This window comes from Duganella sp. Leaf61, from assembly GCF_001421905.1.
Classification (GTDB): domain Bacteria; phylum Pseudomonadota; class Gammaproteobacteria; order Burkholderiales; family Burkholderiaceae_D; genus Rugamonas; species Rugamonas zoogloeoides.
On sequence record NZ_LMLM01000003.1, the window covers coordinates 1 to 115,343 of the forward strand.

Annotated in this window: 92 protein-coding genes, 1 tRNA gene and 1 pseudogene (1 of these 94 running past the window's edge); 58 read left to right on the plus strand and 36 right to left on the minus strand. The window is 61.9% G+C overall.

Translation table 11 applies throughout. The annotated features are described in order from the left end of the window. Positions 1–271 precede the first annotated feature (271 nt). Positions 272–3,502 carry a metallophosphoesterase gene (locus ASF04_RS26540; RefSeq protein WP_082488573.1) on the plus strand — a complete coding sequence of 1,077 codons (3,231 nt, stop codon included), beginning with the start codon at positions 272–274 and terminating at the stop codon, positions 3,500–3,502. 99 nt (positions 3,503–3,601) lie between these two features. After that, entirely contained in the window at positions 3,602–4,687 is a 1,086-nt protein-coding gene (locus ASF04_RS26545) for a RelA/SpoT domain-containing protein (RefSeq protein WP_229204932.1), read from the plus strand. A gap of 617 nt (positions 4,688–5,304) precedes the next feature. Here ASF04_RS26545 and ASF04_RS05630 read toward each other — a convergent pair. After that, on the minus strand, positions 5,305–6,723 hold the full coding sequence (locus ASF04_RS05630) for an alpha/beta fold hydrolase (RefSeq protein WP_082488575.1): 1,419 nt from the start codon (positions 6,721–6,723) through the stop codon (positions 5,305–5,307). A 577-nt stretch (positions 6,724–7,300) separates the two neighbouring features. Between ASF04_RS05630 and ASF04_RS05635 the strand changes: the two genes are divergently transcribed. After that, a complete protein-coding gene (locus ASF04_RS05635; protein ID WP_056138922.1) occupies positions 7,301–10,363 on the plus strand; it encodes a TonB-dependent receptor in 3,063 nt (1,020 codons plus the stop codon). Positions 10,364–10,481: 118 nt separating this feature from the next. Here ASF04_RS05635 and ASF04_RS05640 read toward each other — a convergent pair whose 3' ends face one another. Both ASF04_RS05640 and ASF04_RS05645 read right to left on the minus strand, forming a co-directional pair. Beyond that, entirely contained in the window at positions 10,482–10,955 is a 474-nt protein-coding gene (locus ASF04_RS05640; RefSeq protein WP_056138924.1) for a carboxymuconolactone decarboxylase family protein, read from the minus strand. A gap of 87 nt (positions 10,956–11,042) precedes the next feature. Then, complete coding sequence (locus ASF04_RS05645) at positions 11,043–11,909, minus strand: RNA polymerase sigma-70 factor (RefSeq protein ID WP_056138926.1); 867 nt, start codon at positions 11,907–11,909, stop codon at positions 11,043–11,045. A gap of 303 nt (positions 11,910–12,212) precedes the next feature. Between ASF04_RS05645 and ASF04_RS05650 the strand changes: the two genes are divergently transcribed. Beyond that, a complete protein-coding gene (locus tag ASF04_RS05650; RefSeq protein WP_056138928.1) occupies positions 12,213–13,484 on the plus strand; it encodes an O-acetylhomoserine aminocarboxypropyltransferase/cysteine synthase family protein in 1,272 nt (423 codons plus the stop codon). Between the two features lie 2 nt (positions 13,485–13,486). Here ASF04_RS05650 and ASF04_RS05655 read toward each other — a convergent pair whose 3' ends face one another. From ASF04_RS05655 to ompA, 5 genes are all read right to left on the minus strand, one after another. After that, complete coding sequence (locus tag ASF04_RS05655) at positions 13,487–14,605, minus strand: hypothetical protein (RefSeq protein ID WP_056138930.1); 1,119 nt, start codon at positions 14,603–14,605, stop codon at positions 13,487–13,489. A gap of 128 nt (positions 14,606–14,733) precedes the next feature. Next, positions 14,734–15,696, minus strand: a complete 963-nt coding sequence (locus tag ASF04_RS05660) for a hypothetical protein (RefSeq protein ID WP_229204933.1) — start codon at positions 15,694–15,696, stop codon at positions 14,734–14,736. Between the two features lie 192 nt (positions 15,697–15,888). Then, on the minus strand, positions 15,889–16,560 hold the full coding sequence (locus ASF04_RS05665) for an HAD family hydrolase (protein ID WP_056138935.1): 672 nt from the start codon (positions 16,558–16,560) through the stop codon (positions 15,889–15,891). 4 nt (positions 16,561–16,564) lie between these two features. Beyond that, the gene (ubiG, locus tag ASF04_RS05670) at positions 16,565–17,263 is read right to left on the minus strand and encodes a bifunctional 2-polyprenyl-6-hydroxyphenol methylase/3-demethylubiquinol 3-O-methyltransferase UbiG (protein ID WP_019921772.1); all 699 of its coding nucleotides are present in this window, start codon (positions 17,261–17,263) and stop codon (positions 16,565–16,567) included. Between the two features lie 98 nt (positions 17,264–17,361). Beyond that, complete coding sequence (gene ompA / locus ASF04_RS05675) at positions 17,362–18,075, minus strand: outer membrane protein OmpA (protein WP_056138937.1); 714 nt, start codon at positions 18,073–18,075, stop codon at positions 17,362–17,364. A gap of 451 nt (positions 18,076–18,526) precedes the next feature. On the opposite strand from ompA, the gene gyrA reads away from it, so the two are divergent. The 16 genes from gyrA to ASF04_RS05755 all read left to right on the plus strand — a co-directional run bounded on the left by gyrA (position 18,527) and on the right by ASF04_RS05755 (position 36,630). Beyond that, complete coding sequence (gene gyrA / locus ASF04_RS05680; protein WP_082488576.1) at positions 18,527–21,259, plus strand: DNA gyrase subunit A; 2,733 nt, start codon at positions 18,527–18,529, stop codon at positions 21,257–21,259. Positions 21,260–21,385: 126 nt separating this feature from the next. Continuing rightward, positions 21,386–22,480 (plus strand): 3-phosphoserine/phosphohydroxythreonine transaminase, encoded by a 1,095-nt coding sequence (gene serC / locus ASF04_RS05685; RefSeq protein WP_056139185.1) that lies wholly within the window; start codon positions 21,386–21,388, stop codon positions 22,478–22,480. Between the two features lie 4 nt (positions 22,481–22,484). Then, positions 22,485–23,558, plus strand: a complete 1,074-nt coding sequence (gene pheA / locus ASF04_RS05690) for a prephenate dehydratase (protein WP_056138941.1) — start codon at positions 22,485–22,487, stop codon at positions 23,556–23,558. An 18-nt stretch (positions 23,559–23,576) separates the two neighbouring features. Then, positions 23,577–24,689 (plus strand): histidinol-phosphate transaminase, encoded by a 1,113-nt coding sequence (gene hisC, locus ASF04_RS05695; protein ID WP_056138943.1) that lies wholly within the window; start codon positions 23,577–23,579, stop codon positions 24,687–24,689. 1 nt (position 24,690) lies between these two features. Next, positions 24,691–25,605 carry a prephenate dehydrogenase/arogenate dehydrogenase family protein gene (locus ASF04_RS05700; RefSeq protein ID WP_056138944.1) on the plus strand — a complete coding sequence of 305 codons (915 nt, stop codon included), beginning with the start codon at positions 24,691–24,693 and terminating at the stop codon, positions 25,603–25,605. 59 nt (positions 25,606–25,664) lie between these two features. After that, positions 25,665–26,978 carry a 3-phosphoshikimate 1-carboxyvinyltransferase gene (gene aroA, locus ASF04_RS05705; RefSeq protein WP_056138946.1) on the plus strand — a complete coding sequence of 438 codons (1,314 nt, stop codon included), beginning with the start codon at positions 25,665–25,667 and terminating at the stop codon, positions 26,976–26,978. Positions 26,979–26,985: 7 nt separating this feature from the next. Then, positions 26,986–27,654 carry a (d)CMP kinase gene (gene cmk, locus ASF04_RS05710; protein WP_056138949.1) on the plus strand — a complete coding sequence of 223 codons (669 nt, stop codon included), beginning with the start codon at positions 26,986–26,988 and terminating at the stop codon, positions 27,652–27,654. Between the two features lie 137 nt (positions 27,655–27,791). After that, on the plus strand, positions 27,792–29,468 hold the full coding sequence (gene rpsA / locus ASF04_RS05715; RefSeq protein WP_019921781.1) for a 30S ribosomal protein S1: 1,677 nt from the start codon (positions 27,792–27,794) through the stop codon (positions 29,466–29,468). Positions 29,469–29,486: 18 nt separating this feature from the next. Further along, positions 29,487–29,792: an integration host factor subunit beta gene (locus ASF04_RS05720; protein ID WP_008446215.1), complete on the plus strand. Its 306-nt coding sequence runs from the start codon at positions 29,487–29,489 to the stop codon at positions 29,790–29,792. 108 nt (positions 29,793–29,900) lie between these two features. Further along, positions 29,901–30,203 (plus strand): lipopolysaccharide assembly LapA domain-containing protein, encoded by a 303-nt coding sequence (locus ASF04_RS05725; protein WP_019921782.1) that lies wholly within the window; start codon positions 29,901–29,903, stop codon positions 30,201–30,203. Positions 30,204–30,238: 35 nt separating this feature from the next. Continuing rightward, positions 30,239–31,414 carry a lipopolysaccharide assembly protein LapB gene (gene lapB / locus ASF04_RS05730; protein ID WP_056138951.1) on the plus strand — a complete coding sequence of 392 codons (1,176 nt, stop codon included), beginning with the start codon at positions 30,239–30,241 and terminating at the stop codon, positions 31,412–31,414. A gap of 2 nt (positions 31,415–31,416) precedes the next feature. Further along, positions 31,417–32,361: a D-glycero-beta-D-manno-heptose-7-phosphate kinase gene (rfaE1, locus tag ASF04_RS05735; RefSeq protein ID WP_056138956.1), complete on the plus strand. Its 945-nt coding sequence runs from the start codon at positions 31,417–31,419 to the stop codon at positions 32,359–32,361. A 128-nt stretch (positions 32,362–32,489) separates the two neighbouring features. Beyond that, positions 32,490–32,813 carry a DUF655 domain-containing protein gene (locus ASF04_RS05740; RefSeq protein WP_056138957.1) on the plus strand — a complete coding sequence of 108 codons (324 nt, stop codon included), beginning with the start codon at positions 32,490–32,492 and terminating at the stop codon, positions 32,811–32,813. Positions 32,814–32,883: 70 nt separating this feature from the next. Beyond that, a complete protein-coding gene (locus ASF04_RS05745; RefSeq protein WP_056138959.1) occupies positions 32,884–34,374 on the plus strand; it encodes an MBL fold metallo-hydrolase in 1,491 nt (496 codons plus the stop codon). Then, positions 34,371–35,288: a polysaccharide deacetylase family protein gene (locus ASF04_RS05750; RefSeq protein ID WP_056138960.1), complete on the plus strand. Its 918-nt coding sequence runs from the start codon at positions 34,371–34,373 to the stop codon at positions 35,286–35,288. The genes ASF04_RS05745 and ASF04_RS05750 overlap by 4 nt, the downstream gene beginning before the upstream one ends. Positions 35,289–35,292: 4 nt before the next feature. Beyond that, positions 35,293–36,630: a hypothetical protein gene (locus ASF04_RS05755; RefSeq protein ID WP_056138962.1), complete on the plus strand. Its 1,338-nt coding sequence runs from the start codon at positions 35,293–35,295 to the stop codon at positions 36,628–36,630. A gap of 41 nt (positions 36,631–36,671) precedes the next feature. Here the strand turns inward: ASF04_RS05755 and ASF04_RS05760 are convergent, their stop codons facing one another. Further along, on the minus strand, positions 36,672–38,462 hold the full coding sequence (locus tag ASF04_RS05760) for a cyclic nucleotide-binding domain-containing thioredoxin-disulfide reductase (protein WP_056138964.1): 1,791 nt from the start codon (positions 38,460–38,462) through the stop codon (positions 36,672–36,674). Between the two features lie 185 nt (positions 38,463–38,647). On the opposite strand from ASF04_RS05760, the gene cysM reads away from it, so the two are divergent. Continuing rightward, positions 38,648–39,550 (plus strand): cysteine synthase CysM, encoded by a 903-nt coding sequence (gene cysM / locus ASF04_RS05765; RefSeq protein ID WP_056138966.1) that lies wholly within the window; start codon positions 38,648–38,650, stop codon positions 39,548–39,550. A gap of 100 nt (positions 39,551–39,650) precedes the next feature. Here the strand turns inward: cysM and ASF04_RS05770 are convergent, their stop codons facing one another. The 5 genes from ASF04_RS05770 to ASF04_RS05790 form a co-directional block, all read right to left on the minus strand. After that, the gene (locus ASF04_RS05770) at positions 39,651–39,995 is read right to left on the minus strand and encodes a hypothetical protein (protein ID WP_026637273.1); all 345 of its coding nucleotides are present in this window, start codon (positions 39,993–39,995) and stop codon (positions 39,651–39,653) included. A gap of 434 nt (positions 39,996–40,429) precedes the next feature. Then, positions 40,430–41,599 (minus strand): lytic murein transglycosylase B, encoded by a 1,170-nt coding sequence (gene mltB / locus ASF04_RS05775; RefSeq protein WP_056138969.1) that lies wholly within the window; start codon positions 41,597–41,599, stop codon positions 40,430–40,432. Further along, positions 41,590–43,593, minus strand: a complete 2,004-nt coding sequence (locus ASF04_RS05780) for a DUF3488 and transglutaminase-like domain-containing protein (RefSeq protein ID WP_056138971.1) — start codon at positions 43,591–43,593, stop codon at positions 41,590–41,592. The genes mltB and ASF04_RS05780 overlap by 10 nt, the downstream gene beginning before the upstream one ends. Continuing rightward, entirely contained in the window at positions 43,590–44,645 is a 1,056-nt protein-coding gene (locus tag ASF04_RS05785; RefSeq protein ID WP_056138972.1) for a DUF58 domain-containing protein, read from the minus strand. Before ASF04_RS05785 ends, ASF04_RS05780 begins: the two co-directional genes overlap by 4 nt. A gap of 5 nt (positions 44,646–44,650) precedes the next feature. Continuing rightward, positions 44,651–45,571, minus strand: a complete 921-nt coding sequence (locus tag ASF04_RS05790) for a MoxR family ATPase (RefSeq protein ID WP_056138974.1) — start codon at positions 45,569–45,571, stop codon at positions 44,651–44,653. Positions 45,572–45,669: 98 nt separating this feature from the next. Here ASF04_RS05790 and ASF04_RS05795 point away from each other — a divergent pair, with 98 nt between their 5' ends. Then, entirely contained in the window at positions 45,670–46,596 is a 927-nt protein-coding gene (locus ASF04_RS05795) for a histone deacetylase family protein (protein ID WP_056138976.1), read from the plus strand. A gap of 1 nt (position 46,597) precedes the next feature. Here ASF04_RS05795 and ASF04_RS05800 read toward each other — a convergent pair whose 3' ends face one another. Both ASF04_RS05800 and ASF04_RS05805 read right to left on the minus strand, forming a co-directional pair. Beyond that, positions 46,598–48,451 carry a S9 family peptidase gene (locus ASF04_RS05800; RefSeq protein WP_229204934.1) on the minus strand — a complete coding sequence of 618 codons (1,854 nt, stop codon included), beginning with the start codon at positions 48,449–48,451 and terminating at the stop codon, positions 46,598–46,600. Positions 48,452–48,731: 280 nt separating this feature from the next. Next, positions 48,732–50,720: an OPT family oligopeptide transporter gene (locus tag ASF04_RS05805; protein ID WP_056138978.1), complete on the minus strand. Its 1,989-nt coding sequence runs from the start codon at positions 50,718–50,720 to the stop codon at positions 48,732–48,734. A 156-nt stretch (positions 50,721–50,876) separates the two neighbouring features. Between ASF04_RS05805 and ylqF the strand changes: the two genes are divergently transcribed. Beyond that, entirely contained in the window at positions 50,877–51,800 is a 924-nt protein-coding gene (gene ylqF, locus ASF04_RS05810; protein ID WP_056138980.1) for a ribosome biogenesis GTPase YlqF, read from the plus strand. A gap of 60 nt (positions 51,801–51,860) precedes the next feature. Here ylqF and ASF04_RS05815 read toward each other — a convergent pair. Beyond that, positions 51,861–52,364 (minus strand): annotated as a pseudogene (locus ASF04_RS05815) (class III extradiol ring-cleavage dioxygenase); the annotation flags it as partial. A gap of 68 nt (positions 52,365–52,432) precedes the next feature. Here ASF04_RS05815 and ASF04_RS05820 point away from each other — a divergent pair. Both ASF04_RS05820 and ASF04_RS05825 read left to right on the plus strand, forming a co-directional pair. Further along, entirely contained in the window at positions 52,433–54,403 is a 1,971-nt protein-coding gene (locus ASF04_RS05820) for a TonB-dependent receptor (RefSeq protein ID WP_229204935.1), read from the plus strand. A 71-nt stretch (positions 54,404–54,474) separates the two neighbouring features. Next, positions 54,475–54,807 carry a hypothetical protein gene (locus ASF04_RS05825; protein ID WP_056138984.1) on the plus strand — a complete coding sequence of 111 codons (333 nt, stop codon included), beginning with the start codon at positions 54,475–54,477 and terminating at the stop codon, positions 54,805–54,807. Positions 54,808–54,843: 36 nt separating this feature from the next. On the opposite strand, the gene ASF04_RS05830 is transcribed toward ASF04_RS05825, so the two are convergent. The 6 genes from ASF04_RS05830 to ASF04_RS05855 are packed head-to-tail and all read right to left on the minus strand — an operon-like array spanning position 54,844 to position 60,341. Then, the gene (locus ASF04_RS05830; protein ID WP_056138986.1) at positions 54,844–55,710 is read right to left on the minus strand and encodes an efflux RND transporter periplasmic adaptor subunit; all 867 of its coding nucleotides are present in this window, start codon (positions 55,708–55,710) and stop codon (positions 54,844–54,846) included. Between the two features lie 17 nt (positions 55,711–55,727). Beyond that, positions 55,728–55,928 carry a DUF1656 domain-containing protein gene (locus tag ASF04_RS05835; RefSeq protein ID WP_019921803.1) on the minus strand — a complete coding sequence of 67 codons (201 nt, stop codon included), beginning with the start codon at positions 55,926–55,928 and terminating at the stop codon, positions 55,728–55,730. Next, complete coding sequence (locus ASF04_RS05840) at positions 55,918–58,044, minus strand: FUSC family protein (RefSeq protein ID WP_056138987.1); 2,127 nt, start codon at positions 58,042–58,044, stop codon at positions 55,918–55,920. Before ASF04_RS05840 ends, ASF04_RS05835 begins: the two co-directional genes overlap by 11 nt. Before the next feature lie 10 nt (positions 58,045–58,054). Next, on the minus strand, positions 58,055–58,555 hold the full coding sequence (locus tag ASF04_RS05845) for a MarR family winged helix-turn-helix transcriptional regulator (protein ID WP_019921805.1): 501 nt from the start codon (positions 58,553–58,555) through the stop codon (positions 58,055–58,057). A 55-nt stretch (positions 58,556–58,610) separates the two neighbouring features. Further along, positions 58,611–60,059, minus strand: a complete 1,449-nt coding sequence (locus ASF04_RS05850; protein WP_056139189.1) for an efflux transporter outer membrane subunit — start codon at positions 60,057–60,059, stop codon at positions 58,611–58,613. 18 nt (positions 60,060–60,077) lie between these two features. After that, positions 60,078–60,341, minus strand: a complete 264-nt coding sequence (locus ASF04_RS05855) for a DUF4148 domain-containing protein (protein ID WP_056138989.1) — start codon at positions 60,339–60,341, stop codon at positions 60,078–60,080. A 176-nt stretch (positions 60,342–60,517) separates the two neighbouring features. Between ASF04_RS05855 and ASF04_RS28075 the strand changes: the two genes are divergently transcribed. After that, positions 60,518–60,958, plus strand: a complete 441-nt coding sequence (locus ASF04_RS28075) for a hypothetical protein (protein WP_229204936.1) — start codon at positions 60,518–60,520, stop codon at positions 60,956–60,958. 75 nt (positions 60,959–61,033) lie between these two features. On the opposite strand, the gene sodB is transcribed toward ASF04_RS28075, so the two are convergent. Together sodB and ASF04_RS05870 are read right to left on the minus strand one after the other, a co-directional pair. Further along, positions 61,034–61,609 carry a superoxide dismutase [Fe] gene (gene sodB / locus ASF04_RS05865; protein WP_056138992.1) on the minus strand — a complete coding sequence of 192 codons (576 nt, stop codon included), beginning with the start codon at positions 61,607–61,609 and terminating at the stop codon, positions 61,034–61,036. Positions 61,610–61,724: 115 nt separating this feature from the next. Beyond that, on the minus strand, positions 61,725–62,705 hold the full coding sequence (locus tag ASF04_RS05870; protein WP_056138994.1) for a LacI family DNA-binding transcriptional regulator: 981 nt from the start codon (positions 62,703–62,705) through the stop codon (positions 61,725–61,727). 188 nt (positions 62,706–62,893) lie between these two features. Here ASF04_RS05870 and glk point away from each other — a divergent pair, with 188 nt between their 5' ends. After that, complete coding sequence (gene glk, locus ASF04_RS05875; protein WP_056138995.1) at positions 62,894–63,883, plus strand: glucokinase; 990 nt, start codon at positions 62,894–62,896, stop codon at positions 63,881–63,883. A 32-nt stretch (positions 63,884–63,915) separates the two neighbouring features. Here glk and xseA read toward each other — a convergent pair whose 3' ends face one another. From xseA to ASF04_RS05895, 4 genes are all read right to left on the minus strand, one after another. After that, positions 63,916–65,265, minus strand: a complete 1,350-nt coding sequence (gene xseA, locus ASF04_RS05880) for an exodeoxyribonuclease VII large subunit (protein WP_056138997.1) — start codon at positions 65,263–65,265, stop codon at positions 63,916–63,918. 233 nt (positions 65,266–65,498) lie between these two features. Next, positions 65,499–66,566 carry a sulfotransferase gene (locus ASF04_RS05885; protein ID WP_056139000.1) on the minus strand — a complete coding sequence of 356 codons (1,068 nt, stop codon included), beginning with the start codon at positions 66,564–66,566 and terminating at the stop codon, positions 65,499–65,501. Positions 66,567–66,604: 38 nt separating this feature from the next. Further along, positions 66,605–67,240, minus strand: a complete 636-nt coding sequence (gene cysC, locus ASF04_RS05890) for an adenylyl-sulfate kinase (protein WP_373922125.1) — start codon at positions 67,238–67,240, stop codon at positions 66,605–66,607. Between the two features lie 22 nt (positions 67,241–67,262). Then, a complete protein-coding gene (locus ASF04_RS05895; RefSeq protein ID WP_056139003.1) occupies positions 67,263–68,972 on the minus strand; it encodes a methyl-accepting chemotaxis protein in 1,710 nt (569 codons plus the stop codon). 941 nt (positions 68,973–69,913) lie between these two features. Here ASF04_RS05895 and ASF04_RS05900 point away from each other — a divergent pair. The 22 genes from ASF04_RS05900 (at position 69,914) to ASF04_RS06000 (ending at position 97,675) form a co-directional block, all read left to right on the plus strand. Next, positions 69,914–70,519 carry a MotA/TolQ/ExbB proton channel family protein gene (locus ASF04_RS05900; RefSeq protein WP_056139006.1) on the plus strand — a complete coding sequence of 202 codons (606 nt, stop codon included), beginning with the start codon at positions 69,914–69,916 and terminating at the stop codon, positions 70,517–70,519. A gap of 9 nt (positions 70,520–70,528) precedes the next feature. Beyond that, the gene (locus tag ASF04_RS05905) at positions 70,529–70,963 is read left to right on the plus strand and encodes a biopolymer transporter ExbD (protein WP_019921814.1); all 435 of its coding nucleotides are present in this window, start codon (positions 70,529–70,531) and stop codon (positions 70,961–70,963) included. A 63-nt stretch (positions 70,964–71,026) separates the two neighbouring features. Further along, positions 71,027–72,151, plus strand: a complete 1,125-nt coding sequence (gene lpxK / locus ASF04_RS05910; protein ID WP_056139008.1) for a tetraacyldisaccharide 4'-kinase — start codon at positions 71,027–71,029, stop codon at positions 72,149–72,151. Further along, the gene (locus ASF04_RS26555) at positions 72,141–72,317 is read left to right on the plus strand and encodes a Trm112 family protein (RefSeq protein WP_019921816.1); all 177 of its coding nucleotides are present in this window, start codon (positions 72,141–72,143) and stop codon (positions 72,315–72,317) included. The genes lpxK and ASF04_RS26555 overlap by 11 nt, the downstream gene beginning before the upstream one ends. A 323-nt stretch (positions 72,318–72,640) precedes the next feature. Next, complete coding sequence (gene adk / locus ASF04_RS05915) at positions 72,641–73,297, plus strand: adenylate kinase (RefSeq protein ID WP_056139010.1); 657 nt, start codon at positions 72,641–72,643, stop codon at positions 73,295–73,297. A gap of 112 nt (positions 73,298–73,409) precedes the next feature. After that, the gene (locus tag ASF04_RS05920; RefSeq protein WP_056139012.1) at positions 73,410–75,575 is read left to right on the plus strand and encodes a sodium-translocating pyrophosphatase; all 2,166 of its coding nucleotides are present in this window, start codon (positions 73,410–73,412) and stop codon (positions 75,573–75,575) included. Positions 75,576–75,700: 125 nt separating this feature from the next. Continuing rightward, complete coding sequence (locus ASF04_RS05925) at positions 75,701–76,327, plus strand: hypothetical protein (RefSeq protein ID WP_056139013.1); 627 nt, start codon at positions 75,701–75,703, stop codon at positions 76,325–76,327. A gap of 107 nt (positions 76,328–76,434) precedes the next feature. Continuing rightward, positions 76,435–77,193 carry an SDR family NAD(P)-dependent oxidoreductase gene (locus ASF04_RS05930; protein ID WP_056139014.1) on the plus strand — a complete coding sequence of 253 codons (759 nt, stop codon included), beginning with the start codon at positions 76,435–76,437 and terminating at the stop codon, positions 77,191–77,193. A gap of 220 nt (positions 77,194–77,413) precedes the next feature. Then, positions 77,414–79,216, plus strand: coding sequence for a gamma-glutamyltransferase (gene ggt / locus ASF04_RS05935; protein WP_056139015.1), 1,803 nt, complete (start codon positions 77,414–77,416; stop codon positions 79,214–79,216). 75 nt (positions 79,217–79,291) lie between these two features. Next, positions 79,292–80,467: a patatin-like phospholipase family protein gene (locus ASF04_RS05940; RefSeq protein ID WP_056139018.1), complete on the plus strand. Its 1,176-nt coding sequence runs from the start codon at positions 79,292–79,294 to the stop codon at positions 80,465–80,467. Positions 80,468–80,525: 58 nt separating this feature from the next. Then, positions 80,526–85,499 carry a two-component regulator propeller domain-containing protein gene (locus ASF04_RS05945; protein ID WP_229204937.1) on the plus strand — a complete coding sequence of 1,658 codons (4,974 nt, stop codon included), beginning with the start codon at positions 80,526–80,528 and terminating at the stop codon, positions 85,497–85,499. A gap of 106 nt (positions 85,500–85,605) precedes the next feature. Next, the gene (locus tag ASF04_RS05950; RefSeq protein WP_056139022.1) at positions 85,606–86,331 is read left to right on the plus strand and encodes a response regulator; all 726 of its coding nucleotides are present in this window, start codon (positions 85,606–85,608) and stop codon (positions 86,329–86,331) included. An 87-nt stretch (positions 86,332–86,418) separates the two neighbouring features. Continuing rightward, the gene (locus ASF04_RS05955) at positions 86,419–88,164 is read left to right on the plus strand and encodes an AMP-binding protein (protein ID WP_056139024.1); all 1,746 of its coding nucleotides are present in this window, start codon (positions 86,419–86,421) and stop codon (positions 88,162–88,164) included. Beyond that, positions 88,161–90,485: a bifunctional salicylyl-CoA 5-hydroxylase/oxidoreductase gene (locus ASF04_RS05960; RefSeq protein ID WP_056139026.1), complete on the plus strand. Its 2,325-nt coding sequence runs from the start codon at positions 88,161–88,163 to the stop codon at positions 90,483–90,485. The genes ASF04_RS05955 and ASF04_RS05960 overlap by 4 nt, the downstream gene beginning before the upstream one ends. Then, the gene (locus ASF04_RS05965; protein ID WP_056139028.1) at positions 90,482–91,276 is read left to right on the plus strand and encodes an SDR family NAD(P)-dependent oxidoreductase; all 795 of its coding nucleotides are present in this window, start codon (positions 90,482–90,484) and stop codon (positions 91,274–91,276) included. The genes ASF04_RS05960 and ASF04_RS05965 overlap by 4 nt, the downstream gene beginning before the upstream one ends. 13 nt (positions 91,277–91,289) lie before the next feature. Further along, positions 91,290–91,814, plus strand: coding sequence for a MarR family winged helix-turn-helix transcriptional regulator (locus ASF04_RS05970; RefSeq protein ID WP_056139029.1), 525 nt, complete (start codon positions 91,290–91,292; stop codon positions 91,812–91,814). Between the two features lie 9 nt (positions 91,815–91,823). Beyond that, positions 91,824–92,678, plus strand: a complete 855-nt coding sequence (locus ASF04_RS05975) for an enoyl-CoA hydratase family protein (protein ID WP_056139030.1) — start codon at positions 91,824–91,826, stop codon at positions 92,676–92,678. Between the two features lie 9 nt (positions 92,679–92,687). Next, positions 92,688–93,875, plus strand: coding sequence for an acyl-CoA dehydrogenase family protein (locus ASF04_RS05980; RefSeq protein ID WP_056139032.1), 1,188 nt, complete (start codon positions 92,688–92,690; stop codon positions 93,873–93,875). Beyond that, positions 93,875–94,264 carry a RidA family protein gene (locus ASF04_RS05985; protein ID WP_019921831.1) on the plus strand — a complete coding sequence of 130 codons (390 nt, stop codon included), beginning with the start codon at positions 93,875–93,877 and terminating at the stop codon, positions 94,262–94,264. The genes ASF04_RS05980 and ASF04_RS05985 overlap by 1 nt, the downstream gene beginning before the upstream one ends. 234 nt (positions 94,265–94,498) lie before the next feature. Beyond that, positions 94,499–96,289, plus strand: coding sequence for a hypothetical protein (locus ASF04_RS05990; protein ID WP_156368543.1), 1,791 nt, complete (start codon positions 94,499–94,501; stop codon positions 96,287–96,289). 5 nt (positions 96,290–96,294) lie between these two features. After that, complete coding sequence (locus ASF04_RS05995) at positions 96,295–97,278, plus strand: glycosyltransferase family 2 protein (RefSeq protein WP_229204938.1); 984 nt, start codon at positions 96,295–96,297, stop codon at positions 97,276–97,278. Then, positions 97,271–97,675, plus strand: coding sequence for a GtrA family protein (locus tag ASF04_RS06000; protein ID WP_056139038.1), 405 nt, complete (start codon positions 97,271–97,273; stop codon positions 97,673–97,675). Before ASF04_RS05995 ends, ASF04_RS06000 begins: the two co-directional genes overlap by 8 nt. A 50-nt stretch (positions 97,676–97,725) precedes the next feature. Here ASF04_RS06000 and ASF04_RS06005 read toward each other — a convergent pair whose 3' ends face one another. The 7 genes from ASF04_RS06005 to ASF04_RS06030 form a co-directional block, all read right to left on the minus strand. Continuing rightward, on the minus strand, positions 97,726–99,186 hold the full coding sequence (locus tag ASF04_RS06005) for a hypothetical protein (protein ID WP_056139040.1): 1,461 nt from the start codon (positions 99,184–99,186) through the stop codon (positions 97,726–97,728). Positions 99,187–99,504: 318 nt separating this feature from the next. Next, the gene (locus tag ASF04_RS06010) at positions 99,505–100,632 is read right to left on the minus strand and encodes an acyltransferase family protein (protein ID WP_056139042.1); all 1,128 of its coding nucleotides are present in this window, start codon (positions 100,630–100,632) and stop codon (positions 99,505–99,507) included. 451 nt (positions 100,633–101,083) lie between these two features. Then, positions 101,084–102,793 carry a bifunctional diguanylate cyclase/phosphodiesterase gene (locus ASF04_RS06015; protein ID WP_229204939.1) on the minus strand — a complete coding sequence of 570 codons (1,710 nt, stop codon included), beginning with the start codon at positions 102,791–102,793 and terminating at the stop codon, positions 101,084–101,086. Positions 102,794–103,062: 269 nt separating this feature from the next. Further along, complete coding sequence (locus tag ASF04_RS06020; RefSeq protein ID WP_056139045.1) at positions 103,063–103,452, minus strand: hypothetical protein; 390 nt, start codon at positions 103,450–103,452, stop codon at positions 103,063–103,065. A gap of 117 nt (positions 103,453–103,569) precedes the next feature. Beyond that, positions 103,570–103,932 carry a hypothetical protein gene (locus ASF04_RS27350; RefSeq protein WP_156368544.1) on the minus strand — a complete coding sequence of 121 codons (363 nt, stop codon included), beginning with the start codon at positions 103,930–103,932 and terminating at the stop codon, positions 103,570–103,572. A 125-nt stretch (positions 103,933–104,057) separates the two neighbouring features. Further along, on the minus strand, positions 104,058–104,390 hold the full coding sequence (locus ASF04_RS06025; protein ID WP_056139047.1) for a hypothetical protein: 333 nt from the start codon (positions 104,388–104,390) through the stop codon (positions 104,058–104,060). A gap of 164 nt (positions 104,391–104,554) precedes the next feature. After that, positions 104,555–104,629: transfer RNA gene (locus ASF04_RS06030), tRNA-Arg, on the minus strand. Between the two features lie 171 nt (positions 104,630–104,800). Here ASF04_RS06030 and ASF04_RS06035 point away from each other — a divergent pair. From ASF04_RS06035 to xrtB, 9 genes are all read left to right on the plus strand, one after another. Further along, positions 104,801–105,529, plus strand: coding sequence for a WecB/TagA/CpsF family glycosyltransferase (locus tag ASF04_RS06035; protein ID WP_056139049.1), 729 nt, complete (start codon positions 104,801–104,803; stop codon positions 105,527–105,529). Between the two features lie 143 nt (positions 105,530–105,672). Further along, positions 105,673–107,577, plus strand: a complete 1,905-nt coding sequence (locus tag ASF04_RS06040) for an ATP-binding cassette domain-containing protein (protein WP_056139051.1) — start codon at positions 105,673–105,675, stop codon at positions 107,575–107,577. Positions 107,578–107,932: 355 nt separating this feature from the next. Then, positions 107,933–109,138 carry an XrtB/PEP-CTERM-associated polysaccharide biosynthesis outer membrane protein EpsL gene (gene epsL / locus ASF04_RS06045; protein WP_156368545.1) on the plus strand — a complete coding sequence of 402 codons (1,206 nt, stop codon included), beginning with the start codon at positions 107,933–107,935 and terminating at the stop codon, positions 109,136–109,138. A gap of 5 nt (positions 109,139–109,143) precedes the next feature. After that, complete coding sequence (locus ASF04_RS06050; protein WP_056139055.1) at positions 109,144–110,523, plus strand: undecaprenyl-phosphate glucose phosphotransferase; 1,380 nt, start codon at positions 109,144–109,146, stop codon at positions 110,521–110,523. Positions 110,524–110,710: 187 nt separating this feature from the next. Next, positions 110,711–111,673 (plus strand): EpsD family peptidyl-prolyl cis-trans isomerase, encoded by a 963-nt coding sequence (locus ASF04_RS06055; RefSeq protein WP_082488580.1) that lies wholly within the window; start codon positions 110,711–110,713, stop codon positions 111,671–111,673. Positions 111,674–111,720: 47 nt separating this feature from the next. Beyond that, positions 111,721–112,518, plus strand: coding sequence for a polysaccharide export protein EpsE (gene epsE, locus ASF04_RS06060; RefSeq protein ID WP_056139059.1), 798 nt, complete (start codon positions 111,721–111,723; stop codon positions 112,516–112,518). 37 nt (positions 112,519–112,555) lie between these two features. Beyond that, positions 112,556–113,968, plus strand: a complete 1,413-nt coding sequence (epsF, locus tag ASF04_RS06065; protein WP_056139061.1) for a chain length determinant protein EpsF — start codon at positions 112,556–112,558, stop codon at positions 113,966–113,968. 32 nt (positions 113,969–114,000) lie between these two features. Then, the gene (epsG, locus tag ASF04_RS06070) at positions 114,001–114,906 is read left to right on the plus strand and encodes a chain length determinant protein tyrosine kinase EpsG (protein ID WP_227012401.1); all 906 of its coding nucleotides are present in this window, start codon (positions 114,001–114,003) and stop codon (positions 114,904–114,906) included. Between the two features lie 17 nt (positions 114,907–114,923). Continuing rightward, positions 114,924–115,343, plus strand: the 5' end (the start) of a protein-coding gene (gene xrtB, locus ASF04_RS06075) for an exosortase B (RefSeq protein ID WP_056139063.1). Its footprint extends 1,218 nt past the window's final position; only the first 420 of its 1,638 coding nucleotides appear in the window; the start codon lies at positions 114,924–114,926; its stop codon lies off the right edge, out of view.

Below are 115,343 nucleotides of genomic sequence, written 5' to 3' on the forward strand. Positions count from 1 at the left end.
TTGAAGGCGCCTCCCGTACTTCAGATAAAGCTTTACTGCCCGAAGGCGCTCTTCGTATGAATACATGGACTACTCCCAAATAGTCCAAGATTTTGTCCGCATCCCCTACGATCAACTTTTGGCTGACGGTGAACAAAGAATGAAGACTGTTGTTGTCTGTGACAATGCGTGAGAATTTCCCCGTGGAATTTTGCTATTGTTCATAGTTAAATGTCTGAGAACGGTAACCCGCCGTACATCGGACCGATATCCAACAGGAAAAATTTAAAATATGAATAAATCTCACGCGAACTTTCTTCATTTGAGCGATGTTCACTTTGGCATGAGTAGCCAGAAATGGCTATTGCCTGCTATTGAAACAAGTTTTTTTGATGACATTAAAAAGCTTCATAAAAAAATGGGTGACTGGGATGTTGTTGTTTTTTCAGGCGACTTAACTCAGATGGCCAACCCAGAGGAATACTCTAAACTTTCTGAATTTTTAGAAAAACTTTGGAAACTTTTTCGAGAATTAGGTTGTAATCCTGTGCTTATGCCTGTACCTGGTAATCACGACCTACAACGCCCGAACTCCTTAAATCCAGCTGCTAAAGCAATAAAAAATTGGTGGGGAGATGCTGACCTACAAAACGCTTTTTGGGAAAAGCAACCATTAGACTATTGGGACTGCATCCAGTCAGCCTTTTTGAATTACGTTAATTGGAATAGCAGTGTTAATGTTGCCCCAGCCGCGATTTCGTGCATTGGGTTACTGCCTGGCGATTTCTCAATTCGTTTGAGAATAAGGGATAAAATTATCGGTATAGTGGGGCTAAATTCAGCTTGGCTACAAATATCTGGTGGCGATTATTTTAAAAAATTACATGTCGATAAGAAACAGTTAATGACGGTTACGTCAAATAATCCGGACCAGTGGTGCTCGGAAAATGACGCTAATTTTCTAGTAACCCACCATCCAACCAGTTGGCTTCATCAGTCTTCACTTCGTGAGTGGAAAAGCGACATTGATACAAACAACAGATTTGATGCACATCTGTTTGGCCACATGCATGACCCTGATACACAATCATCCGCAGTCGGTGGATCGCGTGCGAAAAACTCCGTTCAAGCCGCCTCATTATTCGGATTGGAAAATTATGGCGAATCGAAAGAAGAAAGAATACACGGTTATTCAGGGATTAAAATAATTTTTGGCAATGATAGTAATATAATACTTTGGCCTAGGATCGCGACAAAATTAAAAAATGGCGCTTGGAAAGTTGTGCCGGATCATAATTTTGATCTTGAAGATGACGAGTCATTTCCAATTGATGGAATAAAAAATGATTCAATTCTAGATGAAATTAAAGAAAATTTTAATCATCCACAACTCTTTAAATTTTCTTCGACTAACGAGTTGGACTTATTTAGAAGAAAGCTACCATTCGCAGGTTCTCATATCCATGTTCGCACAATCGAACAGGAATCTGCTATATCTACTTTGAAAAATCAGCGCGCCTTTTGGCTTGTTTCTGACTGGGGATGCGGGGACCTCGAATTTATAAGAACTGTTCAACAAAGGGCACTGCCCAACATAGATATTTTTGAAATAGACTGCCAGAGCTACAAGTCCAGAGATGAACTTCTCAGCGGAATAAAGCAACAGTACGGTATAAGCTTTGAGAGATTCTGCGACATGTTGTCAGAAATTTCTGAGAGTTTATTAATATTCAAAGAAGTGCAAGTTTCAATTATTCAAAATGAGTTGGACTCTATGATTCCTGCTCTTTTGGAATTTTGCAAAAATACTTCGGTTATATTGCAAACGAGAATTGATCCTGTCAAATCAGATGCACGAATTATTCGACTTTCCCCATTGGATGAAGCTGATACTGTCACTTATCTTAATAACCACGATCATGCAGTCAATTTTAAGCTGAGTACACAGCAAGTCGCGCAAATTTTTCATTATACGGACGGAATACCGAGCCGAATAGATTCAGTTTTGTCAGATGCTAGCATTATTGGTATGCGCCAGCTTCATACACTTAATTCGGATGTCGTCAGTACACATGTGCCTGTCGTGAATACACCAGTGGGCTTGGTTTCCGCAGTGAGCGAACTCAGTTCATCCTCAGACTCAACACTAAAAAAAGCATTTGAACTATTGAAGGTACTATCGCTTTTTCCAAAAGGAGAGCGTTTAGAGATGGTGAAAAGATTAAGTTCAAAATCTTCATATCAGTTAAGTGATGTGCATATTCTGAAAGATAGAAGCCTTATAGAAGTTTTTGAAACAACTAGTTTTTTGAATCATGACAATACTAACGAAGGCGCAATTTTAACGATAAAGCGGCCAGTTCGGGAGTATTTAAAAACCCTTATGTTGAAATCCGAAATAAAGTTGCTTAACAAAAAAGTCCTGGCTGCATATTTTGGCTCTAATTGGCAACTAAAAGGGATAAAATCCTCTAGAGGCCCAAAATTTTCCCGAAGAAATTGTGATGCTTGGCAACTGTCAAACGCAAATATCTTAATTCTTCGCTTCACTAAGGAGGCATTGGAAAGCAAGTTACTTAGTAAAATTAAAGATGCGATTTCACTTGCAACTTCATTTAATGCCGAGCTAATCGCAGGGGATCATTACAATAATATCGCAGCTTGTTCTTCCGAAATAATTCCGCTTTTTGAGAGCTATCAATTGGAAGACAGTGAACTCGTTCTTATTCGAGTCCAGCGAGCACGAGCTTTAAGAATGACCGGTGAGACTAGGCTTTCACGAGATGCATTTTTAAAGATAGATGATCCGAAAATACCTAAAGCTATTAGGCTAAATATTTTACTAGGTCTTGCAATTGCGCATCAGGTTTTGGGAGAAGATGAGGATGCTTTATTAGCAGCGAAAGAGTGCGCCAAGCTTGATCCAAGAAGTAATAGTGCGCTTCAAGCACGTAGTATCGTTGCTAAATGCGATCCTAACATGATTAACCAAGAAGCGGAATTGCTTAAAATTGAAAAAATTGCAAGAAGTAGAAAGGCTTTTGTTGTGGCGAACAACATTGCACTAGATCGTGCGATCAAAAATAAAAATACAGATGAATTTAAATCGCTTACAAATAATATTTATCAACAAGCAAAGGTTGATGGCGATTATCATAATGCAATGAGAGCAGTTCTTAGGTATGCAGAGGCGACGGCTAAATCAGGTGAGCAGCTGGATGTAGAGGTAATTAAAGTAATATTCGAAACCTATAAATACTTATATGGTGAGTCTTTCATGCCATTGTTTAACTCCTGCCATGATATTCTGTGGAAGTATTTTATTGAGCATCAACAGATTGATAATTTGTTGCGTCTCTTTAGACTTAGTTCTATCACTTGGAGGTTTAGAGGGAATGAAGTTAAAGAGATGGATTATCTGCCAGATCTTAAGGATATATTGAAACTAGGAATTTCCGAAACGTTGAAGCATAGCCAAGCTGCAGCATACTTTTTTGCGCGATCCTCGATTTCTAAAATATAATAAAATTTTACATATTTCTAATGTATTTTCGGAACACTAAATTTTTTTTGATATATTAAGTGTATTGATGAAGTGAATTTCATCTGTTAGGGGGGTATGGTGATCGATAATCTTGATTTGTTTCTTTCGAAAAATAGAATTTCAAAATTGGCGTGGGAGCAAAGTAATTTAAGCTGGGAGGAGTTAAAGGCTATTGGTAGCGAGCATGAAAGTAGAATTCCCAATCTTGAAGCTACTGCATCGTTACTGGCAAACACCGTCCAGCGAAATGATGCAGTGCATTCTGTGAGATGGCGAGTGAAAGATACAGGACACCTCTTGGCAAAAATTGTTAGAAAGCGAGCCGAAGGAAACGAAAAATACGCAAATATTTCAATAGGAACCTATGATGCAATAGTTACTGATCTTATCGGAATCCGTGCACTTCATCTTTTCAAATCGGACTTTGAAGTAATTCACGAAGTAATAAAAAATCTATTCTTATTGGAGGAAGACCCAGTTGCTTACGTGAGAGCTGGTGATGACGATCAGTTTAGCGAGCAATTAAGGAGCATGGGGTATTTGGTGAAACCTCACCCTAGTGGTTATCGCTCTATTCACTATGTCATTGCGACACAGCCACTGAAGAAGAAGATTTTTGTTGAATTGCAGGTGAGGACTATATTCGAAGAAGGATGGAGTGAGATCGATCATATCGTACGATATCCGAATTATTCTAATGATGAAATGCTGATTTATCTATTGACTATATTTAATCGAATGGCTGGCAGCGCAGATGAAATGGGGGGATTTGTAAAAATTTTGGCTGCTGAACAAACGGAAGTAAAAGAAAGGATGCTAGGAGTAATTAAAGAGCGCGATGAGTCTCTCGCAAAAGTAGATTCTTTGCTGGCTCAGTTAGAAGGTCGTAAAGGGGATGATTCTTCTAACGAGAAAATAAAGCAGTTGAAAAAAGAGGTGAATAAAATTAAAGCAGTGACGGCACCTGTGACGACACAGATGAGCGCAAAATCTGCTCTAAATTTATTAAGACTGCTAGGGACGCCTGGTGAGGCATTCAGCTGGGATAAAGCCTTGAGTGCAATCGAAACGCAACGGAAATTGGATGACATAGCATCACGAGCGGCGAAAAATTTGGTTATATTGAAAAGCCCCACATCACCTGATGGCTCCGCCGCCGGTTGATGTTCTCTCGGCTGCGCCACTATCTTACCCAAAAATAATTTAGGTAGGTATGATTGTAGGTACGCAAACCATTTCTTCTTTTGGAGGCCGCATTTACACTAGATATTTGCATTACACCGCTTCAGCCAACTGCGCAGCTCGAGCAAATTGCAGACGTCTGCACAATGGCAACTTTAAGCCAACGTAGGGCCGGAAACCCGCATGCTTGCTCAAATTCCGTGGGTTCGATTCCCGCCGTCTCCACCACTTATTCGTTTCAAGCAGGCTCAGCAAGACCTAAAAAACCCGCCCCGTGCGGGTTTTTCTCTATGGGAGCTTGTCCAGCTTGGTTTACAAATTACAAGAATAAGCAAAACGTCCGGTGCTTTCTTTCCCACTGATGTGAGCAAGATTTCAAGTTCGACCGCGAAATCATGGAGTGGGTGCGCAATCGCATTGCGACAAACATGGGCGATGGTGGGATGCATGGATGCGTCGTGCAAACGCGGCCGAGACTGGCCGCAAGCAGGTTGCCGAAAGAAGCCAGTTGGGCTGCTTCCGCGCTTACCGTCGCGCAGCCCCTACCATAAGCAGGTTCGCAATTTTTATATGGTAAGTGGAAGCAAGCGACCGGCAGTTCATAAATTTAACGCGCATTCTTGGACAGCCTGGCCGGCAATAAAGCGGTGCGCCGACTGCTCGAAGCAGGCAGGCGCTGTCCACAGGATGAAATGCGGCGCCTGCCTGACCTTTGCCAGCGTCACATTGCGCGCCCCAGCTTGCCGCAAGAACGCCACTTGCGCCTGCGCACCCTCGTAGGACGTTTTCGGGTCCAGTGTGCCCTGCAGCACCAGTATCGGCGGCACGCTGGCCACCAACTGACCGGAATAGTGGTCACTGACATAGGTAGGCAGGCCGCCCGCAAGCAAGATGCGTGGCAAGGGGCTGGTCATCAGCAGCGTTTCTTCTTCGCGGTCGACATCGGCCTTGGTTAAGCCAGGGCGCAGATTGTTTTCCGAACTGCTGATAATGCTGACCAAGGGTATCGAAAGCGCTGCCTGTGGATAGCTGCCCAGGCTGCTTGCCGCCTGGCTCAGCAGACCACTTACGGCGACCACTTCGGTGGTACCTCCCTGGTCGAGATCTTTCAGCAGATAAGGGATACGGACCCGTGCAGCCGGGACGTCTAGCATGCCGCCGATAAACTGTTTCAGATTCTTGCCGGGAATCTTCGCCAGCAGCGCATGGTCCTCGCTCAGCTTTGCCAGTACGCGCCGGAATAGGTTTTGCGCTGGTTCGCCCAGCATCGCGTTGCAGGCCGCGTCCATATCGCACTGCGCCAGTACCTGTAGCCCGACCTCGTTGACCACGTGCGAACGCTGGCTCAAGTCCCAGCGCGCATCGTTTTGCGGCGGCACCACGGAATCGAGGATCACGCCCTGCACCGGCAAAGCGCCCAGTTGCAGACTACGCAGCACCAATTGGGTACCGTAGGAAACGCCGTAGACATACACAGGACCTTTGTCGCTTGAAGCGCTGATCAGGGACCGCAGATCCTGGGCGGCATTGCTGATGGAAAACTGGCGTGCGCGTGTCGGAGCCGCGTTCAACTCTTTGAAACAGCTGCCCCATTCAGCGCCGACCAGCGACATGCCGCCGGGGCTGCCCGCCGCTTCCTCAGCCGAACACATACGCGAGGAATAGCCTGTACCACGATGGTCGGGTATCAGCAGATCAAGACCGGGGAAGCTGCGCCTCAAGGTGGGCAACAGGCCATAAAATGAGGCGCCCGATTCACCAGGCCCTCCCGCCACCAGCCAGACACTGCCTTTGGAGACTCCCTCGGTCGGAATTTTCCGAACGAACAATTGCAGCGTTTCCCCTGCCGGGTTTTGCGCCTGATAGCTGGCAGGCACCGCATGCATGGCGCACAAGCTGCCTGGGAGTACATTGTCCGTGCACGCTTTATAGTCCAGCGGAGCAGCGTGCAGGCCGGCGCTGATAAGCAGCGCACACGGTGAGGCATACAGCAGGGTCCATCGAAACGGTGCGGGCATTGAAGGCTTTTCTCTTTTAAAAGATAGACAATAATGTAACCTTTTTCAAGGCAGCGGTCTAGTCATGCTCAGCTTAAAAAATGCGGCACGGCAAGCAATCAACGATAACACACGACGTGCTTGGCTAAGCAGTTGCTTTTTTTATATCTCTCCAACAAGCCAGAAGCAGGATGAGTCGCTGTAAAGGACAAATTTTGTCATTGCGGCAGTAGTGCAACTTTGAAAAATGTAACCTTGCCTGCTGTTCTGGCTGCTTTAAGCCTTTCACAAAGCACGCTCGATGGAAACCACCCGCGAGCAGGCCGTCGGCAACTACAGCGTTGTTTGCCTGCCACAAGAGGACTAACCTGTTATTTTTCGTAAATCATTGATTATAAAAGACTTTCAATGACTATGTTCACCAATGAAAGTCTTTCAAACGCCAGTTTGTTTAGTGAACCTAGTTAAACACATATATCCCACTCGACAACTATTTGTTCGGAGAAAAATAGATGTTAGCGTATATCATCCCGTCGAGAGTTGTGTTATGTGCAATATCTTCGGGTGTAACTATAAAAACACCAGAAGGAGACCCCCCTTGGACAATTTCAAGAAAACCACGATCGCGCTCGCGGTCGCAAATATTGCTTTGCTGTCTGCCGGCACGGCCATGGCCCAAACCCAGCCCCAGCCCCAGCCTGCCAATGAACCAGCCGCCGGTGCGGTGGTGGTCGTTAGCGGTCAGCGCGCCGCGCTGCAATCGGCGCAAAAGCTTAAACAGGATTCCGACGAAGTCGTCGATTCGATCGTTGCCGAAGACATCGGCAAACTGCCGGACCGTTCGGTCACCGAGGTGCTGCAGCGTATTGCCGGCGTCACCATCGACCGCAACATGGCGGGTGATCCAAACCGCCAGTCGGTCGAGGGTTCCGGCGTGTCGGTGCGCGGGCTGACTTACGTGCGGTCGGAAATCAACGGCCGCGACGCGTTTTCCGCCGGTGGCGGCCGCTCGCTTGGTTTCTCCGACGTGGCGCCGGAACTGATGTCGGGCGTCGATGTGTACAAGAATCCATCGGCCGAGCAGGTCGAGGGTGCGATTGCCGGCCTGGTCAATCTGCGGACCGCCATGCCGTTCGACTACAAGGGCTTCAAGGGCACTGTCGGCTTTTCGGAATCGTATTCGACGCTGCGCGAGGGCAAACCTTCGCCGACCAGCACCATCTTGCTGTCGAACCGCTGGACCACGCCATTCGGTGAAGTCGGCGCCCTGGTCGATTTCGCCAAGGCGAAAAGCCCCAGCCGTTCAGACGGCGTCAGCGTCGATCCGTATTTCCCACACGTAAACTCCACCAATCCGGCCCTCTACGACCGCTCCAAGACGCAATGGATACCGCTGGGCATGGGCTATCGTTCGCAGGACTTCGACCGCACCCGCCGCGGCGACTATGCGGCGCTGCAGTGGAAACCGAACAAGGATCTCACTGCCGGGCTGACCTATTTCAAAACCCGCTACAAGGAAGACCTCGACGAGCACGTCGTGGCCTCGTCCGAGGACAAGTGGTACCAGCAAGTCGCCAGCGCGGACTCGGTATTCGACAAAAATGGCGCCTTCCAGAGCGGCACGATCTCGAACCCGACCTACGGCGGTTCGCCGTTCAACAGTTCGCAGCGCATCAATACGCGTGAATCCTCCACGCGCGACATTTCGCTCAACGTCCAGTGGCGCATCACGCCCGACTTCACCTGGACCAACGACTTCCAGCATGTGCGGTCCACCACCGCGGGCTTCGACGCCGACGTCTCGACCGGCTTCATCCTGCCGAGTCAGACCATGAACACGACCGGCAAGGTGCCGCAGATTGGCCTTGGCTCGGACGCTTACATGGCCGACCCGAAAAACTACTACTGGGCCTACACCCAGGAAGCGCTGGACCACGCGTCGGCCAACCAGAAGGCGTGGAAATCGGACGTCAAGTTCGCGTTCGACGATCCGGTGCTGCGCGATATCCGCTTCGGCGTGCGCATGGCGAACCGCGAAGGCGAAAACCACAAGGCGCAGAAATACTACAACTGGTCGGCAATCACCTTCCCGTGGATGGAAGGCTGGCAGATCAACGGCGTGGCGCGCCTCAGCGATCCACGGTTCGCCGGCGGCTCGTCGCTGCAGACGATGGACAATTTCTTCGGCGGCAAATACAACATTCCGCCGATGCTGTTCGCGGACGAGGCGACGGTGCGCGGCTTCCCCGACCAGTGGGCCAAGATCCACGCCTACCACGACGTGCTGTGCGCCGAAAAAGGTTCGACCTGCGATCCGTGGAAGCCGGCAACCTTCAACGATCCTGCCGCCACCAACACGCAGACCGAGAAGACCCGTGCCGCGTACACGCAGCTGCGCTTCGGCTGGGATAACCTGAAGTACCCGGTTGACGGCAATGTCGGCATCCGCTACGTGAAAACCAAAGGCGCCGGCAGCGGCTACGTGTCGTTCACGCGTCCATCGCTGCCGAGCGTCGGCAGCGGCGTGCCCGTGAGCGGCCAGGGCAACCTGATCGACATCGCCTCGTTCGCGCAGCAGCAGTCGGTGAATAACTCCTACGACAACTGGCTGCCGAGCCTGAACCTGCGCATGAAAGCCAGCGATCAGCTGCAATTCCGCTTCGCGGTGGCCAAGTCGATGTCCCGTCCCGACTTCAACCAGCTCCAGGTGCAGACCACGCTCAATGCCCAGCACATGCAGACGGTTACCCGGGACGCGGCCGGAAACACCACCGCCGTGCGCTTCGACGGCACCAGCCTGAACGGCACCAGCGACGGCAATCCGCTGTTGAAGCCCACCACGTCGACCAACATCGACCTGACCGCCGAGTGGTACTTCGCCAAGGCCGGCTCGCTGACGTTCTCGGCCTTTAACAAGGACCTCAAGGACATCGTCACCACCAAGAACTTCGGCTACAACGCGGTGGACTCGACCGGCAAGCAGCAGACCTTCGTGGTCACCGGTCCGGTCAACGGCGCCAAGGGCTATGCGCGCGGTTTCGAGCTGGCCCACCAGCAGTACTACGACTTCGTGCCCGACTGGCTGCGCGGCCTCGGCAGCCAGGCCAGCTGGACCTATGTGTCGAGCGAGCGCAAGTTGAAAGATCCGGTCAACGAAGCATGGTGCTCGGGCAACGACGCGTCGTCCAACTTCAACCTGTTCATCAACGGCTGCGATACCGATGGACGTCCGTTCGGCAAGACCCCGTTGCAGGGACTGTCGCGCCACACGGTCAACCTGGCGCTGATGTACGAGCAGCACGGCCTGTCGATGCGGGTGGCCTACAACTGGCGTTCGCGCTACCTGCTGGGCGTGACCCAGTGGGGCAGCCGTGGCAACAACGGCCTGAACACGAATCCGGATGCGCCAGCGGGCAAGTACCTGATCCCGACGACCAACAACGACCAGGCCTTCGGTCTGCCGCTGTACCAGGCCGGCTACGGCCAGGTGGATGCGTCGATCTTCTATGACTTCACGGACAAGTTCCGCGTGGGCCTGGAAGGCACCAACCTGACCAACTCGTACACGCGCCAGATCATGCAGCAGCACGCGGGCGACTTCACCCGCCAGGTCTTCATGAGCGGTCCGCGCTACACCCTGCTGGCGCAATACTCGTTCTGATCGCGTCGTCACTCGGATCGGCCAGCGGGGACGGTCTCCACGCCGGCCGATCTTTCTCCCGCCCGGGCACGTCCCCGCGCGGGAGTTTTTTTTGATCGCGTGATTGTCGTCGTACCCGTCAGAACCCCGGTGCCGGCACTTCGGGAATCTGGTTGTGCAAGCTGGCATTGATCACGTTCCAACCGCGTATCACGGCAATGCCGTAGCTCAGTTCGATGATCTGGTTGTCGTCGAAATGGGTTTTCAGCAGCGCGAAATCGTCGTCGCCCGGCTGCTTGTGGGGCAGGGCATTGACTGCTTCGGCCCAGTTGAGGGCGGCGCGTTCGCTGTCGCTGAAGAACGATGGCGGGGCTTCGCGCCAGCCGGCAACCGCGTTGATGTGGCGCGGGTCCAGGCCTTGCTTGATCAGGTCGCGCCAGTGCATGTCCACGCACACGCCGCAGCCGTTGATTTGCGAGATGCGCAGGTTGACCAGCTCCACCAGGCGGATGCCCAGCGCGCTTTTCTTGACGCTGGTGGACAGCGCAATCATCGCCTGCAGGCTGGTGGGGGCGGCGCGATAAAAATCCTTGATGCGGGCGGCTTGGGTCATGATGTTTCCTTTCGAGGGAGTGGAGGGCGCCTGATTGCGCGCCTCGTACTCCTTAGACGCGACCGCCGCCGCGTTTGTGACAGTGTTCTAGAAAATAGTTTGCGGCGCGCCGGTCAGCTTGTCGGGATTGCGCACCACCAGCACCGCGGCGATCTTGCCGTCCTCGATCACGAACGATTGCGCCGATTCGAGCTTGCCTTCCACGTAGCGCAGCAGGCCCGGCTCGCCATTCACGCGCGCCTGGCGGTAATCCACCCGCTGCGGGTGCTGGTGTTCCACCGACCAGAACACGCCTGCCACCCGGCCGGCGCCGCGCAGGATGCGCATAAAAGAAAGGATCTTGCCGCCGCCGTCGGACACCAGTTGCACGTCGTCGGCCATCATGGCTTTCATGGCGTCGCGGTCGCCTGCCTTGGCGGCTACCATGAAGCGGCCGAGCAGGGCCTGGTGGGTTTGTTTCGGTACGTCAAAGCGCGGCTGTTGCTGCTGCACGCGTTCCTGGGCCCGGTGCACCATCTGCCGGCACGCGGCTTCGGTCTTGTCCAGCATGGTAGCGATGTCGGCGTAGTCGTGGTCGAACACCTGGCGCATCAGGAAGGCGGCGCGCTCCTCGGGCGACAGGCGCTCGAGCACCCACAGGAACGCCATCGACACATCGCTGGCCATCTCGGCGCTGCTCTCCGGCGTGCGTTCGTCGAGCTCGACGACGGGCTCGGGCAGCCACCAGCCGATGTAGGTGGCGCGCTCGGCCTGCCGGCCGCGCAGGTAGTCGATCGCCAGCCGGGTAGTGGTGGTGACCAGCCAGGCTTCGGGCGACTGGATCGCTGCGTGGTCGCTGCCATGCCAGCGCAGCCAGGCGTCCTGCACCACGTCCTCGGCATCGGCGCGCACGCCCAGCATGCGGTAGGCGATGGCGAACAGGCGCGGGCGCAGGGTGTTGAAGGAATCGGTCATGGCGGATGCAAGAAAAGTGAGCTTGTATTCTAGACGGGTGACCAGGCCAGTTTGTGACAGCTATCGCATCATCGCATGGAACTTATTTACTCAACCACAGTCCAACCCTTTCCGCCGCTGCGAGCTTGAAATTCAGTCAGGCTTATACACGGGGCTGCCGGGGGCTTGCACGACGGGCTTCCGGCGCCCCGGTATGCTACGCCGGCCGCCATATTCGTTGCGCGCATGACCTGGCGCGAATTCATTCTTTGGCATGTCTTTCGAATCGCTCTACGCTGGCGACATCATTCAAACGGAGGAGACATGAAGCTCGAAACCCTGGCCGTGCATGGCGGCTATCACCCCGATCCCACTACCCGCGCAGTTGCCGTGCCAATCTACCAGACCGTGGCTTACGCGTTCGACGATACCCAGCATGGCGCCGACCTGTTCGACCTGAAAGTACCGGGCAATATTTATACGCGCATCATGAATCCTACCCAGGACGTGCTCGAGCAGCGCCTGGCTGCGCTCGAGGGCGGCGTGGGGGCGCTGGCGCTGGCGTCGGGGCAGGCGGCAGTCACGTATGCGATCCAGACCATTGCCGAGGCCGGCGACAACATCGTCTCGGCCTCCACCCTGTACGGCGGCACGTACAACCTGTTTGCGCACACGCTGCCGCAGTTCGGCATCACCACCCGGTTTGCCGATGCGGCCGATCCCGCGTCGTTCGCCGCACTGATCGACGAGCGCACCAAGGCCGTGTTCATCGAGTCGATCGGCAACCCGCTGGGCAATATCACCGACATCGAAAAAATCGCCGCCGTGGCGCACCAGCACGGCGTGCCGCTGATCGTCGATAACACGGTGGCCACGCCATACCTGCTGCGCCCGTTCGAGCATGGCGCCGACATCGTGGTCCATTCGCTCACCAAGTACCTGGGCGGGCATGGCAATTCCATCGGCGGCGTGATTGTCGATTCGGGCAAGTTTCCGTGGGCCGAGCACAAGCAGCGCTTCCGCCGCCTCAACGAGCCGGACGTGTCGTACCACGGCGTGGTTTATACCGAGGCGCTGGGACCGGCCGCTTACATCGGCCGCGCGCGCGTGGTCCCGCTGAGGAATACCGGCGCGGCTATCTCGCCGTTCAACGCCTTTTTGATCTTGCAGGGCATCGAGACGCTGGCGCTGCGCATGGACCGCATCACGGAAAACACCCGCACGGTGGCCCGGTACCTGCGCCAGCATGGCAAGGTCAAGTGGGTCAATTACGCCGGGCTGGAAGACCACCGCGACCATGCGCTGGCGGTCAAATACCTGGGCGGACGGCCGTCGGGCGTGTTGACCTTCGGTGTCGAGGGCGGGGTGGAAGGTGGGGCGCGCTTCCAGGATGCGTTGCAGCTGTTTACGCGGCTGGTCAATATCGGCGACGCCAAATCGCTGGCCTGTCACCCGGCCTCCACCACGCACCGCCAGCTCAACGAGGCGGAGCTGGCCAAGGCGGGCGTCACGGTCGATACGGTGCGGCTGTCGATCGGCATCGAGCACAGCGACGATCTGCTGGCCGATCTTGAGCAGGCACTGGCCGCAGTGTAGTTTCAGGCGCGCGCCTTGCCCGGCGTTTCTTGGGGCAGCGGCACCGTCATCGCCGCGCCGTCCTTGAAGGTGCAATCGAAAATGTGTGCGCGCGAGGCGGGCGCGGCGATGGAGTACAACTCGTTGTACGGGTTGTCGTCGTCGATGCGCAGGTCGATGCGCACGCCGTCCAGGTGATTATTGGCCTCGATCTCGCGCAGCCGCTCGCGCCGCACATCCACTTCGCGGCTGGTGCGGCCCTGCATGATCGGCCCTTCGAAATACCGGATCAGCGCGCATTCGATGGCGTCCACCCGGTCCTTGAGCAGCATGTCGGCCGCCACCGCGTTCTGGTTCACCGGCTTCTCGCTCGGGTCGCCATCGTCGCACAGTACTTCCACCTGCATGCGTTGCACCAGCAGCAGCAGGTCGTGGTGATCGTTATTGTTGTAGTGGATGCGTTGCACGGCGGACAGGCGCGCGCGCGCCAGGCGGCCGGCCGGGTCCTTGGTTTGCCCCACGTACTGCACCTTGCTGGGAATCTTCAGGCCGTGGTCGTAGCGTTGCAGCACCTCGTGGATCGACAGCGCTTCCACCAGGCCGCCCCAGTTGAGCGTGATGAAGCAGTCGGTCATGGTGACGATCGGCTTCTTGAACGTGGCCGCAAACGGAATTTCCAGGTCCATCTGCACGGTGCCGCGCTTGCCTTCGCTGCCGATCAGGATCGGCACCGTGAGCTTGAGCGAGAAGAACGCCCAGCTGACGCTGCGCTCGTGATCGAAGCGCACGATGGGGCGGTTGATGACAAAATAAATCAGCCGCTTTTCCATGGTCGCCTCGAGATCGAACTGCATTCGGCGCAGCTGGCGGCCGATGGGGTCGCGGATGTCGGGCCGCTCGGGGAAGCCGGCAAACAGGTCATACCAGTGGTACTTGGCGTCGGAAACGGTGACGCGCCAGGTCTGCCGCGCGTTGCTGCGTTGCGGCAGCAGGGGCAACAGGTCGTCGAATGCTTCGGGCGCCGTCAGCAGGTCGTTGAACGGCTCGGGCGCATCCTCGGGCGGCAATACCAGTCCCAGTTCTTCCAGCGAGGGCTCTTGATCGTCCTCGCCGGCGACCTGGTCGGGTAAATCGCTCGTCATGTGGATGCTCCAGTGTGTCAGATCAAGCGGGCAGTATAGACCCTGCCGCAAATTGTATCCATCCGTTATTTCTGCGCAGCAACTTGAAATGTCACACTTGGGGTCACACCTTGGCGCCCTTGGCCGGCTCAGGGGGGGGGCATGCGGGACACAATTACTTCACCGTCGGCGACGAAGCAGCTGAGCAGGTGGCGGGTTGCCGCAGCCACTTGCCCTGAGCCGATTTTGTCATATGCGCCCAGTTCCGGCCACTGTAAATCGATGGTGAACTGCACCAGGTTGTTGGCTTCTTGCACAGTTGTCACGCGTTCGCGCCTCAATTGCCTTTCGTCTTCCTTGCGCGGCAGCGGTGCGGCGCCCTCGAAATAGCGGATCAGGGCCGCTTCCAGCAAGTCCATGCGTTCGCCTTGCAGAACGGCGGCGGCGCGTGGGTGGGCGTTATGGGGCAGTTCGGCCGGGTCGCCGCTGGCGCAGTTGACCTTGACATCGAGTTGCTGGACCAGCAGCAGGGTGTCGAGGTCTTCCTTGTGCCTGGCGTGCAGCTTTTGCAGCGCGGGCAGGTGCGCGCGCGACAGTTGCGCTTCCGGATCGTGGGTCTGGCCCACGTAGACCACCTGGCAAGGCACCTTGTCCGGTGCATGGGCCAGCAGGATGTCGTGGATCGAGAAGGTTTCCACCAGGCCGCCCCAGTTGAGCGTGACGAAATTGGGCGTGAGCAGGACTATCGGTTTTTTCAGCGTGGCGGCAAACGGCACGGTGAGTTCGAAGGTGATGCTGTCGCGCTTCTGCTCCTGGCCTACGAGCAAGGGCAGGGTCAGCTTGAGCGAAAAGAAGCCCCAGTGGACGGTCCCTGCAGCGTCGAAGCGCACCGGCGGGCGGGTGAGGGCGAAGAACAGGTGGTGCCGGGACGCCACCGCGTCGAGCTCGAACTGCATGCGGCGCTGGTAGCGGCCGATCGGATCGTAAATGTCGACGCGCTCGGGGAAACCGGCGATCAGGTCGTACCAGTGGATCCTGGCATCGGCCACGCTGGCGTACCAGCTTTGCGGGGCGGTATGGCGTTCGGGAATGTACGCCGTGTAATCTGCCATTTGCTCTGCTGGAGGCTGCAGGGTTTGGGCAGCCAGCTCGGGAAGAGTCATGATGTCGAAAGGTAAGTTGAGGGGTCTCGCTGCTTTAGTTTATATAAAAATAATAAGTAATTCTACGCAGCAATATGGAGGCTACCTCCGCTCTCCTTGCAAATCAACAGTTTTCTACAGAACCGAGCAAATGCGCGGCGGTTACAACGTTTCCTGCATCAGCGCCAGCAATGCCAGCGGGTCGTTCAGCACCCGGTCGGCCTGCCAGTCCAGCGGCTTGTGCGGACCGCAGTACCCCCAGCCGGCAGCGATGGTGGGCATGCCGGCCGCCTTGCCGGCCTGGATGTCGCGCAGATCGTCGCCCACGTACCAGCAATCGCTGGGATCGAGCCCCAGCCGCGCAGCGGCTTCGAACAGCGGCGCCGGGTGCGGCTTGGCGTGGGCCGTGGTGTCGCCGGAGATCGAGCAGGCGGCGTGGTCCAGGCCGATCAGTGGCAGCAGCGGGTCGGTAAAGCGCTTCGGTTTGTTGGTGACCACTCCCCATTGCAGGCCGGCCGCTTCGATTCCGGCCAGCAGTTCGGGTACGCCGGCAAACAGCGTGCTGTGGTCGGCGATATTGGCTTCGTAGTTGTCGAAAAAGCCGTCGCGCAGGGCCAGGTAGCCATCGTCCTCGGGCGTCATGCCGAAGGCCACGCCGATCATGCCGCGCGCCCCGGCCGACGCGGTGGGGCGCAGCAGTTCGTAGTCGGACGGTTGCAGGCCGCGCGTGGTACGCAGCAGGTTGACGGCGGCGGCCAGGTCGGGCGCGGTGTCGGCCAGGGTGCCGTCGAGGTCGAACAGGATGGCGCGCGGGGCAGTCAGGGCAGTGGTCATGAGGTCAGTCGAGTGGGCGGGTGGTGGCGATCATGTAGTTGACGCTGGTGTCGTCATTGAGCGAATAGATCTTGGTGAGCGGGTTGTAGCCGAGGCCCTTCATGCCGCGCGTTTCCAGGCCGGCGCTGCGCACGTATTGCGCCAGTTCCGACGGCGTGATGAACTTATCGTAGTCGTGGGTGCCCTTGGGCAGCATGCGCAGCACGTACTCGGCGCCGATGATGGCAAACAGGTAGGACTTGGGATTGCGGTTGAGCGTGGAAAAGAACACATGGCCGCCCGGTTTGACCAGGGCGGCGGCAGCGCGCACGATGGCGCCGGGATCGGGCACGTGTTCGAGCATTTCCATGCAGGTGACCACGTCGTACTGGCCCGGTTCCTGCGCGGCCATGTCTTCGGCGGCCACCAGTTTATAGCGCACTTGCACGCCCGATTCCAGGCTGTGCAGGTCGGCCACTTTCAGCGCTTTTTCACCGAGGTCGATGCCGGTGACGTCGGCGCCCTTGCGCGCCATCGATTCGCTGAGGATGCCGCCGCCGCAACCGATGTCGATCACCTTCTTGCCGGCCAGCGGCACGCGGGCATTGATCCACTCCAGGCGCAGCGGGTTGATTTCGTGCAGGGGACGGAATTCGGAGGTAGGGTCCCACCAGCGGTGGGCCAGGTCGGAAAATTTTTGCAGTTCTAACGGATCAGCGTTCATGGTGCGGCTTTCATGAAAAGATATCCCGCTATTCTAAAGCAGCAGGCATAAAAAAACCCCGCCGAGGCGGGGTTCGTGCAGGCAGGGCCCGTTATTAATTACTTGCTGGTGCCTACGACTTCGATTTCCACGCGACGGTTTTTCGCGCGGCCTTCGGCGGTCTTGTTGTCGGCAACTGGCTGTTTCTCGCCTTTGCCTTCGGTGTACACGCGGGTTGCGTCAACGCCTTTGGAGATGATGTAGGCTTTGACTGCTTCAGCGCGGCGTACCGACAGCTTCTGGTTGTACTCGTCCGAACCAACGGAGTCGGTGTGACCAACAGCGATGATGACTTCCAGGTTGATGGCGCCCAGTTTCGAGGTCACTTCGTCCAGCTTGGCTTTGCCTTCTGGTTTCAGGACCGATTTGTCGAAATCGAAGAACGCGTCAGCGGCGAAGCTCACTTTTTGTGCGGTTGGCACTGGAACTGGTTTCGGCGTTGGCGCTGGGGTTGGTGCCGGAGCTGGTGCTGGAGCCGGCGGTGGTGGCGGTGCTACGCACTTGCCATTTTCCAGTTTTTCTGGCTCAACGCACAGTGGCAGGTCGCAACCTGGCACGGCATCGGCCGGGGTCCAGTAGCCGGTGCGCCAGCACAGACCGAACGGATCACGCACGATCACACCGCGTGCATCTTGCACGTAGGCGCTTTTCGGCGTTGCAGCCTTGATGTCCTGGGTAACAGGAGCGTAAGGTGGTGCGGTAGGCGCGGTTTGCGCGAATGCCGAACCAGCAAAGGCAGCCGAGATGGCCAACAACGAAATAAGTTTCTTCATATTTTTCTTCCTTTCGGGGGTGATATCCGCAGAAAAACTGCGCGACGTGCATTACGTGGGCCGGATTTTACCACGCAGGGGCGTCACGCCCGTCTCCCGATTGCGAAACAAGCAATTGACTTCTGATTCATTTTGCCACAATAGATCCTGGTGCGCGAAAGCGGTGCACCTTTGCACCAATTTGCTCACTACCAATATGTTGTTTTGTCGCAACGTGATTGTCGATAATAAATGAGTAATGTGTCATGAATATTACATCGTGTTACAAGCGTGCATCGTGCGCCAACCCGCACAGGCGCTGGGCCCGAGGGCAAATTGTGTTGGTGCCCCTGTCCGCATGTTAAAATCCTACTCTTGCCTGTCCTTATTGAAGGGCAGGGCAACAGTGTAGTACGTGCGGCATACATTGCTTACAAGATAACCTCACAGTCAAAGATCAGTCGACCCGCCAATGGATCAATTCGCAAAAGAAACAATCCCTATTTCCCTCGAAGAAGAGATGCGCAAGAGCTACCTCGATTACGCCATGAGCGTGATCGTGGGCCGCGCCTTGCCGGACGTGCGCGACGGCCTCAAGCCGGTGCACCGCCGGGTCTTGTTCTCGATGCATGAATCCAACTACGTGTGGAACCGCGCTTACGTCAAGTGCGCGCGCGTGGTCGGCGACACCATGGGTAAATATCACCCGCACGGCGACGCGTCGATCTACGACACACTGGTGCGCATGGCGCAGCACTTCTCGCTGCGCTACATGCTGGTCGATGGCCAGGGCAACTTCGGTTCGGTCGATGGCGACGGCGCGGCCGCGATGCGTTACACCGAGTGCCGCCTGGCCAAGATTTCCAGCGAGCTGCTGGCCGATATCGACAAGGACACGGTCGACTTCCAGCCCAACTACGACGGCAAGGAAAAAGAACCGACCGTTCTGCCTACCCGCATCCCGAACCTGCTGATCAACGGCTCGTCCGGTATCGCGGTGGGTATGGCCACCAACATCCCGCCGCACAACCTGCATGAAGTGATTGCGGGCGCGCTGCACGTGCTGCAAAACCCGCAGTGCTCGATTGACGAACTGATCGAACTGATACCGGCGCCGGACTTCCCGACCGGCGGCATCATTTACGGCGTCTCGGGCGTGCGCGACGGTTATCGCACCGGCCGTGGCCGCGTGGTCATGCGCGCAAAGACCCACTACGAGGAATATGGCAAGGACGGCGGCCGCACTGCGATCATCGTTGACGAGTTGCCGTACCAGGTCAACAAGAAGTCCTTGCTGGAACGTATCGCCGAGAACGTCCGCGATAAAAAGCTCGAAGGCATTTCCGACATCCGCGACGAGTCCGACAAGTCGGGCATGCGCGTGGTGATCGAGCTGAAACGCGGCGAAGTACCGGAAGTCGTCCTGAACAACCTGTACAAGCAAACGCAACTGCAAGACACCTTCGGCATGAACATGGTGGCGCTGGTCGATGGCCAGCCGCGCCTGCTTAACCTGAAGGAAATGCTGCAGTGCTTCCTGTCGCACCGCCGCGAAGTGGTCACGCGCCGCACCGTGTTCGAACTGCGCAAGGCGCGCGAACGCGGTCACGTGCTCGAAGGCCTCGCCGTTGCGCTGGCCAATATCGACGACTTCATCGCCCTGATCAAGGCGGCGCCTACGCCGCCGGTGGCAAAAGCGTCGCTGATGGAGCGTTCGTGGGATTCGTCGATCGTGCGCGAAATGCTGGCCCGCACCGGCGAAGGCGACACCGTGGGCGGCATCGAGGCATTCCGTCCCGAGCACCTGCCCAAGCACTACGGCATCCAGGCCGATGGCATGTACCGCCTGTCCGACGACCAGGCGCAGGAAATCCTGCAAATGCGCCTGCAACGCCTGACCGGTCTGGAACAGGACAAGATCGTCAACGAGTACAAGGATGTGATGGCCGAAATCGCCGACCTGCTGGACATCCTGTCCAAGCCATCGCGCGTAACCACCATCATCACCGACGAGATGACCAGCGTGGTCACCGAATTCGGCGATCCTGCCAAGGACCCGCGTCGTTCGAGCATCGAACACAATGCCAGCGACCTCAATACCGAGGACCTGATCACGCCGCAGGACATGGTGGTCACCCTGTCGCACACCGGTTACATGAAGGCGCAGCCGATTTCCGAATACCGTTCGCAAAAACGCGGCGGTCGCGGCAAGCAGGCCATGGCAACCAAGGAAGAAGACTGGATCGACCAGCTGTTCATCGCCAACACGCACGATTACATCCTGTGCTTCTCCAACCGTGGCCGCATGTACTGGCTCAAGGTATGGGAAGTGCCGCAAGGCTCGCGCAACTCGCGCGGCAAGCCTATTGTGAACATGTTCCCGCTGGCCGATAACGAGAAGATCACCGTGATTCTGCCGCTGTCGGGCGAGAACCGCACCTTCCCCGAAGACCATTACGTATTCATGTCCACCAGCCTGGGCACCGTGAAAAAGACGCCGCTGAAAGACTTCAGCAACCCGCGCAAGGCCGGCATCATTGCCGTGGACCTCGACGAAGGCGACTTCCTGATCGGCGCCGCGCTGACCGACGGCGAACACGATGTGATGCTGTTCTCCGACTCCGGCAAGGCCGTGCGCTTCGACGAGAACGACGTGCGTCCGATGGGCCGCAATGCCCGTGGCGTGCGCGGCATGAATCTCGACGAAGGTCAGCGCGTGATCGCGCTGCTGGTGGCCGAGAACGAGCAGCAGTCGGTGCTTACCGCCACCGAGAACGGCTACGGCAAGCGTACTCCGATCACCGAGTACACGCGCCATGGCCGTGGCACCAAGGGCATGATCGCGATCCAGACCTCCGAGCGTAACGGCCGCGTGGTGGCCGCCACCCTGGTGGAGCCGACCGACGAGATCATGCTGATCACCACCGGCGGCGTGCTGATTCGTACCCGCGTGGCGGAGATCCGCGAAATGGGCCGCGCCACGCAAGGCGTGACCCTGATCGCGGTCGAAGACGGCACCAAGCTGTCCGGCCTGCAGCGCGTGGTGGAAACCGATATCGACGAAGTGGAACTCGAGCCTGGTCCGGACGGCAAGCCAGTGGTGGCGGCTGCCCCCGCAGTTGCTGACGCTGCCGACGCAGCTGACGGCGCCGACGCCACCGATGCCGGTGACGACAAGCCTGCCGACGACGTTCAGCCGGAGTAATTCGCAGCATCGGTCCGGACCCCAGTCCGGGCGCCACGGGGCCAGGTTATTGTGAGCAGCAGTGCGACAATAGACTGGCCCTGTTTTTTTTAGGGACTCCCTATATTGATCACCAAGGAACGCAACGTGACTCACATCTATAACTTCTCCGCCGGCCCTGCCGTCCTGCCCAAGGAAGTGCTGGCGCAAGCGGCTGCCGAAATGCTGGACTGGCATGGCAGCGGCATGTCGGTGATGGAGATGAGCCACCGCGGACCGGAGTTTATTTCGATTTACAAGGCGGCCGAGCGCGACCTGCGCGAGCTGCTGGCAGTACCGGACAATTACAAGATCTTGTTCATGCAGGGCGGGGGCTTGTCCCAGAATGCCCTGATTCCGTTGAACCTGGTGGGCCACAAGCCGCAGCCAGCAACCATCGATTTCATCCACACCGGTTCGTGGTCGGGCAAATCCATCAAGGAAGCCGCCAAGTACGCCAATGTCAACATCGCCGCGTCGTCCATGACGTCGGTGCCGCCGCAGGCCGAGTGGAAGCTCACGCCCGGCGCGGCCTATCTGCACATGTGCACCAACGAGACCATCGACGGCGTGGAGTTCGACTTCGACGCCGGGGTGCCGCAGCCGCAGGACGGCGTGCTGTTCGTGGCCGACATGTCGTCGCACATCCTGTCGCGCGTGATCGACGTGGCCAAATACGGCGTGATCTTCGCCGGTGCGCAAAAGAATATCGGCCCGGCCGGATTGACCATCGTCATCGTGCGCGACGACCTGCTGGGCAAGGCGCTGCCGGCTTGCCCGTCGGCGTTCGACTTCAAGCTGGTGGCCGACAACGACTCGATGTACAACACGCCGCCCACCTACGGCATCTATATTGCCGGCCTGGTATTCCAGTGGCTGAAAAAGAACGGCGGCGTGGCAGCGATGGAAGAGCGCAATATCGCCAAGGCCAAGCTGCTGTATGCGGCGCTCGACGCCGACGATTTTTACCAGACCCGCGTGCAAGCGGCCAGCCGCTCGCGCATGAACATTCCCTTCTACCTGAAGGACGAGAGCCGGAACGAAGAATTCCTGGCCGGCGCCAAGGCGCGCGGCCTGCTGCAACTGAAGGGCCACAAGTCCGTCGGCGGCATGCGCGCATCGATCTATAACGCCATGCCCATCGAAGGGGTGCAAGCCCTGGTGGACTACCTGAACGAATTCGCCGGCCGAACCGCTGGTTAACATCATGAACGACAAACTCAAACCCCTGCGCGAACAGATCGATGCGATCGACGCGCAAATCCTCGACCTGCTGAATCGCCGCGCCCAGGTGGCGCAGGAAGTAGGCCACGTCAAGGCCGAAACCAACGCCCCCGTGTTCCGTCCCGAGCGCGAAGCGCAAGTGCTGCGCGGCGTGGCCGACCGCAACCCCGGTCCGATGGGCAACGCCGAGATGCAAACCATCTTCCGCGAGATCATGTCCGCCTGCCGCTCGCTGGAAAAACGCGTCACCGTCGCCTTCCTGGGACCGGCCGGCACCTACAGCGAACAGGCCGTGTACCAGCAGTTCGGCACCGCCGTCGATGTGCTGGCATGCGCCTCGATCGACGAAGTGTTCCGCGCTACCGAAGCCGGCACGGCGGACTTCGGCGTGGTCCCGGTGGAAAATTCCACCGAGGGCGCCATCGGCCGCACGCTCGACCTGCTGCTCAATACCCCGCTGACGATTAGCGGTGAAGTGGCCATCGCCGTGCGTCACAGCCTGCTTACCGGCACCGGCACCATGGATGGCGTGACCGCCATTTGCGCTCACGCCCAGGCGCTGGCGCAGTGCCAGATCTGGCTCAACAACAACTACCCCGAGATCGAACGCCGCGCCGTGTCGTCCAACGCCGAAGCGGCGCGCATGGCGCGCGACGACCACTCGGTGGCGGCGATTGCCGGCGAACGCGCCGGCGTGCGCTACAGCCTGGGCACGGTCAAGGCCAACATCCAGGACGATCCGCACAACCGCACCCGCTTTGCCGTGATCGGCACCCTGCGCACCGGCCCGTCCGGCATCGACCGCACGTCGATGGCGCTGGCGGCGCCGCACAAGGCCGGTTCCGTGTATCGCCTGCTCGGATCGCTGGCGCAGAACGGCGTGTCGATGACGCGCTTCGAATCGCGCCCGGCCCGCAACGGCAACTGGGAATACTATTTTTACGTGGACGTCGAAGGCCATATCGAAAACCCCGCCGTGGCCAAGGCGCTGGAAGAATTGCAGGGCAATGCCGCCTTCTTCAAGGTTCTCGGCTCCTATCCCGTCAGCCTCACTTAATTACAACGAGAGACAACCATGACCAAGAATTTCGGGCCGGAGTACGTCCGCGCCATCGCCCCTTACCAGGCCGGCAAACCGATCGCTGAAGTCGCGCGGGAATTCGGTTTGCAGGAAGACGCCATCGTCAAGCTGGCCTCCAACGAAAATCCGTTCGGCGTGCCGGAATCGGCCAGGGCCGCCATGGGCGCTGCCGCCGCCGAATTGGGACGCTACCCCGATGCCAACGGCTTCGACCTGAAAGCCGCGCTGTCCACGCGCTACAACGTGCCGGCCGACTGGGTCACGCTGGGCAACGGCAGCAACGACATCCTGGAAATCGCTGCCCACGCATTCGTGGAGCGCGGCCAGTCGGTCGTGTATTCGCAGTATTCGTTCGCGGTGTACGCGCTGGCCACGCAGGGCGTGGGCGCGCGCCACATCGTGGTGCCGGCCAAGGCCCACGGCCACGACCTCGACGCCATGCTGGCGGCCATCGCGGACGATACGCGCCTGGTCTTCATCGCCAACCCGAACAACCCGACCGGCACCTTCATCCCTGCCGCCGAGATCGAAGCGTTCCTGCAAAAAGTGCCGGCCAGCGTGGTCGTGGTGCTGGATGAAGCGTATAACGAATTCCTGGCGCAGGAACACCAGTTCGAGTCTGCCGACTGGGTGAAAAAATATCCGAACCTGCTGGTCTCGCGCACCTTCTCCAAGGCCTACGGCCTGGCCGGCTTGCGCGTGGGCTTTGCCGTCGCCCAGCCAGCGCTGACCGACCTGATGAACCGCATCCGCCAGCCGTTCAACGTCAACTCGCTGGCGCAGGCTGCCGCCATCGCCGCGCTGAACGACAAGGAATTTTTGGCCAAGAGCGCCACCAATAACGCTGCCGGCTACCGCCAGTTCATCGAAGCGTTCGAGCAGCTTGGCCTCGAATACGTGCCGTCGTATGGCAACTTCGTGCTGGTCAAGGTGGGCAGCGACGACGGCGCCGGCGCGCGTGTCAACCTGTCGTTGTTGAAGCAGGGGGTGATCGTGCGCCCGGTCGGCAACTACGGCTTGCCCGAGTGGCTGCGCATTTCGATCGGCCTGCCGCAGGAAAATGCGGTGCTGATCGCGGCGCTGACCAAGGCGCTGGCCGAGGGCTGAGATGGCGTCCACGGCATTCAAGAAGGTCGTCATTTTCGGCGTGGGCCTGATCGGCGGCTCGTTCGCGCGGTCGCTGAAAAAAGCCGGCGCGGTGGAGACGGTCGTGGGCATGGGCCGCTCGCAGGCGTCGATGCAGCGCGCGCTGGAGCTGGGCATCATCGACGTCATCGGCGGCGACATGGCGGAAGCGCTGGCCGGCGCCGACCTGGTGCTGCTGGCGGCGCCGGTGGCGCAGACCGAGGCGATCCTGGCAGCGATTGCGCCGCACTTGCAACCGGGCACCGTGGTGACCGACGCCGGCAGCACCAAGTCGGACGTGGTGGCTGCCGCGCTCAGTGCTTTGGCAGGGAAGGTGGCGCAGTTCGTGCCGGGTCATCCCATCGCCGGGCGCGAAACCAATGGCCCGGAAGCGGCGATCGACGACCTGTACGTGGGCAAGAAGGTCGTGCTGACGGCGCTGGCCGAGAACGACGCGTTTGATGTGGAACGGGTAGCGGTGGCATGGCGCGCGTGCGGGGCGATCATCCATCGCCTGTCGCCCGAAGAACACGACAAGGTGTTCGCGGCCGTGAGCCACTTGCCGCACCTGCTGGCGTATGCGCTGGTCGATGACATTGCCAAGAAGCCGCACGCGGACTTGCTGTTCCAGTATGCAGCGAGCGGCTTCCGCGATTTTACGAGGATCGCGGGATCGTCGCCGGAAATGTGGCGCGACATCAGCCTGGCCAACCAGGCCGCGCTGCTGACCGAGCTCGATGCCTACATGGCGCAATTGACGGTGCTGCGCGCAAAGCTGGCAGCCGGCGACGGCGCGGGGCTGGAGAGCGTCTACGGCAACGCCCAGAGGGCAAGACACCAATGGATTACCGCGATTGAAACGGCGGAAACGCCGCAGTCGGCGGATAAAGCAGAATAAAGCGAAGCAGTAAGCACGCGGACTGACGGCCGCGACGACTGCTTATTAAAGGAATACATATGAACCACGACTACATCGACCTGCAACCGGTCAAACACGTACAAGGCACCGTGCGTCTGCCGGGCTCGAAGTCCATCTCCAACCGCATCCTGCTGCTGGCTGCGCTCTCGCAGGGCGACGTCGATATCGTCGACCTGCTGGCCTCCGACGACACCGCCGTCATGCTGGCCGCCTTGCGTTCGCTGGGCGTGGAGTGGACCGAAGAGCAAACCGCCACCGGCACCATCCACCACGTCAAGGGCGTGGCGGGTGTGTTGCCGAACCAATCGGCCGACCTCTTCATGGGCAACGCCGGCACCGCGATCCGTCCGCTGACCGCCGCGCTGGCCGTGATTGGCGGCGACTATACGCTGCATGGTGTGCCGCGCATGCACGAACGCCCGATCGGCGACCTGGTCGATGCGCTGAACGCCGCCGGCACCAATGTCGAATACACTGGCAACCCCGGCTACCCGCCGCTGCACATCAAGCAGGCCAGGATCCACGCTCAGCGCCTGGCAGTGCGCGGCGACGTCTCGAGCCAGTTTTTGACGGCGCTGCTGATGGTCGCGCCGCTGATGGCGCGCGACCATGCGATCACCATTGACGTGATCGGCGAACTGATTTCCAAGCCTTATATCGAAATCACCTTGAACCTGGTGCGCCGCTTCGGCGTGCAGGTGACGCAGGACGGCTGGTCGTCGTTTACCATCGAGCCGGGCCAGGTGTACCAGTCGCCGGGCACCATCCACGTCGAGGGCGATGCGTCGTCGGCGTCGTATTTCCTGGCCGCCGGCGCGATTGGCGGCGGACCGGTGCGGGTGGAGGGCGTGGGCCGGCAGAGCATCCAGGGCGATGTGCGCTTTGCCGCCGCGCTCGAGCAGATGGGCGCGACCATCGTCATGGGCGACAACTGGATCGAGGCCAGCGGTAATGGCCCATTGAAAGCCATTGACGCCGACTTCAACCACATTCCCGACGCGGCCATGACGATCGCGATTGCCGCGCTGTACGCGGACGGCACCAGCACCTTGCGCAATATTGCCAGTTGGCGCGTGAAGGAAACCGACCGCATCGCCGCCATGGCCACCGAGCTGCGCAAGCTGGGCGCCGTGGTGGAAGAGGGCGCCGATTTCATTCGCGTGACGCCGCCAGCGGTCCTCGCTCCTGCTACTATCGATACCTACGATGATCACCGCATGGCGATGTGCTTCTCGCTGGCATCGCTCGACGGCGCCGCGCGCAAGGGCACCACGGTGCGTATCAACGATCCCAAGTGCGTCGGCAAAACTTTCCCTGAATATTTCGCTGCATTTGCGGCGATTGCAAAATAGTATATACATGCCAACATCCCAGATTCCAGTCATCACCATCGACGGGCCCACCGCATCCGGCAAGGGTACTGTCGCACATCGCGTTGCCGATAAGCTCGGCTTCCATTACCTGGATTCGGGCGCCCTCTATCGCCTGACGGCGTTGTCCGCGCTGCGGCTAGATACCGACCTGGCCGACGAGCACGCACTGGCCAAGCTGGCCGAGCACCTGCAATGCAGCTTCCAGGGCGAGCACATCCTGCTGGGCCACGAAGACGTGAGCGACGCCATCCGCGCCGAGGTGGTGGGCAATACGGCCTCGAAGATTGCCACTTTCCCGGCGGTGCGCCACGCGCTGGTGGGCCTGCAACTGGGTTTCCGCAAGGCGCCGGGCGTGGTGGCGGACGGGCGCGACATGGGCTCGGTGATCTTCCCGCACGCCCCGCTCAAGGTGTTTTTGACAGCAAGTGTTGCGGCACGGGCCGAACGTCGCTACAAGCAATTGATCGGCAAAGGAATTTCTGCTAAGATGGAAGACCTGCTGATGGATTTGCAGGCGCGGGACGACCGGGATACGAACCGGGCCATCGCGCCACTGGTCCCTGCCGCAGGTGCGCATGTGCTGGAAACATCGAATATGACTGCTGACGAAGCGGTCGCGCAGGTGTTGCAGTGGTATGCCGCCATAGGTAAATGAGTGGGCATAAGCATTAAGTAGTATGTTTTTGGTAAGGTGTCTGGCCGCTCTGCGGCCTAGACGTGTTTCAACCCTAACCCAACTGAAGTCGCATATCGCGAGCCTTGTTGGCAAACCTGGAAGTTACAATGTCTAATATGGAAAGTTTTGCAGCCCTCTTCGAAGAATCCCTGTCGCGTCAAGACATGCGTTCGGGCGAAGTGATCTCGGCTGAAGTCGTTCGTCTGGATCACAACTTCGTGATCGTGAACGCCGGCCTGAAATCGGAAGCATTCATCCCTGTTGAAGAATTCAAGAATGACCAAGGCGAACTGGAAGTCAAAGTAGGCGACTTCGTTTCCGTGGCCATCGAATCGCTGGAAAATGGTTTCGGCGATACCATCCTGTCGCGCGACAAAGCCAAGCGTCTGGCTTCGTGGCTGGCACTGGAAAAAGCCATGGAGTCGGGCGAGATCGTTGTCGGCACCGTGAACGGTAAAGTCAAAGGCGGCCTGACCGTCCTGACCAACGGCATCCGCGCATTCCTGCCGGGTTCGCTGGTTGACACCCGTCCAGTCAAGGACACCACCCCATTCGAAGGCAAAACCCTCGAATTCAAAGTTATCAAACTGGATCGCAAGCGTAACAACGTGGTTCTGTCGCGTCGCGCCGTCATCGAAGCTTCGATGGGCGAAGAGCGTCAGAAACTGATGGAAACGCTGAAAGAAGGCACGGTCGTGACCGGCGTTGTGAAAAACATCACCGACTACGGCGCGTTCGTGGACCTGGGCGGCATCGACGGCCTGCTGCACATCACCGACCTGGCATGGCGTCGTGTGCGTCACCCATCGGAAGTCCTGACCGTTGGTCAAGAGATCACCGCCAAAGTCCTGAAATACGATCAAGAGAAAAACCGTGTTTCGCTGGGCGTGAAACAACTGGGCGACGATCCTTGGACCGGTCTGTCCCGTCGTTACCCACAAGGCACCCGTCTGTTCGGTAAAGTAACGAACCTCACCGACTACGGCGCGTTCGTTGAAGTGGAACAAGGTATCGAAGGCCTGGTACACGTTTCCGAAATGGACTGGACCAACAAAAACGTCGCTCCAAACAAAGTTGTCCAACTGGGCGACGAAGTAGAAGTGATGGTTCTGGAAATCGACGAAGAGCGTCGTCGTATTTCGCTGGGCATGAAACAGTGCAAAGCCAACCCATGGGACGACTTCGGTGTTACCCACAAGAAGGGTGACAAAGTCCGCGGCGCGATCAAATCGATCACCGACTTCGGCGTGTTCATCGGCCTGGCTGGCAACATCGACGGCCTGGTACACCTGTCCGACCTGTCGTGGACCGAGTCCGGCGAAGAAGCCGTGCGCAAGTTCAAGAAAGGTGACGAACTGGAAGCCATCGTTCTGGCCATCGACGTTGAGCGCGAGCGCGTTTCCCTGGGCGTCAAGCAACTGGAAGGCGACCCATTCAACAACTTCGCAGCCATGAACGACAAAGGTTCGCTGGTTAACGGTACCGTTAAATCGGTTGAGCCTAAAGGCGCCGTGATCCAGCTGTCGGAAGAAGTCGAAGGCTACCTGCGCGCTTCGGAAATCTCGCGTGACCGCGTGGAAGATGCTGGCACCCACCTGAAAGTCGGCGACGCCGTCGAAGCTCTGGTGATCAACATCGACCGTAAAGCACGTTCGATCCAGCTGTCGATCAAAGCGAAAGACAACGCAGAAACCGCAGAAGCAATGAAGTCGATGGCTTCGGACAGCAGCGCAGCTTCGGGCACCACCAGCCTGGGCGCACTGCTGAAAGCCAAGTTCGATAACAAGAACTAAGTAACACTGAACCAGTCGATGACTAAGTCCGAACTCATCAACCGCCTGGCTGAGCGTTATTCTCAGCTGGTGGCCAAGGATGCGGAGTACGCGGTCAAGACCATCCTCGACGCGATGACCAACGCCCTGGCGACCGGTCAACGCATCGAGATCCGTGGTTTTGGCAGCTTTGCTCTCAACAGCCGGCCGCCACGCATCGGGCGTAACCCCAAGTCGGGTGACAAGGTGATGGTGCCTGAAAAACGGGTGCCCCACTTCAAACCCGGCAAGCAGTTGCGCGAGCGGGTCGACGCGATGGTCGGGCAACCGATCATCGAGGACTGAGGTTGTGACGGTTTAAATGAAAAAGCGGCGTCCTCGGATGCCGCTTTTTTTTTAGCGGTTCTAATGCCATACTGGCGCTCTTGGAAAATCCGATCAGGAATCAGGCTGATGAAATTTGTATCCACCCTCGTTGGACTCGTTCTATTCGTCCTGTTTTTTGGCTTCGCCCTGAAAAATACGCAGGAAGTCGATCTGCACCTGTTTCTCCACTATGAGCTGCGCGGCCCGCTGGTGCTGATGCTGCTCGGGTGTTTCGTGGCCGGCGCCGTGCTTGGCGTGCTGGCGTTGACACCCACGGTGTTTCGCTATCGCCGCGAAACCAATAAACACAAATCCACCATCACGACGATGCAAACGACGGCGCAGCGGGCCAATGCCCAGCCGCAGCCCGACAGCGTCCTCGCTCCCTGAGTTGTACCTCCTTCGTCTCACGCAAAGAATAAAGCATGGAATTTGAACTCTTCTGGTTGCTGGGTATCCCGGTCTTCTTCGGCCTTGGCTGGCTGGCGGCGCGGGTCGATATCCGTCAATTGATGGCCGAATCGCGCACGCTGCCGCGCGGCTACTTCAAGGGCCTGAACCTGCTGCTCAACGACCAGCCGGACAAGGCGATCGACGCCTTTATCGAGATCGTGCGGCTCGATCCCGAATCGGCCGACATGCACTTCGCGCTCGGTAACCTGTTCCGCCGCCGTGGCGAGACCGAGCGCGCCATCCGCGTGCACCAGAACCTGCTGGCACGCCCGGACCTGCCGCAGGAGCAGAAGGAACACGCCGAGTACGAACTCGGTGTCGATTACCTGAAAGCGGGCCTGCTGGACCGCGCCGAGGAAACCTTCAACCGCCTGATCAACGGCCAGTACGGCGCCCAGGCGCGCCGCCAGTTGCTGGAAATCTTCCAACGCGAAAAAGAGTGGCCGCGCGCGATCGAATCGGCCATGGGCCTGCAGGAGTCGGGCGCCGGTTCGCGTCAAAAGGAAATCGCGCAGTTTTACTGCGAGATGGCGCAGGATGCGCTGGTGCACCTGCACGTGGACCAGGCAGAGGAACTGCTGGACAAGTCGCTGGCGGCCGACCGCAACAATGTGCGCGCCACGCTGCTCACCGGCGACGCCCAGCTGGCCAAGGGGGACGTCGAAGGCGCGCTCTTGACCTGGCGCCGCGTGGAGCAGATCAGCGTGCCGCACACGGCACTGGTGGCCCAGCGCATGATGGACGGCTACCGCAAGGTGGGCCGGCCGCAGGAAGGCGTCAACCTCTTGAAATCGTACCTGGAACAGGCGTCGTCGATCGACCTGCTGGAAGTGGTGTACAAGGAAGTGATGGAACTGCACGGCGTGGCCGAGGCCAAGGAGCTGGTGGTCAACGAGCTGCGTCGCACGCCGACCCTGCTGGGGCTTGACCGCCTGCTGGAGGCGCGGCTGGTCGATGCGCCAGCGTCGATTGTCTCCGAGCTGTCGATGGTGAAGAACCTGGTGCACGGCTACACGCAAAAGCTGGCGCGCTACCAATGCAGCCATTGCGGCTTCAAGGCGCGCCAGTTCTACTGGCAGTGTCCCGGTTGCAGCCGCTGGGAGACCTACCCGCCGCGCCGCACCGAAGAACTCAACGTGATGAATTAACGATGGCTAACGAGATTACCACTGACAGCGCGCCGGCATTGAACACGGTGCGCATCCTGATCGTGGGCGACGTCATGCTGGACCGCTACTGGTTCGGCGACGTCAACCGCATTTCGCCGGAAGCACCGGTACCGATCGTGCGTGTAAACCACCGCGAAGCGCGCCTCGGCGGCGCCGCCAATGTGGCGCGCAACGCTGCCGCCCTCGGCGCGCACACGGCCCTGCTGGGCGTGGTGGGCGCCGACGAAGCGGGTACCGAAGTAGAGCAGATGCTCGAGAGCGGCGGCATCCACAGCTACCTGCAGCGCGACGAGGCGATTTCCACCATCGTCAAGCTGCGCGTGATCGGCCGCCAGCAGCAGATGGTGCGCATCGACTTCGAGGAAGCGCCCACCGACACGGTGCTGCGCGACAAGCTCGAACAATTCAAGACCCTGCTGCACGACTACGACGTGATCGTGCTGTCGGACTACGCCAAGGGCAGCCTGGTGGCCGTGGCCGACATGATCGCGGCGGCGCGCGCCGCCGGCAAGGTGGTGATGGTCGATCCGAAAGGCGACGATTTTTCGCGCTACGCGGGCGCTACCGTGCTGACGCCAAACAAATCCGAAATGCGCCAGATCGTGGGCGCCTGGTCCAGCGAAGAGCAGCTGACCGCCAAGGCCCGGCAACTGCGCGCCGACCTGCGCCTGGACGCCTTGCTGCTCACCCGCTCGGAAGAGGGCATGACCCTGTACACGGACGGCGAGCAATACCACATGCCGGCGGCCGCGCGCGAAGTGTTCGACGTTTCCGGCGCGGGCGACACCGTGATCGCCACCATGGCCTGCATGCTGGGCGCCGGCGCCGGCTGGAAAGACGCGGTGCAGACGGCCAATCGCGCCGGTGGCATCGTGGTCGGTAAGCTGGGTACGGCCACGGTGACGCGCGAAGAGCTTTTCGGCTGAGGTCGCTCAATATGGCTGCGCCGGCTTGAGCTTCCTCAAACGGACGGGTCAACTTGGCGCAAGCGCTGGCGTTAGGGAGTGTGCAGGGTGCGATGGTCGCTCCTGCATCAACCCTTACGGAGAATGTCATGTTGAAGAACTTCATGCTCGTGGTCGCCGCGCTCGTGGCAACGATGAACTTTGCTTTCGCCCAGGTGGACGTCAACAAGGCCGACGCGGCCGCGCTCGACAGCGTCAACGGCATCGGCCCGGCCAAGTCCAAGGCCATCCTGGAAGAGCGCAAGAAGGGCGAATTCAAGGACTGGAACGATTTCCAGCAGCGGGTAAAAGGCGTGGGCGAGAAGAACGCGCTCAAGCTGTCGGCGGCGGGGCTGGTGGTCAATGGCAAGGGCAAGGATGGCGCGGCAGTGGCGGCCGGCACGCCGGCCAAGCCTAAGGCTGCCGCCAAGTAAGTAGTACCGTCATCCCCGCCTGGGCGGCGGTTCGCCAAGGCGGGATGATGGTTTTCAGCTCAAGGTCGTCATGAAAATTTCCCGCATCCTCCACGCCGGCTACGTCTTCGAGTCCGGCGGCACGCAAATCCTGTTCGACCCCATTGTCGAAAATCCGTTCAGCCGCAACTGCCACGCGTTTCCCGATGTCCGTTTCGACCTGGACCAGGTCCGGCAGCTCACGCCCGACGCCATCTTCATCTCGCACTTCCACGACGACCACTGCTCGTTCGACAGCCTGCACCTGCTGCCGCGCACCACGCCCCTGTACCTGTACTGCCTGTTCGACGAATTGTTCGCCATGCTGCGCGAACTCGGTTTCAGCAACGTGCAGTCGCTGGCGATCGACCAGCCGGTGCACGTGGGCGGGTTCGAGATCATCGCCCGCCGCGCGCTCGACGACGAAGTCGATTCCATGTTCCACATCCGCGCGGAAGGCCTGAATGTGCTCAACGTGGTCGATGCATGGATCGACCCGCAAACGCTGGAACAATTGAAAGCATACGCGCCGTGGGACATGGTGCTGTGGCCATTCCAGACCATGCGCGAAGTGGACGTGATCGCGCCGTCGCGCGCCTGGCGCGATGAGGCGGCACCGGGGCTGGCGACAGCATGCGCGCCTGCGTTAGTCAGCGAGCGCTCAGCGCAGCTGCCTGCCACGCCGGCGGTGGCGCTGCCTGACGAGTGGCCCGAGCAATTGCAGGCACTGGCGCCGCGCTACGTGGTGCCCAGCTCGTGCCAGTTCGTGCAGGAGCCATGGTCGTGGTACAACCACGCCATGTTCCCGATCACCTATCGCCAGTTTGCGCAGGAGGTGGGCGCCTGGCTGCCCCATGCACAAGTGGTGCGTCTCAATCCCTCGGTGGCGTTCGAGTTGACCGCGCAGGCGTTGATACCGGTCGCGCCGCTGCCGTGGGTGCTGCCAGTGGGCGACCAGGACGTCGATTTCGAGTTCGATCCGGCCATCACGCCGCCACCGACCGCCGACATCGCACGCCGCTTTGCCGCGCTCACCGCCGAGCAAATGGCGCTGGTGCAGGCCTTTTGCGAGCGTGGCCTGCTGCAAAAATATGAAGAGATGGAGCTGCCCGACGACAGCTATTTTATCGAGCCGCGCATCTGGCAACTGACGGTCTACGACCACGACGGGGCAGGGCAGAGCTTCCGCTACCGTATTCACGGTGACAGCATTGAGCATGATTGTATCGAAGCCAGCCGAATCGACAGCGACGGGGGCGAAGGCGATAGTACCGAAAGCGATCGCATCGAGGCCGATCGTATCGAAGCCGCCAGCATCGTGCCGGACGATGCGCAACTTCAGGGCTGGAGTACCGAAATCCCCGCCGCCAAACTGTACGCCGGCCTGGCGCTGGGCGAGTCGCTGACGTCGATGTACGTGCGCATCGCCGGCGCACCGGCGGATGCCGACATCGCCGACGACCCGCTGATCCGCTGCCTGTTCAACGACGCCTTCGGCGCTTACCAGGCCGCGCAACTACGACGCCTCAAGGAAACTACATGAAACGACCCATGCTGGCCTTGGCCACCACGCTGTTCGCACTGGGCGCAGCTGCCGCCCAAACCGTCGCCTTCACGTTTGACGACGGCCCGCGCCTCGAGCAAACGCCGTTGCTGTCGCCGCAGCAGCGCAACGCCGCGTTGCTCGACGCGCTGGCCGCGCACCAGGTATCGGCCGCGCTATTCGTCACCTGCGGCAACGGCGCCAATGAGCCAGACGGGCTCGCATTAGCAAAAGCATGGGGCGACGCCGGGCACGCGGTAGCCAATCACACGATGACGCACCTGGACCTCAACAGCGCCACCGTCACGCTGGCGCAGTACCAGCAGGAAGTGCTCGACTGCGACCGCATCATCGCGCCGCTGCCCGGCTACCAGCCCTGGTTCCGCTACACCTATCTGCGCGAGGGCAACACGCCTGAAAAGCGCGACGGCATGCGCGCCTTCCTCAGGCAGCATGGCTATCGCAACGGCTACGTGTCGCTCGATACCAGCGACTGGCGGCTTGACGACAAGCTCAATGAGATACTCAAGGCCAACCCCAGGGCCGACGTCACGGTGATCCGCCAGGCGTACCTCGACCACCTGCGCCAGCGCGCCACCGCCTACCGCGACCTGTCGCGCCAGCACGAGGGCCGCGATATCCCGCAGGTGATCCTGCTGCACCACAACCTGGTCAACGCGCTGTGGCTCAAGGATGCGCTCGCGCAGTTCAAGGACATGGGCTGGACCATCATCACGCCGGCACAGGCGTTTGCCGACCCGTTCTACCAGCAGCAGCCAAACCGGCAGTTTCCGGGCCAAAGCCTGATGCTGTCGGTTATGCGCAGCAAGGGTATCAACCGCTGGCCGGGCTGGGAGCGGCTGGTCGATGATGGCGACTTCGAGATCGACGCCATCGACGCGGCAGGGAGGTAGCACGATGGCAAATTACCTGCGAACGCTGATCCAGGCCGCTGCCACCGCCAGTTCGCTGTCCGACCTGGCCCTCCATGCCGCCCACTATTCAGGCTATGTCCGCGAAGCCGCGGTGCGCCGCTGCGCCGAGCTGGGTGAGCCGGACTTGCTGCCCGTCGTCACCGAGCGCCTCAACGACTGGGTGCCCGAGGTACGCAATGCGGCGCGCCAGGCGCTGTCCACGTTGCTGCTGGCCGCCCCCAAGGCGCTGTTGCTGGCCAACCTGCCGGGCATGTTGCGGCTGCACGGCGGCACCGGACGCAGCGACAGTGCAGACTGGCTCCCCACTTTCGAGGTCAGGCTGATCGACGTTCTGGGGGACGACGTCATTGCCGATCAGGCGCGCCATGGCGATATCGTCACCGCGCGCGCCTGTATCGCACTGCTACAGCGCTACCGGCTACGGGACACCCACGCGCTGATCGAACTGATACTGGACCGTGGCGACGATATCGTGCTGTCTTTGGACGCAGTGCAACTGATTGCGCAATTGCCTCCTGGCCAGCGGCACGCTTGCCATGGGCTGGCACTGCGTTCTCACTTCGGCGCCGTGCGCACCCAGGCGTTGCGCGGTTTGCTGGCGCAGCAGGACGTGACAGCTGAAGCCAGGCAGTTAGCTGCGCTCGGGGCCCTTAACGATACGCAGTCATCGGCCAGGTACGTGGCGCGTGATTACCTGGTTGCACGTGGTGTCGATGTACGCGCTTACTACCGCGCGTTGCTCGGCGAGGTGATCCCCGCCAAAACCGCACAAATCTGCCTTGCCGAGCTGGGAGCGCTGCGCGACCCGCACGATACGGAACTGGTGCACTCGTTCGTTGCCGACGGTCGTGTCTTGCTGCGCCTGACTGCATTGTCGGCGTGGTTCAAGCTGGACCCAGCCGACAAGGACCACATCGCCCTGGTTGCGCTGGCCGACACTGCGCCCCGCGTGCGCAAATTTGCCGCCGAGCTGGTACGCCGGCATGGGGCCTATATTCCCTTCGAGGCGATCGCGCGCCAGCTCGACGCCGCAGGCGATCTGCGGCTGCTGTTGCGCATGGCGGAAAGTCAGCAGTGGCACTGGCTCGACTGGATCGCCCGGCTTGGTTTGCGTCTCGACCGTGAACAGGCGCTGGCGCTGGGACTCGACGTGTCGCTGCATAAGTGGCTGGGACAGACGCAGATCTGGTACGACAATCTCGACAGCGTGCTGGCGGCCCGGTTACGTTCCGAGCCGGTCCGCAGCAGCCTGCGCGCGTTGACAAGCTGGCCCAATGCCGCGCTGGTGGCGCTGGAACGGGAACTGGATGAACGGGGATAGCCGGCGAGAATAACAAGCGGGCGTAGTCGGCCAGTTTACTTTTACACCGCCCGCTTGTCGGCCGGCAGATTCGCCAGAAACTGGTGGATCTGCGACACCACCGCCGCACCTTCGCCCACGGCGGCGGCCACGCGCTTGGTGGACGCGGCGCGCACGTCGCCGATGGCGAAGACGCCCGGCACGCTGGTTTCCAGTGCCGCGCGGCTGGGCATGTCGCGCGGATAGACGCCGTTTTCGAAGTTGGCGCGGCACTGTGCCTTGGCGACGTCGAAACCGGTGCGGATGAAGCCGTGATTGTCCACGTCCACGCCGCAGTCGCTGAGCCACGCGGTATTGGGATCGGCGCCGATGAACAGGAACACGCGGCACACATCGTAGTCGGTTTCCTGTTCGGTTTTGGCATTGCGCACGCGGATCTGTTTCAGGCCGTCGTCGTTGCCTTCCAGCGCCACGATCTCGCTGTGCGTGTGCAGCTCGATATTGGGCGTGGCTTCGATGCGCTCGATCAGGTAGCTCGACATGGTGGCGGCCAGGCTGTCGCGGCGGATCAATATATGCACCTTGGACGCATGGCCCGACAGGAACACGGCGGCCTGGCCGGCCGAGTTGCCGCCGCCGACCAGCACGATTTCTTCCGAACGGCACAGCTTGGCCTCGATCGGCGACGCCCAGTAATAAACTCCCTTGCCCTCGAACTGCTTGAGGTTGGCCAGCGACGGCCGGCGGTAGCGCGCGCCGCATGACAGCACCACGGTGCGCGCCTTGAGCTTCTGGTAACTGCCGCACATTTCCACCTGCAGCGGCCAGGTGTCGCAGATCAGGCGGCCGGTGGGGGCCGGAATGGCGATCTCGACGCCGAACTTCTGCGCCTGCACGTACGCGCGGCCGGCCAGCGCGCCGCCCGAGATGCCGGTGGGGAAACCCAGGTAGTTTTCGATACGGGCGCTGGCGCCGGCCTGGCCGCCGTAGGCGCGCGTTTCCAGCGCCAGCACCGACAGCCCTTCGGAAGCGGCATACACAGCGGTGGCCAGGCCGGCCGGACCGGCGCCCACCACGATCACATCCCACACCTTGTCTTCGCTCAGTTCGGGCAGCATGCCCAGGCAGCGGCCCATGTCCACCGTGGTGGGGTTTTTCTTGATGGCGCCGTCGGGGCAGACCACCAGCGGCAGGTCGTCGCCGCTGGCCTGGTGCAGGGCGATCAGGTCGGCCGCGCGCGGATCTTCGGCCGGGTCGATCACGCTGTATGGGTGGCCGTTGGCCGACAGGAAGCTTTGCAGCGCGTGTACCCGGCCCTGGCTGCGCGCGCCGATGATGGTGGGGCCGCCCGAGTTCTGCTCGATCAGGCCCACCCGGCGCAGGATCAACGCCCGCACGATGCGCTCGCCCAGGTCGGCATGCGCGACCAGCAAGGCACGCAGCGATTCCGGCGGCACCACCAGCACCTCGGTGGTGCCGGCCGCGTAGCCGTTGGCCAGCGGCGAGCGGCCCGACAGTTGCGCCACCTCGCCGGCGAACTGGCCGACGGTGTGGGTGATGAACAGCAGCGGGTCGTCGAGGCCGTTGGTGCGGTACATGGCGATTGCGCCCTTGAGCACCAGCATCAGGCCGTAGCAGGTTTTGCCCGCTTCGATGACCGGTTCGCCGTCCTGGTACGTGCGCGCCTGGCCGAAGCGCAGCATGTGCTTGATTTCGCCGGGGCTTAGCGTAGGGAAGATCTGGTAGCCGCGCTTTTCCAGGTCGAGCGTGGGAGCGGACGCGGCAGCGGTGGCCGTGGAAGCCAGGGCGTCGTGCGTTTCTGCGGCGATGGGGTCGAGCGGGGAGATGGCCATGATGTGGAAAGAAGTGGGGGCGCCGGGGTGGCGATTGGATGGAAGTCTAGCGCAAGGCGTGGCGTGCGTGTGAAGAGTTGGCGCGCCTTAACCTTTCGGGAGGGGCCATCGTGGTGCTTGCAATACACGCAAGCCCAACTCGGATTAAAATGGCTGTTCTGACGCACTCACCGACAAAGAAAACGATGGCTTACAAGACTCTGGAAGATACGATCGGCAATACGCCGCTGGTGCAGCTGACCCGCCTGCCGGGCGCCGAGGCGGCGGCACGCAACAACATCATTTTGGGCAAGCTCGAAGGCAACAACCCCGCCGGTTCGGTCAAGGACCGCGCGGCCATGTCCATGCTCAAGCGCGCCGAGGAACGCGGCGACATCAAGCCCGGCGATACGCTGATCGAAGCGACCAGCGGCAACACCGGCATCGCGCTGGCCATGGCGGCTGCGCTGCGCGGCTACAAGATGCTGCTCTTGATGCCGGAAAACCTCAGCGTGGAACGACGCCAGAGCATGGCCGCCTACGGCGCCCAGATCATGCTCACGCCCAAGACCGGCGGCATGGAATACGCGCGCGACATGGCCGAACAATTGCAAAAAGACGGCAAGGGCATCATCCTCGACCAGTTCGGCAACCAGGACAATGCACGTGCCCATTACGACAGTACCGGCCCCGAAATCTGGCGCGACACCGGAGGCCGCGTCACGCATTTTGTGAGCGCCATGGGCACGACCGGCACCATCATGGGCGTGTCGCGCTACCTGAAAGAGCAAAACCCGGGCGTGCAGATCATCGGCGCCGAGCCGGAAGAAGGTTCGTCGATACCCGGCATCCGCAAATGGCCGGAAGCCTACCTGCCGAAGATCTACGACCGCACGCGGGTGGACAAGGTGGAATCGGTTTCGCAGGCGGCAGCCGAACGCATGGCGCGCCGGATGGCGGCGGAAGAGGGAATTTTCTGCGGGATTTCGGCAGCGGGCGCCTGCGAGATCGCCCTGCGCCTGTCGCAAACGGTGGAGAACGCGACGATCGTGTTCATCGTCTGCGACCGTGGTGACCGCTACCTGTCGACCGGTGTGTTCCCGGCCTGATATAGAACGTTGATGCAGAAGAACGTTGATGCAGAAACTTAAAGCAAACAATCCCGCGCCCCTGGATAAGGGGCCGGGATGATGTAACAACCGGGGTGAATTAACCCTGGCTGCCCGAACCGGAATCGACCGGATCTTTCGGTTTGAACTGTTTGTCGCTGATGCGGAACTTGTTGCGGCGATCGCCCATCAAGTAACGCAGGTCGCGAATGCTCAGATCGCTCACTTCGTGCATGCGAATCAGCAGCGAGGCGCCGACCGGCAGACGGTGGTGACGAATTTTCGAGATCACCGGCGGCGCAACTTCCAGCGCGCGCGACAATGCCGCATCGTTCTTCAGACGCAGGTTCTCGATCAGGGTATCGAGCAGGCGGTTGGGATTGTATTGCAGCAGATCATCGCCATCCGCATCGTTGTTCATATCTATGCCGACTTGGTTTGTCATGATTTCGTCTTTTCCTTCTGTAAAGTTGTCCTGCTAAGTACAACACTCGGAGCTCGCTTTGCTGCGTAATGTTCTTCCTTACTCAGGAAAATTCACACACGGACGGAATTCCGGGATAAAAAGTTTCATAATATATACACAATTATACAACATCGCGCCATATAATACTCAGCAGCAATTAAAAAAAGCTTTGCGTGTGTGATCTTGTTGTCAAGATGCAACATTGTGTGAGAATTATACACCGCTTCTTGTGCTAAGCTTCGGTGCACACATCATATTAGCAACTAAACTTAATTGTAAGGCAATTCTGTTGGTGTGCCGGATATTTTTTTGCCGTGCTAAGTTAGTTGTCGCACGGAAGATAATTTCTAATTAGTAATTAAGATAGTGCTCTCAAGAACTTGTCTCAAGAGCATTTACGCTTCCTTACATCCTTATAGACCAGCCGCTGCAGCGCCGTTATTGCCACGCGCATCCTTGATCGCCTGCCCCAGGTCCACCACCGACATCGCATAGAAGTAGCTGCGGTTGTATTGGGTGATGGCAAAGAAATTCGGGTTGGCGGCCCAGTATTCGGTCGCCTCGCCACCATTCTGCAAGTCCACCAGGCCATACAAATTCTGTTCCGGCAATGCTACTGTGGGGACGACACCCGCTGCTGACAAGTCCTGCGGCTTATATGTTGCCGTCAAGCCCTGTTGCAACAGCGGTTCCCAGGCGCGGTTCGGCGAGACCTTGACCGGGTAGGCGATCGGCCCCGTTACCTGGCGTTGCCAGCCATGAGCGGCCAGGAACGACGCCACGCTGCCGACCACGTCGGTGCTGGAACCGAGCAGGTCGATCTTGCCGCTGCCATCGAAATCGACCGCGTATTTCATCGCGCTGCTGGGCATGAACTGCGGCATGCCCATGGCGCCGGCAAACGAGCCGAGCATCGAGAGCGGTTCAAGGCCGTCGGCGCGCGCGAACAGCAGCGCCGCTTCCAGTTCGCCTTTGAAGTACGCCATGCGCGCCTCGCGCGTCGGGCTTTCGGGATAGGAAAACGCCAGCGTGGTCAGGGTGTCGAGCACGCGGAAGCGGCCGGTGATGCGGCCGTACACGGTTTCCACGCCGACGATGGCAACGATGATCTCGGCCGGCACGCCGTACAGCGATTCAGCGCGCGCGAGCGCTTCGGCGTTGTCGTTCCAGAAGCGCACGCCGGCGCTGGTACGCACCGGATCGACGTTCAGGGCGCGGTAGGCCTGCCAGTTTTTCGGCTTGCCCGGTGGCGCGGGTTTGACCAGTTGCACCACCGAGTCCAGGTAGCGCACCTGATTGATCAAGGTGTCGAGCTCCTTGCGGTCGAAGCCGTTGCGGATGGCGACGTCATCGAGGAACGTCCGTACTTCCTTCCACTCGCCGAAGTTGACGTATTCGCCGACGTAATCGGTGCCGGGCTTGGGCGCGGGCTTCGGTTCGGCCTTTTTCTTGGGCGCGGCTTTCTTTTGCTGCGACGGGGGCAGCTTGTAGCCGTAGCGGTCCACACCTTGCGCATGGACGCCAACGGCGCAGGTCAGCAGCAGGGAGGCCAGCAGGGGAGTAATCAGAGGTTTTATCGGCATAGGGGTAACAGTGTTTTAAGCGTCGCCAGCGACGCTGTACGTGATTCGGTATCGGGCGCGGCGTATTTGAGTGTCCCGTACAGTAACAAAAACCGGTCGGCGGCGGCGTGCTGTTCCGCACTTGCTGGCCGCGTGCGCAGGCGGGCGGCATACGCGGCCGGGCCTTCGTCCGGCTGGCGCGGGTCGCCATGGCGCGCTTGCCGCCGGCAAAAGGCATCGTACAGGACCTCGAGCGGATCGGCCGCGCGCCGCTGGCGCCGCCACTGCCACCAAGCCAGCAAACCGGCCACCAGCAGCGCTGCCAGCGCCGTGCGCCAGGTGAGCAACAACCCACCTAATTCCGCAAGGAAACTACGCTGCCTCTCGGGATTGTAATCGAGGACGTATTGATTCCAAGCATTATTGAGCGCCGCATAGCGGAATCTGAACGCTGCCAGCCACGAATCGGGATCGTTTTGCAGCGCAAACAGGGGATTGAAGCCCACCGGCGGTGGCAGTGCGCGTGCCAGGTTGCGGGCCACGCGCTCCGGCGCCACGGCGGCGGTAGGATCGACGCGCGACCAACCCCGGCCCGTCAGCCAGATTTCGGCCCAGGCATGGGCATCGGACTGGCGCACGGTCAGGTAGCCATCGACGGGATTGCGCTCGCCGCCCTGGTAGCCGGTAACCACGCGCGCCGGCACGCCCATGGCGCGCATCAGCACCACGTAGGCGCCGGCGTAGTGCTCGCAGAAACCGGCGCGGCTGGTAAACAGGAAGTCGTCCACCAGGTCGCGCCCGCCCAATGGCGGTTGCAGCGTGTAGCTGAAGGCTTCGCGGCGGAATTTGTCCAGTACCTGCCGCGATAATCCGGCGCCATCGTGTTGCGGTGAGTCTCGCCGCAGTTGCCGCGCCAGCGCCAGCGTGCGCGGGTTGAAGCCGGCCGGCAGTTCCAGCCAGCGCGCCAGGCTTGGCGGCTGCGCATTCGGCTGCAGCGCGTAGTCGGTGTACGACGTCACGCGGTAGCGTGCGCGGCGGTTCACCGGGGTGGTGGTGAAGTATTCAATCTCGTCCGAATCGCGCACGCCGTAGCCCGGCATCGCCACTTGCGGACCGCCCAGCTCCAGCACCGCCAGCCAGCGCTGGCCGCTTGGTTCCATGGTGATTTCCTGGCGCACCGGCGCGCCGCGCAAGGCGATGGCAATGTCCTGGCGCTGCGCGCCGCGCAGGCGCGGCACGCGGGTCCAGGTGCTGCCGTCGTAGGCGCCCAGTACGATGCTGCGCCAGTACAGTTGCTGTTGCGCTGGCTGCGAATCCGTGAAGCGCACGCGGAACGCCACCTCGTCGGACTGCGCCAGCGACGACAGGGTGCCGGGCGCCATGCTGTCGGACAGGCCGGTGCGTCCGGCGGCGTCGCCGGGCATGCCCCACAGCGGCCCCTGGATGCGCGGGAAGACGATGAAGATCAGCACCGCCAGCGGCGCGGCCAGCGCGAACAGCCGCATCGAGGTGCGCAGGCGCTGACCCAGCGCCGGCACCACGCCCGTGTACTGAAACGTTTGCAGCGCGGTGAGCAGCACGATCAGCGTGGCCACCATGAACAGCGCGGTGGGCATGCTTTGCGAGTAAAAGAAATTCGTCAGCAGCACGAACAGCGCCAGGAACACCACCACGAACAGGTCGCGCCGCGCGCGCATCTCCAGCAGTTTAAAGGACAGCAACAGCGCCAGCATGGCGACGCCGGGATCGCGTCCCACCACGGTGCCGTAGCTGGCGTACACGCCGGCCATGCTGGCGACCGACACCGGCAGCAGCACCCGGATCGACGGCATGCGCCTGCCGCTCCAGGTGAGCACCGTGCGCCACAGCAGGATCGCGCACACCGCCAGGCTGTTCCACAGCGGCAGGTGGCCGAAGTGGGGAACCAGCACCATCAGCGCGGCCACCAGCAACAGCAGGGTGTCCGATTTTTCGCGCGGCAGCTGTTGCAGGCGGTCGAACAGGGCCGCCTTCATGCGTGACCTTCGTAGAGCGCCAGCGCGCGCAGGCAGGCGGCCCGGTGGGCGTCGCCCAGCGCCGGGCCGTACGACGCGGCGCCCAGGCGCAGGCTGTAGGGCAGGGCGCGCAGCTCCGCTTGCAGCACCCATTGCGTCATGCGCGACAGGCGCAATTCGAGGCCGAGGTGGGCCGGCAGTTCGGCGAAATCGAGCGCCAGTTCGGCCACCGCGCCGCCGTCGAACTGCTTGGTCACCAGTTGGCCGCCCAGCGCCGGATCGTGGCGCGCGATCTGGCGCCAGGCCAGGTGCCGCATCGGGTCGCCCTGCTGGTAGGGGCGGATGCCGGCGAAGTTGTCGAGTCCCACGGCACCGTGGCCGTCCTCGCTGGCGGCACCGTGCGAGGGCAGCGGCGGCGCCGGCGTTTCGGGCGCCGGGTACACCAGTACCGCCAGCTCCAGCTTCTGCTGCGCCGGCTTCCAGTACGACCAGGCGCGAAACAGCCCGAGCGGAAAACTGGTGGCCAGGCGGATGCGCGGCGCGGCCAGCCAGCCCCGCACGGGCGCCGGCGCCGACAGCACGACAGCACTGGTGGCGCCGGCCGCCACATCGGTCGGGTGGGTGGCCGGCGGGGAAACCGCTGCGGACGCTGCGGACTTCCAGCTGGCGTCATCGTCAAAGCCGATAACGATTGCAAAGCGGTCGCGCCGGGTGGGATTGTGCAGCTGCACTTCGAACTGCGCCTGTTCTCCCGCAAACACCGGCGCGGCGCGACCTGCCGTCAGCTGCAGTGCCACCAGGTTGCGGGTGGTGAGGAACATGTCGGCCACCGCGCAAGCGCCGGTGAAAAAGGTCAGCGCAAAGCCCAGGCCCAGGTTGTAGTTGAGGGCGCCGATCAGCATCAACAGCAGCAGCACGGCAAACCCCAGGCCGGGGCGGGTGGGCAGGATGTAGACGCGGCGCGGGGTGAGGGTGATGCCGGCGGCGGCATCGCAGTCACGCCGGTCACGCCTGACCAGCCAGCGTTCGCGGCGGTGGCGGTACCAGGCCTGCAGTTGCGCCCGGGCTGCCATGGCTGCTACACCGGCACCGATTTTTGCCACTGCAGCACCAGGTCGCGGCTGGCCAGCGCCGCGCCGTGCGCGGCCTTGACGGGCCGCAGCCGGTGCGCGCACACGGGCGCCAGCACCGCCTGCACATCCTCGGGCAGCACGTGGTTGCGGCCTTCCAGCGCGGCCCAGGCGCGCGCCGCCTGCAACAGCGCAATCGCTGCGCGCGGGCTCAGGCCCTCGGCAAACATGCCGTTCTGGCGCGAGGCGGCGGCCAGGCGCTGCACGTAGTCGGCCAGCGTGGGCGCCACGTGCACGGCGCGCAGCGATTGCTGGGCTTCGGCCAGTTCGTTCGACGTCATCGCCGCCGGCAGGGTCTTGAGCAGTGCGCGGCGGTCTTCGCCGAGCAGCAGCGCGCGTTCGGCGGCGGCGTCCGGGTAGCCGAGCGAGAGGCACATCAAAAAGCGGTCGAGTTGCGACTCGGGCAGCGGGAAGGTGCCGATCTGGTGGGTGGGGTTTTGCGTGGCGATCACGAAGAACGGCGTGGGCAGTTCGCGCGTGACGCCGTCAGCGCTGACCTGGCGCTCTTCCATCGCTTCGAGCAGGCCGGACTGGGTTTTCGGGGTGGCGCGGTTGATTTCGTCGGCCAGCAACACTTGCGTGAAGATAGGACCGGGGTGGAACACGAAACCGTTCTGCTCGCGGTCGTAAATTGAAATGCCGTTCACATCGGCCGGCAGCAGGTCGCTGGTGAACTGGATGCGGTTGAAACGCAGCCCCAGCGAAATGGCCAGCGCGTGCGCCAGCGTGGTCTTGCCCACGCCCGGCACGTCTTCCACCAGCAGGTGGCCGCCAGCTAGCAGGCAGGCCAGCGCCTGGCGGATCTGCAAGTCCTTGCCGACGATGATGCTGGCCACCTGCCGTGCTGCTTCGTGCAATTTTGTGTACATGATATGTGGTAGATTAGCGCATAGAAAGCATGGAACAGCCGGGTACCTTGATACAGCTGATTCTATGCGAGAAACTGCGCCGGAGACACAAGAGAGTCATGACTACCGCCATTTACAGCCATCCAGACTGCCAGCGCCACGACATGGGCGACTGGCACCCCGAGTCGCCCGCGCGGCTGCAAGCGATTTCCGACCAGTTGATCGGCTCTCACATCAGCGACCTGCTCGATTACCGCGAGGCGCCGCTGGTCGCTGTCGCCGACCTCGAACGCAATCACACCCGCAATGCGATTGCCATCATCCGCGACAACGTGCCCGAACCGGGCGACACCTATCCGCTCGACGGCGACACCTCGCTCAATGCCTGGAGCTGGCTGGCGGCGCAGCGCGCGGCCGGCGCGGCGGTGGCGGCCACCGACGCCGTGATCGACGGCGAGATCGACAACGCCTTCTGCTCGGTGCGCCCGCCCGGCCACCACGCGCGCGCCATGGAGCCGATGGGCTTCTGCCTGTTCAACAACGTGGCGGTCGCCGCCAAGCACGCGCTCGACGCGCGCGGGCTGGCGCGGGTGGCGATCGTCGATTTCGACGTCCACCACGGCAACGGCACCGAAGAGGCGTTCCGCGACGAGCCGCGCGCGCTGATGGTGAGCTTCTTCCAGCACCCGTTCTACCCGTACAACGAGCCGCTGCCGATCACGCCCAACCGCGTCAACGTGCCGGTACCGCTGGCGTCGAAAGGCGACGACGTGCGCCGCATCGTCACCGAACAATGGCTGCCGGCGCTGCATGCTTTCAAACCCGAGATGATTTTTATTTCGGCCGGCTTCGACGCCCATCGCGAGGATGACCTCGGCGGCATGGGCCTGGTGGAAGCGGATTATGCGTGGATGACCGAACAGCTGATGGAAGTCGCCCGCCTGTATGCCAAAGGGCGCATCGTCAGCTGCCTCGAAGGTGGCTACAACCTCTCGGCGCTGGGCCGCAGCGTGGTAGCCCACCTGAAAGCCCTGGCCGAGATCTGACCTACTGTTTGAGGTTGGTGTCGAGGAAGGTTTCGACGCGCTTCCAGAACGCGAGCCGGGTTTCCTGCTTGCGCCAGCCGTGCTGCTCGTCGTCATAGGTGATCAGTTCCACCTTCGGGTTGTTCGACTTGACCGCGCGGTAGAACTTGGTGGCGTGTTCCAGTGGTACGCGCTTATCGTCCACGCCGTGCGCCAGCAACAATGGCTGCTTCAGTTGGCTCGCGCGCTGGAGCGGCGAATATTTGCGGAATAGTTCGGCGTCGGTATCAGGATCGCCGATGGTGGTGCGCATGCTGTAGTCGAGGTTTTCCCTGGTGGCGTCCGACATGGACGACGTAAACATCAGTCCCAGGTCGGTCACGCCGGCCCAAGCCACACCCACGCGGAACAGTTGCGGTTCCTTGATCAAACCCATCAGCGTGGCATAGCCGCCATAGCTCGCGCCCATGATGCCGATACGCCCGGGGTCCACCCAGCCTTGTTTGGCGGCCCACTGCGCCGCATCGGCCAGGTCGTCCTGCATGGCGGCGCCCCATTGCCGGAAGCCGGCCTTCAGGTGGGCGCTGCCAAAGCCGTCGCCGCCACGGAACTCGGGCTGGATCACCACGTAGCCGCGCGAGGCGAGGAAGGCCGCCTCGTCGTCCCATTCCCATGAACTGCCGCGTGCCATGGGGCCGCCGTGCACCAGTACCACGGCCGGCCGCGGTGCGTCCGCTTTGCCGGGCGGCAGCGTGACATAGACCGGTATCTCGCGGCCGTCGCGGGCCTTGTAGCGATGAAAACTGCGCTCGCCCATCTGCCCCGCCTTGATCTCGGGGTGAATGCTGCCCAGGCCGATCATCTTGCCGGTGGCGCGCGTGTACAACACGTATTCGGACGGCAGGCGGTCGGTTTCCCGGCGCACCAGCAGGATCGGCGAGGCCAGGCAGTGCGCCGCGCAACTGATGCGATTGATGCCGGGCAGGGCGGCATCGATTTTGGCCTGATCCGCCTTGAGCGCAGCGTTGAACCAGACGGTGGTGTTGGCGTCGGTGGTCAGGTACAGGCCCAGCATGCGTTTGCTGTCGAAATCGATGACCGGTTCGCCGCTGAAGTCGAATCCTGGGGTGCTGACCACCGGTTCCGGATCCAGTTTCATGGCTGCGAGATTGTAGCGGTACAGCGCTCCGTAACCTGCGTGCGCCGCTTCCACATACACGCTGTCGCTGCCGTCGAAGAACAGCGGGGTGAAACGCTTGCCGTCTCCCAGGCACTCGCCGCTGTCGATGTCGGTCCAGGTCGTGTCGTTGGGCTTGCGGTAAAAGCTGGTGCAACGCCCCCCAACCCGCGACGTGACGATGCGCGGCACCCCGTCGTTGTCGGTCATCCAGCGCTTGATGGCCGGTGGTTGAGAGCCCTCGAAGGCTGAAGTGAGACGCTGGGTACGGGTGTTGAGCCGGTAAAGGCGCGACGATTCGGACATGATCTCGGTGTTGTTCCAGATGAACTTGACGATCAGGATATCGTCCGAACCGTCATGCACGGGCTCCATATACATATGCCCGGCAGGCAGCGTGCGGCTGGTGATGAAGCTGCCGATGGGCGCTTCCTGCTGGTGGTACCAGCTGCCGCTGATCAGGTGGCGCCGCTCGTTGCCATCGACATCGATCGCAAATTCGTCAAGCAGCGTGGTGCTGTTATTGCCCAGGTTCTTGAGCGTGTAGCCGAGGCGCTTTTCATTGATCCAATGGATATCCGAAATCCCGACATTGACGTTGTCCACCAGCGCCAACCGGGTGCCCTTGCCGGGGTTGGCCGCCTCGCGTACCTCGATGGCCAGCATGCCGTCGTCCTGCCTGACTGCCATCGCCACCATGCTGCCCTTCGGTGACATCTTTACATGGCTCAGGTGTGGTGTTTCAAAAAAAGCCGATACCGGCGGCAGTGACGGTGCTGCAAGCGCTGGCGCGCCACCAGTGAAGGCGAAAGCCAGCGCGAAGAAGAGGGAAAGACGGCGCATCTGCAATCAGTCGGAAAATAAGGAATGGATAATTATAAACTTGGCAATACCCAGTGTCTATCCCTGATGCAACATTTGTTTTAAAAAAAAGCCGCCCAGCGCGAGGCGGGGCGGCATTGTACGGGAGCAGAAATGGTTACGCGGCCACTTCCTTGCCGCGCTTGCCTGCCCAGCGGTACAGGCCCGTGACCACGAACACGGCCACCACCAGCGAGATCAGCATGGTGTGCGCCTCGGTCAGCGACGTGGCGATCGCCAGCGGTTCGCCTTCGCCCGAGACCACGATCAGGCCGGCCAGCGCGACGTTGAACAGGCTCTCGCCCACGATGAAGCCCGACATGATCAGCACGGCCAGGCGCTTGGCGGTTTCACCGGCCGGCGAATTGCCGACCGATTTCTCGAAGTAGTAGCCCAGTACCGCACCGAGCACCACCGGCGTGATCACGGCGCTGGGCAGGTAGATCGCCAGGCCCACGCCCAGCGGCGGCAGGCTGTACTTGTCGTTCGACGACTTCTTCAGGAGGAAGTTGATCAAGACCAGGCCCAGGCCGATCAGCGCGCCATAGCCCAGCAGGTCCCATTCCAGCTTGCCGCCGATGACGCCCTTGGCCAGCGTGGAAATCAGTTGCGCCTGCGGCGCGGCCAGCGGCTGGTCGGAGATCGAATCGAGATTCGGTGCGCCGACGAAACCGTTGGCGTGGTTGAGCAGTTCCAGCACCGGCGGCACCACGCACGAACCGGCAAACACACCGATCAGCAGCGCTACCTGCTGCTTCCACGGCGTGGCGTTGACCAGCTGGCCGGTCTTCAGATCCTGCAGGTTGTCGTTGCCGATCACGGCCACCGCCAGCACCACGGTGGTGACGAACAGCGCGTAGGCGATCAGCGCGTGCGCCACTTCCGGCCCCATCACGCTGCGGCCGACCATGCCCACCGTCAGTGCGGCGCCGAGGATGGTCAGAATCGCGATGCCGGACACCGGCGAGTTGGACGAGCCGATCAGGCCCGCCATGTAGCCGCACACGGCGGCGGCAAAGATACCGGCGACCAGGATGTAACCGACGCCTACGGCCACCAGCGGCAACGCCAGTTCGGCCAGCGGACCGCCTTGCAGGAAGCTGGCCAGCAGCCAGCCGGCCGGCACCATCGCCAGCAGGGTCACCAGGCCGACCATGAAGATCGGGATGTCCTGCTCGGTGCGGTCGATGACGGCGCCATCGAGCTTGGCGCGGCGCGCGGTGTCCATCGCGGACTTGAGGCCGCCGATGATGGGCTTGGCCAGGCCGGCCAGGGTGATGATGGCGGCGACGCCGATCACGCCGGCGCCGATCATGCGCACCTCCTTGCTCCAGATCGCCAGCGCGTGGGCCTCGGCGCCCACGCCGGCAGCGGCTGGCGCCAGCGACGTGAGCAACGGCACCAGCATACCCCAGGCGATCACAAGGCCGACCAGCATGGCGATGCCGACCGTGATGCCCATCAGGTGGCCGGCGCCGATCAGCGCCAGCGAACCGGCCGCACCGATGCCGGTGGCGCCGGCAGCGCCGGTGCGGAAATAAAAGGTCAGTTCGGCGGCCATCACCTTGGCGGCCGCGCCCAGGGCCATGACAGCCGAGGCGATTGCACCCAGCAGCACTGCCTGCAGGCCCGCCTTGCCCTCCTTGGCGCCCTCGCGGGTGGCGGTGCCGACTTTCAGTACTTCGGCGGCAGCCACGCCTTCCGGGTAGGGCAGCGTCGATTGCGACACCAGCGCGCGGCGCAGCGGCACCGTGTACATCACGCCCAGCACGCCGCCGATGGCGCAGGCGCCAAACGTGGGCCAGAACGGCACGTGCGCCCACCAGCCGACCATCAACAGGCCGGGCAGCACGAAGATCACCGAGGCCAGCGTGCCGGCAGCCGAGGCGATGGTCTGGACGATGTTGTTTTCCTGGATGGTGGCGTTCTTGAATGCCGACAGCAGCGCCATCGAGATCACCGCCGCCGGAATCGACGTGGCGAATGTGAGGCCCACCTTCAGGCCGAGGTACACCTGGGCGGCGGTAAACACCAGCGTGATGAGAATGCCGAGGAAAATCCCGCGGATGGTGATTTCCCGCGGATTGGACAGTGCCGCACTATTCATCGTTAAAAACTCCGGATGACAATATTGTTTATATGATTAGGGAAAAGCAAGACGGACCATGATATCCGAATCCCGCACCGGCCAGCAGGTAAAATAGCGGATTGTCAGAACGATTTTGAAGGTCAGAGCATGTCGATACAATGGTACCCGGGGCATATGAACGCCGCCAAGAAGAAGGCGGCGGAGCAAATGGAAAACATCGATCTGGTGATCGAGGTGGTCGATGCGCGCCTGCCCGAGGCCAGCACCAACCCCATGGTGGAGGAGCTGCGCAAGTTCCGCCAGCGGCCGTGCCTGAAAATCCTCAACAAGATCGACCTGGCCGACCCGGACGCCACGTCGCGCTGGGCCGATTTCTACAACGCCCAGGACGGCGTGACCGCGTACCCGATGACCACCAAGAAGCCGGCCGACGTGGCGCGCGTGCTCGACCTGGCGCGCAAGCTGGCGCCGCACCGCAGCGTGCCCACCAAGCCGCTGCGCATCATGATCATGGGGATCCCCAACGTCGGCAAGTCGACGCTGATGAACGCGCTGCTGAAAAAGCGCGTGGCCAAGGTGGGCGACGAGCCGGCCGTGACCAAGCAGCAGCAAAAGCTCTACCTCGACAAGAACACCATCCTGGTCGATACCCCCGGCATGTTGTGGCCCAAGATCGCGCTGCCCACCGACGGCCTGATGCTGGCCGCCAGCCACGCGATCGGCTCCAACGCGCTGATCGAGGAAGAAGTGGCCGTGTACCTGGCCGACGAAATGCTGCGTTACTACCCTGATTTGCTGGTGGCGCGTTACGGCTTCAAGGAGATCGAGAGTTTTGATGGCATCGCCGTGGTGGAAGGCATTGCGGCCAAGCGCGGCTTCCGCCAGAAGGGTGGCGACTACGATTTCGAAAAGGCGTCGCACACTTTCCTGGGCGACTACCGCAGCGGCGTGCTCGGCCGCATTTCGCTGGAAACCCCCGCTTCGCGCGCGGAGCGACTGGCGGCGCACGAGGCGGAGATGGCGATCAAGAATGCGGAGAAGGCGGCGGCTGCGGCCGAAAAGGCGCGCAACGCCGCCAATGGCAAGCGCGGGACGTAACCGTCTGCCTGCACCGTCCATACCGTCGTCCCGGCGCAGGGATGACGGTTCTGCGGTCGGCTACCCGAATCTGAAACTGCTTACCGCCAGCGCGCCCATGAACGCATCTTCGTGATATGGCACCGTGGCCGTATCGTCTTCGGCCGCACCCAGCACCACCATCAGCGGCAGTAAATGCTCCTCCCTCGGATGCGCCATGCGCGCACCGGGTGCCTTGTCCCATTCCAGTAACGCCGCCGTTCGTTCGGCAGCGGGCAGCGCCATCGCTGCGCGCAACCAGTCGTCGAATGCATGCGACGCTGCCGCGCCCTGGGCGTTGAACGCGCGCAGGTCGTGGTAACTGAGGCCGCTGCCGACGATCAGCACGCCTTCATCGCGCAACGGCGCCAGCAAACGGCCCGCCTCGACATGGGTGCGCGCATCGAGTCCGTGCTTGAGCGAGAGCTGCACGATCGGCACGTCCGCGTCCGGAAACACCGGTACCATGGCGGAAAACGTGCCGTGGTCGAAGCCGCGCCCGTCGTCGAGCGATGCGGGATCGCCGCCGGCCTGCTCCAGAATCTGGATCGCGGCAGAAGTAAAAATATCACGCGTATAATATGCGCCTTCCCGTTTCACTGGTCATTCATCCCATGTCTATCTCCCTCCGTCCGCGCCTGCTGGCAGCCGCCATTTCCCTCTGCTTCACCGCGCCTGCCGCCCTGGCGCAAGTTGCACAGGAATTGAATCCCGTGACCATCACCGGCGCCCGTTTCGATGCCGATCCGTCGCTCGCGCCCATCGGCGCCACCGTGATCACGGTCGACGAGATCCGCCGCGCCGGCGCCGGCGACGTCAATGCCGCGATCCGCAAGATCGGTGGCGTGTACGGCCGCCAGAGCCTGACCGGCAGCCCCGACTTCGGCCTCGACCTGCGCGGCTTCGGCGCCAACAGCGCCCAGAACATGGTGATCGTGGTCGATGGCGTGCGCCTGTCGGAGAACGAGCAAGCCAATGCCATCCTGTCCACGATCCCGATCGACAGCGTCGAGCGCATCGAGATCACGCGCGGCGGCGCCAGCGTGTTGTACGGCGACGGCGCCACCGGCGGCGTGATCAACATCGTCACCAAGCGCCCGAACCAGCGCGCCGGCAGCGGCAGCGTGTTCGTCGAAGGCGGCAGCTTCAACGCCGGCGAAGCGCGCGCCACCATGGCGCAGTCGTGGGCCGACTTTTCGGCCGATGTCAGCGCCGGCCACCAGCGCACCGACAACTACCGCGACAACAACGACTTCAAGCAAACCCAGCTGAGCGGCGGCCTGCAATGGCACAATGATGCCGGCCGCGTGGGCGTGCGCTACGAAGGCGCGCGCCAGGACTCGCGTCTGCCCGGTGCGCTGACCGAAGCGCAGTTCAACGCCAATCCGCGCCAGACCTTCTCGCCCAACGATTACGGCTCGCTCGACAGCGACCGCCTGACTGCCTTTGGCGAATATCGCGTGTATGGCCACGACGTGGCGGCCGAGCTGTCGTACCGCAAGAAAACCGTCGACGCGCTGTACAACTACGCGTTTGGCCCGTCGGTCAGCAGCTACGAAACCAAACAGTGGCAGTTCTCGCCGCGCGTGCGCAAGCTGGGCGCGGTGGGCGGCATGGTCAATGAACTGGTGTTCGGCGCCGACTTCACCAAGTGGGAGCGCGCCACCACCGCCGATTTTTCCGCCGCCGACGCCGAGCAGAAATCGAAAGCCATCTACCTTCGCGACGAACTGCGTTTCGATCCGGTGCACGAAGGACGCATCTCTGCTGGCGTGCGCCGCGAGCTGTTCGACAAAAAATTCCGCGATCCGCTGGGCTTTGCCACCACCGGCTACGACACCACCCAGGGCGTGAACGCCTGGGAGGTCCAGCTGAGCTACATGCCGGTCAGCGGGCTGACCGTGTTCGGCAAGGCAGGCCAGAGCTATCGCCTGGCCAACGCGGACGACAACGCCGGCACGCCGGTGGTCAACCAGGTGCTGCGTCCGCAGAAATCGAAGGACCTGGAACTGGGCGCCACCTACGTCATGGGTGCCGGCAGCAAGACTACCGCGCGTATCTTCCGCAGCAACCTGACGGACGAGATCTTCTACGATCCGACCGTGCCGCCGTTCGGCGCCAACGCCAACCTCGACCCGACCAGGCGCCAGGGCTTCGAACTCGATGCCGAGCAGCGCATTGCCGCCGACTGGAGCGTGAGCGCGCATTACCAGTACGTGGACGCCAAGTTCCGCGCGGGCGTCAACCACGGCAAGCAGATTGCACTGGTGCCTGAAAATACCGTGACCGCGCGCCTGAGCTGGATGCCGGCCAACGGCCAGAGCGCCGACATCGGCGTGCAGTGGGTCGATGACCAGCGCTATGGCGACGATTACGCCAACAGCTGCTCGAGCAAGATCCCGTCATACACCACGCTCGATGCCCGCTACGCGCGCAAGTTCGGCCAGTGGGAGCTGGCGCTGTCGGGCCAGAACCTGACGGACAGGCGTTACTATTCGCAGGCATTCAATTGCGTGTTCGGCAACGGCGGCATTTACACCGCCGACGGCCGCCAGCTGAAACTCTCGGCGCGCTACGACTTTTAAACGAAACAGTGGTAACCTCGCGTCGTGGCACGTCTGCGACGCGGGCGCGGTTTTATTCGATGGGATGAGCGATGAAAGAAATCAGCAAGGAACGCAAGGATGCCGAAGGCAAGGTGATGCATATCTACAAGGAATCAGCACCGGCCATCGAGAACCTGTACGAGTTTTCCTATATCAACCATATCGCCTGGACCACGGCCGTGGTGCTGCTGGGGCTCGTGATATGGCTGTCGGCAGCGCTGGTCAATGCCGAGAATCAGCGCAATGCGTTGATGACCAGGCAGTGCCAGGATAAAGTGTTCCCCACCGAGGTGGACAAGAAGTGCCTGCGCATGGTCGATTCGCGCGAGCACTGGTGGCAGCACCTGCACTATGCCCTTACGCATACCTCTCCGGACGTGTAATCACAGTCAGCCACAGCCCGCGTCAGCGGGCTTTTTTTACGCCTGGCGGTGGATCACCACCGTGCAGGTGGTGCCGGCCACCAGTGTCACGTCTTTGGGCTGCTGGTCGATGTGGATGCGCACCGGCACCCGCTGCGCCAGCCGCACCCAGCTGAATGTGGGGTTGACGTCGGCCAGCAGTTCGCGGCCCAGGTTGGCGTCGCGGTCGGTAATGCCGCGCGCGATGCTTTCGATGTGGCCGTGCAGGGCGATGTCGCCGCTCATCAGGCGCATCTCGACCTTGTCGTTGAGTTTGAGCAGCGGCAGCTTGGTCTCTTCAAAATATCCCACCACGTAGAACGAGGCGCTGTCGATCACGGCCAGCTTGGACGCGCCCACGGCGGCAAAGTCGCCCGCGTGCACATTGAGGTTGGTGACATAGCCGGTAACCGGCGCGCGCACGGTGGTGCGCTCGACGTTGAGCGCAGCCATGTCGCGCGCTGCCAGCGCCGCCTGGTACTGGGCCGATGCCGTGCCTACCGCAAATTCGGCGGTCTCGCGGTTTTCGGCCGAGATGATCGAGGCGTCGAGCGCAGCGCGGCGGTTGGCCTCCTTGGTGCGGCGGCCTTTTTCCACCTGCTGCGCGCGCAGCGCGGCGTTGGCCTGCGCCAGCGTATTCTCGTAGCGCGCCTTGTCCACCACGAACAGCACGTCGCCCTTGTGGACAAACTGGTTATCGCGCACCAGCACCTCGGTGACGGTGCCCGCCACGTCGGCGCTGATGGTGACCACGTCGGCCTTGACGCGGCCGTCGCGGGTCCAGGCGGAATCCATGTAGCGGTCCCAGGCCATGCGGCCCAGGAACAGGGCGGCGCCCAGTAACAGTATGGTCAGGAAGAAGCGGAAGATTTTGGATGCGCTCACGGTTGATCTCGCAAAAGTTATTGATACAGGGTGATCAGCAGGGCGCTGAAGATGCAGACGAACAGGCACACGCGCACCAGCGCCGGATGCCAGCTGTGGCGGTACACGCCCACGCGGGTAAGCACGCTGTCGAGCGCCACTTGCAGCACCAGCGTCAGCAAAAACAGCGGCAGCACGCCGGGCAGCAGCACGCCGAAAAAGTTGATATCACGCGGCATGGCGGGGTTCTCCTGTTGAAATCTGGTCCAGCAAGGACGTGTAAATGGAATGCAGGTCGGCCAGCGCGGTATTGAGTGCAGGCAGGCGGTCGTTGGCGGCCTCGGGGAGCACGGCGCGGATGGCCGATCCCGCTTGCAGGATCACTTCCAGCGCCAGCTGGCCCTGGGCGCGCTGCGGCGTTTGCAGGTAGTCGGCCACGCGCGCCACCACCTGCTGCAGGCTGTGGCGCACCGGGCCCGCTTGCGAGGCCGCGATCAGCTGGCGCAGTTCGATCACGGCGTGGCCCAGTTCCAGCAGGGTCAAACCCTGGCGCACCACGGCGCGGGCCGCATCGTTGGGGGCAGGGCCCGAGGCGGCGTTGAGTTGACTGAGCAGGTCGCGCACGCGGTTGTCGAAGCGGCGTTTCAGGCGTCCCAGCTTGGCCGTGCAGGCACTGCGCGCTTCTCTCCACAGGGCGGCGGCCACGTGGTCGCGCTGGCCCATCGTATGCTCGGGCAGCACCACCGCGAACATCACGTACGCCACCACCACGCCCATGATCAGCGACAGTTCACTCGACAGGAACGATTCGACGTCGTAGTGCATCTGGTTGGTGGGCACCAGCAGCGTGGCCGGGAACAGGCCCAGGCCGATGCCGATGCCGGCCCATTTCTGGATGGTGGTGATGTAGGCGCCCAGCGCGAAGATGGGCAGGGTGGCCAGCACCATCGGCGCGAAATCGTCGGCCCGCGCCACCAGCCAGAACTCGGTGACAAAGCACAGCGGCACGGCGATCAGGAAGCCGATCAGCACCTGGTGCACCATGGCGGTGGGGCGTGGCGACGACGACGCCAGCGCGCAGAAAATCGTCGCCATCAGGATCACGTTGCCCATGCCGGGCCAGGCCAGCCAGTACCAGGCGCCGGCGGCGACGAGCAGTGTGGCACCGGCGCGGAAGCTCGAGGCCAGCACGATGGCCGGCGGCGTGCGCGGCGTGTAGCTGACCGGATCGTTCACTTGCTGGCGCTTGTCTTCGGCCAGGCCGTGGTACAGCGCGGCGAATTCGCCGAGGTCGCGCGCGAAGCGTTGCAGCAGTTCCACCGCCGTGTCGAAGTCGATCCGCTGCGGGCGTTCCAGTGGACCCGCCTGGGCATGGGCGGCGGCGATGTCGGCGGCCAGCCCGGTGCGCATTTGCGCCATGCGCGCGGCCGTCAAATCGTCCTTGAGCGCTGCCGCCATGCTGGCGTGGATCGGTTCGACCAGCGCCAGGACCGGCACTGCGTTGTTGGCGCGCAGGCGGTGGATCAGCCGGTGCAGCGTATAAAAGGTGGTGAGCACGTCCATGAAGGCGGCGTTGAATGCATGCAGCTGGCGTGTGTGCGTGCTGGCATGGCCGGCCTCGAAATAGGCGGCGGCGCGGCCCGATTCCAGCGCGGCGATATCGGCGGCGAATTTGAGGTGGTTGATTTCGGTCTCGGCCGGCGACAGGCGGTGCTCCAGCACCTTCTGGCAAAAGCCGATAAAGCTCGTGTAGCGCGCCTGCACGGTGCGCATCACCGTCTGCGAATGACGGCGCGGGAAGATCACGTCGTGCACCACGGTGGCGACGATGATGCCCAGACCTACCTCGGTCAGGCGGGTGACGGCCAGCGTGAACACGTGGGCCGGGTTGTCGATGGCGGGCACGGCGATCATGCAGGCGGTGTAGCCGGCCAGCACAAAGCTGTACGAGCGCTGGTTGCGGTGCATGGCGGCGCCGCCCGTGCACAGCGCAATCCACAGCGCCACGCCGCTAAACAGCAGCACCGGCGACTGCGGGAACAGCGCCACCAGGATCACTGAAGCGGTACAGCCGACCAGGGTGCCGAGCAAGCGGTTAAAGGCTTTTTCCAGCACCATGCCACTGCTGGGCAGGGCCAGGATGATGGTGGTGGCCAGGGCGGTGAAGGGGGAGTCGAGTTCGAGGCGGAACGCCAGCCACAGCGCGGTAAACGCGGCCAGCATGGCCTTGGCAACGTACATCAGGCGCGGACCTTCGACGCCGTACCAGGCCGCCGTTTCGCTGGCGACCCAGTGAAACGCTCCGCGCGCCGCGTTCTGGTGTTTATCAGGGGTGGCGGCGCGGGGAGCGGTCATGTTTGCTTGCCTAAGTGAGTGTTTCCAGGTTGTCGAGCTGCCTTGCGAGCAGGGTTTCCAGTGCGGCGATGTCCGAGGCGGCATAGCCGTCGTACGCACGCGTGGTGGTGCCCCAGACTTCGGGCATCACTTTTTCGGCCATCTCGCGGCCGGCGTCGGTGAGCGTGATCATCACGCAGCGCCGGTCGCCGGGACGGTTGCCGCGCGAGATCAGTCCCTGTTTTTCCAGGTCGTTGCACACGCGCGTCAGGTTGGCCGGTTTCTCCATGCAGGCTTCGCCCAGCGTGGAGGCGGTGGAGGTTTCATTTTCCGATCCATACAACACCGCCAGTACCATATAACTGGTGTCCACCAGATCGTGTTTGCGCAATGCTGCGTTGCTCAGGTCCTTGATGCGCTTCTGGACGTGATAGGTCATGCGCAGCAACCGCATGAGATCCTCTGGAAACTCAGGGATACGGGCATGGATGTTTTTCAGGCGCTTGTTGGTCGCGTCGAAACTACTACTCATTGCCTTGCTCCTCTGCTCATCGTAAAAGGACGATTGTACTATTAGAAACTGGGGATCAATCCAGTTTTACCCCTCCACCCAGTGCCGTCATCAGCAATGCATAGTTATCGAGTTGTTTGCTTGCCACTTGCGCCATTTGCTGCTGCTCGTTCAGCAACGTCAGCTGGGCGTTGATGACGTTGAGCGAATCGGTCATGCCGGCCTTGTAGGCCCGTTCGGCCAGCTGCTGCTGGCGCCGGGCCGAGGCCAGTGCCTGCTGCGCCAGTTGATCTTGCTGCTTCACCGATTCGATCCGCACCAGCGCGTTGGCCACGTCCGACATGGCCTGGACCACCACGCCGTTGTACTGCTCGACGGCCACGTCGTATAGCGCGGTCTGGTTGCCGAGCTGGCTGCGCAGGCGGCCGCCTTCAAAAATCGGCAGGCTGATCGCCGGGGTGACGCCGGCCATCTTCGCGTGGCTTTCCAGAAAGCGCGGGAAGCCCAGCGACTGCAAACCGACAAACGCCGCCAGGTTCACGTTCGGATAAAAGTCGGCCTTGGCGCTGTTGATGCGCGCCCCGGCCGCTTCCACGCGCCAGCGCTGGGCCACGATATCGGGCCGGCGACCGACGAGTTCGGCAGGCAGCGTGGCGGGAACACGCGCGCCAGCGCCGTCTTGCAGGGTCAGCTGTGGCCGGGCGATCGATTCGCCGTCGCCCGGTCCTTTGCCGATCAGGGCTGCCAGCTGGTTGCGCAGCAGGGCGATCGACGAGCCGATCTGCTCATGCTCGCGATTGCCAGCTGGCAGCGTTGTTTCGATGTTTGCCACTTCCAGCTCGGTCGCCAGGCCAGCGGCGCGGCGCTGGCGCGTGATCTCGAGGATGCGGTGGCGCTGTTCCAGGTTCTCGGCCACGCTGTCTTGCAGCGTGTAGTCGAGCGATAACTGGATATAGGCGCGCACGATGGCCGTTTCCAGGGTCAGGCGCGCCATTTGCGCTTCGGCCGAGGCCATGCGCACATCGTCGAGCGCGGCGGCCAGCAGGTCGCGGTTGCGCCCCCACAGGTCGAGGTCATACGAGCCCGACAGCATGGCCGTATTTTTCCACGCGGTCTTGCCGGCCAGGGCGGCGGGAATCGCGCCATTGGCTGTGTACAGTTCGCGGTCGATGCTGGCCGACGCATCCACCTTGGGCAGCGTGCCGGCATGGGCCACGCCGGCCAGCGACTCGGCCTGGCGCACGCGCGCTTCGGCAGCGCGCAGGTTGGGGCTGCCGGCGATTGCCGTGGCCACCAGTGCGTTCAGTTGGTCATCGTGCAGCGCTTCCCACCAGGCTTGCGTGGGCCAGGCCACATCGGCGCCGGCGTCCGCAATCGCCTTGCCGGCGTTCAGTTCCAGCGGCTTGATGGCGACTGCCTGCGGCTCGATCTTGCCCATGTCGGCGCAGCCGGCCAGCACCGCCAGCGCGCAGGCCAATAGTGCTGTGGCGAGGGGGCGGACCTGTGGGCGGGAGGACGAAGTCATGGCGAAGATCATTGCTGCTTACTTGGCGACGTGCTGGCGGGTCTGGGCGACGTCGAAGTCGGCCTCGGTTTCGAGCAGGGTGCCGTTCTTGCGCGCTTCGATCACTTGCGCCTGCACTTCGGCGCGGGTCAGCTGGTGTGGCTGGTCGGCCTTGGCGACAACGGTGGTGTTGGTGGCGGCCGCTTCGGCGGCGAAGGCGCTGCTCACGGTAGTGGCGGTGGCGGCAATGGCGAAGACGACGGTGGCGGCAGCGCGCAGCAGGTCTTTGGTGGTGGTGCTCATGATGGCTCCTGGTCAGTGATGTTGTTGATGACCGTAACTATATCCCTGAATAGTACATTTGTAAAGTAAAAAATTCCTATCTGCACGATAGCCAAGTGCCGCAATGTGCGCGTGGCCGCACCGAACGCGAGTACCCACCGTGGTGCAATGGTGTTTTACAGTTGAAGGAGCAGATCATGGCAGACAGCACCCTGGACCCGGACTACATCCTCGGAGGTAAAGACCGCAGCCTTGGCAGCGGCCACGGCACGCGTGGCCTGGGGCCGAGCGACAACTCCGACAGCGGCAGCGACGTGGCCAATGACCACGACCTGGCGCTCGACAGCGATACCGATGCGCAAGGCACGGGCGAGCGCATCGACGTCGGCTCGCAAACGCTGGAAGCGGGCGATATAGGTTTCGACCACGTGGAAGCGATGCCATCGTCGGACCGCCTGGTTGACGGCGACTTCCGCGACCCGGTGCCGCTCGACGACGACGGCAGCGTGCCGGAAGATCACATCGGCATCGAGCCCGACGACAGTCGCGGCGACAGCGATACCGAAGTGAAGGGCGATATCGAAGGCGGCGAGGAACTGGGCCGGCGCACCGGCGGCGTACCGACCGCGCGTCCTTGAGTTTCTATAGATGTAAAAAAGCCCGAACCCTTTGCAGGGTTCGGGCTTTTGCTTATTGCGCCGTCTTCAGTTGATTCAGTTGAAGTTGGCGGCTGCGAAGTCCCAGTTCGCCAGCGCGAAGAAGGTTTCGATGTACTTAGGACGCACGTTGCGGTAGTCGATGTAGTAAGCGTGTTCCCACAGGTCGCAGGTGATCAGTGCCTTGGCATCGGTGGTCAGTGGGGTAGCGGCGTTCGAGGTGTTGACGATGTCCAGCGAACCGTCAGCCTTTTTCACCAGCCAGGTCCAGCTCGAACCGAAGTTGCCCACGGCCGACTTGGTGAATTCTTCCTTGAACTTGTCGAACGAACCCCACTTGGCGTTGATTGCATCGGCCAGCGCGCCGCTCACGGCTTTACCGCCCGGGGTCAGGCTGTTCCAGTAGAAGGTGTGGTTCCACACTTGGGCCGAATTGTTGAAAACGCCGCCCGACGATTTCTTGACGATTTCTTCCAGCGACAGGTTTTCGAACTCGGTGCCCTTGATCAGGTTGTTCAGGTTGGTCACATAGGTCTGATGGTGCTTGCCGTAGTGGTATTCCAGCGTTTCTTGCGAGATATGTGGCGCCAGGGCGTCGATGGCATATGGCAGAGGTGGCAGGGTATGTTCCATGGAGCTTCCTTTATGGGATGGGGTTTATCAGAAACCAGGTGGTTTTTGGCGAAACGTCATTATTGTACGGGGGATGCCGTCTTGCTGCCAAAATGGCCCCGGAATGCGTGTGGGATCAACGTACTCTGCGGGTGGTTTCTCTCACTACGAGTTCTACGGGAGGGATCTCGCCCTGCACCGTTTCGCCATTGATCAGCCGCAGCAGCGCCTGGGTGGCGATGCGGCCCATGTCGTACATCGGCTGGCGCACGGTGGTCAGCGGCGGCGTGGTGTACGACGAACCGGGCAGGTCATCGAAGCCGACCAGCGAGATGTCGTCGGGCACGCGGATGCCCTTGCGATACAGGGCCAGGCGCGCGCCGTAGGCAGTAAGGTCGTTGGCGGCAAACACGGCGGTGAATTGCTGGTGGGTGTCGAACAGGCGGTTCATCGCCATCATGCCGCTCGCTTCGTGGTAATTGCCTTCCACGACCAGGGCCGGGTCGATGTCGATCTGCGCCTCAGTAAGCGCACGGCGGTAGCCGGCCAGGCGTTCGTCGGCATCGTGGTTGTTGGCAGGGCCGGAAATGAAGGCGATGCGGCGGTGGCCCAGTTCGACCAGGTGGCGCACGGCCAGCCAGGCGCCGTATTCGTTGTCGGTCTTGAAGCCCAGCGCAGTGCGGGTTTGCAGCGCGCGGCCGGTGGAGACGATCGGCCGCTGGCCAGAGAAGCCCAGCACGGCCTCGTCGGAAATGCGGCCCGACAGCAGGATGATGCCATCGACCTTGCGCGCCAGCAGCAGCCGCACGCGGTCCGCTTCCTCATCGGCGTTCCAGTGGCCGCTGACGATCACCGACGCGTAGCCGGTGCCTTTGAGGCCGTCGTCGATGCCGCGCAGTGTCTCGTCGAAGAATGGCGATGAAATATCCTGTACCACGATGCCGATGGTCAGCGAACGGCCCTTCTTGAGCCCTTGCGCCATCTGGTTCGGGGCGAAGCTGACCTTCTCGATGGCAGCCAGCACGGCCAGCCGCTTGTCGTCGGAGACCTTGGCGGTGCCGTTGAGGATGCGCGAGACGGTACTCGGTGAGACCCCCGCCAGGCGGGCAACGTCCATTAATGTCGATGGGCCGGAGGAGGGGGAAGTATCTGGCAACGTGCAATCCTTGACGAAGTATTATGAAATCCTTTTCAGCGAAGATTACCATATTTAGGGGCCTGACTTATAATCGGCCCGATTTGTTCAGCCCAGGTTGCGTGAAGATTTGGCTGAACGCACAACAAGAATAAGCAGAGGTCAGAGACATGGAATCGAACTTTTCACACGGCGCCAGCGGCCCGCGCCTGCTGGCCGACATCGGCGGCAGCAGCGCCAGCTTTGCGGTGGAAACCGCCCCGCAGCAGATCGACGCGGTCTGGGTGGCCGACTGCGCCGCCTATCCCACGCTGGGCGCGGCGCTGGTGGCCTATTTGGCACAGCCGGCCACGGTGGCGGCGGGCGGCTACCAGGCGCGCTACGCCGGCATCGCGATCGCCAACCCGATCGACGGCGACTGGGTCACCATGACCAACCACCACTGGTCGTTTTCGATCGAAGCCGTGTGCTCGCAATTCAGTTTGAAGTCGCTGGTGGTGGTCAACGACCTGCGCGCGCTCGCGTCCGCGCTGCCGCACCTGGCGCCCGAGAACAAGCACCAGGTAGGCGGCGGCACGCCGCGCGACGGCGCCGTGATCGGCCTGGTAGGGGCGGACGCGGGCCTCGGCGTGTCGTACCTGGTGCCGGTGGGCGAGCGCTGGATCGCGATCGACAGCGAAGGCGGCCACACCACGTTTGCACCGATGAACGAGCGCGAAATCGACATCCTGCGCTACGCGCGCCGCCACCACGAACACGTTTCGAGCGAGCGGCTGGTGTCGGGGATCGGCCTGGGCCTCGCTTACCGCGCGCTGTGCGAACGGGCGCGGATCGAACCGCAGGTGCTGACCACGCAGGAGATCGTCGAGCGCGGCCTGCACCGCCTGTGCCCCGTGTGCGAAGAGGCGCTCGAGGCGTTTTGCGAGATGCTGGGCACGGTGGCCGGCAACGTGGCGCTTACCCTGGGCGCCAAGGGCGGCATCTATATCGGCGGGCGCACGGTGCTGCAGATGAGCGAATTTTTCGAGCGCTCGGGGTTCCGCGCGCGTTTCGAGCAGAAGGGGCGCTTTTCGGACTACCTGGCGCACATCCCGACCTACGTGATCACCGAAAAATACCCGGTGCTGATCGGCATGTCGGCGATGTTGTCGACGGATTAAATCGGCGCCCCGCGCACGCGGCAACCATGGGTCTATCGAACCGCCGCCACGTCCACCACGGCAGCGCCTTCGGCCAGGCGCACGCCTAGCGTGCGTCCCGCCACGATCTGCGCTGGCGAACGCACCACTGCCCCCGCCTCGTCGGTCACGATTGCATACCCGCGCTCCAGCGTTCTCTGCGGATTTAACAACTCCAGCTGTGACGACAATGCCGCCAATGCCGCGCGGCGCTGCTGCACCGTGCGCGCCATGCCGATCGTGGCGCGGTGGCGCAGGCCGGCCAGCGACGCGTGCGCGGCGCGGGTGTCGGGTGTGCAGGCGGCCATCCGTTCGCCCAGGCGGTCGAGCTGGTGGCGCGCACGCGTGAGCGGCGCCCGGTTGGCGTGCATCATCGCGGTCGATAGCGCCAGCAGTTTTAACCGCTGCTGGCGGATCTGGGCGTTGGGGTTAAGCAGGCGGCGCGTGTAGCTGTCGAGCGTTTGCGCGGAGTCGCCAAGTGCGCGGCGCATGGCGCGGCGCAGGTCGGTGGCGTCGGTGCGCAAGGACGCCAGCCAGTCGGCGCGCGGCGTGACCGCCAGTTCGGCCGCCGCCGTGGGCGTGGCCGCGCGCAGGTCGGCGGCAAAATCGCAGATCGTAAAATCGGTCTCGTGGCCCACGCCGGAAATCACCGGCATGCGGCAGTTGGCCACCGCGTACGCCACGTCCTCGTCGTTGAACGACCATAAATCCTCGATGCTGCCGCCGCCCCGGCACACGATCAGGACATCGCAGTCGTTGCGCAGCGAGGCCGTGTCGATGGCGGCAGCGATCTTTTGCGCGGCCAGCTGGCCCTGCACCGGCGTGGGGTACAGCACCACGTTGACGTGCGGTGCGCGCCGGCGCAAGGCCGTCAGCACGTCGCGCAGCGCGGCTGCCTGCGGGCTGGTGACGATGCCCACCGTGCGCGGGAACATGGGCAGTGCGCGCTTGCGGTCGGGGTGGAACAGGCCGGCGGCGTCGAGCTTTTCCTTCAGGCGCAAAAACGCCTCGAACAGCGAGCCGACGCCGGCACGGCGGATCGCCTCCACGTTGATCTGGTAGTCGCCGCGCGCGCCGTACAGCGTGACCAGGGCCCTTACTTCGACCTTGTCGCCTTCGCGCGGCGTGAAGTTGGCATACTGGGCCCGGCCCCGGAACATCACCGCGCGCACCTGCGCGGCATTGTCCTTGAGCGTGAAGTACCAGTGGCCGGAACTGGCGCGGGTGAAGTTGGAGATTTCGCCGGCGATCCAGGTGAGCGGAAACGAGCGCTCCAGCAGCCGCGCCACCGCCTGGTTGAGCGCGGAAACGGTGATCACCGGCGTGCTGGCCGCAGTGGAGTCGAGGGGGGCGTCGAAGTTCATCATTTCATTCCTGGAAACTATCCACACTATGTGAATCTGGTCACACAGCGGTCATCTTGTATAAACAGCTGTAGCTATTATAGATAGGTCCATGATTTTAAACGAAAATTACGACTGCCTGATTTACTTGCATCAGTAAAAAACCCTTATGGATCAAGGACTTTGGCAAAGCCCGGCATGGTTACGCACAAAGTTATCCACAAAAAATGTTCATTACTTGCTGCGGCAGGCAGTTAATCGGCCACCTCGAAGCTTGCCGGATCGAGCGCGGCAAGGGTGGCGCGGGCGTGGCGCTGCGGCCGTGCCGCCTGCCGGGCCAGTCGCGCACCAAGTTGGGCCAGGTAGTCCGCGCGGCTGCAGCGCAGCACGTAGTCGCGGAAATTGGCCTGTTCGAGGTCACGCCAGGCGCGTTCGCGCGCGGCGACCGAGCGGTCCACTGCGGCACTGTGCATCGCGCCGGATACCACGGCGTCGCCGGCCGCCAGCCTGGTATAACCGTAGCGGTCCAGGTAGGCGCCGGTCAGGGTTTCGATGACATTGAGCTCATCTGCCGACAACTGCAGCCGGAACTTGTCGATGTTGGCGGCGATCGGCGCATGGCAATTGGACGACCACAGCGCCGACAACTGGGCAATCTGGCGCGCTTCCGGTGAAGCTGCCACATCGAGCATGCGCGGCAGGAAGGCGATGTCGAGAAAGCGGCAGATGGTCGCCAGCGTCGCCTGCTGCTGCGAGAGGAAATCTTCATAGCGGATGGTCAGCACACGGTCCGGGTAGCGCGCGGTCACCTGGTCGGCCGCCTGGTGCGCGCGCAGCCAGATGCGGGCGTTCAGCAGTGTGTCGAACTCGTGGATGATGGCGCGGTTCATTGAGGCCACCTGCGCGCGCGGATCGCGCACCACGTTGATGAACAGCAGGTCCGGGTGCAGCGCCATCAACTCGTCGGCGTAATGCACGCTGTCGAGCGACTTGTCCATCACCACGCGGGCGTGGCGGCGCTGGCCGGCACGCAGCAGCAGTTCCCACACGATGGTGTGGATGCTGCGCGGCTGGTGGCGGATCGCCTCGAAGATATCGACCGGATCGAACGCCAGGTCCGGCCACTTGACCATGCTGGCCGCCTGCAGGCCGACCACGTCGACCACCATGCGGAAGTAGGCGTGGTCGTCGCGCAGGTCGCCGTACAGCGGCACCAGCGGCATCAGGTCGACGATGTGCAGCGGGTACGGCGAATAGAAATCCGGCGACAGGTTCAGCCGCAGGCGCAAGGCGTGGCTGCCGCACCGGCGCAGCGGGATCATCAATACCGGGCGCGGCCGTCCTGGCGCGGGCCCGGCACTCACGCGGCCTCCCGGGCAAAGCGCGGCGCCAGGTGCCGGTATATCTGCGCACAACAGTCCTGCACCGAGTGCACGGCGGTGTCGAACTCCAGGCTCGGTTGCAGCGGCACCTCGTAAGGGGCGGAGACGCCGGTAAATTCGGCTATCAGGCCGGCGCGGGCCTGCCGGTACAAGCCTTTGGGGTCGCGCGCCTCGCACACCGCGCGCCGCGTGCTGAGGTAGGTTTCGATAAAGTCACGTTCGCCGATGATCTGGCGCGCCATGTCGCGGTCTTCGCGCAGCGGCGAGATGAAGGCGCAGATGACGATCAGCCCGGCATCGTTCATCAGTTTTGCCACTTCGGCGCTGCGCCGGATGTTTTCCTGGCGGTCGCTGCGCGAGAAGCCGAGGTCGCGGTTCAGGTGGTGGCGCAGGTTGTCGCCGTCAAGCACGTAAGCGGCGCGGCCCGCGCCGACCAGGCAGCGTTCGAGCGCGCAGGCCACGGTGGATTTGCCGGCGCCGCTCAGGCCCGTGAGCCACACGGTGGCGGCCCGCTGGCCGAACTGGCGCCCGCGCTCCCCGGCGGTGACGTGCCCTGCATGCCAGAACACTTGCGGGGCACTGTCGGCCCGGTCGTCGATCTTATTCAATGCCATCATGGAATTCTCCTTGTCCGGCTCAGAACTGTTCCCATTGCGGATCGGCAGCCTTGGCCGGCGCGGGCTTGCGCAGGGCCAGCCGGGGCTGCGCGGGGCGGGGCGCTGCGACGGCTGGCCGTGGCTGGCGGGCGGCCGCCGGCGGTGGCGGCAAGCTGGCGTGTTCGCCGAGCCTGAACACGCTGACCACTGCGTTCAGGCTGTTGACCTGCTCCTGCATCGCCTGCGCCGCCGCTGCCGCCTGCTCGACCAGCGCGGCATTCTGCTGAGTGACGTCATCCATTTGCGTGACGGCAGTATTGATCTGTTCGATCCCTGACGCCTGCTCCTTGCTGGCGGACATCATCTCGGTCATGATGTCGGTCACCCGTCTCACGCTGTCCACCACCTCGTGCATGGTCGAACCGGCCTGGTCGACCAACCGGTTGCCGGTCTGTACTTTCTCCACCGAGTCGCCGATCAGGTCCTTGATTTCCCTGGCCGCCGCCGCCGAGCGTTGGGCCAGGTTGCGCACCTCGGAGGCGACCACCGCGAAGCCGCGGCCCTGTTCACCGGCGCGCGCCGCTTCCACTGCCGCGTTCAGCGCCAGGATGTTGGTCTGGAAGGCGATGCCGTCGATCACGCCGATGATGTCGACGATCTTGCGTGCCGAGACGTCGATGGCAGCCATGGTATCGACCACCTGCGCCACCACCGCACCGCCTTTGGCGGCCACGTCGGACGCCTTTTCGGCCAGGCCGTTGGCCTGCTGGGCATTGTCGTTGTTGATCCGCACGGTGCTGGTGAGCTCCTCCATCGAGGAGGCGGTTTCCTCCAGCGTGCTCGCCTGCTGCTCGGTGCGCGAAGACAGGTCGAGGTTGCCCGAAGCGATCTGGCTGGCGGCGCTGGCGATGGTCCCGGTGCTGTCGTGCACCTGCTTGACGATCAGCGCCAGGCTGTCGCGCATGGTTTGCATCGCGAACAGCAAGCTGTGCTGGTCGCCGGCGCGCAGCGTGATGTCGACTGCCAGGTTGCCGTCGGCGATCTGGCCGGCGATCCGGGCCGCTTCTGCCGGCTCGCAGCCCAGCTGGCGCGTCACGCCGCGCGTGATCAGCAGTGCCGCGACGATACTGGTGATGAGCGCCAGGGCACCGGTCACCAGCATCAGCTTGCGCGCGCTGTCGTAGGCTTGGGCAGCGGCTTCGGTACCTTCCTTGTTCTGTCTTTCCTCGATCGAGACGAGCTTGCGGATCTGTTCCCACCACTGCTTTTGCACCGGGCGGAACTCGTAACGCAACACTTTATAGGCTTCCTCCTGCTTGCCTTCGCGTGCCAGCGCAGTAGCGCGTTCGATGAACGGCGCAGCCAGCTCCGCCTGCTTTTGTATCTGCGCCAGCAGGTCGCGCTCATCGGCCGACGTGCCCTTCAGGCTGGAGAACATCGTCGCCAATTGTTGCTGGGCTTTACTGTATTTTTCCTGCTGGTCGGCAATGCGCTTGATCTCGATCTGCGCTTCTTTCGGTTCCTTGAGCAAGATCAGGTTGCGCATGGCCAGCGCGCGCTCGGTCACGGTCAGGTCCATGGTCTGGGCCAGGCGCGTCTCGACGCCGTTGACTGCGGTGATCTCGTCCATGCGCTGCTGGATGTCGCGCATGCTGGTCAATCCCAGTACGATGACGACCACCAGCAATACGGCAACCAGCCCGAAGCCCATGCCCAGGCGCTTGGCAATGGTGATGTTGTTGAGTTTCATATGGTTTCTCCACAGGATCTGTACGCCTGCAAAATCAGGTGTCGAATCATGGTAGGGGAACGAGAGAGGCCCAATAATCTCAAAAAGTAACAACAGTTACATTGGATCTACATTTCTCGAAGGAGCTGGTTGCATGCCCGGGGAATGTCGAAATTGTCCCCAGGACTGGCTGTGGTTTCCATGCAACCGAGGTGCTTTTTCAACATCTTTCCACCCCGAAAGTGACTTGCAAGCTGGATTGGAGGGCTCTGGCTCGCGCGACGTGGGCGCCGACCCTGCCATTTTTTATGGCAGCGCTGTTATCCTGTTTAAATTCAAAGGCTTGCAACAAAGCGCCGGGCCTTGCGCACAATCTTATCCACACAATGTGTGCAGAAATGCACAGGCTGTGGTGTGGCAGCCGGACCTGACCGGGTGCACGGCAGGGCAGGGTGGTCAAAACCGGGTTTTAGCGTTGCCGGATGTGATCTGCCAGTTTTTTACTCACAGAAGATAAGTCGTTCTAAATCAAGGACTTTGCTGAAGCAGAGCGGGCTTGCGCACAAATTTATCCACATAAAATGTGCAGAAGTTTAATTAGGCAACACCGCCCCATTGTGGGTTGACGTGCGCTAATTTTATGCATTGAAAAAAACTTGTTTTGAATCAATGGCTTACTATTTGGTGCCGACCCTTGCACACAATCTTATCCACAAAATTTGTGCAGAACTGGGGGCATGCAGTGGAAATAGTCGCTGTAGCCCGCTTACAGACGGTCTGCCAAAATTTTACCCAGTATAAAAAAATCCAATCAAATCAACCAATTAGATCGCAACGATGGGGCTTGCGCACAATCTTATCAACAGAATGTGGGCATAAGTGTCCCTTGCCGACTGGGGCTCAACAAGATACATTGCGCCTTCGGGGTAAAACCCGATCCAATTCATCCACAGGAGTTTGTTTTGCTCGCCATTTTCCAAGCTGCAGGTTGGCCCATCTGGTTGTTGTTGATTGCATCGATCGTCGCCACGGCGCTGATCATCGAACGCTTGCTGTACCTGCGCCGCGCGAAAATCTTGCCGAAAAAGCTGTTCGACGAGGTGGTGCAGGTTTATCGCGGGGGCAATATCACGCCCGATATCCTCGACAAGCTGGAAAAAAGTTCGCCGCTGGGCGTGGTACTGTCGGCCGCGCTGCGCAACGTCGATGCGCCGCGCGACGTGATGAAGGAGTCGATCGAGGAAGCGGGCAGCGGCGTGGCCCATACGCTCGACCGCTTTCTCACCACGCTGGGCACCATTGCCACGCTGGCCCCGCTGATGGGCCTGTTCGGCACGGTGGTGGGCATGATCGAAATTTTTGGCTCGCAAAACCCGTCGGGCGCCAATCCGGCGCAACTGGCGCACGGTATTTCGGTGGCCCTGTACAACACCGGCTTCGGCCTGGCGATTGCCATGCCTACGCTGGTGTTTTATCGCCACTTCCGCGCGCTGGTGGACAGCTTCGTGATCGAGATGGAGCAGCAGGCGGTCAAGTTCGTCGATGTCGTGCATCGCCAGCGCAAGTAAGGAGCGGATATGAATTTCCGCAAAGGCAAAGGCCGGGAAGACCCAGAAATCAACCTGATCCCGTTCATCGACGTGCTGCTGGTGATTTTGATTTTCCTGATGGTCTCTACCACCTACAGCAAGTTCACCGAACTGCAGATCACGCTGCCGACGGCGGAGGCGCAAAAGCCCGAAGAAAAGCCGTTCGAGCTCAATGTGACGGTGGACGCCAAGGGCAACTACACGATCAACGGCGACCCCGTATCGTTCCGCGACGTGGCCGGCCTGGCGCAGGCGCTGCGCGGCGCGGCCGAGAAGGGTGGCTTGAAGGACAAGGAGCCGGTCGTGATCGTCAACGCCGACCAGTTCGCGATGCACCAGATGGTGGTGAACGTGATGGAAGCGGCGCGCGTGGCCGGCTTCGAGAAGCTGACGTTTGCGGCGCAGACCGGCGGCGGCAAGTAGCGGTGGCCCGCCTGCGCGGCGGTTCGTTGCTGCGCAGCGCCGGCTGCATTGAGGACTCAGGTATTGTCGAATAATCCCCCCAAACAATCTTCGCTGGAAGCGACGCTCACCCGCAACTGGTTGCGCCGTGGGCCGCTCGCATGCGCGCTGTGGCCGGTGTCGGTGCTGTTCCGCGCGGTGAGCGGCACGCGCGCGGCGCTGTTCCGCGCCGGCTGGCTGGCGTCGTCGCGGCTGCCGGTGCCGGTGGTCGTGGTCGGTAACATCTACATCGGCGGCACCGGCAAGACGCCGCTGACGATCTGGCTGGTGCAGGCTTTGCAGGCGCGCGGCATGCGGCCCGGCGTGATCTCGCGCGGCCACGGCAGCGCGGCCGATACGGCGCGTGAAGTGGACACCGACTCTACGCCGGCCGAGGTGGGCGACGAGCCGCTGCTGATCCGCCAGCGCACCGGCTGCCCGGTGATGGTGGGGCGCGATCGCGCCGCTACCGGCCGCGCGCTGCTGGCCGCCTATCCCGACCTCGACGTGCTGCTCACCGACGACGGCTTGCAGCACTACGCGCTGCAGCGCGATATCGAAATCATCCTGTTCGATGGCCGTGGCGCCGGCAACGGCTGGCTGCTGCCGGCCGGGCCGCTGCGCGAACCGGTGTCGCGCCGGCGCGATTTCACGGTGATCAATGCGCCGGTGCTCACCGATGCACTGGTGCGCGCGGTCGGCTGCGCGCCGCTGGCGGCAACCCCCAAGGCGGCAGCGGTCTCGGTGCGGGCGCAGTTACCGGGTAGCGCGGAAGGATACTATCCGGCGCCGATCCAGATGACATTGGCCGGCGGCCACGCCGAGCAACTGGCCGACCGCAGCCAGCGCAAGGTGCTGGCCGACCTCGCGCAGCCCGGCCAGCGCCTGGCCGCAGCCGCCGGCATCGGCAACCCGGCGCGGTTTTTCGGCATGCTCAAGGCGGCCGGTTTGAACGTCCAGGAGCTGGCGCTGCCCGACCACCACGACTTCCGCGACCGGCCTTTCGCTGCGCTGCACGCCGATGTGATCTTGATCACCGAGAAGGATGCAGTAAAATGTGCGCAAATTGAAGAACTCAGAGGCGACCCGCGACTATGGGTCGTCCCGGTCACGGCGCACATCGATGGCGCGCTGGCCGACCAAATTGTGGAGAAATGTCGTGGACGCTAGATTGCTTGATATCCTGGTTTGCCCGGTCTGCAAAGGCCCCCTGGAGTACGATAAGAAGGCCCAGGAAATGATTTGCAAGGGCGACCGCCTGGCGTTCCCCATCCGTGACGGCATCCCCATCATGTGGGCCGACGAGGCCCGTACCCTGCAGGACAAGACGGACTAAGCGTCCGCACTTGCCTGCCTGTGCCGCCAGCCGTGAAGGTGGGGGCTTGATCCATATCAAACCAAACAGGCCCATGGGCCTGTTATAACGTTCCATGGCGGTGCGCTGCGGCGTCACGCTGGTGCATTATTCATACGAATATCCCCACAGGAACGCGTTTTTGCCTGTGACAAACGGTATAAACGGTATCAAACTGGCTGATGGGCCAAGTTTTGTGGTAAGTTTCGTACCAAGATAGTCGGATAATCAGTATTAATACTGTGTCCATGCAACAACTAACACCACTAACCACACCCTCCAAAAATCTGTTTTTAGGAAACTTCATGCGTCTGATTCTGTTAGGAGCACCAGGAGCCGGCAAGGGCACCCAGGCTAATTTCATCAAAGAGAAATACAATATTCCGCAGATCTCCACCGGCGACATGCTGCGTGCCGCGATCAAGGCTGGTACGGAATTGGGCCTGGCGGCCAAGCAGGTGATGGACGCCGGCGGCCTGGTCTCCGACGACCTGATCATCGGCCTGGTCAAGGAACGCCTGAAGCAGGACGATTGCGCCAACGGCTACCTGTTCGACGGTTTCCCGCGCACCATTCCGCAAGCGGACGCCATGAAGGAAGCCGGCATCAATGTCGACTACGTGCTGGAAATCGACGTGCCCGACGCCTCGATCATCGAACGCATGGACGGTCGCCGTTGCCATCCGGGTTCGGGCCGTGTGTACCACGTCAAGTTCAACCCGCCCAAAGTCGACGGCAAGGACGATGTTACCGGCGAAGACCTGGTACAGCGCGACGACGACAAGGCCGAGACCGTGAAAAAACGCCTGGACGTGTACCACAACCAGACCGAAGTGCTGCTTGGCTACTACAACGACTGGGCCAAGTCGGGCGCCGAAGGTGCACCGAAGTATCGCCGTATCACCGGGGTAGGCGCGGTGGAGCAAATCCGCGACAGCGTGTTTGCAGCGCTGGCTGAATAAGACCTGAAAGCGGACCGAGCGTCCGCTTTTTTCATGGCTGTTCATATTCCCCCGCTTTGACGTTTTGTGAGTTTGTTCCGCAGTTCGCTCGATAACAAAAAGGGGAGACACTATGGCAGCCAGTTTGTGGTTAGCGGTGGGTTGCGGCGTTATCGCCGTCATTTACGGCCTGTGGTCGCGCAGCTGGATCTTGCGCCAGGACCCCGGCAACGCGCGCATGCAGGAAATCTCGCTGGCCATCCAGCAGGGCGCCGCCGCCTACCTGGCGCGCCAGTACCGCACCATCGGCCTGGTCGGCGTGGTACTGCTGATCCTGATTGCCATCTTCCTCGACTTTAATACCGCGCTCGGCTTCCTGATCGGCGCCGTGCTCTCGGGCGCCTGCGGCTTCATCGGCATGAACGTCTCGGTGCGTGCCAATGTGCGCACCGCGCAAGCCGCCACCCGTGGCATGAACGCCGCGCTCGACGTGGCGTTTCGCGGCGGCGCGATTACCGGCATGCTGGTCGTTGGCCTGGGGCTGCTGGGCGTGGTGCTGTTCTATATGTACCTCACCGCCGGCCTGCCATCCGACCTGGCCGCCGCCACTGTCAACACCCACCAGTTGATCGAGCCGCTGATCGGGCTGGCGTTCGGGGCGTCGCTGATTTCAATCTTTGCGCGCCTCGGCGGCGGCATCTTCACCAAGGGCGCCGACGTGGGCGCCGACCTGGTGGGCAAGGTCGAAGCCGGCATTCCCGAGGACGACCCGCGCAATCCTGCCGTAATTGCCGACAACGTCGGTGACAACGTCGGCGACTGCGCCGGCATGGCGGCCGACCTGTTTGAAACCTACGTGGTCACGCTGATCGCCACCATGTTGCTGGGGGCGCTGCTGATGGTGAGCGCGCCGGTGGCCGCCGTGGTCTATCCGCTGCTGCTGGGGGCCGTATCGATCATCGCGTCCATCATCGGCTGCTCGATGGTGAAGGCCAAACCGGGTAAAAAAATCATGTCGGCGCTGTACACGGGGCTGTGGTGGGCGGCCGGGCTGTCGCTGCTGGGCTTTATCGCGGTGACCTGGTACGTGTGGGCCGACCCGTCGGTGCGCCTGCGCCTGCTGGGCTGCACGGTGGTGGGCATCGTGCTCACCGGGCTGATGGTCTATATCACCGAGTACTACACCGGCACCGACTTCGCACCGGTCAAGCATATCGCCCAGGCGTCCACCACCGGCCATGGCACCAACATCATTGCCGGCCTCGGGGTGTCGATGAAGTCCACTGCCTACCCGGTGCTGGCCGTGTGCGCGGCCATCCTGGTCTCGTACCAGCTCGGGCAGCTCTACGGCGTGGCGATTGCCGCCACGGCGATGTTGTCGATGGCCGGCATCGTGGTGGCGCTCGACGCCTACGGCCCCATCACCGACAACGCCGGCGGCATCGCCGAAATGGCCGGCATGCCCGAGTCGGTGCGCGCGATTACCGATCCGCTCGACGCGGTGGGCAATACTACCAAGGCTGTCACCAAGGGTTATGCGATCGGTTCGGCGGGGCTGGCGTCGCTGGTGTTATTTGCCGATTACACTCACGCGCTGGAGTCGGCCGGGCGCAGCGTGCTGTTCGACCTGTCCAACCCGATGGTGATCGTGGGACTGATCATCGGCGGCCTGATCCCGTACCTGTTCGGCGCCATGGCGATGGAAGCGGTGGGGCGCGCGGCCGGCGCCGTGGTGGTGGAGGTGCGGCGCCAGTTCCGCGATATCAAGGGCATCATGGAAGGCACGGCCAGGCCCGAGTACGACAAGGCGGTCGATATGCTCACCGCCTCGGCGATCCGCGAAATGATCATTCCGTCGCTGCTGCCGGTGGTGGTGCCGGTGATCGTCGGCATGCTGCTGGGGGCTGCTGCGCTGGGCGGCATGCTGATGGGGACCATCATCACCGGCCTGTTCGTGGCCATTTCCATGACCACCGGCGGCGGCGCCTGGGACAACGCCAAGAAATACATCGAGGACGGCCACCACGGCGGCAAAGGCTCCGAAGCGCACAAGGCGGCCGTCACCGGCGACACCGTGGGCGACCCGTACAAGGACACGGCCGGCCCCGCGATCAACCCGCTGATCAAGATCATCAACATCGTGGCGCTGCTGCTGGTGCCGCTGTTGCCGGCCTCGGGCTGGCTGGCGGTGAGCGTGCCGGTGGTGGCGCATGCCCCCGTACCGGCGGCGATCGTGGCGCCGGCTGTAGTGGTGGCGCCTGACGTGATTGTGGTGCCGGGCGCAGGACCAACTCGTTGATACGTTGACACGCTACCTACCGGACACAGCATGCCGGCGGCGCCGTTGAACCGCACCTCCTGACGCGCGCCAGGCCTGCCCTGAACGAGGTAGGCTGGCGTGATACCAAGCAGGAGGAGACCACCATGCATCAACCAACTTTCGCTGTACGGCTGGGCGCCAGCGCGGCAGCCGGCCTGGCCGCCGCGCTGCTGTGCGCCGGCGCCTGGGCGCAGCAGCCGGCGGAACCGGCACGACAGTCCACCCAGCAGCCACCGCAGCCACGCGCGCCCGAAGTCGATACCGAAAAAGAGGCTTACGCCAAGCTGCCGCCATGTAAGCTCAGCGAAGACGGCAAGCACCTGGCCGAGGAGCCGTGCCGCACCGCCAAGGCGCTCGACCCGATGCCACGACGGCCGGTGCCGCAAGCGATCGAACGGGTGTCGCCGGCCGAGAACGATCCACGCGACCAGGCACAGCCGCCATCACGCGTAACGCCCACACCGATAACCCCCGCCACGCCTTCGCGGGCGCTCAGCGCGCCAACCTCGCCCGCCACGCCCTCCCGCGTACTGCCTGCACCGCCCATGCCGTCCACACCACCGCGCTCCGATCCCGGCGCCCGGCCCGGCGCGCCGGTGCCCACTGCCGGTTGCGACGCCGCCGGCTGCAACGGCCCCAACGGCCAGCGCTACAACAACGGCCCCGGCAACACCGTGGTCAGCCCCAGCGGCAAGCTGTGCTCACGTAACGGCGCGTTCATCCAGTGCTGACTGGCCGCTGTATCTCTCCACGCTGATTTTGGCTACAATGGTGCTCAATATTACGTTTACGTAAACGTAAGGTGAGCGTAAACATCATCGTCAACCGTGGAGACACCATGCAGATAAAAGAACATGTATTCATCGTCACCGGCGGCGCGTCGGGACTGGGCGCAGCCACCGCACGCATGCTGGTGCAGGCCGGCGGCAAGGTGGTGCTGGCGGACGTGCAGGAAGACGGCGGACGGGCGCTGGCGGCGGAACTCGATGGCGTGTTCGTGCGCTGCGATGTCACTTCCGAAGCGGATGCGCAGGCGGTGATGGCAGCGGCGACTGCGCTGGGACCGCTGCGCGGCCTGGTCAACTGCGCCGGCATCGCGCCGGCCGCCAAGACCGTCGGCAAGGAAGGCGCCCATGCATTGGCGCTGTTCGAGCGCGTGGTGGCGATCAACCTGGTGGGCACCTTCAACATGGCACGCCTGGCGGCCGAAGCGATGGGCAAGACCGCGCCGCTGGACAACGGCGAGCGCGGGGTTATCATCAATACCGCGTCGGTGGCGGCGTACGATGGCCAGATGGGGCAGGCGGCGTACGCATCGTCCAAGGCGGCAGTAGCCGGCCTGACGCTGCCGATGGCGCGCGACCTGGCGCGCAGCGGTATCCGCGTGATGGCCATCGCGCCCGGCATTTTCGAAACGCCGATGATGCTGGGCATGCCGCAAGAGGTGCGCGATGCGCTGGGCGCCATGGTGCCGTTCCCGCCACGGCTCGGCAAGCCGGACGAGTATGCGCAACTGGCGCGGGCGATTTTCGAGAACACCATGCTCAATGGCGAAGTCATTCGCCTTGACGGAGCCATTCGCATGGCCGCCAAATAGGATACCTCGCAAACCTACTGCGCGTTCCGCTATCGCCTCTGCGTTGCTCAGCGTACCTCCGTACGCTTCCGCTACTCAAGGCGATATCGGGCCGCTCGCTACGGTTTTCGAGGCATCCTCTATAAGAAGCATAAAGTTCAGCAGTAAACGATTTAAACGATTTCGTGTACGATGGCCGTTCAGGCGCGCCGCAGGTTGCGCGCCCCGATCCGGAGAACCCATGATTCGTTTGAAGACCCTGGCGCTTGCCGCCGCCATGCTGGGTGCCTTGCACGCCCCCGTTTACGCCCAGTTGCAGGCGCCGGCCAAAGTCCCCGGCATTAATCACGACGTCGCGCCCGAAATCGCCACCGGCTATGCCGAAAAGGCCGGCAAGTCGGCGCAGAAGTTCATGGTGGCTGCCGCCAATCCGCTGGCCACCCAGGCCGGCTACCAGATCCTCAAGCAGGGCGGCGCCGCCATCGATGCGGCGATTGCCACCCAGCTGGTGCTCACCTTGGTCGAACCGCAATCGTCGGGCATCGGCGGCGGTTCGTTCCTGCTGTACTCCGACGGCAAGCGGGTGCAGTCGTACGACGGCCGCGAAACCGCGCCGGCCGCGGCCGACGAGCACCTGTTCCAGGACAAGGATGGCAAACCGGTCTCGCGCGAGACCGGCGTGGTCGGCGGCCGTTCGGTCGGCGCGCCCGGCGTGCTGCGCATGCTGGAACTGGCGCACAAGCAGCATGGCCGCCTGCCGTGGAAAACCCTGTTTGCGCCTGCCATCAAGCTGGCCGACGACGGCTTTGCCGTGAGCCCGCGCCTGAACGCGCTGCTCAAGTGGGACAAGTACCTGGCGCGCGACCCGGTGGCGCGCGCCTACTTTTTTGACGACGCGGGCCAACCGCGCCCGGTCGGCTACATCCTGAAAAATCCCGAGCTGGCGCGCACCCTGCGCGAGATCGCCGACGGCGGCGCCAACGCCTTTTACAAGGGCCGCATCGCGCGCGACATCGTCGCCAAGGTCGCCGGCCATCCGACCAACCCGGGCAAGCTCACCACCGCCGACATCGCCGGCTACCAGGCGAAGGAGCGCGCGCCGATCTGCAGCGACTACAAGGCGTGGACCGTATGCGGCGCGCCGCCGCCATCGTCGGGCGGCATCGCGATTGCGCAGATGCTGGGCATCCTGGAAGTGAAGGACATCAGCCCGTACAAGCCGGTCAACGGCCAGCTGACTGCCGACGGCATCCACCTGTTCAGCGAAGCGGGGCGCCTGGCCTACGCGGACCGCAACCGCTACGTGGCCGATACCGACTTCGTGCCGCTGCCGGGCAAGGGCGTCTCGGCCCTGCTCGACAAGCGCTATCTGGCCAAACGCGCCGCCCTGATCGGCGACCAGTCGATGGGCCGCGCCAACTACGGCACGCCCGACACCATGGACGTGGCGTGGGGTGCTGACACCGCCATCGACAAGCCCTCGACCTCGCACCTGGTGGCGGTGGACGCCTTCGGTGGCGGCCTGTCGATGACGACGTCGGTGGAAGACGCCTTCGGTTCGCGCCAGATGGTCGATGGCTTCATGCTCAACAACCAGCTCACCGACTTCTCGTTCGATTCGCAGGACGAGAACGGCCCGATCGCCAACCGGGTGCAGGCCGGCAAGCGCCCGCGCAGCGCCATGTCGCCGACGCTGGTGTTCGACAAGGGCACGCACAAGCTGGTGCTGGCCACCGGCTCGCCGGGTGGCTCCACCATCATCAACTACGTGGCCAAGGTGCTGGTCGGCACGCTGGACTGGAAGCTCGACGTGCAGCAGGCCATCAGCCTGCCCAACCTGGGCAGCCGCAATGGTCCGACCGAGCTGGAAAAGAACCGCGTGAGCGCCGAGGTGATCGCGCAACTGAAGGCGCGCGGCCACGAGGTGCGCGAGACCGAGCAGAACTCCGGCCTGCAGGGCATCGAGCGCCGCGTTGTGGGTGGCAAGGCGCAGTGGTTTGGCGGCGCCGATCCGCGCCGCGAAGGCATCGTGCTGGGTGACTGAAGGGGCGACTGACCGCGCGACCGGCCGCGCCGAAATGGCTTTCCCAAACCGCGCATACCCTGCTAATCTGGGGCCATGGGACGTCAAAAGAAAACAGGCCTGATCCTCACCGGCGGCGGCGCGCGCGCGGCCTACCAGGTGGGAGTGTTACAGGCCATCTCCGAGATCTTGTGGGAAGCGGGCTGGCCGCCGGCGCGTAACCCGTTCGATATCATCTGCGGCACGTCGGCCGGGGCCATCAACGCCACCGCGCTGGCCTGCCGTGCCGACAACTTTGGCGAGGGCGTGCAAAAGCTGCTCGACGTGTGGCAGAACATCGAAGTGGCGCAGGTGTACCGCGCCGATTCGCTGGGCGTGCTGCGCTCGGGCGCGCGCTGGCTCTCCCTGCTGTCGTTCGGCTGGCTGCTGCGCAAGTGGCGCGCCGCGCCGCCGGCGTCGCTGCTGGACAACACTCCGCTGGTCGGCCTGCTGCACCGCATGCTCGACCTGCCCCGGTTGGATGCCGTGTTGTCCGAGGGACTGCTGCACGCGTTGGCAGTCACCGCCTCGTCCTACACCGCCGGCAACCACCTCACTTTTTACCAGACCGCCGCCGAGATATCTCCGTGGGTGCGCATGCAGCGCCTCGCATTGCAGGACCAGATCGGCGTGGAGCACTTGCTGGCGTCGTCGGCGATCCCGTTCATTTTTCCGGCTACGCCGTTGTTCATCGGCGGCCACCGCGAATACTGCGGCGACGGCTCCATGCGCCAGCTGGCGCCGATCTCCCCGGCCATTCACCTGGGTGCGCGCAAGGTGCTGGTAGTCGGTGCGGGGCGCCTGACCGAGGCGTCGCGCAATGCGCCGGAGCGGGGCGCGGCCCGCTATCCAAGCCTGGCGCAGATCGCCGGCCACGCCATGTCCTCGATCTTCCTCGATTCGCTGGCGGTCGATATCGAGCGGCTCGAACGGGTAAACAAGACCCTGTCGCTGCTGCCGGAAGAACTGCTCGAGCAGACCCCGCTCAAGCCGGTCAAGCTGCTGGTGATTGCGCCATCGGAGCGGCTCGACGATATCGCTACCCGCCACATCGGCAGCCTGCCGGCGCCGATCCGCACCATGTTGTCGGGAATTGGCGCCACTGAAACGCGCGGCGCGGCGCTTGCTTCGTATTTGTTGTTCGAATCGTCGTATACTTGCGACTTGATCCGTCTGGGTCAGCGCGATACCCAGGCGCGCAAGGAAGACGTGCTGGCCTTCTTCGAATCCTGAGCATACCCCCCTAGGGAGACCCCGCTTTTTGTACGCCCTGAACCATCTGTGGAGACATGTGCTGGCGCCGGCCCTGCTGTTGTGGGTATTGGGCGCGGCCGCCGCATGGGGCGGGCCGCCGCCGCGCACGCTGCGCTTCGAACAGCTGAGCGTGGAACACGGCCTGGCGCAGGAGTCGGTGCTGGCCATCGCCCAGGATAAGCAGGGTTTTATCTGGCTCGGTACCCAGGCCGGCCTCACGCGCTTCGACGGCTACCGCGCCGTTACCTATAAAAGCGCCGTGTCCGACCCGCGCACGCTGGCCGACAACTGGGTGCGGGTGCTGCACGTCGATCCTTCGGGGCAGCTATGGGTGGGCACCGACGGCGGCCTCGATCGCTACGACCCCGCCACCCGCACGTTTGTCCACTACCTGCCTACGGCGCCGGTGGAGCGCGGCAACGGCAACCGCCACGTGCGCGCCATCGCCGACGATGGACTGGGCGGCCTGTGGGTAGCTACCGCCGATGGCCTGCATCACCTGGATCCGGCCACCGGGCGCTTCACCAGCTGGCACCACGACCCGGCCGATGCGGGCAGCCTGGTCAACGACCAGGTCAACGCGCTGGCGCGCGACGCTGCCGGCCGCCTGTGGGTGGCCACCGCTACCGGGCTCGATATGCTGGCGCCGGGCGCTACCCGGTTTATCCATTACCGGCTCGACGCCGGCGGCGACAGTCGTTTCAACGCCGTGCTGGCGCTGCAGGTGGACCGCAACCAGATGCTGTGGGTCGGCACCATGGGCGGGCTGGAACAGTGGCGCATCGGCGACAAGGGCGAACCGCAGCGGTGGCGCCTGGGCACTGCGGAAGGACTGCGGCCGGGCACCAGCATCACCGCGCTGTACGAAGACATCGAAAAGCAGCTGTGGATCGGCACCCATGCCGACGGTCTGCTGCGCTGGCTGCCGGGCGAGCAGCGGCTGGTGCAGTACCGCCACCAGTTCAGCGACAGCCACAGCCTGGCGGACAACCAGGTGTCGGCGCTGTTCCGCGACCGCGTGGGCACCTTCTGGGTGGGCACCTGGAACGATGGCGTCAGCCGGGTGGACATGGGCAGCGGCGGCTTTGCCCGCATCGTGCGCCATACCGAGGATTCGGACGCGCTGTCGGACAACAAGGTGCGTGCCATCGCCTCGGCCGCCATCCAGGATGGCGACGGCCGCCTGTGGCTGGGCACCGGCGCCGGCTTGAACCTGTACGATCCGAAGACGGGCCGCAGCAAGGTATGGCGCCACGACCCGGCGCGGCCCGACAGTTTGAACGACGACCAGGTGACTGCGCTGTGGCGTGCGCCTGACGGCACCGGCGCGGTGTGGATCGGCGGGCGCGCCGGCGTCAACCATCTCGATCCGGCCACCGGCACCGTCCGCACGCTGTCGTTCGTGCGCGGCGATCCGGCCAGCGATACCATCCGCAACATCGTGGCCGACCGCGCCGGCCTGCTGTGGATCGCCAGCCGTGGCGGCCTGCACCGGCTCGATCCGACGACCATGGACGTGCACACGTACCGTCACAACCCGACCGACAGCGCCAGCCTGGCCGACAACGTGGTGCGGCCGATCCTGGAAGACCGGCGCGGCCGGCTGTGGGTGGGCAGCTTCAACGGCCTCGATCTGCTCGACCGCAAGACCGGCACGTTCCGCCACTTCCGCCGCAACCCCACCGATCCGCAGTCGCTGAGCCACGACGAGGTGCACAGCCTGTACGAAGACGATACCGGCACGCTGTGGGTGGGCACGGCGGCGGGCCTCAACCGCATGGAGACTGCCGCCGACGGCACCATCACCTTCCGCCGCTACCTGCGCAAGGACGGCATTGCCGACGACGCCATTGCCGCGATCCTGCCCGACAGCGCCGGCAACCTGTGGCTGAGCACCAACAGCGGCCTGTCGAAGTTCAATATCGCCACCGGTATGGTGCGCAATTACAGCGATGCCGACGGCACCATCGAAGGCGCGTACTTCGACGGTTCGGCGTTGCGCACCACGGATGGCACGCTGTACTTCGGCGGCTTCAACGGCATCACCGCGTTCGCGCCGCAGGCGGTGCGCGAAAACAGCGTGGCGCCGCCGGTGGCCATCACCGACTTCCAGGTGTTTAACAAGTCGCTCAAGGCGGGGCAGGGCGACCATGCCGATGTGCTCAAGACGGCCATCGAGCACACCGGGGAACTGACCTTGCGCCAGGCCGATTCGGTGTTTTCGCTGGAGTTCGCGGCGCTGCACTACGCGGCCCCGCAGCGCAACCGCTTCGCCTACCAGTTGCAGGGGTTCGACGAGGACTGGGTTGTGACCGACGCCACCAAGCGTTTTGCCACCTACACCAACCTCGATCCCGGCGAATACGTGTTCCGCGTAAAAGCCGCCAACAAGGACGGCGTGTGGAACGACAATGCCGCCACGCTCCGGATCACCATCCTGCCGCCGTTCTGGAAGACCTGGTGGTTCCGCGCCCTGGTCACGCTGCTGTTGCTCGGCGCCGCCTATGCCGCCTACCAGGCACGCATGCGCAGCCTGCACCGCCAGCAGCAGCGGCTCGAGGAACTGGTCGAGTCGCGCACGGCCGAAGTGCAGCACAAGAACCGCCTGCTGCAACAGCAAAAGCACGAACTCGAACTGCGCCGGCTGGAGGCGGAGTCGCAGCGCGCCGAGGCCGAACAGCGCCGCCTGGACGCCGAACGGCAAACCGAGGAAGTGGAAAAGGCGCACCGCAATATCTCCGTGCTGAGCGAACTGGGTCGCGAAATGAGCGCCACGCTCGACATGGAAACCCTGATGAGTACCTTGTACCGCCACGTGCACGATCTGATGCAGGCGGAGATCTTCGGCATCGGTTTCGTGCGCGAGCAGGACGGCGTGATCCACTTCCCGTTCGCGGTGGAAGCGGGGGTGCGCACCATGCCGTACCAGCGCCAGATGGACGATCCGAACCAGCTGGCCGTGTGGTGCCTCACCCACGGCAAGCCGCTCCTGATCAACGACTTCGACGTCGAGTACCGAAGGTACATGGACGATACCGGTCTTGATGCGCTGTCGCCATGCGTGCGCGAAGATGGCGTGCGCATGCCGGGGGCGAAGTCGATGATGTACGCGCCGCTGGTGGTGGGCGACCGCGTGGTAGGCCTGCTCAGTGTGCAAAGCGTGGCGCGCAATGTGTACCGCCAGGTCCACCTCGACATGTTGCAAACGCTGGCCTCGCACGCCGCCGCCGGCCTGGAAAACGCGCGCGCATACCAGCAGCTGGAAGACACGCTGCAAACGCTGCGCCAGACCCAGGGCCAGTTGCTGCTGCAGGAACGGCAAGTACGGCTGCATACCGAGGAGCTGGCGCTGGCCAACCGCGCCCTGCAGGACAACGACGAACGCCTGCGCCAGGCCAAGCAGAAGGCGGAAGACGCCACCCGCCAGAAGTCCGAATTCCTGGCCAATATGAGCCACGAGATGCGCACGCCGCTGGCCGGCGTGATCGGCATGCTGGGTTTTTCGCTGCGCGACCCATCGCTGCAGGACGGCACCCGCGAACAGATCCTGCGCGGCCAGGCCAATGCCCAGTCGCTGCTCACCATCATCAACGACCTGCTCGATTTTTCCAAGATCGAGGCGGGCAAGCTCACCATCGAGAACATCGATTTTTCGCTGACGTCCACCGTGGAAAACGTGGTGAGCCTGTTCGAGGAGCAGGCCGCCGCGCACAGCGTGGGCTTCGAGCTGGTATTCGGCGACGACCTGCCGCAGTTCGTGGTGGGCGACCCCACGCGGCTGCGCCAGGTGCTGGTGAACCTGGTGGGCAATGCCTTCAAGTTCACCCGCAGCGGCACCGTGACCATGCGCGTGGAACGCATGCCGGAAGACGGCGAGACACTTGAGGATGTCGCCGCGCTGGCCGGCCGCAAGGGCGTGATCAACCGCATCCGCTTCCTGGTGGAGGACACCGGCATCGGCATCGACGCCGAAGCCATTCCGCGCCTGTTCCAGAAGTTCGAGCAGGCCGACGCGTCCACCACGCGCCGCTACGGCGGCACCGGCCTGGGACTGGCGATTTGCCGCCAGTTGGTGGAACTGATGGGCGGCAGCATCAACGCAGTGAGCGCGCCCGGTTCCGGCAGTACCTTCATGTTCGAGCTGCCGCTGGTCAACGGCGTGGCGCCGCCGACGGTGCCGCACGTGCCGCGCGAACCGCACAGCCACCAGTTGCGGGTACTGTGCGCCGAAGATTTCCCGACCAACCAGATCATCATCCGCATGATGCTCGAGGACCTGGGCCACAAGGTCGATATCGCCGCCAATGGCGCGCTGGCGGTGAAGGCCTGCGCGCTCACGCGCTACGACCTGATACTGATGGACGGCCGCATGCCGGAACTCGACGGCGCCAGCGCCACCCGCCTGATTCGCGCCGGCGGGCCGGAAGATGCACCGGTGCGCGACCAGGAGCTGATGATCATCGCGCTCACCGCCAACGCCAGCGAGGAGGACCGCAGCCGCTATCCGGCGGCCGGCATGGACGACTTCCTCACCAAGCCGATCGACGAGGACAAGCTGCACTTTCAGCTGAGCCGCGCGATCGAACGCCAGTTGCAGCGCGGCTTCCACCTGCCGCCGATGGCGCACAAGGTCACCACGCAGGGAACCCCGGCGCGCGCCGGTACGCCGGACCTCGACGCCATGTTCGGCGTTGAACCGGCTGCGCCGGACACGGCACGGCTGGCGCAGCACAGCGGCAGCGGCGACCTCAAGGCGCGCCTGCGTGGCGCCTTCCGCGAGGACGCCCCGCTGCGCCTGGCCGACCTGGAAGCGGCGCTGGCGGCCGGCGACGCCGATACCGCCGGCCGCCTGCTGCATGGCATGAAGGGCAGCGCCGGCTACCTGGAAGAGCAGGAACTGCAAGCGCTGTGCGGCGAACTCGAAACCTGCGCCGACCACGGTCAATGGCAGCAGATCGAGGTCGCGCTGCCTCGCTTGCGTACGCTGCTGGACCAGGCCAGCCGTATTTAGGATAGAGCGAGGATGCCCCGGCGCGGCAGAAAATTCGCTTGCGTGTCGTGGATGATTCAGGCACTGTTAAACATGTGGAAAGACAGTGCGAGGCACGAGGAGAGACATGAAAGTTCTGGTAGTTGACGACGACGTCGTCTCGCGCATGGTGCTGATGCACCTGATCGACAGTTGCGGAAAGTTCGACATCGTCGAAGCTGAAGACGGGCTCGATGCCTGGCACCAGCTCGAAGGCGGGCTGCGGCCAGCCATCTGTTTTTGCGACCTGCGCATGCCGCACCTGTCCGGTCTCGAACTGCTGCAACGGGTTAAGAGCCATGCCGAACTGGCCGCCATGCCATTCGTGCTGGTCACGTCCGCCACCGAAAAGGACGTGATGCAGGAAGCATCGAGCGCGGGTGCCGCCGGCTACATCGTCAAGCCATTCCAGGCCGAGCAGGTGCGGGTTCACCTGACCGCGTTTCTCGACCAGGCGGCCAATGGCAGCACCCACCACGCCGAAGATCCTGCTGCCACGCTCAACCGCCTGGGCATCAACGGCGAGCGGCTGCTGGTGTACCTGAACGGCTTCCACAACCAGCTGACCGCCGCCGGCGCCGATCTCGAAGCGCTGCTGGGCCGGGGCGAGCAGCAGGGCGCGCAGGTGCGCGTGGAACGCCTGCTGGCCGGCTGCGTCACGCTGGGGCTCGACGGTGCAGCGGCCGCGCTCAAGGGCTTGCTGGCCGACCCCGCTGCGCGGTTGTCCAACGAGGCGGTGCAGGCCGTGCTGGCCGATGTGCTGCGCGCCGTGGACCAGCAGGCGAGCCTGGTCAGGCAGGCTGGTTTGATGTAAATCGGGCAGCCGGCCTTGAAGTCGAGATAGTTTAGGTTTAAAGTATCTGCTTGCGGGTGGATATCCCGATCCGACTTCAGGGCTACCATGACAACTCCAGCCTCCAACCGTGCCGCCCGCGACACTACCGGCAGCGCCAGCGGCCACACCGACACCTTTGCGCGCGACCATCTGCCGCCGTTGGCGCTGTGGCCGGAATTGCGCTTCGATCTGCCCGAACTCGATTATCCTGCGCGCCTCAACTGTGCTGCCGAACTGCTCGACCACGCAGCCGGCGAACGTGCGGCGCTGCGCGGCGAACACGCTACCTGGACCTACGACCAGTTGCGTGCCCAGGTCGACCGCATCGCTCATGTACTGCGCGGTCCGCTGGCGCTGGAAACCGGCAACCGCGTGCTGCTGCGCGGGACCAATACGCCGCTGATGGCCGCGTGCGTGCTGGCCGTGATCAAGGCCGGCTGCATCGCCGTGCCCACCATGCCGCTGCTGCGCGCGCGCGAGCTGGGCACCATTGCCGGCAAGGCAAAGGTGGACGCCGTGCTGTGCGCGCAATCGCTGCGCGCGGAGCTCGATGCGACGGACTTGACGCCGGAGGCGCGCGCACGCACCGTGTACTTCGGCGGCGCCGGCCATGACAGCTTATCGCCCGAATCGCTGGAAGCGCTGATGGCGACGCAGCCGGCGCAATTTGCTGCCGCCGACACCGCGCTCGACGACATCTGCCTGATCAGCTTTACTTCTGGCACCACCGGCATCCCCAAGGGCACCATGCATTTCCACCGCGATGTGCTGGCCATCTGCGACTGCTTTCCGCGCTCGGTGCTCGGTTCGCGCGCCGACGATGTCTTCATCGGCACGCCGCCGCTGGCTTTTACCTTTGGCCTCGGCGGCTTGCTGCTGTTCCCGCTGCGCGTGGGCGCCTGCGCCGTACTGCTGGAAAAAGCCACGCCCGAAACGCTGCTCGCTGCCATCGCCGCGCATCGCGCCACCGTGTGCTTTACCGCGCCCACGTTTTACCGGCAAATGGCGGCGCTGGTCGGCGGCTGCGACCCGGCCAGCCGGCGCAGCGTCTCTGCCGGCGGGGCCTCTGCGCCGGGCTTTCGCTATGACCTCAGCACGTTGCGCCGCAGCGTGTCGGCCGGCGAAGCGCTGCCGACCGCCACGCGCGATGCCTGGCGCAGCGCGACCGGGCTGGAGATGATCGACGGTATCGGCGCCACCGAACTGCTGCACATCTTCATTTCTGCCGCCGACGCCAACGTGCGTCCCGGCGCCACCGGCAAACCGGTGCCCGGCTACCAGGCCTGCGTGCTCGATCACGACGGCCGGCCGGTGGGGCCCGGTGTGATCGGGCGCCTGGCGGTAAAGGGCCCGACCGGCTGCCGCTACCTCGACGACCCGCGCCAGGCCGACTACGTGCTAGACGGCTGGAACCTCACCGGCGACGCCTACGAAACGGACGCCGATGGCTATTTCTATTATCGCTCGCGCACCGACGACATGATCATCTCGGCCGGCTACAACATCGCCGGGCCGGAAGTGGAAGACGCGCTGCTGCGCCATCCCGCCGTGGCCGAATGCGGCGTGGTGGGCCGCGCCGACGAACAGCGCGGCCAGATCGTCGAAGCGCACGTGGTACTCAAGGCTGATGTTGTGCCGTCGGCGGAACTGGTGGCGCAGTTGCAGGACTTCGTCAAAAGCCAGATCGCGCCATACAAGTACCCGCGCGCGGTGCGCTTCCTGGCTTCCCTGCCGCGCACCGAGACGGGCAAGCTGCAACGCTTCAAGCTGCGTTTGCCAGGCGTGGGCACTGGCGGGGAGGGCGGCCAGTGAACATCGTCTGCATCGGCGGTGGTCCCGCCGGCTTGTATTTCGCGCTGCTGATGAAGCAGCAGGATCCGGCGCACCGCATCACCGTGGTCGAACGCAACCGGCCCTACGACACCTTCGGCTGGGGCGTGGTGTTGTCGGACCAGACGCTGGACAACCTGGTGCGCGCCGATGCGCCCACCGCACACGCCATCATGGCCGCCTTCAACCGCTGGGACGATATCGACGTGCGCTTCCAGGGGCAAACCATTACCTCCGGCGGTCATGGCTTTTGCGGCATCGGCCGCAAGCATTTGCTCAACATCCTCCAGCACCGCTGCGAAGCACTGGGCGTGGAACTGGTGTTCGAAACCGACGTCGCGGACGACGCCGTACTGGCTGCGCGCTACAACGCCGACCTGGTGATCGCCGCCGACGGCATCCACAGCCGCATCCGCACGCGCTACGCGGCCAGTTACCAGCCGCAGATGGAAGACCGGCATTGCCGCTTCGTGTGGCTGGGCACGCGCAAGAAATTCGATGCCTTTACGTTCGCTTTCCAGCACACGCCGCATGGCTGGTTCCAGGCCCATATCTACCAGTTCGATGCCGACACTTCTACCTTCATCGTTGAAACGCCGGAGTCGGTATGGCGCGCATCGGGGCTGGCCGACATGAGCCAGGAACAGTCGATCGCCTTTTGCGAGCGGCTGTTTGCGGAGCAGCTCGATGGCTACCCGCTGATGGCCAATAACGCCCACCAGCGCGGGGCGGCAAGCTGGGTCACGTTCCCGCGCCTGGTGTGCGGGCACTGGGTGCACTGGCATGACGAAGTGCCGGTGGTGCTGATGGGCGATGCTGCCCACTCGGCGCACTATTCGATCGGATCCGGCACCAAGCTGGCGCTGGAAGACGCGATCGGGCTGGCGCGCTGCATCGGTGAGCAGGGTGGGCTGCGTCCGGCGCTGGCCGCGTACCAGCAAGCGCGGGCGGTGGAAGTGCTCAAGCTGCAAAGCGCGGCGCGCAATTCGATGGAGTGGTTCGAGAACGTGGAGCGCTATGCGGGCATGGTGGCGCCGCAATTCGCCTATTCCATGCTTACCCGCAGCCAGCGCCTGTCGCACGCCAACCTGCGCCTGCGCGATCCTGCTTACGTGGATGGTTACGAAGCGTGGTTTGCCGCGCGCGCCTTCGCCCAAGCCGGCGTGCCTGCGCCTGCCACGCCGACGCCGCCGATGTTCACACCGTTCAAGGTGCGCGGACTGGTGCTCAAGAACCGGGTGCTGGTCTCGCCGATGGCGCAGTACAGCGCGGTCGATGGCGTGGCCGGCGACTACCACCTGGCCCACCTGGGCGCGCGCGCACTGGGCGGCGCGGCGCTGGTGTTTGCCGAGATGACCGGGGTATCCGCCGACGCGCGCATCACGCCCGCCTGTCCCGGTCTCTACACGCCGGAGCACACGCAGGCCTGGCGCCGCATTGTCGATTTCGTCCACCAGCACAGCGACAGCGCCATCGCGCTGCAACTGGGGCACGCCGGTGCCAAGGGTTCCACCAGGCCGATGTGGGACGGCATCGACCAGCCGCTTGAAAGCGGCAACTGGCCGCTGCTGGCGGCCTCCGAACAGCAGTACCTGGAAGGCGTGTCTCAGATCGCACGCGCCATGACGGTTGAAGACATGGACCGCGTGCTGGACGACTTCGTGCGCGCCACGCTGGCAGCGGACGCTGCGGGCTTCGACTGGCTGGAACTCCATTGCGCCCATGGCTACCTGCTGTCGTCGTTCATCTCGCCGCTCACCAATCATCGAAGCGACGAATACGGCGGCAGTCTTGAAAACTGCTGCCGTTATCCGCTGCGCGTGTTTGCCGCCATGCGCGCCGCGTGGCCCGCGCACAAGCCGATGAGCGTGCGCCTGTCCGCCACCGACTGGGTGGACGGCGGCACCACGCCCGACGACGCGGTGGCGATTGCCCGCCTGTTCAAGGCGGCCGGCGCCGACATCATCGATTGCTCGTCGGGGCAGGTCAGCAAGCGCGAACAGCCGGTGTACGGCCGCATGTATCAGGCGCCGTTTGCCGACCGTATCCGCAACGAGGCCGGCATCGCCACCATCGCCGTGGGCGCCATCACCAGCGCCGACCAGGTCAACGGCATCATTGCCGCCGGCCGCGCCGACCTGTGCGCGATCGGCCGTCCGCACCTGGCCAATCCGGCGTGGACGCTGGCCGAGGCGGCGGCCAGCGGCTACCGCGCGCTGCGCTGGCCCCGGCCATACGCCGCCGCCAAGCGCCAGCTCGAACGTGCTGCTGAACTGAATAACGACACGAAAGAAGCCTTATGAGCGACACCACCTTGCCGCTGGCCGGCAAACACGCGCTGGTGACCGGCGGTGCGCGCGGCATCGGCGCCGCCTGCGTGCGCGCTTTGCTGGTGCGGGGCGCGCGCGTGACGATTGCCGGGCGCGATGCCGCAGCGCTGGCTGCCGTGCACACTGCGCTGATCCAGGAATTCGGCGCCGGCAGCATCAACGTGCAGGCGTTCGATGTTGCCGATCCGGAGTCCGTGCGCATCAGCTTCGACCAGGCGGCGCACGCCCTTGGCCGCATCGACATCCTGGTCAACAATGCCGGCCAGGCGGCATCCGCGCCGTTGTTGAAAACCGATGCCGCGCTGTGGCAGCGCATGCTGGATGTGAACCTGGGCGGCGTGTTCCACTGCACCCAGGCCGCGCTGCCGGCGATGCTGGACGCGGGGTGGGGCCGCATCGTCAACGTCGCCTCCACGGCGGGCCTCACCGGCTACCGCTACGCGGCCGCATACACAGCCGCCAAGCACGGCGTGGTGGGGCTCACGCGCGCGCTGGCGCTGGAAGTGGCCACGCGAGGCGTGACGGTGAACGCCGTGTGTCCCGGCTATACTGACACCGACATCGTGCGCGATGCGGTCGCCAACATTGTCGCTAAAACCGGGCGCACGCCAGAGCAGGCGCGCGCCGAACTGGCCGCAGGCAATCCGCAACAGCGGCTGGTGCAAGCGGGCGAAGTGGCCAATGCCGTGGCCTGGCTCTGCCTGCCGGAGTCCGGCGCCATGAATGGACAAGCCATCGCCGTCGCCGGCGGTGAAGTGATGTAAATCGAGAAGCGCCATGCCCCTGAACGACAACCCTCACAGTGACGACCAGCCCGAGCCCGAGCCGGTGCTCGACCTTGCCAGCCGCCTGACACAAGACCACCACCAGTCGCTCAAGCTGTGGCTGCGCATGCTCTCGTGTACGGTCAAGATCGAAAACGAGATCCGCAGCCGGCTGCGCGCCACGTTCGGCATCACCTTGCCGCGCTTCGATTTGATGGCGCAACTGGAGCGCCACCCGCAGGGCTTGCGCATGGGCGAGCTGTCCAAACGCATGATGGTCACCGGCGGTAACATCACCGGCATCACCGACCAGCTGGAGCAGGAAAAGCTGGTGGTACGCGTGCCCGATCCGAAGGACGGCCGCGTGTTCAGCGTGAGGCTCACCGCCGCCGGCCGCCGCGCGTTTGCCACAATGGCGCAGGTGCACGAGGAATGGATCGCCGAGCTGCTGCAGGACGTCTCCGGCGCCGACAAGACCCAATTGATCGAACTGCTGTCGCACATGAAGCATAGCCTGCATGCGCGCGACGACAAATAAGGAACCACCATGCGTTATCTTCCCGGCCAGGCACAGCAACTGCCAGGCCACAACCGGCAACTGGCCGGCTACCAGTGCACCCATTTCCAGTTCGACGTGAGCGGCGGCGTGGCCACGCTCACGCTCGACCGCCCCGAACGCAAGAATCCGCTCACGTTCGATTCGTACGCCGAACTGCGCGACCTGTTCCGCGCGCTCCCCATGGCCACCGACATCAAGGCCGTGGTGATCACGGGCGCCGGCGAAAACTTCTGCTCCGGCGGCGATGTGCACGACATCATCGGCCCGCTCACGCAACTGGACATGCCCGGCCTGCTGGCGTTCACGCGCCTGACCGGTGACCTGGTCAAAGCCATCCGCGCCTGCCCGCAACCGGTGGTGGCGGCCGTGGATGGCGTGTGCGTGGGCGCCGGCGCCATGCTGGCGCTGGCGGCCGACATCCGCTTCGGCACGGCGCGCAGCAAGACCGCGTTTTTATTCACCCGCGTAGGCCTGGCCGGCTGCGACATGGGCGCGTGCGCCTTGCTGCCGCGCGTGATCGGTCAGGGGCGCGCCGCCGAGCTGCTGTACACGGGCCGCTCGATGGGCGGCGCCGAGGGCGAGCGCTGGGGCTTTTTCAACAGCCTGCACGAACCCGAAGCGCTGTCGCACGCGGCGCTCACCATGGCGCGCGGGCTGGCCGATGGTCCCACCTTTGCCCACGGCATGACCAAGACCATGCTGCAACAGGAGTGGAATATGGGCGTGGACCAGGCCATCGAGGCGGAAGCGCAGGCGCAGGCCATTTGCATGGCCACCAACGATTTTCACCGCGCCTACCACGCGTTCGTGGCCAAGCGAAAACCGGTCTTCGAAGGCGATTGAGGAATCACGATGCCTGATAAAACTTATCTCGACTGGCCGTTCTTTGCGCCACACCACGCCGCGCTGGAAGCGGCGCTCGATGCCTGGAGCCAGCAGCACCTGGCCCACGCCACCCACGACCGCGCCAGCGTTGACCATGCCTGCCGCCAGCTGGTGCGCCAACTGGGCGAGGGCGGCTGGTTGCGCCACGCGGTGGCTGGCGTGGCGCACGGCGGCCATGCCGACGCCATCGACACCCGCGCCATCTGCCTGATCCGCGAAACGCTGGCGCGCCACGACGGTCTGGCCGATTTCGCATTTGCCATGCAGGGCCTGGGCGCGGGCGCCATCAGCCTGCACGGCACCGACGACCAGCGCAGCCGCTACCTGCCGCGCGTGGCCAGTGGCGAGGCGATTGCCGCTTTTGCGCTGTCCGAGCCGCAGGCCGGCTCCGACGTCGCCGCCATGCAGTGCGCGGCTACGCCGGACGGCGAGCACTACGTGCTGGATGGCGAAAAAACCTGGATTTCCAACGGTGGCATTGCCGACTTTTACGTGGTGTTTGCGCGCACCGGCGAGCAGCCGGGCGCGCGCGGCATCAGCGCCTTGATCGTCGATGCCGACACGCCCGGCTTCGAGATCGCCGAGCGGATCGACGTGATCGCACCCCATCCGCTGGCACGCCTGCGGTTCAACCGGTGCCGCATCCCTGCTGCGCAGCGCATCGGCGCGGCCGGGCAGGGCTTCAAGGTGGCGATGTCCACGCTCGACGTGTTCCGCACATCGGTGGCCGCCGCTGCATTGGGTTTTGCGCGCCGCGCTCTGGACGAAGCGCTGGCCCATACCACGCAGCGGTCGATGTTCGGCCAGATGCTGTCGGATTTCCAGCTCACGCAGGCCAAGCTGGCGGACATGGCCACCGGCATCGACGCCGCCGCGCTGCTCACGTATCGCGCCGCGTGGCAGCGTGACTGCGGCCGCAAGGTAACCAGGGAGGCGGCCATGGCCAAGCTCACCGCCACCGAAACGGCGCAGCAGGTGATTGACGCCGCGCTGCAAATGTTCGGCGGCCTGGGCGTGGTGAGCGAGCAGCCGGTCGAGCGGCTGTATCGCGAAATCCGCGCGCTGCGCATCTACGAAGGCGCGACCGAAGTGCAGCAACTGATCATCGCGCGCGAGCTGCTGCGCGATGCCGCGTCGGCAAAAGGGGAGGCGTGATGGAGTTTTTGCTGCCACCGGGCTGGCCGCGTCCACGCGGCTATTCGAATGGCGTGGTTGCCAGCGGCCGCACGGTGTACGTCAGCGGCATGATCGGCTGGGATGCGCAGGGCGTTTTCCACACCGACGATTTTGCCGGCCAGGTGCGCCAGGCGTTGGCAAACATCGTCGCCGTGCTGGCCGAAGCGGGCGCGGGGCCCGAGCACATCGTCCGCATGACCTGGTATGTGCTCGATACGAAGGAGTACACCGGCGCCTACAAGGCGGTGGGCGCCGCCTACCGCGAGGTGATCGGCGCCCATTATCCCGCCATGACGGCGGTGCAGGTGGCCGGGCTGGTGGAGGAACGGGCCCGGGTCGAGATTGAAGTTACGGCGGTGGTGCCATGAGAGGGTAACAATAATTTTATTGCAATATAAATTTTATAATAAGACTATTTTACTTTCTCTTAGTAAAACTTGGTGTGCATTCTTAGTTACAAAAATAATAAAGGTCGATGTCTATTAAATAATCGTGCATTGCAACACAATTCGTGAGATATTCGCAGCAGGAGCCTCGTGGCGCTCGGCATGACGCACTGCAGCGAACTTTAGAAGAAAAAAATATTTCCCGGATTGTCCAAAATGCTTGAGAATAAATTTCTACATAGCAAGAAATTGCTGTTTTTAATATGCGGCCTGGTCTTGGTTGCCTTTTTTGCGCCTGCGCTGGTATTCGGCGCACGCCACTCGGACGATATTCCCTGGCATTTTATCTGGCTCCGGTCGTACCTCGACGCCGTGCAGCATGGCGTGATATACCCGCGCTGGATGCCCGACGCAATGGCCGGCATGGGCAGCCCGGCTTTCTACTTCTACCCGCCATTGGCGACCATGTTCTTTGCGCTGGTCGATGCGGTTTTCATGCACCGGCTGTCGGTGGCCCATGTGATCGGCGTCTCCGCGTTCTTGATGGGGATGGCGTCGGGCGTGTTCTTTTACTGGTGGGCGCGAAATTTTGCGTCGGTGCGAGTGTCGGCGGTGCTAGGCCTGGCTTTTGCCTTGGCGCCGTATCACCTGCTGACCGATTATTACAACCGTGGCGCCATCGGTGAATACGCTGCGTATGTCTGGATTCCCCTCATCTTTCACGCGGCCCATCGCTACCTGATAACCGCTAGGGTGCGCTGGCTGTCGTTGTTGGCAGTTGCGGTCACCGGTTTGTTCTTTACTCATTTGTTGTCGGCAATGATTATCGGTCCCGTGATCGCTGCGTATATCCTGCTGCATTTGTTCGGCGCGACGGGCGCACCGGCCGGTACCCGGCACGCTGCGCGGAGCAGGCTCATTATGCTGGCGTTGCTGGCAGCCGTGGCGGCATTGGCCGTCGGTACGGCTGCGGTGTACTTCCTGCCCGCGCTGCAGTTGTTCGATGCGGCCAATACTGCCGCCTTGTTCGTGCGGCCGATCGAGGGCACCCGCTTGTTTACCGGTCTGTCCATGAGCGCCAACCCGGTCGTGACCAGGTATACACTGTTTGCCAGCATTTACTTGTTCGTGACCGTCTACCTGTTGGCTGAATACCTGCGCGCCCGGCGCAACGCGACCGTCGCCACTTCCTGCCCCGGCACGTCTACTGCCATGGTGGTCATGTGGACCATGGTGACCGCGTTGTGCGGGCTGTTCATGTGGGGCAAGCTCGGCTTTGTATTTGAGGCGCCTTCGCCGTACCGGTCGCTGCAGTTTCTGTCGCGGCTGTTGATCGTCGTGGAATTCGTTGTGCTGACCATGGTGGCAGTGATGTTTGCGGCGCTGCCGTCGCCGGTCGCGCGCAAACGCATGGCGCTGATGTTGCTGGCGGTGTTCGCGGTGCTGCTCGCTTACCAGTTTTCGGCGCTGTTCAAGAAATTCCAGCATCAGACCCTCGCGCAGAACGAGGTGGCGATGTCGCAGCGCGTGCAGTACCGCATCACGCCGCCCGAGTACTACCCCAAAGATGCCGGATTTTCCGCCCGCATCGATGAATTGCTGCCGCAACTGGCGCTGCGGCTCGATGCGAGTGAGCAGGCGTGGATCGTGGGCGGACAGGGTAAAGTGGGCAGCGTATCGCAGGACTACGGTGCTTTCGTCGTCCGGGTGTCCTCCAGCGACGGGGTCGCGGTCGCGATTCGCCAGTTCTATTTCCCTGGCTGGGTTGCGCAGGACCAGGATGGCCGTTCGTTGCCGGTGTTTGCCGCCACGTCCTTCAAATTCGCAACAGTGCAAGTGCCACCGGGCGAGCACACGGTGCGCATCGTGCGCGGCGAGGTACCGGTTGAAGGTTTCGCAAAAAAGGTGAGCGCAGCTTCGCTGGCGTTGTTGTTGCTATTGCTGGGTGCGTTGGCATGGCAGACGCGGCGTCAGGCCTCCACGCGTAATACTCTAAAACAGGATTAATTACATTGGACACCCAAACTTTTACGACGTCGCTGTCGCCAACCACGCCGCTGCTGTCCCTGGTCGTGCCCTTCTATAACGAGTCGGAAGTCATCTCGCATTTTTTTGCCGAGGTGATACCGGAACTGGAACGCGTGCCCGGCATCCGGTTCGAAATTGTCTGCGTCAACGATGGCAGCCGCGACGACACGCTGTCGCAGCTCGTGGCGTTCTCCGAGCGCGACGCCCGCGTGCGCGTGATCGACCTGACCCGCAACTTTGGCAAGGAAGCTGCATTGTCCGCGGCGCTTGACGAAGCGCGCGGTGACCTGGTGGTGCCGTTCGACGCCGATTTGCAAGATCCTCCGCGCATGATCGCGGTGCTGGTGGATAAATGGCGTGAAGGCTATGACGTGGTGCTCGCCAAGCGCAGCGACCGCGCCACGGACTCCACGCTCAAGCGTTGGACCGCTGTCATGTTTTACCGCATGCACAACTCGGTCTCCGAGGTGAAGATTCCCGAAAATGTCGGCGACTTTCGCCTGATGACGCGCGAAGTGGTGGAAGCGCTCAAGCTACTGCCGGAAACCCGGCGTTTTATGAAAGGCCTGTTTGCCTGGGTCGGCTATAAAACCACGGTGGTGGAATACGCGCGCGAACAGCGCGTCGCTGGCGACACCAAGTTCTCAGGCTGGAAATTATGGAACTTCGCGCTCGAGGGATTCACCAGCTTCAGCACGCTGCCGATGCGGGTGTGGACCTATGTGGGCACTGCGGTGGCCCTGGCAGCAGTGCTGCGCGCCGCCTACCTGATCATCCGGACCTGGATGTTCGGCGTGGATGTCCCCGGCTACGCTTCATTGGCCGCAGGCGTGTTCCTGCTCGGCGGCATACAGTTGATCGGTATCGGTGTACTCGGTGAGTATATCGGCCGCATCTATTTCGAGTCCAAGCGCCGCCCGATCTACCTGATCCGTCGTCGTCATCAGCAGGAGCTGCCACATGCCTGAGCCACGCGAGCGCAAGGGCATGATGCGCTTCCTGCTCTATGCGCTGGTGGGCGCTGTGGGCACGCTGGCCCACTACGCCGTGCTGGTAACCACGGTCTCGCTGCACTGGCTCGACCCGGTGACCGCATCGGTCACAGGCGCCGTAGTGGGTGCCATCGTTAATTATTTCCTGAACGTGCGCTATACGTTCAAGAGCGCGTCGAACGGACCGGCAATGCTCAAGTTTGCCGTCACTGCGGCGTTGGGCGCCGTCTTGAACGGCGCACTGATGAAGCTGCTGACCGACAGCGCAGACTTGCATTACTTGCTGGCACAACTGGTAGCCACCGCAGTCGTGCTGCTGCTGACGTATACCATCAACTTGCTTTGGACCTTTCGTCGTCCGAAGTCGGCGTAGCGCAAATGCATCGTTGCCCCCTGGCGCATGCCAGGGGCGCACCAGCCATTTTACTCTGCCACCAGTATGCCGCGCGCACTGGACCAGTTGGTGTAAACGCCGCTTTGGGCCAGCAGTTTCACCGACAGCCCGGTCATCGCTGGCCACTGGAACGACGCGAACGAGCCGTCGGCCAGGTAGCCGCTGTCGTAAGCGAGTGAGCTGCCCGCCCACAACTGCATACGAATCAAGGCCCCACCGGAGGTGCGCGCTGTAAATCGCATCGGCGTTCTTGCCGCAGGCATCGAGCCTGCAACCTTGCTGATGCCGTTGCTGTAGTTAACCACGTTGACCTTCTTGGTGGTCTTGGGGAACCATACGCTCTCGAGCCAGGTATCGTACACAGCGTCACCTTTCTTCGATGTGCTGGCATCGAGCCAGTCGCCGCGCATCGACAGCAGGCTCTTGGCGTCGCCTGCGACTTTGACGGCAGCGGCAGACTTGGCGGCCTGGTTGTCGTCCGCATAGCGCTCCACGCTCACTACCTGACGCAGGCCGGCGCGGATTTTCTCGAGATCGGCCACCACCCGGGTATTCCACGTACCGTTGGGCATGATGTTGAAATTGGCGCCATTTTCCACATACAGGCGGAACGCAGTATCGTAATTGCGGTCCACCGCGTACGCGCCGTACAACTTGAGGGTGTTGGCGATCTTGCGCAACTGGTCTGTGCTCAGCGTGGAAGTATCGAACGACGCCGGCAGCATCAGGCGCGCGCCCAGCGGAATTACGCCCGTGTTCAGCGCCGCAGAGGTATCTGCCGTGGTGGCCGGATAGACGTAACTGGGGTGGGTGATGCCATTGGCCAGCGTGTGGGCTGGCAATGACATGGCAAGTGCGTGACGGTAATGATCGCGGTTGTCGTTGAGTTCATGTACGCGGATCAGCCCGGCCGTAGGCGCGGCGCCGGACGAGCGCGCGCCCTGGCTCCAATGGGCAGGATTGCCAAAACCGCGGCCATCGATCCGGGTCCACGAATACATGGTCGCGGTCCACTTGTTGCCCACCTTGCGCAACTGGTAGAACGAATGGATCACGCCGGTCACAGTATCGATGATTTCGGCATGGCCGTCCTCGCCGGTCGCAGGCGCCACATCGGCTGGCCAGCGCGGAATGGTGATAGTGCGGTAATGCCCGGTATCGGGATCGCCCACGCCAGACATACCGGGCTTGCCAACCACCGTCATCGCCGGGTCGCCAGCCTTGGCCATGAACACCTTGACCGAATACGCCCCGTCATCGATGGATGGAATCCAGCTGAGGTTGATCAGGGGTTTCTTGACGCCATTGGAGCCAAGCACCGGGTTGACGGGCTTGAGGTTCCACAGCGAATCAGCGGCAAACGGCCGGTAAAACGTGCCGAAGCCATAGGTCTGAGTATAATTTTGTGCTTGTGCGAAGCTTGCTGCGATGGAGCCCAGAATAAAGGTGGTAACGATAATGCGGCCGAGCCAGTTGGCGCGAGTTCTCATGTACAGTCCTTGAAAGATAAGAAGGCTGTAACTGACCGTGAGAATATGTAAGTGCTTTTATGAAACTTATTATAGGGCAATTTCACGTTTCTGTGAAATATTTTTTCAAGGATGTCACAATTGCATTACTAAGTTCCTATTGGAAATTTATATTGCAGCGATGCGCTGCGAGCGCGATAGCGTTAACAGCACACACCGGTTCCGGGGACCCGGTGTGCGCAAGGGCGGTTCGATGAAACGTCGGGGCAGCACTGACAGCAGGAACGCCAATTCGGCCAGTCAAGCCCTGTCGTGGCGGGTGTTCCCGCAAGCACTGTGTCAGCGGGCGGTCACCTGTATGCCTGGCGTTGTCCGGTTGCGCTGCCACTTGCGCGGCAATAGCAACGCCGATAGCACCTTATTATGCTTGGCTATTTCCCACAAGATCGCTGGGACGCCAGCAGCCACGATCAGCGAGATGAGCACGATAATCACGCTGGAATGGATGTCGCGTTGCAGTACCGGGATCAGCCCGTGCAAGATGCTCAGATGGAACAGCAGAATGAACAGGCTGGCGCTACCCAGGTAGCAAAGAATTTTTGCTACGGTGGTCACTTTCGAAAGCAGCATGCACGTGCACAACATAAGGTAAATGCCGCACAGCGCCTGCAACGTTGTCAGCACCAACGTGTCGTAGTGCCGCAAGTTGAAGTCGATGGTGAAGTCAAAGCCAAATTGAAACACCGCCATCGCCAACAGCGCGATCGCCGCCCACAACCGGTTAATCTGGAAATATTTGATATGGCTCGATAAGAAATTACCGAGCAAAAAATAAAAACTCGTCAATAGCAGGATGTCTGCGCTGAACGGCAACCCGCACTGGAACAGGTTGGCGCTGAATTCGGTCTGAACCCGGCATGCGGGTACGTCGGCAGCGCTGGCGAAAGCATTCATCAGGAAATAACCGCAGATCGCCAGCGTGAGCAGCAGAACTACCCGTTTGGGCACGGTGTCGTACAGGCGCCTGTCGGCCTTGAGCAGCACGGTGCAAAACAGATAGAGCAGCCACAGGTGCGCAAGGAACCACAGCGGCAGTGGATCGATGGTGAAGCCGGTCGGGTACGCCAAGCCCAGCAGCACGCTTTCCCACGTGACGCCGTGCAGCGTCGTATCGAGCAGGCCGGTCACCAGCACTACCACCACCAACGGCTTGAGCCAGGCGTCGGCACGACGCACCGCTATTTCCCCAAGAGACTTGCTGCCCACCGAAAAGGTCACGCCAGCCATGAAGAAGAAGAAGGGCAGCCTGAACGCAGTGAGAAAGTCGCGCACGTCGGGAAAACGGAAACCGAATACATGGTTGTGCCCCAAGACGATCAGGATGATGCCCAGTCCTTTGGCGATATCGATAAAGGCCAGCCTGCCGGACTGACCCTGCGACGCTGTTGCCGCCTGGTGAGTGCTCATGTATCCCCCGAGAAATATTTTCTAAAAAACCATATTTAGCTTAAGGGGATAACTACTTGGTGTCCAATAGTGTGTAACTAAAATTGCACTTTTAGTGACATTATTTACACGAATTTACATATTTTTATTGCGTTGCAACACGATAGTGAACCTGGTTTTATGTCTTGTGCTGACGTTTTGCGTGCATCACAGACAGAGGGAGACTTGCGAAAAGTGGGCTCGTCGTCGATTGGCCCTGGATATATGCGCGTAAAGAGACTGGAGGATCGGTGGCGATCAAGATGCATGGCGGTGGGAGAGGCTCGCTGGTCCCCCCGACTGGAATCGCTATACTATTGAAATCAGCATCTTACGGCGCTGAGTCGTAAATAAGTCGTAACGCTAGCTCGGAAGTTGGCCAGAGATATATTCATCGCAATGACTGCTTTCGCCCCAAAGCGGTCATTGGAAATTAAGCTGGCTGCCCGCTTAGTAGGAAACGCGCAAAGGCATCCGGCGCAAGTGGCCGGCTGATCAGGTAGCCCTGAATGATGTCGCATCCGGCGTCCTTCAATTCGGCAAATTGGGCCTCGGTCTCCACGCCCTCGGCGACCGTTTTCATACTTAGCGACCGGGCCAGAGCAATAATGCCCCGAATTACGGCCGATGCCTTCGCCGAAACGGCCAAGGACTGGACGAAGGTTTTGTCGATCTTCAAGGTGTCTATCGGCATCCGGACCAGATAGCCGAAACTAGAGTAACCAGAACCGAAGTCGTCGAGCGAAGTGGATATGCCGGCCTTTTGCAGGGCACCAAGCACCAGCGTGGCCCTGTCGATGTCGCCCACCAGCGAGTCTTCGGTTACTTCGATATCGAGCATAGCGGGAGCAATGTTGTGTGTGTAGGCGATGCGCAGGATCCTGTCGACCAGACCGGGCCCCAGAAGCTGCCTTGCCGACAGATTCAGACTGATACGCCGGACCGGTACCCCCGCAAGTCGCCATGCGGCCATCTGCTGGCATACCGAATCGACCAGCCAGTCGACAAGGGTCTCTTCATACGGCGACGCCAGCAACACATCGAGAAATGCATAGGGGCTCAGTAAGCCGTGCGCCGAATGGTTCCATCGCAACAGGGCTTCGGCCCCGTAATGCGCGTCGTCCGCTAGAGCGATCTGTGGCTGAAAATGCAGGACGAACTGGTTCTCCGCAAATGCCTCGCGCAGATCCATGCGCAAGGCGAGTCGCTCGCGCATGCCCCGGTCGAGTGCGTCATCATAGATGCGTACTTGGAACCGACCTGAAGACTTGGCCGCATACATCGCCGTATCGGCACGACTGAGCAGCACCTCCGCCGAGTCCCGTGCCTCTTTCAGGAATGCGATGCCGATGCTGGCGGACAGAGAAACGGAGCGCCCACTGGTGTCGAAAGGGTGCGCCAGTTCGCGCAGCACTTCCTGGGCACAGGCTTCGGCTGCGCCAACCGTCGCGTCGATCAGCAAAACGACAAATTTGTCGCCGCCAACCCGCGCAGCGAACACTGTCGGCATAAGTATCGAGCTGAGCCGTCTGGCAAAATCGCGCAGCAGGCCATCGCCGCTCGTATGACCGAACGCATCATTCACTTCCTTGAAATTATCCAGATCGATATACAGTACTGCCAATGAAGCCTCCGGCGATTGGCCGGAGGAGGAGGCATCAATGACGGCGCGTGACAGGACCTCCATGCACATGCGCCGATTACACAATCCGGTTAAGTAGTCGTGACTTGCTTCAAACTCCAGCTGTTCCTTTTGCTCCTGTTCGCGCGTCACGTCGCGAAAGAGCACTGTAATACCGTCATCGTGAGCAAACGACCGCACTTCGAACCATGTGCGCAGCGGCGCGTAATAGCCGGTGTAGCGGCCGGGCAAGCCTGTTGCGGCCGTCTGCGTATATGTCCGGTAGTAGTCGGAATCAATCAGATCCGGGTAGCACTCCCAAATGTTCAGTCCGAGCAGCTGTTCCCTTTCTCGTTGCAGGTATCGTCCCGCCGTTTGGTTCAGATAGGTGAAACGCCAGGACCGGTCGATTGACATGAACCCATCGCTTAGACTGTCGAGCATCTCGCTGAGATGCGCGGGAGCAAGGCGATCCATGCTGGCCTCAGTCAACTGGGAGAGCGATTCCGCTTGACGTTTCATGTTTGACATTCCGTTCACGTTGGCCTCGAAGGCACCGGTGTGCAAACGGTGAGTTCTGCTCTATTCTAGCTGCATTCATGTCCGCGACCTAAACCTCTTTGAAATCGTCTTATTGCACGTAGCATCATCTTGACCTAAGTGGCCGCGCGTACAGGTGCGCAACGCCAGATTCATCGGCGTGCGTATAGCCACCAAGCCGGCGACCGCTACACTGATCACTTCCAGTCACTGCAAGCCCAAAGCAGTCGTTGGCCACTGCGTGTCAATGCCTAAACCTTGGCGGGCCAGATTGCGTCACGAATCTTTGGTTCATGCTTCGAAAAAACGCTGACGCATGCACCAGCGGTCACGATAATCCACTCACGTTGCTGCTCGGTGTAGCCCAGGCGCACTTCTTCTTCCTTCGTCCAGCCACCATCGAAGACCTCAAGGACGGGATAACCTGAAGGAAAGTCCTCAGCCATCCAATACTCCGCTAGCGGGACTTCGTCCAAAAGCCTAAAGCCATCAACCTGGGAAAACGTAACCTCGACGCCGTCATCCCTGTTGCGGTTTCGAAGGACGCGTATCGACAAGCGGCCGTCGTAGGAAACAGAGTGGATGTCTGCGCCCCAGTCAAATTGCTCTTGGCATCCATATGGCCGCGCTTTGATTGGCATATATGTCGTCTCTAGAAGGCTTGATGTGCGTGGTACAACGGTTATGGAGACACGGCCGGGCAGTCGATATGGGCATCGACTGCTTTTGGCCGGTTGCAGCAGTGGGTGTCCCTAACATCATAGGGCATCTTTAGTTGGACACTCTCGGTCCCAACTGTCAACTTTAAGTCCCTTGAATTCTTCACCCCAAGTAATTATGCGCAGGCACATATTCCGCTTTGTGTAGTGAAGTATGCATACAGGTCGGTCAACAGCACAGCTCTCGATTCCTTTGACACCTTGGTTGAGCAGAGTGTTTTCGATGCCAATGTACTTGTACTCGCTCTTTACATGCATAGTCCGCGCAGACCAGCCCTCACGGCGCAGTTCGGCAGCCGCTGTTTGATAGGACATGCCTTTCTTCAATGGCATTGCTTGCGTGCCTGCAAACGCATTGATAGCAAGGCTAAAAACACAAAGAATCAGGCAATATTTTTTCATCAGTACGTATCTAGTTTTGGAACGTCGGCTATTGGCCGGTTGCGGCAAAAAACGTGTCCAAATAGATCACGGCCCCGCATGATCTGGATCAGTGCGGGGCCTTGGAGAATGATAGGGCCAGAGGTTTAAAAAGGCAACATCGGCCCTTGCTGTGAGGCAGTGTTAGTTGCGCTCCTGATGGCTGTTCGTCCATGCGATCGGTACGCATTAAGGCGGTTTCTTTCCCAGGTTGGAGGTTTCTTCTTCCTTATGGATACTTCAGCAGCATAGCGGTCAAATGCATCACCGACGGTCTTGCTAAGGTCAACGCCGGTGACGTGCTGCTTGCGGATCTCGGTCTCGCGCTCGGCCGCCCAGCTGGTCGCCTCTGCTTTTGTAGAGAAGGTCTTGGCTTCGCGAGTGCCTTTTATGGCAATCTGTACCTGCCATCCAGCGGGTTTCTTTTTGAAGGTAGCCATGTGCGTTTGCTGTCGTAATCACGTCGTAAATCGGTCGTAGATCGTAGCAGAAAACGATGGTTTTTAGTGCTATTTTGTTGGCTTGGGTGAGAGACGAAAAAAGCTGTAACCCCATGAAAACCAAGAGAAAATGGTCTAAAACTGGGGTAGGTAGGAAAGGTGGATGGTCCCCCCGACTGGAATCGAACCAGTATCCCACGCTTAGGAGGCATGTGCACTATCCATTGTGCTACGGGGAGGACGCTACGCGGTGGCATTATAGCCGACGCCCCGCGCGCTGCCCAAGCAAATTGCCCTGGATTTAGTTGGCGTAGTGTTATGATTGCCCGAATTCTGAGCAACCTGCACATACCACTCCCTATGAAAACTTCCCCGCGTCGTCCCCTCAATCGAAACGGCAGGCTGGCAGCATGACCGAGCCTGTTGAAATCCTCTCTATCAGCCAGTTTCCCGTGGTGAGCACCACCGCCGATGCGCTGGCTACGCGGCTGTTGCGCGTGGTCGAGCAACGCGGTCAGACCTTGCTGATTTTTGCCAATACCAATCTGGTGGTCAAGTGCCGGTTCCTGCTCGACCATGTCAAGGATCCGGGGGTGTTGCTGGTCAACGATGGCATCGGGCTCGATATTGCTGCCAAGCTGTTGCACGGCAAACGCTTTGCTGCCAACCTGAACGGCACCGACTTCACGCCGCTGCTGTTTTCGCGCAGTCCGCGTCCGCTCAAGGTGTTCATGGTGGGCGGCCGGCCGGAGATCCTGGCGCGGGCTGTCAACCATGTCGAGCAGCGGCTGGGGCAGCAGGTGGTGGGTAGTTGCGATGGCTACGATGGCTTGCGCACGGCGCACGATATCGACCAGCGCATCAATGCCAGCGGCGCCGAGGTGGTGCTGGTGGCGATGGGCAATCCGATCCAGGAGCGCTGGATGCTCGAGCACCGCGCTGCCGTCAACGCCAATATTTTGATGGGCGTGGGCGCGTTGTTCGATTTCTGGGCCGGCGACAAGCCGCGCGCGCCAAAACTGGTGCAGCGCCTGCGGCTCGAATGGTTGTTCCGCCTGAGCCTGGAACCGCGCCGCTTGCTGCGCCGCTACACCTCGGACATCATGGTCTTTTTATATATGTGTTTCAAGTACCGATAAGGCGGTCGATCGTACGATAATTGGCCCGGGGCCGCCGCTATCGGTACAATAGGTACTTCAATCATCTCCCGGCGCGGCGCCTTGCGCGACGCCGGCGTTTTGCCTTTCTGGCATCTTCACGCTTCTACACCGCATACATCACTATGGCAGTTATTTCCCTTTCCTCGGCTCAACTGGCTTTCGGCCACGTCGCGCTGCTCGACCACGCAGAGTTTTCACTGGAAGCCGGCGAACGCGTCGGCCTGATCGGCCGCAACGGCACCGGCAAGTCCTCCTTGCTCAAAATTATCTCGGGCCGCTTCAAGCTGGATGATGGCCTGCTGGTCATGCAACAGAACCTGCAAATCGCCTATGTCGAGCAGGAGCCGGTATTCGATCCGGAAATGACCGTGCACGACGCCGTGGCGTCCGGCATGGGCGAGCTGCCGGGCTTGCTCAAGGAATACGATGCGCTCACCGGCCAGTTCGGCCAGGGCAATGACGACGCCGTCATGGAACGCATGCACGACATCCAGGTCAAGCTCGACGCGGCCGATGCCTGGAGCCTGTCGAACAAGGTGGAAACCGTACTCGACAAACTGAACCTGACCGGCGACATGCTGATGAAGACGCTCTCGGGCGGAATGCAGAAGCGCGTGGCGCTGGCGCGCGCGCTGGTGTCGGCGCCCGACGTGCTGCTGCTCGACGAGCCGACCAACCACCTGGACTTCAGCTCGATCATGTGGCTCGAAGGCCTGCTGCGCGATTTCCGTGGCAGCGTGTTGTTTATTACCCACGACCGTTCCTTCCTGGATAATGTCGCCACCCGCATTATCGAACTCGACCGTGGTCGCCTGCTGTCGTACCCGGGCAACTTCACCACGTACCAGACCCGCAAGGCCGAGCAGCTGGAAAACGAAGAGGTGGAAAACGCCAAGTTCGACAAATTCCTGGCGCAGGAAGAAGTCTGGATCCGCAAGGGCGTCAAGGCGCGCCGCGTGCGCGACGAAGGCCGCGTGCGCCGTCTCGAAGCGCTGCGCCTGCAACGCAGCGCCCGCCGCGAACAGCAGGGCCAGGTCAAGCTGGAAGTGGGTTCGAGCGAGCGCTCGGGCAAGATCGTGGCCGACCTGGAAAATGTCAGCAAGCGTTTCGGCGACCGCGTGATTGTCGAGAACTTCACCGGTACCATCCTGCGTGGCGACAAGGTCGGCCTGATCGGCGCCAACGGCGCCGGCAAGACTACGTTGCTCAAGATGATCCTGGGCGAGCTGGCGCCGGACAGCGGTTCCGCCAAGCTGGGCACCAAGCTGCAAGTGGCGTACTTCGACCAGATGCGCACCCAGCTCAACGAAGAAGCGAGCCTGATCGAAACCATTTCGCCCGGTAGCGACTGGGTGGAAGTGAACGGCCAGCGCAAGCACTCGATGAGCTACCTGAACGATTTCCTGTTCTCGCCCGAGCGCGCGCGTTCGCCGGTCAAGACGCTGTCCGGTGGCGAGCGCAATCGCTTGCTGCTGGCGCGCCTGTTCGCCAAGCCGGCCAACTGTCTGGTGCTCGATGAACCGACCAACGATCTCGACATCGACACCCTGGAGTTGCTGGAAGAGTTGCTGGAAGAATACACCGGCACCGTGTTCCTGGTCAGCCACGACCGTACTTTCCTCGACAACGTGGTCACCCAAGTGATTGTCGCCGAAGGCGAGGGCCATTGGCGCGAATTCGTCGGCGGTTACACCGACTGGGAACGCGTGCGCGACACCATCGCCAGCAAGCCTGCGGCTCGTCCGACAGCGTCCAAGGCCGAAGCACCGGCCGCTGCTGTTGCCCCGGCTGCCAAGACCAAAAAGCTCAGCTTCAAGGAGCAGCGCGAACTCGACGAACTGCCCAAGCTGATCGCCGCCCTGGAGGATGAGCAGACCGCGCTGAATCTGCAGCTGAGCGATGCCGATTTTTATAAGAAGAACGCTAGTGAAGCCAAACGCGTGAATACGCGCGTGGCCGAGATCGAGGAAGAATTGCTGGCAGCGCTGGAGAAATGGGAGCAAATCGAGGCTCGCCAGCGCAGCTAGCCCAGTTCTTCTCGAGACAGTGGCTTGCGAAAAAAAATGCTGCGATGCGATATAGACAGCAATGATTGCATGCAATATAATTTTTTCGGTATTCTGTGTTGTCAGTGTGGCACTGACTCTGACCTTGGAGTCAGTTCATGCTGCAAGCACGCAACAAATTCCTCCCGTGTGGCCGTTTTGCCATGGTTGGTGCTAGCATCTGGCAACAGCTATTGAATATCAATTATATTAATTGATGCATTGCAACATATTAGTGGCGCGCCGCCTGTCCCTTTTCGAATAAGAGCAAAAAAATGTTGAGTTATCCGCAACCTTCCAACTTCTGCGTTACCCCGCGCAAGGTGGCCACGTGGTGATGCGCCGCGCCCCCCGCGCCGGTAAGCTGCTCGCACTGCCGTTCATCATTGGCGGCTTGTACGCCCCTTTCGCACAGGCCCAGATCAGCGATACCCTGACCCCATTCGCCTCGGCCGTCGTGTCGTATGACGATAACTTGCTGCGCCGCGACACAGCTGTCGTCGGCAACGAGAATGCGTCTGATACTTTCCGCTCAGCTGTGGTTGGTGTCGGGATCGATCGCCTGATCGGCCGCCAGTACCTGACCGGTAATCTGCGCACTTCCAAGGTGACGTTCAATCGCTTTAGCGAGCTGGACTATACAGGCAAGGATGGTGCGCTCGACCTCGACTGGAAACTGGCGCGCACCCTGAGTGGTCACGTGGGCGCCAAGTACAGCGAATCGCTGGCATCGTTTGCCGACTTCCAGGTTACCGCCCGCAACTTGCGGGTGCAAAAAAAGCAGTACGGCAATATCGCCTGGCGGCTGCACCCGTCGTGGCAGTTGCGCGCTGGGTACACTTCCGAGGACTTCGATTTCGACCTGCCTTCGCAGCAGTACAACAACCGCACCGAAGATACCGTCGAGACCGGATTTGATTACCTGGACAGCAGCGGCAGCACGTTTGGCATGCTGGTGCGCCAGGTCGACGGCAAATATCCCACCCAGGCGTTGAACAACGGTGTGCTCATCGACAACGGTTTCAAGCAGGATGAAGTCAAGCTCAACGTGTCTTGGAATGTTTCCGGCATTTCGCAGCTGATCTTCGTCGGTGGATGGGTGCAGCGCGAGGTCAACTCCTCGGCCGTGCGCAAAAAGTCGGGCACCAACGGCCGCCTGATTGCTAACTGGAACAAGTTTTCGGCGGTACAGCTGACCGGCATGGTCTGGCGTGAATTCGGCGCGGCCGAGGGCGTGGTGGTCAATACCGCACTGTCCACTGGCCAGAGCGTCAACGCCAAGTGGGCCGCCACCTCGAAAATCGAGGTCAATGCGGGTTACCGCAACGAAAAACGCGAGTTCAGGCCCTTGCCGGGCTTGATCAACATCACCGGACTGAGCGACACAACCAAGGTTGCCAACCTCAGCGTCAGCTACAAACCCCTGCGCAACCTGAGCCTGGAGTTGTCCGCCTTCCATACCAAGCGCGACGGCAGCACGGCTGCCAGGACTAGCAGTTTCCGCGCCAAAGGTGCAGCCCTCAACGCCACCGTGAGCTTCTAAGCCTCATGAACGTCAACGAAATTCCTCTCGTCTCATTTTTCGAGCGTGTCGTCGATCCGCTCGTCATCATGGGCATGTTGTATCTGTGCACGCTGGTTCTTGGCGCCGGGTTCAACGGCTACTACCTGGTTTTGATGGTGCTGGCATTTTTCGTCTCATCGTCGCTATATAAATACGTCGACCCTTACCGCACCTGGCGCACCGGCCAGTTACGCAAGGTCGCGCGCGATATCGTGCTCGGGTGGTTGTTGTCCATGACGGTGCTGGCGCTGATCGGCGCCAGCAGCGGCATGCTCGTGCATTACGACCGCAATGTCCTGCTGGCATGGTGCATCGGTACCCCGCTGGTGTTGATCCTGGGGCACCTGGCCGTGCTGAAGCTGGGTGCGGCCCCGGTCGAGGGGCAAAAGACGTCAGTGGTGATTATCGGTGCCAATGACGTCAGTGTACGGTTTGCCGCAACCATCAACCGCCACGAGAGTCAGGTGATGGCCGTGCATGGCTATTTCGACGACCGCGCCGACGAGCGGCGTCCGAGCAACATGACGTATCCGATGCTGGGTCGCATGAGCGACATTCCCGCCTATGTACGGCAGCACAATATCAAGATGATCGTCATCAGCCAGCCAATCTCGGCCCAGCCACGCATCATGAATTTGCTCGAAGAACTCGAGGACACTACAGCGTCGGTCTATTTCCTGCCTGATATCTATATTTTTGACCTGATGCAGGCGCGCTTTGCCAGCCTGGGTGGCATGCCGGTGATCGGCATTCGCGAATCGCCCTTTACCGGCTTTAACAGCATGATCAAGCGTATCAGCGACATCGTGCTGGCGCTGATCATCCAGATCATGCTCACGCCGATCATGCTGACCATTGCGCTGGCCGTAAAGCTTACGTCGCCGGGGCCGGTGATCTTCCGCCAGCGCCGGTACGGGCTGTATGGCGAGGAGATTCTGGTGTACAAATTCCGCTCGATGACGGTGGCCGAGGACGGTGCCAAGGTGGTGCAGGCCACCAAGGGCGACCAGCGCCTGACGAAAATTGGTGGTTTCCTGCGCCGCACGTCGCTTGACGAATTGCCTCAGTTTATCAACGTACTGCAAGGCCGAATGAGCATTGTGGGACCACGGCCGCACGCGGTGGCGCACAACGAGCAGTATCGTAAGCTGATCAAGGGTTACATGCTGCGCCATAAAGCCAAGCCGGGCATTACCGGTTGGGCTCAGGTAAATGGTTTGCGTGGCGAAACTGATACGCTCGACAAGATGCAGGCTCGCATTCAATACGATCTCGACTATTTGCGTAATTGGTCGGTGTGGCTCGATATGTGGATCATCGTCCGTACAGTTTTGGTGGTGTTAAAGCGCGAGAACGCTCACTGAGTGTTCACTGTTACCAGGCTCAGGCAGGACGATAACATTCTTACAAATAAAAATGCTGCATTGCAGAGAGTTGTGTGATAATCCCATTCGAGCATTGCTTTTTGTGCACGGCAATTGGGTAAATAGCAATTAATTGCGTAGACCGAACGCTGCGCGCGGAACCAACGAGAATACTGAGGAAACTATCTTGAATCATAATAAATTTGGCGGTACCCATATGCAGCGCACGCTCGGTTCGGCAGCGTTGGCGGTAACCATGGCCGTTACGCTGGTCGCTTGTGGCAAGAGCGAGAGCAAGTCCGGTCAGGCACTGGTCAAGGTGGGTAAAGAGGAAGTCACGGCGCTGCAATTGAACGAAGAGCTGCAACGGGTCAATGTGCCGGCTGCACAACAGCCGCAGGCACGCAAGCAGGTGCTGGAATCGCTGGTGGACCGCCAGATCGTCCTCAACCAGGCACTGGAAGAAAAGGTCGATCGTGATCCGAAAGTCGTGCAGGCCATCGAGCGCGCCAAGGCGCTGATCATTGCCCAGGCCTACATGCAGAAAAAAACCGGTACGCCGGCCAAGCCTACCCGTGACGAGATCCAGCAATATTTCGACAAGAATCCTGCCTTGTTCGCGCAGCGCAAGACCATGGAGCTGCGCCAACTGAACCTGGCGACCAGCGATCTGTCCGATGACCTGAAAAAGGAAATCGACAGCGCCAAGTCGATCGATGAGGTGGCGGCCTTCATGGAGCGCAATAACATCAAGTTTGCACGCCAGCAGATCAGCCGCAGCACGGCGGACCTGGCGCCAGCGTTAGCCGAAAAAATTGTCAACCTGCCCAAGGGGCAATTGTTCATCGTCCGTGAGGGTGATCGCAGCACTCTGATGACAGTTGCCGAGATCAAGGATACGCCGGTCACGTTGCAGGCCTCGGAAGCGCAGATCGGCCAGTTCCTGACCAATACGCGCGTCAAGGATGCGGCCACTGCAGAATTGGCGCGCCTGCGTGCAGCCACCAAGATCGAGTACCAGAACAAGGCTGACGAACCGGGCACGACGCCAGCTGCTCCTGCTGCTGGTGCTGCAACACCAGCACCGGCAGCAGCGGCGACCGACAAGGATGCCGACGCCCATGCACGCGGCGTGGCGGGACTGAAATAACGGTCCCGGTAACGGTTCCTGATAACTAACTTACGACTGAGCACATGATGAAGAAAATCGCAATCTGGATGATGGCGCCCCTGCTGGCGCTGGTGCTGGGCACTGCTACCGCTGCCCCGCAAAACGACCTGGCACTTGGCAGCGGCGACGTAGTCAAGATTTCTGTCTACAACAACCCCGACCTGAGCCTGGAAACCCGTGTCAGCGCCAATGGCGCCATCACGTTTCCGCTGATCGGCCAAGTCAGCGTAGCTGGCCTTTCGTCGGCGGCTGCCGAGAAAAAAATCGCTGCGGCGTTGGTGTCCGGCAATTTCGTCAAAAACCCGCAAGTTAACGTGCTGGTAACCTCGCTGCAGAGCCAGCAGGTTTCGGTGCTGGGCCAGGTTCTGCGCCCGGGCCGCTTCCCGCTTGACGGCAGCCGCAACCTGCTCGACGTGCTGGCCCTGGCCGGTGGTGTCGCTGCCGAAGGCGGCGACCAGGTCACGATCCTGCGCACTGCGGACGGCAAGACCACCAAGCAAGTGGTCGATCTGACCGACGTGATCCGTAGCGGCGACCAGCCGGCCAACCTGGACTTGAACGGCAATGACGTCGTCTACATCGAGCGCGCACCGCGCTTCTACATTTACGGTGAAGTGCAGCGTCCCGGCATTTTCCGCATCGAGCGTTCGATGACGGTGCTGCAGGCGCTGGCAGCCGGTGGGGGACTGACTCCGCGTGGCACCGAACGCGGCCTGCGCATCAAGCGTCGTGACGCAACCGGCAAGATCGAAATCATCGAAGCGAAATACGACGACCTGGTGCGTGCCGACGACGTGCTGTACGTGCGTGAGAGCCTGTTCTAAGGCCGACATTGCCTGACCTACACTGAGAAAGAACACCATGAATTTCACACATTTGTTTCTCGCCCTCCGCGCGCGCTACAAGATTGTCATCCTGATCCTGGCCGTCACGGTGGCCGCTGCCGTGGCCATCAGCGCCCTGATGCCGAAGGTTTACCAGGCCAGCACCTCCCTCGTGCTCAACACCAAGGGTGTCGATCCTGTTACCGGCGTGACCCTGCCGGTGCAACTGATGACTGGCTATGTCGCTACCCAGGCCGACATTATCCGCAGCAAGAGCGTTGCGCTCAAGGCGGTAGAGTCGCTGCGTCTGGCGGAAAGCCCTGCGGTGCAGCAGCAGTTCCGCGATGCGCAGGACGGCGAGAACACGATCACCATCAAGGAATGGCTGGCCGGCTTGCTGCTGGCCAAGGTGGACGTCGATCCATCGCGTGACAGCAGTGTGCTGACCATTAACTTCCGCGGTAACGATCCGCAGTTCGTCGCCGCTGTCGCCAATGCGTTTGCCCAGGGCTACCTGGACTTCACGGTCCAGCTCAAGACCGATCCGGCACTGCAGGCATCGGGCTTCATGAACACCCAGATCAAGGTGCTGCGCGAGCAGTACGAACTGGCGCAGAGCCGCCTGTCGAAGTATCAGAAAGAAAACAACATCTACAGTGCCGACAACCGCGTCGATGTCGAGACCGCCCGACTGAACGAGCTGTCGAGCCAGCTGGTGCAAGTGCAGGGCCTGCTGATGGAAGCGCAATCGCGTTCGCGCCAGGCCAGCGGCAATGCCGGCGTCTCGCCTGATGTGCTGAATAACAGCCTGATCCAGAACCTGAAATCGCAGCTGGCAACGGCCGAAGCGCGTTTTGCCGATACTTCGCAGCGTCTGGCGTCGAACCACCCGCAGTACATCGCCTCGAAGTCTGAAGTGGACAAGCTGCGTTCGAACCTGGAAGAACAGATGCGCATTGCCTCGAGCGGCGTTGCCAGCAACAGCAATATCTACCAGCAGCGTGAAAATGAACTGCGTTCGGCATTGTCGGCGCAGAAGGCGCGCGTGTTGGAACTGAACGGTGCGCGTGACGAATTCGTCGTGCTCAGCAACGAAGTGGACAATGCCCGCCGCTCGTATGAAAGTGCGATGCAACGTGTCAACCAGACCAACCTTGAAGGCCAGGCGCGTCAATCCGATATCGCCGTATTGTCGACCGCCGAAGTACCAACCAAGCCGAAATCGCCGCGCTTGCTGATCAACCTGCTGCTGGCCGTCGTCGTCGGCTTGATCCTCGGTGGCGGCGTGGTGCTGGTGCTCGAGTTGCTCGACCAGCGCGTGCGCTCGGCCGCGCACATGGCAGACGCCTTTGGTCTGCCCGTGCTGGGCACGATTGCCAAGCCGCGTATCGGCAAGCGCAGCAAGAACAGCCCGCCGACGGCAGCACTGTTGCCGCAACCGCAGCAGTGATCGCCGACACCAGTTTATTACGGAGTAACTCCATGAACCAGAATCCACCCATCCAACCGTATATCGTCACCGATATGCGCGAAAAATCGCCAGCTTCGTCCGTGCCCGACCGTTCAATCGGCGCTATCCTGATCAAGATGGGCCGTCTGTCGGTAGCCGATGCGGAGCGCGTAATGCGCCACCAGGTCGAGCGCAATGTGCGCTTCGGCGATGCCGCGCTGGCGCTGGGTGTGCTGACCGAGGCCGACATCGAATTCGCGCTGTCACGCCAGTACGATTATCCTTACCTGTTGCGTGGCGAAAGCGCCATCAGCGAATCCGTTGTTGCTGCTTACGAGCCTTTCACCGAGCGCGTGGAGTCGCTGCGTGCACTGCGCAACCAGTTGATGTGGCGCTGGTTCGATACCGGCCAGGAACGCAAAGCGCTCGCAATTACCGGTGCCGAGCGTGGCGACGGCCGCAGCTTCCTCGCTGCTAACCTGGCGGTGGTGTTCTCGCAGCAGGGCCAGCGCACGCTGCTGATCGATGCCGATATGCGCCATCCGTCCCAACACGAGATTTTCAGCCTGGAAAACCGCGTCGGCCTGTCGTCGGTGCTGTCTGGCCGTAACAGTGTCGAAGCAGTGCAGCGCGTTGCCTCGCTGCTCGACTTGTCGGTGCTGACCGCCGGTGCGCCGCCACCGAACCCGTCCGAATTGCTGGGTCGCCCAGCCTTGGGACAGCTGCTGCGCACGCTGGCAGACCAGTACGACGTGATCCTGATCGACACGCCGGCCAGCAGCGATTCCTCTGACGCCCAGATGGTGGCCGGTCGTACCGGCGCTGCCGTCGTGGTGGCACGCCAGGATGTCACCCACGTCGGCAAAGTACACGACCTGGTTGCGTCCTTGAACGAAGCGCGCGTGCATGTCGTTGGTTCCGTGCTTAATAATTTCTGATCTGATTTGATATGGCCATGGCCCACACGCTGAACCCCACCGCGACGCCTTCGCCTTCGCCTGCTGCGCTCGCTCCTTGGCTCGTGCTGCTGGCCGGCTTGGCGGCGCTGTACGTACCGACGTTGATCGACCTGTTCAATGGGCCATGGAGCTCGGACCGCAATGCACATGGTCCGATCGTCATGACCGTGGCCTTCGGTTTCCTGTATTTCCGCACCCGCCAGCTGATTTCGCAGAAGATGTTCGAGCGCAATCCAAAGCCCGCCCTGGGCTACCCGGTCGTGGCGCTGGGCCTGCTGTGCTACGTGTTGGGCCGTTCGCAGCAAGTGCATGTGCTGGAAGTCGGTTCTCTGATCCTGGTCCTGGCCGGCCTGATGATTGCGCTGTTCGGCGTGCGCACCTGGAGCCGCATGTGGTTCGCGTTCTTCTTCATGATG

Coding starts and splice junctions, on each gene's coding strand:
- ASF04_RS26540 (WP_082488573.1), top strand. CDS start 272: ATGAATAAATCTCACGCGAACTTTCTTCATTTGAGCGATGTTCACTTT.
- ASF04_RS05630 (WP_082488575.1), bottom strand. CDS start 6,723: ATGCCCGCACCGTTTCGATGGACCCTGCTGTATGCCTCACCGTGTGCG.
- ASF04_RS05640 (WP_056138924.1), bottom strand. CDS start 10,955: ATGACCCAAGCCGCCCGCATCAAGGATTTTTATCGCGCCGCCCCCACC.
- ASF04_RS05645 (WP_056138926.1), bottom strand. CDS start 11,909: ATGACCGATTCCTTCAACACCCTGCGCCCGCGCCTGTTCGCCATCGCC.
- ASF04_RS05650 (WP_056138928.1), top strand. CDS start 12,213: ATGAAGCTCGAAACCCTGGCCGTGCATGGCGGCTATCACCCCGATCCC.
- ASF04_RS05655 (WP_056138930.1), bottom strand. CDS start 14,605: ATGACGAGCGATTTACCCGACCAGGTCGCCGGCGAGGACGATCAAGAG.
- ASF04_RS05660 (WP_229204933.1), bottom strand. CDS start 15,696: ATGGCAGATTACACGGCGTACATTCCCGAACGCCATACCGCCCCGCAA.
- ASF04_RS05665 (WP_056138935.1), bottom strand. CDS start 16,560: ATGACCACTGCCCTGACTGCCCCGCGCGCCATCCTGTTCGACCTCGAC.
- ubiG (WP_019921772.1), bottom strand. CDS start 17,263: ATGAACGCTGATCCGTTAGAACTGCAAAAATTTTCCGACCTGGCCCAC.
- ompA (WP_056138937.1), bottom strand. CDS start 18,075: ATGAAGAAACTTATTTCGTTGTTGGCCATCTCGGCTGCCTTTGCTGGT.
- gyrA (WP_082488576.1), top strand. CDS start 18,527: ATGGATCAATTCGCAAAAGAAACAATCCCTATTTCCCTCGAAGAAGAG.
- pheA (WP_056138941.1), top strand. CDS start 22,485: ATGAACGACAAACTCAAACCCCTGCGCGAACAGATCGATGCGATCGAC.
- hisC (WP_056138943.1), top strand. CDS start 23,577: ATGACCAAGAATTTCGGGCCGGAGTACGTCCGCGCCATCGCCCCTTAC.
- ASF04_RS05700 (WP_056138944.1), top strand. CDS start 24,691: ATGGCGTCCACGGCATTCAAGAAGGTCGTCATTTTCGGCGTGGGCCTG.
- aroA (WP_056138946.1), top strand. CDS start 25,665: ATGAACCACGACTACATCGACCTGCAACCGGTCAAACACGTACAAGGC.
- cmk (WP_056138949.1), top strand. CDS start 26,986: ATGCCAACATCCCAGATTCCAGTCATCACCATCGACGGGCCCACCGCA.
- rpsA (WP_019921781.1), top strand. CDS start 27,792: ATGGAAAGTTTTGCAGCCCTCTTCGAAGAATCCCTGTCGCGTCAAGAC.
- ASF04_RS05720 (WP_008446215.1), top strand. CDS start 29,487: ATGACTAAGTCCGAACTCATCAACCGCCTGGCTGAGCGTTATTCTCAG.
- ASF04_RS05725 (WP_019921782.1), top strand. CDS start 29,901: ATGAAATTTGTATCCACCCTCGTTGGACTCGTTCTATTCGTCCTGTTT.
- lapB (WP_056138951.1), top strand. CDS start 30,239: ATGGAATTTGAACTCTTCTGGTTGCTGGGTATCCCGGTCTTCTTCGGC.
- rfaE1 (WP_056138956.1), top strand. CDS start 31,417: ATGGCTAACGAGATTACCACTGACAGCGCGCCGGCATTGAACACGGTG.
- ASF04_RS05740 (WP_056138957.1), top strand. CDS start 32,490: ATGTTGAAGAACTTCATGCTCGTGGTCGCCGCGCTCGTGGCAACGATG.
- ASF04_RS05745 (WP_056138959.1), top strand. CDS start 32,884: ATGAAAATTTCCCGCATCCTCCACGCCGGCTACGTCTTCGAGTCCGGC.
- ASF04_RS05750 (WP_056138960.1), top strand. CDS start 34,371: ATGAAACGACCCATGCTGGCCTTGGCCACCACGCTGTTCGCACTGGGC.
- ASF04_RS05755 (WP_056138962.1), top strand. CDS start 35,293: ATGGCAAATTACCTGCGAACGCTGATCCAGGCCGCTGCCACCGCCAGT.
- ASF04_RS05760 (WP_056138964.1), bottom strand. CDS start 38,462: ATGGCCATCTCCCCGCTCGACCCCATCGCCGCAGAAACGCACGACGCC.
- cysM (WP_056138966.1), top strand. CDS start 38,648: ATGGCTTACAAGACTCTGGAAGATACGATCGGCAATACGCCGCTGGTG.
- ASF04_RS05770 (WP_026637273.1), bottom strand. CDS start 39,995: ATGACAAACCAAGTCGGCATAGATATGAACAACGATGCGGATGGCGAT.
- mltB (WP_056138969.1), bottom strand. CDS start 41,599: ATGCCGATAAAACCTCTGATTACTCCCCTGCTGGCCTCCCTGCTGCTG.
- ASF04_RS05780 (WP_056138971.1), bottom strand. CDS start 43,593: ATGAAGGCGGCCCTGTTCGACCGCCTGCAACAGCTGCCGCGCGAAAAA.
- ASF04_RS05785 (WP_056138972.1), bottom strand. CDS start 44,645: ATGGCAGCCCGGGCGCAACTGCAGGCCTGGTACCGCCACCGCCGCGAA.
- ASF04_RS05790 (WP_056138974.1), bottom strand. CDS start 45,571: ATGTACACAAAATTGCACGAAGCAGCACGGCAGGTGGCCAGCATCATC.
- ASF04_RS05795 (WP_056138976.1), top strand. CDS start 45,670: ATGACTACCGCCATTTACAGCCATCCAGACTGCCAGCGCCACGACATG.
- ASF04_RS05800 (WP_229204934.1), bottom strand. CDS start 48,451: ATGGTGGCGATGGCAGTCAGGCAGGACGACGGCATGCTGGCCATCGAG.
- ASF04_RS05805 (WP_056138978.1), bottom strand. CDS start 50,720: ATGAATAGTGCGGCACTGTCCAATCCGCGGGAAATCACCATCCGCGGG.
- ylqF (WP_056138980.1), top strand. CDS start 50,877: ATGAACGCCGCCAAGAAGAAGGCGGCGGAGCAAATGGAAAACATCGAT.
- ASF04_RS05820 (WP_229204935.1), top strand. CDS start 52,433: ATGTCTATCTCCCTCCGTCCGCGCCTGCTGGCAGCCGCCATTTCCCTC.
- ASF04_RS05825 (WP_056138984.1), top strand. CDS start 54,475: ATGAAAGAAATCAGCAAGGAACGCAAGGATGCCGAAGGCAAGGTGATG.
- ASF04_RS05835 (WP_019921803.1), bottom strand. CDS start 55,928: ATGCCGCGTGATATCAACTTTTTCGGCGTGCTGCTGCCCGGCGTGCTG.
- ASF04_RS05840 (WP_056138987.1), bottom strand. CDS start 58,044: ATGACCGCTCCCCGCGCCGCCACCCCTGATAAACACCAGAACGCGGCG.
- ASF04_RS05845 (WP_019921805.1), bottom strand. CDS start 58,555: ATGAGTAGTAGTTTCGACGCGACCAACAAGCGCCTGAAAAACATCCAT.
- ASF04_RS05850 (WP_056139189.1), bottom strand. CDS start 60,059: ATGACTTCGTCCTCCCGCCCACAGGTCCGCCCCCTCGCCACAGCACTA.
- ASF04_RS05855 (WP_056138989.1), bottom strand. CDS start 60,341: ATGAGCACCACCACCAAAGACCTGCTGCGCGCTGCCGCCACCGTCGTC.
- ASF04_RS28075 (WP_229204936.1), top strand. CDS start 60,518: ATGGCAGACAGCACCCTGGACCCGGACTACATCCTCGGAGGTAAAGAC.
- sodB (WP_056138992.1), bottom strand. CDS start 61,609: ATGGAACATACCCTGCCACCTCTGCCATATGCCATCGACGCCCTGGCG.
- ASF04_RS05870 (WP_056138994.1), bottom strand. CDS start 62,705: ATGGACGTTGCCCGCCTGGCGGGGGTCTCACCGAGTACCGTCTCGCGC.
- glk (WP_056138995.1), top strand. CDS start 62,894: ATGGAATCGAACTTTTCACACGGCGCCAGCGGCCCGCGCCTGCTGGCC.
- xseA (WP_056138997.1), bottom strand. CDS start 65,265: ATGAACTTCGACGCCCCCCTCGACTCCACTGCGGCCAGCACGCCGGTG.
- ASF04_RS05885 (WP_056139000.1), bottom strand. CDS start 66,566: ATGATCCCGCTGCGCCGGTGCGGCAGCCACGCCTTGCGCCTGCGGCTG.
- cysC (WP_373922125.1), bottom strand. CDS start 67,240: ATGGCATTGAATAAGATCGACGACCGGGCCGACAGTGCCCCGCAAGTG.
- ASF04_RS05895 (WP_056139003.1), bottom strand. CDS start 68,972: ATGAAACTCAACAACATCACCATTGCCAAGCGCCTGGGCATGGGCTTC.
- ASF04_RS05905 (WP_019921814.1), top strand. CDS start 70,529: ATGAATTTCCGCAAAGGCAAAGGCCGGGAAGACCCAGAAATCAACCTG.
- adk (WP_056139010.1), top strand. CDS start 72,641: ATGCGTCTGATTCTGTTAGGAGCACCAGGAGCCGGCAAGGGCACCCAG.
- ASF04_RS05920 (WP_056139012.1), top strand. CDS start 73,410: ATGGCAGCCAGTTTGTGGTTAGCGGTGGGTTGCGGCGTTATCGCCGTC.
- ASF04_RS05925 (WP_056139013.1), top strand. CDS start 75,701: ATGCATCAACCAACTTTCGCTGTACGGCTGGGCGCCAGCGCGGCAGCC.
- ASF04_RS05930 (WP_056139014.1), top strand. CDS start 76,435: ATGCAGATAAAAGAACATGTATTCATCGTCACCGGCGGCGCGTCGGGA.
- ggt (WP_056139015.1), top strand. CDS start 77,414: ATGATTCGTTTGAAGACCCTGGCGCTTGCCGCCGCCATGCTGGGTGCC.
- ASF04_RS05940 (WP_056139018.1), top strand. CDS start 79,292: ATGGGACGTCAAAAGAAAACAGGCCTGATCCTCACCGGCGGCGGCGCG.
- ASF04_RS05950 (WP_056139022.1), top strand. CDS start 85,606: ATGAAAGTTCTGGTAGTTGACGACGACGTCGTCTCGCGCATGGTGCTG.
- ASF04_RS05955 (WP_056139024.1), top strand. CDS start 86,419: ATGACAACTCCAGCCTCCAACCGTGCCGCCCGCGACACTACCGGCAGC.
- ASF04_RS05965 (WP_056139028.1), top strand. CDS start 90,482: ATGAGCGACACCACCTTGCCGCTGGCCGGCAAACACGCGCTGGTGACC.
- ASF04_RS05970 (WP_056139029.1), top strand. CDS start 91,290: ATGCCCCTGAACGACAACCCTCACAGTGACGACCAGCCCGAGCCCGAG.
- ASF04_RS05975 (WP_056139030.1), top strand. CDS start 91,824: ATGCGTTATCTTCCCGGCCAGGCACAGCAACTGCCAGGCCACAACCGG.
- ASF04_RS05980 (WP_056139032.1), top strand. CDS start 92,688: ATGCCTGATAAAACTTATCTCGACTGGCCGTTCTTTGCGCCACACCAC.
- ASF04_RS05985 (WP_019921831.1), top strand. CDS start 93,875: ATGGAGTTTTTGCTGCCACCGGGCTGGCCGCGTCCACGCGGCTATTCG.
- ASF04_RS05990 (WP_156368543.1), top strand. CDS start 94,499: ATGCTTGAGAATAAATTTCTACATAGCAAGAAATTGCTGTTTTTAATA.
- ASF04_RS06000 (WP_056139038.1), top strand. CDS start 97,271: ATGCCTGAGCCACGCGAGCGCAAGGGCATGATGCGCTTCCTGCTCTAT.
- ASF04_RS06005 (WP_056139040.1), bottom strand. CDS start 99,186: ATGAGAACTCGCGCCAACTGGCTCGGCCGCATTATCGTTACCACCTTT.
- ASF04_RS06010 (WP_056139042.1), bottom strand. CDS start 100,632: ATGAGCACTCACCAGGCGGCAACAGCGTCGCAGGGTCAGTCCGGCAGG.
- ASF04_RS06015 (WP_229204939.1), bottom strand. CDS start 102,793: ATGAAACGTCAAGCGGAATCGCTCTCCCAGTTGACTGAGGCCAGCATG.
- ASF04_RS06020 (WP_056139045.1), bottom strand. CDS start 103,452: ATGCCAATCAAAGCGCGGCCATATGGATGCCAAGAGCAATTTGACTGG.
- ASF04_RS27350 (WP_156368544.1), bottom strand. CDS start 103,932: ATGAAAAAATATTGCCTGATTCTTTGTGTTTTTAGCCTTGCTATCAAT.
- ASF04_RS06025 (WP_056139047.1), bottom strand. CDS start 104,390: ATGGCTACCTTCAAAAAGAAACCCGCTGGATGGCAGGTACAGATTGCC.
- ASF04_RS06035 (WP_056139049.1), top strand. CDS start 104,801: ATGACCGAGCCTGTTGAAATCCTCTCTATCAGCCAGTTTCCCGTGGTG.
- ASF04_RS06040 (WP_056139051.1), top strand. CDS start 105,673: ATGGCAGTTATTTCCCTTTCCTCGGCTCAACTGGCTTTCGGCCACGTC.
- epsL (WP_156368545.1), top strand. CDS start 107,933: ATGCGCCGCGCCCCCCGCGCCGGTAAGCTGCTCGCACTGCCGTTCATC.
- ASF04_RS06050 (WP_056139055.1), top strand. CDS start 109,144: ATGAACGTCAACGAAATTCCTCTCGTCTCATTTTTCGAGCGTGTCGTC.
- epsE (WP_056139059.1), top strand. CDS start 111,721: ATGAAGAAAATCGCAATCTGGATGATGGCGCCCCTGCTGGCGCTGGTG.
- epsF (WP_056139061.1), top strand. CDS start 112,556: ATGAATTTCACACATTTGTTTCTCGCCCTCCGCGCGCGCTACAAGATT.
- epsG (WP_227012401.1), top strand. CDS start 114,001: ATGAACCAGAATCCACCCATCCAACCGTATATCGTCACCGATATGCGC.